Origin of the sequence: Pararhizobium polonicum, from assembly GCF_001687365.1 — a bacterium.
GTDB classification, from domain to species: Bacteria; Pseudomonadota; Alphaproteobacteria; order Rhizobiales; family Rhizobiaceae; genus Pararhizobium; species Pararhizobium polonicum.
Genome location: NZ_LGLV01000005.1, coordinates 220211 through 332777, shown reverse-complemented (window position 1 = coordinate 332777; position 112567 = coordinate 220211). Strand labels below are relative to the sequence as shown.

The following is a 112567-nucleotide window of genomic DNA, read 5'->3' as shown; positions in this document are numbered from 1 at the left end:
GGCCAGCGAGGCCTGTTGCTCCATCTGCAGATTGTCGATTTCCTTGAGGATATCTTCCAGCTGCTCGGCCGGCGTCTTGCCGTCCGGGCTGCGCACGACGACCCCCTGGCGGACCTGGCCTTCGAGACCGGCGACGCGGACCATGAAAAATTCGTCGAGATTGGCCGCCGAAATCGACAGGAAGCGCACGCGCTCCAGAAGTGGATGGGCGGTATTGAGGGTTTCCTCGAGAACGCGGCGGTTGAACTGCAGCCAGGAAAATTCGCGGTTGATGAAGCGTTCCGGGCTGGTCAGGAGATCGATTTCATCGGCCACCGGCGTGTTTGCAGTCGTTGCAGATGTCACAGTGTCCATTGTCCCCAGTCCGCCTTTTTGCTTTTCTCGAAGCAGCTAGCGCAGTTTGACGACGGAACTGTGACAGTCAATCGATTTCGCGTGGCTTTCCAAGGGCATTGAGAACTTCCAGCGCCAGTGCCCGGTTGATGCGCGTGCCGCGCGCCAGCGCCAGATGATCCAGCCGCTCGACGATGGTCTGGGCGGATTCGAGCGAACGTTCCATACGGGCGACGATATAGCCGATCAGCCGATCATCGACGGCAAGCTGGCGGTCGGCCAGGAGCTTGACCAGAACCTGGGCCAGCAGCTCATCGTCCGGCTCGCCGATCTCGACCACGGTCGCCGCCTTCAGGCGCGAGCGCAGGTCGGGCAGTTCGACCGGCCAGGACATCGGCCAGAGCCGGCTGGTGATCAAGAGGCTGGTGCCGTTTTCCCGCACGCTGTTGATGACGTGAAACAGCGCCCGGTCATCGAACCCCTCACGATCGGCATCCTCGAACAGCACAGGGCTTGATGCCGCCACTTCGGCCGCATTGCTGCCGGCCGCCGGATGAATGGCAACCGCCGCGCTGTTTTCCCGCCAGATCGCCGCAAGGTGCGATTTGCCCGAGCCCACGGGGCCGGCCAGAATGACGACGGGCGACGGCCAGCGCGGCCAGCTGTCGATGATGGAAACGGCCGCCTTCAGCCGTTCGGACACCAGCAGGTCATCACGACCCGTCTGCGGTTCGTGCTCGAAAACGAGCGGCAATTGTTCGAACTTACGGACCATACGCTGTTTACTCTGGAAGCTTGTCGTCTGGAGCTCTGTGTTCCTGCTCGATCGTCAGGATGTGGCGGTGACCGTGGTAGAGCGCACTGTCAAGGTAACGCCCGATACCGAAGCGGACAAGCACGCCGATGGCGGCCGCGCACGGCACGGCGACCAGCAGCCCGACGAAACCGAACAGCGCGCCGAAGGCCAGAAGCGCGAACATCAGCCAGACCGGATGCAGGCCGACGCTCTTGCCGACCAGCCGGGGCTGAAGGATGTTGCCTTCGAGAAACTGCCCGGCAAAGAAGATCGCGGCGACGATACCGATATGAATATAGTCGGGCCAGAACTGGACCAGCGCCACACCGAGGGCGAGCACCAGCCCGACCATCGAGCCGACATAGGGAATGAAGCTGATCATGCCGGCAAACAGGCCGATCAGCAGGCCGAAGTTCAGGCCGGCGAAGGACAGGGAGACGCCGTAGAACAGGCCGAGGATGATGCAGAGCGAGCCCTGGCCGCGCACGAAGCCGGCAATCGTCGTGTTCATGTCGCGGGCGATCTGGCGCACCGTGGCGACGTGATCGCGCGGGATCCAGCTGTCGACCTTGTCGACCATCCGGTCCCAGTCGAGCAGCAGATAGAAGGCGACGACGGGCGTGACGACGAACAGCGAGATGATGTCGAGCAGCGCCATGCCCGAATTCCACAATTGCTGGAACAGCGTGCCGAGGAAGCCGGCGCCCTGTTCGAGCAGCTTGGCGGAGTTCTGCTTGATCGTGTCCATCTGCCCGGAAATCCAGTCGGGCAGCCAAGCGGCATCCGGGCTGGTGAGAAACTCCTGCAGCTTGGACACGTAACCCGGCATCTTCTGGATGAATTCGGACGCCTGGGTGAAAACGATGGGAATGATGACGACCAGCGACAGGGCAAAGACGACGATGAAGCCGATCAGGATGACGACCGTCGCCATCAGGCGGCTCAAGCCCAGCCTTTCCAGCCGGTCGGCGACGGGATCGAGAAAATAGGCGAGCGCCATGCCGGCGATGAACGGCAGCAGAATGGTGGAAAACACCATCAGGAAGGCGATGAAGCCGGCCAGGAAAAGTGCCCAGAAGATGATCTGGCGCTGCAGCCCGCTGCCGCTCAATGTGTTGACCATGCCGCTGTTCCGATGCGTTGTCGCTGGCGCTCCGCCGCGCTGCTTCCAGTGCTGGAGATAGGATGTGGTACCGACCATGGTCAAGCCTGTGGCGCGAAACGGCCGACAATGGCGGGCAAAACGTCAAAAAAGCGGGAGTATCCGGGGCAATATGCTTGCACTTGCAGCGGCACCATGCCAATCGCAATCCAAATATGACGAGCCGGCGGAGATCAAGCCATGAGCGAGCCAGGAAAGAACGGTCTCACCTACAGCGATGCGGGTGTGGATATCGATGCCGGAAACCTTTTGGTGGACAAGATCAAGCCGCATGTGCGCTCGACGCGGCGCCCGGGCGCTGACGGCGAGATCGGCGGCTTCGGCGGCCTGTTCGACCTGAAGGCGGCGGGCTTCACCGATCCGGTATTGGTGGCCGCCAATGACGGCGTCGGCACTAAGCTCAAGATCGCCATCGACGCCGACAAGCACGACACGGTCGGCATCGACCTCGTTGCCATGTGCGTCAACGATCTGGTCGTCCAGGGCGCCGAGCCGCTGTTCTTCCTCGACTACTTCGCCACCGGTAAGCTCGATCCGGATCAGGGCGCCTCGATCGTTGGCGGCATTGCCGCCGGTTGCCGCGAGGCAGGCTGCGCACTGATCGGCGGCGAAACCGCCGAAATGCCCGGCATGTATGCCGGCGGGGATTATGATCTCGCCGGTTTTGCGGTCGGTGCCGCCGAACGCGGGCAACTGCTGCCGGCCGGCGATATCGCCGAGGGCGACGTGATCCTCGGCCTCGCCTCCTCCGGCGTGCATTCCAACGGATACTCGCTGGTGCGCAAGATCGTCTCGCTCTCCGGCCTTGCCTGGGACGCGCCGGCACCGTTCGGCGAAGGGACCCTGGCCGACGTGCTGATGACGCCGACGCGCATTTACGTGAAGCCGCTGCTCAAGGCGATCCGCGAGACCGGAAAGATCAAGGCGCTCGCCCATATCACCGGCGGCGGCTTTCCCGAAAACATTCCGCGGGTGCTGCCCAAGCATCTGGCCGCCGAGATCGATCTCGATGCGATCAAGGCGCCGGCGGTGTTCTCCTGGCTTGCCAAAACCGGCGGCGTTGCCGCCAACGAGATGCTGCGCACCTTCAACTGCGGCGTCGGCATGATCGCCGTCGTCAAGGCGGAAGACGCCGAAACGGTAACGTCGGTCCTGACAGCCGAAGGCGAGACCGTGTTTGCGCTCGGCCGCATGGTCGCCCGCGCAGAGGGCGCGGCCGGTACGATCTACAAGGGCACGCTGGCTCTATGAACGATACGGTGAAACCGGCCCGCAAGCGGGTCGTGGTGTTCATTTCCGGCGGCGGCTCCAACATGCTGGCGCTGGTCAAGGCCGCTGGCGAACCGGATTTTCCGGCCGATATCGTCGCCGTGATCTCGGACAAGGCCGATGCCGGCGGGCTGGCGAAAGCGGCAGCGCTCGGCATCGCGACGTTTTCGTTCGTGCGCAAGGATTACGCCAGCAAGGACGCCCACGAAGCCGCGATCCTCTCGACGCTCGAAAGCCTTTCCCCCGACATCATCTGCCTTGCCGGTTATATGCGGCTTTTGAGCGCCACCTTCATCAACGCCTACGAAGGCCGGATCATCAATATTCACCCTTCCCTGCTGCCGCTGTTTCCGGGCCTGCACACCCATCAGCGGGCGATCGATGCCGGCATGACGCAAGCCGGCTGCACGGTGCATTTCGTCACCGAGGGCATGGATGAGGGCCCTGTGATCCTGCAGACAGCCGTGCCGGTGCTGCCGGGCGATACAGTGGACGACCTTGCGGCAAGAGTGCTGGTCGAGGAACACAAGGCCTATCCGAAGGCGCTGAGACTGGTGGCCGAGGGCAAGGTGCGGATGAACGGCGGGCGGACTTTGCGTGACGAAGGCGGCCTCACGCGAGACCTATCGTAAATCCGGTCATCACCTTGACCCTTTTCACGATCATTCTTATCCTGTTGAAACCCTTGCTCCCGATCTACTCTTGCATGAAATTCGCAATATCCTTGTCGTTTCAGAAAGGCGCAATCGCGTCACGGCTGACGGAGCTGCGAGCCTTCTGATGGGACTCCGGAAAGTTCCGCTCATCATTATCAGCATGAAGGACGATCTCGGAATTTTGCAACTGGCCAGAGAGCATCGGCTTTCGGACTATGATGCAACCTATCTTGCCCTTGCCGTGGCGCAAAATACCGCCCTGGTTACTCTGGACCGCAAGCTTAATACAGCAGCGTGTGGCGCGGGGTTGAAAGCATTTGGTTAGCCGAGCAGCTCCCGATTACAGGCCCTCTTTGGAGTTAAAAACATGTTCACTCACGTCATGATCGGAAGCAACGACCTGGAGCGGGCTAGAGATTTCTACGACGCCACATTCGCCGCGTTAGGAGGCGAGCCTGGCGAGATCGATGCCAGAGGTAGGCTGATCTATGCCCACGAGCGTAGTCGGCTGATGATCACGAAGCCGATCGACGGCAATCCGGCGACCGCGGCCAACGGTGGGACGATCGGTATCGCCGCTGCGAGCCGTGACCATGTTCTCGCGTGGCATAAGGCCGGTACGACGCATGGTGGGACGTCGATCGAGAGCCCACCCAGCGAGCGGCCGAACAGAGCCTTCGTCGCCTACCTTCGCGATCCGGACGGAAACAAGCTCACCGCGCGCACCCAGGCGACGAAGTAACACAATCGGCAATCAGTCAGTCTCGGCATCAAGGGAAAATTCTGACCATCAGGCCTTGCCCAACCGCTCCCGGTTGAGCATCGCCCATTGCAGCAGCATGATGGTCTTGCCGTCGCAGATTGCGCCGCTGTCGATCATCGCCATGGCGTCCGTGAGCGGCACTTCCAGCACCTCGATATCCTCGTCCTCGTGGGCTGCCCCGCCGCCGTCTTCGGCCCGGACCGTCACATCGATGATCGCGGCAAAGAAGTGGATGGTCTCGGTCACTGCGCCCGGCGACATGAAGGCCTGAAAGACCGGCTGCACATCCGTGACCAGATAGCCGGTTTCCTCCATCACCTCGCGCTTGATCGCCTCGGCCGGGTGATCGCCGTCGAGCAGGCCCGCCGGCGTTTCCAGAAGCCAGCCGGAATGGCCGTTCAGATGCGCCGGCATGCGGAACTGCCGCACGAGGATGACGCTGTCACGCCCGGGATCGTAAAGCAAAATGGTCGCGCCGTTGCCGCGATCGTAGACCTCGCGCTTCAGTTTCTTCGTGACGCCGTTCGAACCGGTATAATTGAAGGTGACGTTGCGCAGATGGTACCAGTTTTTCGAAAGCGTCTCGTCCTTGAGGATTTCGACCTTCGCATTCTCGAATTTCGTCATTTCCAGTTCAGTCCCTGTCCAGATCAGTCCTTGCGCAGCCATACGTGATTGTCGTGGAACGCCGCCCCGCCATAGGGGGCCGCCGCGTCGGCGCCGGTCAGCACGTTGATGCCCTCGCCGTCGAGATGCGCGTCGTTCGGCCAGAGGCCTTCGGCGATCACCACACCGCGCCGCGTACCGCCGCCAAGCTTGGCGTGCAGGCGGATTTCGCCGCGCTCGTTGCCGATCCGGACGATATCGCCTTCGGCAACGCCGAGCACCGCCGCATCGTCGGCGTGGATCATCACTTCCGGGCGGGCTTCCTTCTGGATGGAAGACGGCGTTTCGGCAAAGGTCGAGTTCAGGAACGAGCGCGCTGGCGATGTCGCCAGACGGAACGGATGTGCGTCGTCGGCCACCTCGATCAGATCGACATGATCGGGAAACTCCGGCAGTTGCGCATGCGGGCCGAAGACACCCAGGGCCTTGGGCGGGCGGTTCGGTGCTGGCGTGCCGGTCCAGTCGGCCTTGAAGCGGAATTTGCCGTCGGGATGGCCGAACCCCTTGATGAAATGCGCCGTCTCGAAATCCGGCTGGACATCCAGCCATTTCTCCCGCTTCAGCCCCTCGTAACCGATGCCGTAGTTGACCAGGATATGGTCGATATGCTCGCGCTCGCTCAAGCCGAAACCGGGTTTGTCCGAGACACCGAGCCGCTTGGCCAGTTCCTCGATGACGAAGAGATTGGTGCGCACGGTCGATGGCGGCTCGACGACCTTGGGGCCGAGCAGGATGTGCTGGTGGCCGCCGCCGCGATAGAGATCGTCATGCTCGAGGAACATGGTGGCGGGCAGGATGATATCGGCGACCTTGGCCGTATCGGTCATGAACTGCTCGTGCACCGCGACGAACAGGTCGTCGCGCAGGAAACCGCGCTTCACCAGCCGCTGCTCCGGCGCGACGTTGACCGGATTGGTGTTCTGGACCAGCATCGCCGTCACCGGGCCGCGATGGCGCAAAGCCTCGGCGTCGCCGGTCAGTACCCGGCCGATCTGCGACTGGTCGAGCATGCGGATATCCGGGTCCAGCATGGCGGAGCCGACCAGTTCGCGCTTGTCGAACTTGAAGATATCGTTGTTGGTGTGGAAAGCGCCGCCGCCCTCGTGCTTCCACGAGCCGAGCACGGTCGGCACCGAGGCTGCGGCGTGGATGGCGACTGCCCCATTGCGCTGGCGGGTAAAACCGTAGCCAAGACGGAAATAGGTTTTCGGGGTCGTGCCGACGAGCTTGCCGAAGGCCTCGATCTCGTCCACCGGCACCCCGGTGATGGCAGACGCCCATTCCGGCGTGCGCGTCTTCAGGTGGTTTTCCAGACCTGCCGGATCGTCGGCATACTCAGCCAGATAGGCCCGGTCGGCGTAACCGTCGCGGAAAGCGATGTGCATGATGGCGCAGGCCAGTGCCGCGTCGGTGCCGGGCTTCAGCACCAGCCCCATATCGGCCTGCTTGATGGTCGGATTGTCGTAGATGTCGATGACGACGATCCTGGCGCCGCGCTCCTTGCGGGCCTTGATGGCGTGGGTCATGACGTTGACCTGGGTCGAGACCGCATTGGTGCCCCAGATGACGACGCAATCGGATTTCGCCATCTCGCGCGGATCGGGCCCGCGCAGCGACCCGGTCGCCATCGCCAGACCGGTCCAGGCCAGATTGGTGCAGATCGAGCCGAAGAAGCCGGAATACTTCTTGGCATGGCGCAGGCGGTCGATCGAATCGCGCTGCACCTGCCCCATCGTGCCGGCATAATAATAGGGCCAGACGGCTTCCGATCCGTATTGCTGCTCGGCCCTGACGAAGGCGCCGGCGATTTCGTCCAGCGCGTCTTCCCAGGAAAGCGCCTGCCAGTTGCCCTCGCCCTTGGCGCCCTTGCGGCGCTGCGGCGCCATCAGGCGGCCGGGGTGGTAGATACGCTCCGAATAGCGGGCGACCTTGGCGCAGATGACGCCGGCGGTATAGGTGTTGGCGGAGGCGCCGCGCACCCGGCCGATCCGGCCTTCAGGCGTGACATCGACCTCCAGCGCGCAGGCCGAGGGACAGTCGTGCGGACAGACAGTGTGGCCGACGGACTTTTCTGGTTTGATGGGGGTCGCAACGTTCATGGCTTTTCTATATTGCATCGCGCAAGGGTCTCAAAGTCCCGATCGCCATGCATTCCAACATTTCATCCGAACGATCAGGGACGCGAATGAATTACCGTCACATCTATCACGCCGGAAATTTCGCCGACGTGCTGAAGCACGCGGTGCTCGCCCGTCTGGTCGTCTACATGACGCAGAAGGACAAGGCGTTTCGCGTGCTCGACACGCATGCCGGCATCGGCCTCTATGATCTCTCCAGCGAGGAAGCGCAGAAAACCGGCGAATGGGTTGACGGTATCGGCCGCATTCTCGATGCGGATATTCCGGCCAAGGCCAAGGCAATCCTCGAACCGTACCTCACGGCCGTCCGCGACCTCAATCCCGGCCGGAGCCCCGATGGCGGCCTGACGCTCTATCCCGGCTCGCCGAAACTGACCCGCATGCTGATGCGGCCACAGGACCGGCTGTCGGCCATGGAGTTGCATCCCGACGACTACGAGACGCTGCACCGCCTGTTCGACGGCGATTTCCAGAGCCGCATCACCGAACTCGACGGCTGGCTGGCGCTCGGCGCCCATCTGCCGCCGAAGGAAAAGCGCGGGCTCGTGCTGGTCGATCCGCCGTTCGAGATCGCCGGTGAATACGAACGGCTGGTCGATGGCCTGCACAAGGCGTACCGGCGTTTTTCCGGCGGCACCTTCTGCCTCTGGTATCCGCTGAAACAGGGTGCGCCGATCGCCGATTTCCACGAGGCGCTGAAGGCTCTGGAGATCCCCAAGATGCTCGGCGCCGAGCTGTCGGTGCGCAGCGACCGCGACACGACCGGCCTTTCGGGCTCCGGCCTGATCATCGTCAACCCGCCTTTCACGCTGAAGGGTGAACTCGACATCCTCTTGCCCTTCCTCAAGGACCGGCTGAAGCAGGATCGCCATGCATCGGCCCGCGCCTTCTGGCTGCGTGGCGAGGAGATGCCCGAGCGGGATTGATCGGGGCTTGACGGTCCGGCTGCAAGAGACGCAATCTGACGAAACTTCGGCTTGAGGGGAATTCGGGAGACGATCATGACAGGAATGCTGGCCCCGCCCCTTCTCTTCCCCCTCGCCGCGATCGGCGGCATATGGTCTGACACGCAATGGGCCTCGTTGCGGTGACGGGCGCGATCTCCGGTTTCCGCCGCATCGCCCTGCCGCTGCTCGCAGCCCTGTTGCTTGCCGCCTGCAATGGCGAAAGCGATGCACAGAAGGCGCCACAGAACGCCAATACCCCGATCGCCGGCAATTCCACCCAAACGCCATCCCGGTTGCCACCCGTTCCGCTTGGCAGCGGTTTCGATTTCTATGTGCTGTCGCTTTCATGGTCGCCGAGCTGGTGCATCGAGAACGATCCGTCCGGCCGCACCGAACAATGCGACCCCGGCAACAGCCATGGTTTCATCGTCCACGGGCTGTGGCCGCAGAACGAACAGGGCTATCCAGAATTCTGCCGGACGCGCGAACCTGACCGGGTACCGGAGACGCTGGGGCGGACCCTGTTCGACATCATGCCGTCGATGGGCCTGATCGGCCACGAATGGCGCAAGCACGGCTCCTGCTCGGGCCTCAGCCAGAAGGACTATTTTGCCGTCATCCGCGCCGCCTGGCAAAGGGTGGCGATACCGCCGGCGCTGCAATCGGTGGCCTCGCATCAGCGGACCAGTGCCGCCGACATCGAAACCGCGCTGACCACAGCCAATCCCGGCCTGCGGACAGACGCCATGGCCGTCACCTGCGCGGCCGGACGCGTCGATGAAGTCCGTATCTGCCTCAACAAGGATCTCAGCTTCCGCGCCTGCGGCGAGATCGATCGCGCCGGCTGCAAGGTCAAAAGCCTCAGCCTGCCGCCCACGCCCTGATCACCAAGAGAAAGAAACCTCGCATGAAGATCCTCTATTCCCCCAGCTCCCCCTATTCCAACAAGGTGCGCATGGCCGCGCGTTACGCCGGCATATCCGCCGAAAGCGTTCTGACAGACACCAGCGGCAGCCCGCAGGAGCTGATTGCCAGCAACCCTCTCGGCAAGATCCCGACGCTGATCACCACGGACGGAAAGGCGATCTACGACAGCCGCGCGATCATGCATTTCGTCGACCGCGAGACCAAGGGCAAGCTCTACCCGCGCAACGCGGAAAAGCGCACCGATGTGGAAATGCTGGAGGCGCTGTGCGACGGCATCTGCGACAGCCTGCTGGCCATCGTCTACGAAAAGCGCTTCCACCCGCCGGAAAAGGTCCACCAGCCCTGGATCGACAGGCAGTGGGAAAAGGTGGCACGTGGCCTCGATCATCTCAACGCCAACATGCCGAAGACCGGCGCCAAGCTGCATGCCGGCCATTTCGCGCTGGCCGCGATGCTGCGCTATATCGAGCTCCGCTTCGCCGGCGAATGGCAGAAGGGCCGCTCGAAGCTGAAGAACTGGCCGCAGAAATTTGAAAAGTTCTTCCCGGACTATGCGCAGTTCAAGCTCTGACGCCTCACAGTCCGGCGCTGCCAACGAAAGTAGGCTGTAAAAACGCAAGAAGGCCGGATCGCTCCGGCCTTCTTGTTATTCACGATGTTCCGATCGATCAGAACTTGACGCCCATACCGACGCGAACGCTGTGTTCGTCGTAGCCCGACGAAACGCGGCCACCCGGCAGGCTGAAGTCCTTCGAACCGTAGTCGGTGTAGCGATATTCGACGCGCGCCGTGATGTTGTCGGTCACGAAGGCTTCGGCACCGGCACCAGCCGTCCAGCCGAGCAGCGTGTTCTTGTCCGAACCACCGCCGTTGGCAGTTGCCTTGACGCTGGATGCAGCCACACCGGCCGTACCATAGACGAGAACCGGGTTCAGGTCGTAACCGACGCGGCCGCGGACCGAGCCGTTGACGCCCTGCTCCATCTTGCGAGCCGAGTTCCTGGTGTCGTTGTCGCCGTAGTTGATATCGGCTTCAGCACCATACACGATGTTGCCGCTCTGCATGTTGTAGCCGCCATAGAGGCCGCCGCCGAAACCGGCAGCGCCACGGCCGCCCGTTGCGTCATACTGGCCATGGCCCCAGTTGGCGGTACCACCGACATAGGCGCCCGACCAGTTCTTGATCGCCGGCTGGCTGTAATCGGCAGACGGCGCAGCCGGAACTTCGTCGATCGCATCAGCAGCCTGAACGGAAGTGAAGGCGATGAGGGATACGGCAGATGCCATAAGGGTGGTGATGAGAGTACGCATTAAAGTCTCCTTTCGAACCGATGTTCCGGACCCTCGCGGTCCTAAACTGATACATCGGACAAATTGCAATTAACCCCGCCCGGTTGATATGAAATTGGCGGTCAATTGCGGATTCACAAGAGCCAAATTGTGAAATTTTAGTGGCAGCACCATGACCGAAATGCGATGTTGCTTTGCCGCCACAGGGTAATTATTAACCACAAATCAACAATAACGGAATATATACTATAAGTATCGAAAACAATTCAATTTACCCGCTCGGCGTTAATTTTTCCGAAACGAATACCCGCAGGCCGTTTCGCAATCCGCCCCCTCCTCCTATATCCTTGCCGGCAACAGGAATTCGAATCGCACGGCGGGAAATAGATTTGAGGACGCCTCTGAAAACAGCACTGGTGACTGGCGGCGCCCGGCGCATCGGCAAGGCCATCGTCGAGGATCTGGCGGCCCATGGCTTTGCCGTCGCCATTCACGCCAATGCGTCGCTGGCGGAAGCCGAGGCGCTGGCGGCCGGCATCCGCGCCAAAGGCGGGAGAGCAGCGACCGTGGTGGCCGACCTTGCCGACACGGCGTCGACCTCGGCCCTGGTGGACAAGGCAAGAGCAGCGCTCGGCCCGATCGGGCTGCTGGTCAACAATGCATCCCTGTTCAAGAAGGACAGCCTCGACGCTTTCGACGAAACGGTCTGGGACAAACATTTCGCCCTGCATGTCAAAGCCCCGTCGCTGCTGGCCCGCGATTTCGCGGCGCAATTGCCGACGGAACATTCCGGGCTGGTCGTCAACATCATCGATCAGCGCGTCTGGGCTCCAAATCCGCGATTTTATTCCTATATGTTGTCGAAGTCGGCGCTGCTGACAGCGACCGGAACGATGGCGCAGGCCCTGGCACCGGCCATCCGCGTCAACGGCATCGGCCCCGGCCCGACCCTGCCCAACGAACGGCAGAACCGCGACGATTTCGATCGGCAGGTCGAGGCGCTGATCCTGAAGACGGGGCCGGCGCTCGATGAATTCGGCGCGACGATCCGGTTTCTGTTCGATACGCCCTCGGTGACCGGGCAGATGATCGCGCTTGACGGCGGCCAGCACCTTGCCTGGGAAACGCCGGATATTTTGGAGATTGTGGAATGAACGGGCGCGTGCCCAATGATGGCGGCATTCTCTACGATGAGAACGCCAAGGACGACGATGACCTGATCGAGGTGCCGGACGCGGCTGCGCCGGCGCCGATCCTCGACTGGGCGGAGACCAGCGCCATTCCCGACGGTCTGCGCGGCGCGGAGCTGATCCAGGCTTTCGTCAAGCTTCTGCCCAACAGTCCCGGCGTCTACCGCATGTTCAACGAGGCGGGCGACGTTCTCTACGTCGGCAAGGCCAGGAACCTGAAGAAGCGCGTCAGCAACTATGCGCAGGGCCGGCTTCATTCCAATCGCCTCGCCAAGATGGTGCGCGAAACCGCCCATATGGAATTCGTGACGACGCGCACCGAAATCGAGGCGCTGCTGCTCGAAGCCAATCTGATCAAGCGCCTGCGGCCGCGCTTCAACGTGCTTCTGCGCGACGACAAGTCGTTTCCCTATATTCTGGTGACCGGCGACTCGAGGGCGCCGGCGCTTTACAAGCATCGCGGCGCGCGCAGCCGAAAGGGCAACTATTTCGGCCCCTTCGCCTCGGCCGGCGCCGTCGGCCGCACGATCAATTCGCTGCAGCGCGCCTTTCTGTTGCGCACCTGCACCGACAGCGTCTTTGAAAGCCGCACCCGCCCCTGCCTGCTGCACCAGATCAAGCGCTGTGCCGCCCCCTGCACCCATGAGGTCAGCGACGCCGACTATGCCGAACTGGTGACCGAAGCCAGGGACTTCCTGTCCGGCAAGAGCCAGGCAGTGAAGGCGACGATTGCCGCGGCGATGAGCGAGGCGTCGGACAATCTCGATTTCGAACGGGCCGCCCTCTACCGCGACCGGCTGGCGGCGCTGTCGCATGTGCAGAGCCATCAGGGCATCAATCCGGCCGGGGTCGAGGAAGCCGATGTCTTCGCCATCCATCACGAAGGCGGCGTCTCCTGCATCCAGGTGTTCTTCTTCCGCACCGGGCAGAACTGGGGCAACCGCGCCTATTTCCCCAAGGCCGATCCGACCCTGACCTCCGCCGAGGTCCTCAGCGCGTTTCTCGCCCAGTTCTACGACGACAAGCCCTGTCCCCGGCAGATCCTGCTGTGCGAGACGGTCGAGGAGCAGGAACTGCTCGGCGAGGCGCTCAGCGAAAAATCCGGCTACAAGGTCACGATCCTGGTGCCCCAGCGCGGCGAGAAGAAGGATCTGGTCGATCACGCCGTTGCCAATGCCCGCGAGGCGCATGGCCGCAAGCTGGCCGAGACCGCCTCGCAATCGCGCCTGCTCGACGGTTTTGCCACGACGTTCAAGCTGGAGCGCACGCCGCGCCGGATCGAGATCTACGACAACTCGCACATCATGGGCACCAATGCCGTCGGCGGCATGGTGGTGGCGGGCGCCGACGGCTTCGTCAAAGGCCAGTACCGCAAGTTCAACATCAAATCGACCGACATCACCCCCGGCGACGACTTCGGCATGATGAAGGAAGTGATGACACGGCGGTTTTCGCGCCTGCTGAAGGAAGAGGGAAAACCCGACCGCAGCATCGAGACCAACGAGGATAGCGCTTTCCCGGCCTGGCCCGACGTCATCCTGATCGATGGCGGACAGGGCCAGATGACGGCGGTGCGGGCGATCCTCAAGGAGCTGGATATCGAAGACTGTGTTGTCGCCATCGGCGTTGCCAAGGGCGTCGACCGCGAGGCGGGCCGCGAGCGCTTCTTCCCGCCGGCTGGCAGCCGCGACGGCTTCACCCTGCCGCCGCGAGACCCCGTGCTCTATTTCATCCAGCGCATGCGCGACGAGGCGCACCGGTTTGCCATCGGCTCGCATCGGGCGCGGCGCAAGAAGGAGATGGTCAAGAACCCGCTCGACGAGATCGGCGGCATCGGCCCGACGCGCAAGCGCGCGCTGCTCCACCATTTCGGCACCGCCAAGGCGGTTTCCCGCGCCGGGATCAACGACCTGATCGCGGTCGAGGGCATTTCGGAAGCCGTCGCGCGGATCGTCTACGATCATTTCCACGAGGACGGCGCGAAGTAGCGCCCAAAACCAAGGTGGAAGAGGAGCATCTCCCTCGGGGGAAGACGCATCTCATCCGGTTCACCATGCGTTCAGACGAATTCCGCCATAATTCAGGCCGATCTCTCAATGACCGGTTGACGCCGCTGTCACAAAGTCTTTCATCTGTCGCCAAGAACCCGCAGAGAACCCGAATCGATGTCCACCACGCCTGCCGCTTACAATATTCCAAATCTTCTGACCTACGGCCGCATTCTGGCCGTGCCTCTGATCGTCCTGTGTTTCTTCATCGAGGGCAAGCTGCACAGCTCCGATTTCGCCCGATGGACCGCGCTCGGCATCTTCGTCGTGGCGTCGATCACGGATTTTCTTGATGGCTATCTGGCGCGGATCTGGAACCAGACTTCGAATATCGGCCGCATGCTGGACCCGATCGCCGACAAGCTGCTGATCGCCACCGCCCTGCTGCTGATGGCGGCGGATACGGAAAAGACTATCGCCGGCTGGTCGCTCTGGGCTGCGATCATCATCCTGTGCCGCGAAATCCTCGTCTCCGGCCTGCGCGAATATCTGGCGGGGCTGAAGGTCAGCGTGCCGGTGACGCGCATTGCCAAGTGGAAGACGGCGGCGCAGATGTTTGCCATTGCCTTCCTGCTCGCAGGCCCGGCCGGCGACAAGGTCCTGCCCTACACGACGCAGATGGGCATCGGCCTGCTCTGGATCGCCGCGATTTTGACGATCTACACCGGCTACGACTATTTCCGCGCCGGCCTCAAGCACATGATCGACTGATGGCCAGCGTCAACCTCGTCTATTTCGCCTGGGTGCGCGAACGGATCGGCAAGGGCGAAGAAACACTCGAGCTTCCCGGTACCGTCGTGACCGCCGGCGATCTGCTCGCCCACCTGAAGACGCTCGGCGAGGAATACGAGGCAGCGCTGGAGCACCAGAACGTCATCCGTGTCGCCATCAACCAGGAACATGTCGATCACGACGAACCGATTGCCGGGGCGCGGGAGATCGCGCTGTTTCCGCCGATGACCGGAGGCTGAGACCGTGACCGGCGTGCCTGTCACCGTCCGCGTCCAGCGGCAGGATTTCGACCTTGCCGCCGAAGTCCAGGCCCTCTCGACCGGCCGCCACGATATCGGCGCGGTCGTTACCTTTTCCGGTCTTTGCCGCGATGAGGCGGGCTCGCTGAGCGCGCTCGAACTCGAACACTATCCGGGCATGGCGGAAGCGGAGATCACCCGCATCTGCAAGGAGGCCGTGACCCGTTTCGGATTGCAGGCCGTCTGCGCCATCCACCGGCATGGAAAAATCCTTCCCGGCGAAAACATCGTCCTCGTCGTCACCGCCTCGCCGCACCGGCAGGCGGCCTTCGACGGCGCCAATTTCATCATGGATTTCCTCAAAACCTCGGCCCCCTTCTGGAAGAAGGAACATGCGGTGGATGGCAAGGAGCGCGGCTGGGTCAGCGCCAAGGATGAAGACGACAGCGCCAGGGATCGCTGGTCCAATACTAAGGACTGATTACGGCTGGAATTGCTCCTTGCGTGTCAGCACCAGCAGCAGCACCAGAAACGAGAAGATCGCGAAATCCCGCCAGAGCATCGGGCCGTAGGCGCTCCACAGCGTTTCGCTCAGGCCGATCGCCGCCGCCCCGAGCGCCGCCAGCACCGGCGCCGTCTGGCCGCCGATCGCGGCGATGAACAGCACCTTGACGCCGAATACCAGGCCCGCGCCAAAATCCATGTTGCCATAGTAGGATGTGGCGAGGATGCCGGCGACAGCGGCCAGCAGCGCCGAAAGCCCGTAGGCCGCAACGAACACCCGGCTGCCATCGACGCCGCAGAGCGCCGCCGCCCCCGCATCGTCGGACACCGCCCGCCACGCGCGGCCCCAGGCGGACCGCGCCAAAAATACATGCCCTGCCCCGACCAGAGCCAGCATCAGCAGCGTATTGAGAAGCTGGATCACCGTCAGCGTCACCGGGAATTGCGGGTCCGGCCAGAGCGTGAGCGGCATATTCAGGAACGGCGGCAGCCAGAGGCTGCGGGTCTCAGCCGCGATCCGCGACAGTTCCATCAGCACCAGCGCCACACCCAGCGAGGCGACAACCACCGTATTGGCCGAGGTCACCACCAGCCTGCGCATGATCGAACGGCCGATGAACAGCCCGGCACCGAGCGCATAGACCAGCGCCGAAATGGCCCCGACAGCGAGTGCCGCGGGCAAAACCAGCCACAGCCGGTTCCAGGCAAAATCGGAAAACAGCAGGAAGATCTGGCCGGAGAAGCCGAACAGCGCGCCATAGGTGAGATCGGCCCGCCGGGTGACGGAAAAAGCGATCGAATAACCGAAGGCCAGCAGCGCATAGAGGGCGGCGATGGGCAGAGCGCTGGCAAGCTGCTGGAGAAAATAGGCCATGGAACATCCACTGATGACAACGTCATTATAACTGGTAAAATGTGTTTTACCAGTTAGGGTATCGCATGACATTTTCCTGGACCCCACATCGTTTTTCCGGTGGCGCGCTGGCGCTCGATGTCGCCAATTCGGTGATCCTGCGTTTCGACCCGCAGCGCCGGATCGACCGCTATGCCGATCCGGTTGCACTGCGCGATTTTGCCGCCGCGGCGACACGGTTTTCGGCGGAGAAGGCATTGTTCGGGCCGCTGGAGCCCGTTGCGCCTGAAAATCACGATGCCTTTCTGGCGCTGCGCGAGGCGACCGACCGGCATTTTCGGGCCGAGGTGCTGGGGGCCTCCTCCAGCGAAGGGCTGGCCGACCTGCTCGATGCGGCCTCCGTCATCATCCGCCGGCATCCGGCCGGAGCCACGCGCACGGCGCTCGACGCCGCCACGGCCCGCTCGGCGCTGATGCTGGCCACCGCCAGCGAGCCGCAACGCCTGAAGATCTGCCCCAATTGCCAATGGCTGTTTCTCGACCGCAGCCGCAACCGCAGCCGCACCTGGTGCGACATGACCGTCTGCGGCAACCGCGCCAAGGCCAGCCGCCACTACCAGCGCCAGAAGAAGGAGTTGACCGCATGAACAGACGGCTTGCCCTCGCCGCCGGTGTTCTCGCAGCCCTGTCGGTCCTCTCCGCCTGTCAGCGCGAGACCGGCCCCGATCCGCTGCAACTCACCGGCAAGATGTTCATCTTCAACTACCGGCTCGCCTATGCCACCTACATGATCACCTTGACCAAGACAGAACCGGTTCCGGACGGCAGTACCGTTGTGGCCACATTCGAAAACCCTGCCGGCGGGCCGCCGCTGACGCTCGACCGCAAGCTGTTTGCCAAGCTCGACAAGATCGTGCTCGAAAGCCCCGACGTCACCTGCGTGAAGAAGCAGAAGCCCTATGCGGTGACGATCGAGGTCAAGGGACCGGATGGCGCTGTCCTGCAGACGCTGAAGACCGCAGTCACCTCCAACCTCGACCAGGACATCATGCCGGCAGAGGCGCTGGTCGTCGGCCCCGCCTATGACAAGAACCCGGACGTCTTCAAGGGCGGCAAGACGCCCGAGCATTTCGCAACGGCGGCCTGCCCGGCCTAGGCGGGCGGTCTTCGATACCTCCACAACGCAAAAGCCGGAGCGTTTCCGCCCCGGCTTTTCCTGAGTCTTTTCAAATCCTTCGGGCCGAAACCCTCAAGAATTGATTCAGCCGACGATTTCAGTGTCGGAGAACCAGTACTTGATTTCCTGGGCAGCGGTTTCCGGAGCGTCCGAACCGTGGACCGAATTTTCGCCGATCGACAGGGCATGGGTCTTGCGGATCGTGCCTTCGTCGGCGTTGGCCGGGTTGGTCGCGCCCATGATTTCGCGGTTCTTCAGGATGGCGCCTTCGCCTTCGAGGACCTGAACGATGGTCGGGCCGGAGGTCATGCCTTCAACCAGTTCGCCGAAGAAGGGGCGTTCCTTGTGAACGGCGTAGAAGCCTTCGGCTTCGCGCTTGCTCATCCAGACGCGCTTGGAAGCGATGACGCGCAGGCCGGCGTCTTCGAGCATCTTGGTGATGGCGCCCGTCAGGTTGCGCTTGGTGGCGTCCGGCTTGATCATCGAAAAGGTGCGTTCAATCGCCATTGTCTCAATTCCCTTGGTTTTTCGTGGGTTTTTCCGTGAATTTGGCGGTTCAATAGCCGCCAATGCCGCGCAAAACAAGGGGGAACCCCAGCGTTTTCGCCCAGCGGGCCGGAAGTTTCACACAGCCGTCACGCAACGCCCGCGCCATCCCGGCGATCCCGGCAGCGCCCAAACCCGTCCGCGAGCGCATCCACGCGCTTCAGAATAGCCTTCAGCGTGGCACCCAAAAGCAGGCGGCAATCCGATCAGGGAATTTCATCGATCGCATCACCCACCGCGATATGATTTTGAGATAGGCTAAAACCCTATCGAAGGAGAATGCAATGCTCGATCACTACCGGATGTTCGCCGATTACAACCGCTGGGCCAACCGGCTGCTCTATGCGGCGGCCGGAAACCTCACCGATGCACAGTACCGCGAGGACAAGGGCGCCTTCTTCGGCTCGCTGCATGCGACGTTCAATCATGTGCTGGCCGCCGACCGCATCTGGATGAAACGCTTCAGCGGCACCGGCGATGCGCCCGCCGCGCTCGACACCATCCTGTTTGCCGACCTGCCCAGCCTGTCGGCAGCGCGGGCAGCCGAAGACGAGCGCATCATCGCCTGGATCGGCAGCCTGACCGAAGCCGACCTGACCGGCCGCTTCACCTACACCCCGGTCAGCCATCCCGTCCCCGTCACCCAGCGCCTCGCCCCGCCGCTCAGCCACGTCTTCAACCATCAGACCCATCATCGCGGCCAGTGCCACATGACGCTGACGGCGCTGGGAGGCCCGAGCCTTGCGCTGGATATGAGCTATTTTTTGCGGGCGCCGGAGGGCAGGCACTACGCGGAGTGACTCAACCAACGGAAATCATTTGCATCTTCCCGGCTGCGAAAATACCGGCGCAAGGCTGAAGCAAGTCAGGCGCTGCAATATCCGGTTCGATTTTCCGGAGGAGGACGCACAATGGATTGGTATCCGATCGAAGCCCTGGAGGCTGGCAAGCTTGCCGTTCTGCATTTTGAAAACGAGAACGAACAGCGCTGGGTCGGCTATATCCATGGCGACGGCATCTGCCATTGGCCGGAAAACGTCTCAGGCCGCAGGCCGGACGGCTGGCAGGACCTGTCCTCACTGTTTTCGGCCCTGCCCGACAGCGCAAAACAGATCGTCGCGCAGGCGCTATAGGGTTTTCCCTGCCTCTTTGACGGTCTTTTAATTCCAATGCGCTATCCGTTTTCCTGACAATCGATCGCCTCTCCGGCGGTTGTGTGAGGGGTGCGGATATGACGGACAAGTTCCAGAACGACGGCGCGCAGAACGCCGCGATCCTGCTGAAGGTGGCGCAGACCATGGCGAAGCTGGGTATCGCCCCCTTCCCGCGCAATTACGAGCTGTTCTATGAGGCCCTCTGCGGCCACAATCCCGCCCTGACGCGCGACGCAGCCGCTCTCGGCAACCAGCCCACGCAAAGCCAGATCGAGCAGATTGGTGTCAAACATCACCTCACCGGCTTTACCGCAATTGCGGCCGACGCGATCCGCGCCGATACGGCACGCTCGATTGCCGCGATGAGCCAGACACTGAACGGGGGCATTGCCAAGACGGAAGCCTTCGCGGCGCTGCTGCGCGATTTCATCGGCCGGCTGGAGAGCGATCCCGTCGCCGGCATGTCGGATTTCGCCGACGATGCCGGGCGGCTGCGCGATGCCGTCTCCGTCTTTGAGCGGGAGGAACGGGCGTTTGCCGCCACCATGAACGAAACTGCGGCGCAACTCGGCAACCTGCGCAACGATATCGAGACCATGCGCAAGGCATCGATGCGCGACCCCGTCACCGGCCTTGCCAACCGCATCGCCTTTGCAGCGAAGCTCGCAGCCCTTTATGACGACGGCAATGCCTGCGGCCCGGCGGCTCTGGCGCTGGTCACGGTCGATGGCCTGCGCGCGCTTGCCGAAAGCCACGGCGCGGCCGTCGCCGAAAGGACATTGAAGAAGCTGGCGCCGGTCTTCCGCAAATCCGTCAAGAAGAACGATTTCGTCGCCCGCCTCGGCACCGACGAGTTCGCCTTCGTCTTCCATGACGTCTCGGCCGAGAATGCCGAGGCAATCGCGCAGCGCATCCGCGCTTCCGTCGAAGACGTGCAGATCGCGCTGCCGAACCGGACGTTCACGACCCAAACCCTCTCGCTCTCCACCGGCATCGCCATGGCATTGACCGCCTCCGGCAGCGCCGATCTCTTCACCCAGGCGGAACTGGCGCTGCGGGCGGTGCATGTGCGGGAAAAACCCGGCGTGCTGGTCTTTTCGGCGGCGATCGGCGGCCGGACGGCGAAAACATACGCGCCGCACGCCGCCTGATCAGGGTGCGCCGCAGCAAACCCTTGCCTTATCGCCAGACTTCCGCCAAAACGCGGCCATGATCACGCTCAACAACCTTTCGGCCCGCATTGTCGGACGCCTTCTCATCGACCAGGCCAGCGTCGCGCTGCCGGCGGGTATCAAAGCTGGCCTTGTCGGCAAGAACGGCGCCGGCAAGTCGACCCTGTTCAAGATTATCACCGGCGACATGGAGGCGGAGACTGGTTCGGTCTCGATCCCGAAGAACGCCCGCATCGGCCAGGTGGCGCAGGAAGCGCCGGGCACCGAGGAGCCGCTGATCGAGATCGTGCTGAAAGCCGACAAGGAGCGCGAGGCACTCTTGGCAGAGGCCGAGACCGCCACCGACCCGCACCGGATCGCCGACATCCATATGCGGCTTGCCGATATTCAGGCGCATTCGGCCGAATCCCGTGCCGCCAGCATTCTGGCCGGCCTCGGCTTCGATGCCGAAGCGCAGCTGCGCCCAGCCTCGTCGTTTTCCGGCGGCTGGCGCATGCGCGTGGCGCTGGCCGCCGTGCTGTTTTCCGAGCCGGACCTGCTGCTGCTCGACGAGCCGACCAACTATCTCGACCTTGAAGGCACGCTGTGGCTTGAGGACTACATCAGCAAGTATCCGCATACGGTCATCATCATCTCCCATGACCGCGACCTGTTGAACACCGCGGTCAACGCCATCATCCATCTGGACCAGCAGAAGCTGACCTTCTATCGCGGCTCCTACGACCAGTTCGAGCGCCAGCGCGCCGAAGCGATGGAATTGCAGACCAAGGCCAAGGTCAAGAACGATGCGGCCCGCAAGCATCTGCAGGCGTTCATCGACCGCTTCAAGGCCAAGGCCTCGAAGGCAAGACAAGCGCAGAGCCGCGTGAAAGCGCTGGAACGCATGGGCACGGTGTCTTCGGTCATCGAGGATCACGTCCAGGGCTTCAAGTTTCCCGATCCGGAAAAGGAAGCGGCCTCGCCGATCATCGCGCTGGAAAGCGGCACCGTCGGCTATACGCCCGGCAAGCCGATCCTGCAGCACCTGTCGCTGCGCATCGACACCGATGACCGCATCGCCTTGCTCGGCTCGAACGGCAACGGCAAGTCCACCTTCGCCAAGCTGATCTCTGGCCGCCTGCCCGCTACCGGCGGTTCGGTGCAGGTCGCTCCGGGCCTGAAGATCGGCTTCTTTGCCCAGCACCAGTTGGACGACCTGATCCCCGAACACGATGCCGTCGAGCATGTGCGCCAGCGCATGCCCGGTGCCACCGAAGGCAAGGTGCGCGCCCGCGTCGCCCAGATGGGCCTTGCGACCGCCAAGATGAGCACGCCTGCCAAGGACCTCTCCGGTGGTGAAAAGGCCCGCCTGCTGATGGGCCTTGCCGCCTTCGACGCACCGAACCTGCTCATCCTCGACGAACCGACCAACCATCTGGATATCGACAGCCGCAACGCGCTGATCCAGGCGCTGAATGAATATACCGGCGCCGTCATCCTGATCTCGCATGACCGCCACCTGATCGAGGCGACGGCCGACCGGCTGTGGTTGGTCAAGGACGGCACCGTCTCCAACTATGACGGCGACCTCGAGGACTACCGCGCGACCATCGTCCAGAGCTCCAGGGGCAAGGGCGGCAAGAACAAGGGCAATGGCGGCGAGGAGCAGCTCAGCAAGGCCGAGCAGCGCAAGGCCAATGCCGACAAGCGCGCCACCTTCGCGCCGCTGAAGAAAAAGATCAACGATGTCGAATCCTTGACGGCAAAACTGCACAAACAGATTCAGGCCCTCGACAAGGAGCTTGAAGACCAGGACCTTTACGACAAATTCCCGGAAAAGGCCGCCGCCAAGGTCAAGGAACGCGCCGAGGTGGTGGCCAAGCTGAGCAAGGCCGAAGAGCAGTGGATGACACTGTCCGACGAATACGAACAGGCGATGGCGGGCTGATCGATGCTTGTGCCGAGCCGGCCGGAGGTGTTTTACGACCGGCCAGCTCAAGCGCCCACGCTTGCGCAAAGTTGAATTGACGCGCTGAACTCACGGAAATGTTCCGAAAACCAACGCGCTCGCAAGCTTGTGGATGGTCCGCGTTTGCTATCTTTTCGTTGTCGGTGCGACTGGCGACGAGAATGGAACACCATCGGGGAGCATCGATTTTTTTAGCCGCGCGCCCGGATACCCGATTGAATATCAGAGGGATGTACCATGCAGACTGAAGCCAGCGTCGTCCGTATCGGCCTTGTTTTGTTTCCACAGCTGACGCAGCTTGACCTTATGGGCCCTGTAGAAGTTTTCGGCCGGATGCCAGGAGCCGAAGTCGCGCTTCTCTGGAAATCACTCGATCCAGTACCATCAGATAAGGGAATCCAAATCGTTCCTACGGAGCGGTTCGATGATTGCGACCATCTTGACGTGATCTGTGTTCCCGGTGGGCCAGGCCAAATCGCCTTGATGGATGACGAAGAGGTCCTCGCTTTTCTTCGGCGCATTGCCCCTGGCTGCAGGCTGATAACATCCGTATGCACGGGATCTCTTGTTCTTGGGGCTGCGGGCTTGCTGACGGGTTATCGAGCCACCTCCCATTGGTCGTCGATCGATCAGCTGGCGATGTTGGGCGTGACACCTGTCCCTGAACGGGTGGTTCGGGATCGCAACCGTATCACCGGTGCAGGAGTGACGTCCGGTATCGATTTCGCGTTGACCGTCGTAGCGGACTTGGCCGGTCCGGACGTGGCCAGAGAACTTCAGCTCCAAATGGAATACGATCCTGAACCTCCCTATCCCTGTGGTTCGCCGCGCACCGCATCACCGGAGCTGGTGGCCAAGGTTCGCGGAAAGATCGCGGCTTTTTTGGCGAGGCGACGGGCGGCGACGGAACGGGCAGCCGAACGTCTCAACCTATCATAATCACTTGGAATTCAATCCGGCGAGCCTATCACCGTCGCCGGCATGCAAGGCCTGCCCCCGGATGTAGGGGCTTGATCGGCCCTCATCCGCCCGGAGCGCCGGCGGGCAGTCCCGGCTCGCCGGCCATCGTTTCCTCCGTGCCGAAAATCCGGCGCGGGAAAAGCGGGATGGTCAGCACCGACAGCAGAGCCACGCCGTAGAAGAAGGACAACAGATCGATCCGGGCGGACAGCAGCCCGACGAGGATCGGACCGGTGATGATGGCCAGCGACAGCACGACGAACACGGCACCCGTCGCTGCCGATGGCCGGTCGCGGAAAAGCGAAATCCCCCACACCAGAAAGCCGTTTCCCGGCGCGATCGACGAGACGCCGAACAGGACGGCGGAGATCAGAACGACGGCCTGATTGCCGGGCGCCATGGCCAGCAGGGCATATGAAAGGCCGCATAGCGGCATGCTCACGGCCAGAAGCCCCCGGACGCCGAACCGGCTGACGGCCCTGCCCGTGAACATCGCCGGCAGGCCGGCAAGGCCCAGAAGCACCCAGAACAGCCGGTCCGCCGGAAACGCCATGCCGCCGGTCGAGAGGATCAGATCGACGGCGAAGGTCAGATAGGTGCTGAACAGCAATCCGTAGACGAACAGCGACAGATAGAGCGGCATGCACTCTGCCCGCAGGAACAGCGCGGGGCGAAGCGGCAGTTTCGGTTTCGCGTGCGCCTGGACAAGCCGCCGATCCGGAAGCAGCCACGCGTTCCAGAGCGTGACGGCGAGACCGATGCCGGCCATGGCGATCCACGCCTGCTGCCAGGACGCCTGCAGCCAATAGGCGGCCAGACCGGTGAAAATGAGACCGGGAGCAGCGCCGGCGTTCACCACGGCGATCGCACGGCCCTTCCAGCCCGCCGACAACCACGCCTCGATCGCCTCGAACATCGCCGGCGACAGGATGCCGCCGCCGGCACCGGCCAGAATGATACCGCCCGCGGCTACGGGAAAACTCGGCGCCAGTCCGGCGATCAGAAGGCCCGACGTCGTGACGAGCCCTGAAACCACGATCAATGTGCGCGGGCGGAAATAGATGGCTATTCCCGAGGCGATCACCGTCGCCAGCAGATAGACCGCCGTGTTGAGGCTGGCGATCAAGGCGAGATCGAAGGTGCTCAGATTGAATTCCTGCCGGATGGACGGCAGGAACAGGCCATAGGCATAGCGCCCCATGCCATAGGTAACGCTGGTCATCGCCACGCAGGCGGCTGTGAACGCGAATGAGAAACGGTCGAACGGGCGGGACTGCATTCTGCCTCTGTCAAAGAAAATTTGAAGCGCTGTTTGGCCCACAGCTATTGGCCATTGCCGCAGCCTGCGGAAGCAAATAATCTTGGCTGTATCTGTTAGTTTTATTTGAAGCTCTCGCCATGGCCCGACATATTCCCGGTACACGTTCCCTGCGGGTGCTCGAGGCGGCCGGACGGCTTCTCAATTTCACCCATGCGGCAACGGAATTGAACCTGACTCCGGCTGCGATCAGCCACCAGATCAAGGAATTCGAGACGCAGCTCGGCGTCGTGCTGTTTGCCCGCAAGGGCCGCGCGCTGCAGCTGACGCAGGCCGGAGAAATCCTGCATGCGGCGGCGTCGGAAGCATTGGGCGCCCTTGGCCATGCCGCTGTCCGCGCAAGACGGAGTCAGGGGCAGCAAACAAGGGTCCGGTTGAATGTCAACGCATCGACCTCGATCGCCGCCAAATGGCTGGTGCCCCGGCTCGACCGGTTCGCGAAGAAGGAGCCGAATGCCGATGTCCGCCTCACCGTCTCCTGCGCCATGCAGGACTTCGATCGCGACGAGGTCGATGTGGCCATTCATTTCGGCCCGGGAACCTATCCCGGCCTTTATGTCGAACGGCTGTTCGAGCATGTGATCTATCCGGTTTGCAGCCCCCGGCTGCTGGAGGGCGGGCAGCCCCTTGCCGCGCCGGAAGACCTTCTCCGCCACACGCTGATCCAGCAATCATGGAGCGGGCAAGGCGTCGTGTGGCCGGACTGGCGCGCATGGATGCAGGCGGCCGGCGTCGACGGTTTCGAACCGAAGCCGGGGCTTCATTATGACGATACCCATCATGCCATTCAGGCTGCCATAGACGGGCAAGGCATCGCCCTTGGGGACGAGGCTCTGGTGGCCGACGACCTCTCCGCAGGACGGCTGGTGCGGCCGTTTGCCCTGTCGATCGGCGGCCCGCCGAATTTCGCCTATTTTGTCGTCTCTCCGCTGGAGACGATGCAAAATCCGCTGGCGTCGAGTTTCGTCAGCTGGCTGCACAGCGAGGCCGGGACAGGCTGATATCGCACCTGCCCTCAACCGGTCACGGCACGTCGGCGGACCGGAATGGTCATCGCCGCGACCCCGGTGATGACGCAGGCAAGCCCCACCAATGCCGTGCTGCTGACGCTCTCTCCCAGAAAGACGACGCCGATCGCCACACCGATGGGAACGCGCAGATAGGCCTGCGCCGTCGTCCCGACGGAGCCGAGCGTATGCACGAGCCGGAAATAGATGACGAAGGCAAGTGCGGTCGAAAAGACCGAGAGGCCGATAAGGGCGAGAAGCGATGGCATGGACGGCGCCAGCGTCCAGGGCCGGTCAACCGCAAGGCTGAGCGGCACGAGGATCACCGCGCCGCAGATGAGCGAGCCCGCCGCCGGCATCATCGGATCGAGGGCCTTGAAACCACGGCCGAAAATGGCCGCGCCCGCATAGCATAGCGTCGCGGCGACGATGGCAAGCTGCGCCGGCAATGCGTCACCGGCACCATTCAGCGCCTCCAGGCCGACGACAAGGGTAATCCCTGTAATCCCGGCGATGACACCGAACAGCTTGCGGCCCGTCACCGGCTCGTGGCGGCTCAGAACGGCGGTCAGCAGAAAGGCAAAGATCGGCGTCGTCGAATTCAGGATGGCGGCCAGACCGGCATCGACCGTCTTTTCCGCCCAGGCGATCAGCGTGAAGGGGATCGCGCTGTTCAGGCAGGCCTGAAACAGGAACCGGCCCCAGGTGGCGATATCCCTCGGCAGGGTCAGCCCCCGAAACCGGATCACCGCCAGCAACAGCAGGCCGGCGATCAGGGTGCGCGCCGCAATCAGCGTGATCGGCGGGATGGTTTCCACGCCGATCTTGATGAAGGTGTAGGATGCGCCCCAGAGCGTTGCGAGCGCCAGCAGCAGCGCCAGTTCCTTTTTCAGATTGATAGTGTCCGGTGTCATGATCGTCTCATATCAGGAGGATTGCCAAATTCCATCCTGCTCTATCGCCCATGGCACGCGGAATGCTTCGATGAAGGGCGAAGTGTCGAAATCTGCCCGCCGGGTATTCGCCCCATCCAAAAGGAAAAGCTAAACTTCTAACAAAACCTTTAAGCTATCGTTCAAATGGCGGCCTTACCATTCGCTGCCATGAAACACGAACCGCACAATGCCTTCCGGTTCCGGCGCGTCAAATGGGGCAATCCCCGGCACGCGATGAACGCGCTGCGCAACACGGATCCGGTTTTCGCCGATGACGCTGCGCCGTCCGGCCGGCTGTTCTGGGTTCTCGTCGTGCTTCTGGTGATCAGCGTCTTTGCCAGCATCGTCATCATCGGCGGCCATCACACCCTTCTCGCCTGGACCTGATGCCGCCGACCGCCCCCTATCCCAGCTCGAATGTGGTGATCCCGTAGATCTGCCCGAGCGGCAGCTCCGGCACCGGGCCGCGATACATCCGCGCCGTCTCGAACACCGGCTTCAGATTGTAGCGGTCGCACAGCGCCCGCGCCGCCGCATTCGGCTCGGGGATATCGAGATAGACCTGACCGCCGCCGGCGCTGGTCACCAGCTTGCGGAAAATCAGGTCGGCGCCGGTTTCCGTATCGGCAAACAGCGGGCCGATCTTGTGACCCTCGCGGCAGGCGCGGATGGTGCCGTAACCAAGCACCTCGGCATTGCGCAGCAGCGCAAAGCTCTCGCGCGTTTCCAGCGGCTTCAGCCATTCGTGCAGGAAGGCATCGCGCCGGGCGGGATTGAACCTCGCGTCATAATCGACCAGCATCGGCACATGCACTGGAGAGACGGACACAAGTTCCGTGCCGGGCGGCTCGGTGCACTGGACTTCGCCGCCATAGCGGAAATTGGCATGGGCATAGACGAAGCCGGACTTGCGGTAATTGTCCTGCTGCGCCACCACGCCGTCGAGCCCGATCGTGCGACCACCCGCCTCGGCCACCGCCCTCTGCCAGAGCATGAGCCCGATCCCCTGCCCGCGAAAATCCGGATGGGCCATGTAGAAACCGAGGAAGGCATAATCTTCGCCGGTGCGCACCAGCGACAGCGCCGCCGCCACCCTGCCATCCTCCTCGGCGATCCAGTAGCCGTCCGGATCCGCCGCCCAGAAGGCCGGCGCGTCGTCGAGACCGGGATTCCAGCCCTCCCTGGCCGCCCAGTCGATCAGCGTATCGAGATCGGCGCGGCTGGCTTTTCGAATGATCGGGGACATGGGCACTCCTGTTCTGCGTGGCAGCCTATCCAAATAGCGCGGCATGGCCATTGTCCACCACCCCCGCCCACGATTGTCCGCGCGTCATCGTTTATGCTTCGTGGCAGCCGCTTGCCCGCTCCTCTCTTTCTGCTACAAAGCCCGTCATAAAGTCATACAAATCGAGCGAAACACCATGAGCCCCATCCATATCTCGATCGTCGGCGTCGGCAAGATCGTCCGCGACCAGCATCTTCCTGCCATTGCGAAGAACAGCGACTACACGCTGATCGCCGCCGCCAGCCGCCACGGCGTCGTCGATGGCATCGACAATTTCAAGTCGATCGAGGCGATGCTCGAAGCGGTACCGGCCATCGACGCCGTCTCGCTCTGCATGCCGCCGCAGTTCCGCTATGCGGCCGCGCGCACCGCGCTCGAAGCCGGCAAGCATGTGTTCCTCGAAAAGCCGCCGGGCGCGACGCTGAGCGAAGTGGCCGACCTGCAGGCGCTCGCCGATAAAAAAGGCCTGTCGCTGTTTGCCAGCTGGCATTCGCGCTATGCGCCGGCCGTCGAAGCCGCAAAGGCTTTCCTCGCCTCCACCAAGATCAACGACGTCAAGGTGATATGGAAGGAAGACGTGCGCCACTGGCATCCGAACCAGGACTGGATCTGGGCCGCCGGCGGCCTCGGCGTCTTCGATCCCGGCATCAACGCCCTGTCGATCGTCACCCATATCCTGCCCAACCCGCTGTTCATCACCTCTGCGACGCTGGAATTCCCGGAAAACCGCGACGCCCCGATCGCCGCCTCGATCGTCTTCAGCGACGCCAACAACCTGCCGGTCTCGGCCGAATTCGACTGGCGCCAGACCGGCCACCAGAGCTGGGATATCGTCGCCGAAACCGACGCCGGCATGATGGTTCTCTCCGAAGGCGGCGCCAAGCTGTCGATCGACGGCAAGCTGGTGCATGACGAGCCCGAACAGGAATACCCGGCCCTCTACGCCCGCTTCGCCGAAATCGTCAAAGCCAAAAAATCCGACGTCGATCTGGCACCGCTGCGCCACGTGGCCGATGCGTTCATGCTCGGACGGCGCAAGTTCGTGGATGCGTTTTTCGATTGAGTTTTCGGCCTGATCTAAGCGTCCCGGGGTTTTCCCGGGACGAACGTCAGAGAGACCGAGCCTGCGCGAAGAACACCGGCCAACCCGTAAATCGGTACAAATACGATCTCGACATCACTCTCTGTTTGACTTCTGGGATAATAATCCCTGCGGTCGTCGCGTTCAGGCAACGGGCGAATGATCAAATCGCCGATGACATTCTGCGGGCTGAAGTTTTCGAGCTCGAGATCGATGATATCATCGATCAACAACGTCACCACTGCGTGCTTGACGGGATCCATTCCCCAAATATGAATTGAGATCGTGCTGGTAGAGCGTCGATTGAGAACCACCTGCGTAATCTCGCCATCATGGAAAAATGGAACATGCCCGAAATAGGCGATCAGCGCTTCGCCGCCGGGAATCGCTCGCCAAGATTTCTCGTCCATACGTTCCGTCGACACCTTTGCCCCTCAAGCTAAGCCTTCTTCACCCAGCGCCCATCCTGATTCTGCTGCCAGTAGGTCAGCGTGTGCCCCTGACCTTTCAGCCTCTTCCAGTACATCCGCGCACAGAAACTGACTCTTCTCGTCTCAATATCGATACCTACCGCTCATTTTTGTCGCCGTGCTTATCTCCACCTCCGGCAGCATCAAAAATGTCCCGTAAGCATCAGCGTTAGCAGCGTCTTTTCGCCCGCGTTCCAGCGACGATAGTTTACAAAAGCGGCACATTCGATGAGAGCGCTGTATTGTTCCGGGCAACGGCGCTTAAAATCAACTGCATCGTCGATGCGAAGCGCAAGTACATTTCCCGGTGCGATGCAGACATTTGTCATGCCGCTCTGCGGATCATCGACATAGCCCATGCAATCAATCCAAGCATCTTGGTTCCGGCCGTAGAACTCCGGGAACCCAAACACCTCTTTGAACACCGAGTGGAAGCTGTCCCAATCGACAATTCTGTCGGTTGGTATCGTCACGACGAGGGTTTGTGTGGCATGATGCTGATGCGGCCCCACAGACATCACGCCTTCTTCACCCAGCGTCCATCCTGATTCTGCTGCCAGTAAGTCAGCGTATGCCCCTCGCCCTTCAGCACCTTCCAGTGCGCCCGCGCGCCTTCCAGCTGCGCAGGATCATAGCCGTCGAACATGAACACCACCCGCTCGTAGCCGGCGACCGGAGGCGGTTCGGCGCCGTCGATCAGGAAGCGGACGGTGGCGGCGTTGCCGTTGTCGGCGCCGGCCGTCAACAGGATCGGCTGGTCGCCGGCAAATTCGGCGGCATCGGTGCCGTGCGGCAGAAAGCTGTCGTCACGGTAGGTCCAGAGATGATTGTCGAGCATGTCGCGGCGTTCTTCGGCCACCGTCTGCACGACGACGCGCCAGCCGCGCTCGACGCAGCGGTCAAGCAGCGGCGGCAGCGCGTCTTCGAGCTTGGATTCGGTCAGATGGTAGAACAGGATTTCCGTCACGTCTCAGATCAGCTCTCGTAGTTCGCGCGGATCAGCTCATCCAGCAGCCGCACGCCGAAGCCGGAGGCCCAGGACTGGTTGATCTCGTCGGTCGGCGAGCCCATCGCGGTTCCGGCGATGTCGAGATGCGCCCAGGGCGTGTCCTTGACGAAGCGCTTGAGGAACTGGGCCGCGGTGATCGAGCCGGCATAGCGGCCGCCGGTGTTCTTCATGTCGGCAAACTTGCTGTCGATCATCTTGTCGTATTCCTTGCCGAGCGGTAGGCGCCACAGCCGCTCCTGCGTTATCAGTCCCGCCGCCGTCAGCTGACCGGCAAGCTTGTCGTCATTGGTGAACAGGCCGGCATGATGGCTGCCGAGCGCCACCATGACGGCCCCCGTCAGCGTCGCCAGGTTGACCATGAATTGCGGCTTGAAGCGGTCGTTGCAGTACCACAGCGCATCGCAGAGCACGAGCCGGCCTTCGGCATCGGTGTTGATGATCTCGATGGTCTGGCCGGACATCGAGGTGACGATATCGCCCGGACGCTGGGCGTTGCCATCCGGCATGTTTTCCACAAGGCCGATAATGCCGACGACATTGGCCTTCGCCTTGCGGGCGGCCAGCACATGCATCAGGCCGGTGACGGCGGCAGCACCGCCCATGTCGCCCTTCATCTCCTCCATGCCGGCGCCCGGCTTGATCGAGATGCCGCCGCTGTCGAAGACGACGCCCTTGCCGACAAAGGCCACCGGCTTGTCCTTCGGTTTTCCGCCCTTCCACTGCATGATCGCCAGGCGCGGCGGCCGCACCGAGCCCTGCGCGACACCGAGCAGCGCGCCCATGCCGAGTTTCTTCATCTCGCGCTCGGTCAGGATCTCGACTTCGACGCCGAGCTTTTCCAGCTCCTTGGCCTTGGCCGCGAATTCGACCGGACCGAGCACGTTGGCGGGTTCGTTGACCAGGGTCCGCGCCAGGAAGACGCCTTCCCCCACCGCCTGCGAAATCACCGCCGCCTTCTTTGCCGCGACCACCGCGCCCGTGACGATGGTGACCTTCACCGGCTTCGGAGGGCCTTTCTGGTCGTCGTCGTCCTTCTTCGTCGTCTTGTAGGTATCGAAGCTGTAGGCATTCATCTCCATGCCAAGCGCGAAATCGGCAGCCGCCTTGCCCGAAACCTCAAGGCCCGGCGCATCGAGGAAAATCGCCACCTTGTCGGCGCCGCGGATCTTCGAGGCCGCCGCGCCGCCGGCCTTCAGCCAGTCATGCGCGGCAAGGCCTGTGCCATCGCCGATGCCGAGAACCAGGATACGGTCGACCGGCGCGCCATGCGGCGCGACGATATCGAGCGTGCTCAGCGACCTGGCCTTGAATTTCGCAATCCGGGCTGCTTTGGCGACAATCGCCTCGGGATCGGCCTCCGCGGCTCCCGCCGCCTCTTTTCCGTCAAGAGTCTTGAGCAGGATCGCCAGGCCACCGGACAGGCGTGCCGATTTGCTGAAACCGATTTCGAATTTCAATGACATGAAGAGACTCCAGAATGACCCCAGGCGGACGCCGGTATGTTACATCGCGGCTACAGTGGCAAACATTCGCCATCAACTGCAAGCCCGGAAACAGGTTCACCCACCCTTCTTGGTTTTGATGCCCTTGGCAAGACGCACCCTTGTGTTTACATGCCGTTAACTATCATTCTTTGCTGAGCCTTAGCCCTGCCCCTTTACAATTTGGTTGTCGTGAAAAACTTGCAAACCGGTTCGATCAGCGCAATAGGAACTCGCGGACCGGGCCGATACCTATCGGCGGCGCCAGACTGGGCGAACGGCGGGAAGATGAGCCAGGACCACGCATGAAGTTGATCGAGCGTTATATCCTGAAGCGGGCGACGGGCATGTTCCTTGTCACGCTTCTGCCGTTGATGGCGATCGTCTGGACGACTCAGGCGTTGACGAGCGTCAATCTGGTGACGGACAGCGGCCAGTCGGTCTTCGCCTTCATGCGCCTGGCAACGCTCATCCTGCCGACGATCATTCCGCTCATTCTGCCCTTCGCGCTGGTTATCGGCGTGGCGCAGACGCTGACGGCGATGAATTCCGATTCGGAGCTGACGGTTCTCAACGCCGCCGGCGCCTCGCGCATGACGATCATCCGCCCGATCCTCTATCTCGGCATCGCGCTCAGCGTCGTCTCGTTTGCCGTCGACAATTTCGTCGAACCCTATTCGCGCATCGCCGTGCGCAAGATGATCGCCACAGCCCATGCCGACCTGTTGTCGTCGATCGTTCAGGAAAACACCTTCCGCAAGATCGGCGACGGCCTTTATGTCCAGGTCGCATCGCGGCGCAGCGGCGGCGTTCTGCACGGCATCTTCGTCGCCGATTCGCGCGATCCCGCCTATGAGCTCGTCTATTACGCCCGCGAAGGCGCCGTCGACGAAAGCGGATCTGCTTTGGTGATGAAGGACGGCGAAGTGCATCGCAAGCTGCCTGACGGCAACGTCTCGATCATCAAGTTCGACAGCTACGCCTTCGACCTGACCGACATGACGAAATCGGCGGGCGAAGCGACGATTCGCGCCAAGGACCGGGACCTGCCCTTCCTCATCAATCCGGATCCGAAGGACCCGGTTTACGCGAAGAACCCGATGCCCTTCACGGCGGAGCTGCATCGCCGGTTCACCGAATGGACTTATCCCCTGCTTTTCGCCCTGGTCACGCTGGTTGTCAGCAGTGACGCCCGTTCGCACCGGGAAGCACGCGTGCATCCGATGATCGCGGCGATGCTGACCTGCCTGTTCATCCGCTGGCTGACATTCTACGCCGCCAACAGCGCGGAGGAATCGCGCGCCTTCATTCTGATCATGTATCTGATCCCGCTTCTCACCGGTTATCTGGCGATACGGCAGCTGATGGGCAACAGGCGGCTTGAAATTCCGCTCACCCTGGAGCAGAAGGTCAACGAGATCCTGGTTCGCCTGCGCCTGACAAAGGCCGCGCCTGCATCTGACGGGAACACGGCTCCATGATCTTCACCACGCTCGGGCGTTATTTTTTCAGGCGATACGCGATCACCACCTTCTGGTTCCTCGCCGGCATCTTCGCGCTGATCTTCATCATCGATTTCAGCGAGCTTGCCAACCGGATGTCGCAGCTGCCGCGATACTCGGTGGCCGGCGCCCTGCTGATGACGACGTTCCGCATTCCGATGATCCTGCAGCAGACAGTGCCGTTCGTCGCCCTGTTTGCCGGCATGGCGGCCTTGATCTCGCTCAACCGCCGCTACGAACTGGTGGTGACGCGCGCCGCCGGCATTTCCGTCTGGCAGTTCCTGCAGCCCTTCGTCATCGGCGCCTTCCTGTTCGGCGTGCTGACGGTGATTGCGCTCAATCCGATCGCCTCCTGGGGCACCAAGAAGGCCGAAGCGTTGGAAGCGGAATGGGGAAGCTCGTCCTCGGCCAAATCGGCGATTTCGATCCCCTGGCTGCGGCAGATCTACGGCAAGGACGACACGATCATCGGCGCCCGGTCCGTTCAGGACGAAGGCAGGACGCTGGTCAACGTCACGGTGATCCATTTCGATCCGCTTGGCACGATCGTTTCGAGACAGGACGCGGCAACAGCAAAACTGGAAGATGGTTACTGGCTTCTGAACGGTGTGACGGAAACGCGCAACGGAGAGCTGCCGCGCCGTCTCGCAACGGTACAGCTGCCGACGCATCTCAAGCCGGAATTCGTCCAGGAAACACTGGCGAAGGCTGATTCCATTCAGTTTTTCGACCTGAAGCACAAGATCGAAGTGGCAAAATCGTTCGGCTTCCCGACCAACGCCATGGAAACCCAATTCCACTCGATGCTTTCGCTTCCGCTGCTTCTGGTGGCAATGACGTTGATCGCTGCAAGCGTCTCGCTCAAATTTAGCCGGTTTAACCAATCGAGACCGGTAATTCTCGGTGGAATCCTGTCGGGCTTCGTGCTTTATGTCGTCACCGTGCTTGTAAAAGCATTCGGGAGCAGCGGCATTGTGCCTCCGTTCGTTGCAGCCTGGTTGCCAGTTGTTGTAGCGATGGCGCTGGGTTCGACGATTCTATTGCATGAGGAGGACGGCTAGTGGCGGCAGGCAACCGCAAACATATCAGGCTGCTGACGGCCATTCTGCTTTCCGGCGTTGCGTTCCAGACGTTTACTCCCGCCGCCCCCGCATGGGCGCAGGAAACCAATATCGATTCGTTCAAGCCGAACATCCCCGACGACGCCAAGATGCTTCTGTCGGCCAACGAGCTTGTCTATAACAAGGACGCGGAGCGCGTGATCGTGCGCGGCGCCGTGCAGATCAATTATGGCGGCTACCAGATGGTCGCCCAGCAGGTCGAATACAGCCAGAAGACCGGGCGCATCATCGCCACCGGTGAAATCGAGCTGATCGAGCCCGGCGGCAACAAGGTCTATGCCGACCAGATGGACGTGACCGACGATTTCGGCAACGGCTTCATCGAGCGGCTGCGCGTCGAAACGACCGACCTGACGAAGCTTGCCGCCGTCACCGGCGAGCGGCGCAACGGCGAGGAAATGATCCTCAACAATGCCGTCTATACCGCATGCACGCCCTGCGCCACCGATCCCGACCACAAGTCGCTCTGGCACGTCAAGGCGCAGCGGATCGTCCAGAACGGCAAGACCCATACGATCCGCATGGAGAAGGCCCGGTTCGAGCTGTTCGGCAAGCCGATCCTCTATCTGCCTGTGCTCGAGGTTCCCGACCAGACGGTCAAGCGCAAGAGCGGCTTCCTGTTTCCGAGTTTCCGCTACACCCAGAAGCTCGGCGCCGGTGTCAGCGTCCCCTATTACTGGGCGATCTCGCCCTATATGGATGCGACCGTCACGGGAACCGGCCTGACCCGCCAGGGTTTCCTGCTCGCCGGCGAATTCCGCCAGCGCTTCGAAAACGGCCAGCATATCCTCACCATGGCCGGCATCGACCAGATGAACCGGAGCAGCTTTACCGCCGGCACCGTCGATGCCCAGGAAAAAGCCCGCGGCATGATTGCCTCTGAGGGCAAGTTCGAGATCAATCCGCGCTGGACGTTCGGCTGGAACGTGCTGGTGCAGAGCGACAACAACTTCGCCAAGACCTACGAACTGTCGACCTTCGACGGCACGACCTATACCAACCAGGCCTACCTGACCGGTCTCGGCAAGCGCAATTATTTCGACATGCGCGCCTTCTACTTCGACATCCAGGATGCCGATCCCAACAGCATTGCCGAAAACAAGCAGGCCGAAGCGCAGGTTCTCGACTATTCCTATACCGCGCCCAAGCCGGTGTTCGGCGGCGAGCTGACCGCCGACATCAACATGACCAATATCAACCGCAACCGTCAGGACGAATTGTCGGTACCGGGTATCGTCAACCGCTTTCCCGGTCTCGACGGCACGTATCACCGCCTGAGCGCCGAATTGGAATGGAAGCGCAACTTCATCATTCCGGGCGGCCTGTCGCTGACGCCGATCCTTGCCGCCCGCGGCGATGCGATCGGATCCTCCATGTCCGATCCGGGCGACGACTATACCGGCAACTTCGACAATGGCGACGCCGCCACCCGGCGCATGCTGACGGCCGGGATCGACGCGCGTTATCCCATCCTGCTGACGACCGACTACAGCAGCCACATCATCGAGCCGATCGCCCAGATCTTTGCCCGTCCCAACGAGGAATATGCCGGCGGCCTGCCGAACGAGGACGCACAGAGCTTCGTCTTCGATGCGACCACGCTGTTCGACCGCGACAAGTTTTCAGGCTATGACCGCATCGAAGGCGGCACGCGGGCCAATCTCGGCGTCCGCTATACCGGCGCGCTCGGCAACGGCTATGCCCTTCGGGCGATTGCCGGCCAGTCCTTCCATCTCGGCGGGCTGAATTCGTTTGCGACCGACGACCTGGTCCAGGCCGGCGCCAATTCCGGTCTTGAAACCAACCGCTCCGACTATGTCGGCATGGTCGGCATCGATGCGCCATCGGGCATCACGGCCAGCCTCAGCGGCCGCCTGGACGAAAAGAATTTCGATCTGCGCCGTGCCGATGCGACGCTCGGCTACCAGGGCATCCTGTGGCAGACGGCAGTGACCTATACCAGCATCAAGGCACAGCCGCTCTACGGCTCGGTCCGCGACCAGGACGAAATCCAGACGGCGGCGGCCTACAAGTTCGCCGATTACTGGTCGGTGTTCGGGTCGGTCACCTACGATCTGAACAGCAACCTCGTGACGCGCAACGGGTTCGGCGTCACCTATGACGACCGGGATACGATCTTCTCGATCGTCTACAAGGAAGAACGCGATACCGATCAGTCCGTCGCCAACGACTGGTCGATCGGCGCACGCATCAGCTTCCGCACGCTGGGTGATATCGACGTCGGCGATACGAAGTTCGACGGCCTGAACTGAGACGCGCCGTTTCGGCAGCGCGCTCCTTAATCCTGCGGCAATCCTGCCCTAAAAGCATTGCCGCAGGTAAACGGCAGCCGAATCCGTGTTTTGGAGCGGTCGGCAGGTCTTGTCATTGTTCGGCCGCATGTATTATGCATCCTTGCAAAGAAATGCGCAGGACGATTGCGCTTGGCACAAAGACCTTGATCCGCGGACACGTCAGTTCAGCGGAAAATGAAAAGGATAAGAAATGGGCGGGAAACTTTCGATCACGCGCACGGTTTCGGCAATGATCCTGGCCTGCGGCCTGGCATTGGCCGCAGCGCCTGCAGCCTACGCCGAAAGCAAGGTCGTCGCCGTCGTCAACGGTGCGCCCATCACCTCCGGTGACATCGCCAAGCGCGCCGCCTTCATGCGCCTGCAGAAGCAGGGTGGCGGCACGGCAGCCGCCCGCGAGCAGCTGATCGACGAAGCGCTCAAGCGCGAGGAAGTTCTCCGGGTCGGTGCCTCCGTCAGCACCACCGATGTCGATGGTGCCGTCGGGCGCTTTGCCGCCGGCAACAAGCTGACCGTCGAACAGCTGTCGCACGTTCTCGATCAGGCGGGTGTCGGTCTCGATCACTTCCGCAATTATGTCGCCGTTGCCATGAGCTGGCCGCGTGTCGTCAACGCCCGCTTCGGCGGTGGTGGCGGCGGGCGCCTTTCCAACGAGGATCTCGTCCGGCGCATGCAGGAAAAGGGCACCAAGCCGGTGACCACGGAATATTTCCTGCAGCAAGTCATTTTCGTCGTGCCGGCCTCCAAGCGTAACGCCATCATCGGCAAGCGCCAGGCGGAAGCCAATGCCTCGCGCGCGAAATATCCGGGCTGCGATCAGGCCAAGGTCTTTGCCGCCACCATGCGGGATGTCTCGGTGCGCAATCTCGGCCGGATGATGGCCCAGGAAATTCCCGCCGACTGGAAGCCGCTGGTCGAACAGGCCGGCGACGGTATTACGACCGGAACCCGCGTCACCGACCGGGGCGTGGAATATCTCGCCATCTGCAAGAAGCGTGAGGTTTCCGACGACCTCGCCGCCGAAATCGTCTTCCGTGCCGAAGACCTCGGCAAGAAGCAGGAAGGCGAAGACGCCAACAGCAAGCGTTATATCGAGGAACTGCGCAAGAAGGCGCAGATCGTCGAAAAGTAGCCGCATCATGCCTCCAATGCGCGACAGGCCGCTCGCCCTGACCATGGGCGACCCGGCCGGGATCGGCCTCGACATCAGCCTGGCCGTCTGGATGAACAGACAAACCTGGCGGACCCCGCCCTTCCTCCTGATCGGCGATCCGGCAGCACTGACCGATCGCGCCCGTCTTCTCGGCCATGATGTCGCGATCCGCGAAACGGATTGCGAGGGAGCCATCGACACCTTCGAACAGGCGCTGCCGGTCCTGCCGCTCACTTGCACCGCAGCCGTCACCCCGTGCCAGCCGGATTCTGCCAATGCCGGCGCGATCACCGGCGCCATCGAAACGGCCGTCCGGCTGACGATGGAGGGGACGGCTTCTGCCATCGTCACCAATCCGATCGCCAAATCCGTGCTCTACGACGCGGGCTTCCGGTTTCCCGGCCACACCGAATTTCTCGCCGATATCGGCGAACGGCTGACCGGCGAGAAACTGTTGCCCATCATGATGCTGGCCGGACCGAAGCTGATGGCCGTTCCGGTGACGATCCACATCCCGCTGAAGGACGTGCCGGCGCAACTGACCCCGGACCTCATCTACCGGACCTGCGCGATCACCGTGCGCGACCTTCGCGACCGGTTCGGGCTGGCCTCTCCCCGTGTCGCCGTCGCCGGCCTCAATCCGCATGCCGGTGAAAACGGTGCGCTGGGGCTGGAAGACGACGCGGTCATCCGCCCCGTCATCGAGCGGCTGCGGGCCGAGGGTGTCGATATCACCGGCCCCCTGCCCGCCGACACCATGTTCCACGACCGCGCCCGCGCGACCTATGACGTGGCGATCTGCATGTATCACGATCAGGCGCTGATCCCCGCCAAGGCGCTCGGCTTCGACGACAGCGTCAATGTCACGCTCGGCCTGCCGTTCATCCGCACCTCGCCGGATCACGGCACCGCCTTCACTCTGGCTGGCAAGGGTATCGCCCGTGCCGACAGCCTGCTGGCAGCTCTGACGATGGCGCAGCAGCTTGGCCGCAATGCTTCGAAAGGAAAGAGCTGATGGCGGCGATCGACGGCCTGCCGCCACTGCGCGACGTCATTACCCGCCATGGTCTTGACGCCAAAAAAGCACTCGGCCAGAATTTCCTGCTCGATCTCAACCTCACCCAGAAGATCGCCCGCACCGCCGGTTCGCTCGACGGCGTGACGGTGATCGAGGTCGGTCCCGGCCCCGGCGGGCTGACCCGCGCCGTCCTGTCGCTTGGCGCCAAGAAGGTCATTGCCATCGAGCGCGATGCGCGCTGCCTGCCGGCCCTTGCCGAAATCGCCGATTTTTATCCCGGCCGCCTCGACGTCATCGAGGGCGACGCGCTGAAGACGCCGTTCGAGACGCTGGCCACCGAAGGCCCCGTCAAGATCATCGCCAACCTGCCCTACAATGTCGGCACGCAGCTTTTGGTCAACTGGCTGCTGCCGAATGCGTGGCCGCCGTTCTACCAGTCGATGACGCTGATGTTCCAGCGCGAGGTGGGCCTGCGGATCGTGGCGGATGCCGACGACAACCATTACGGCCGGCTTGGCGTGCTCTGCGGCTGGCGGACGGAGGCGCGCATGGCCTTCGACGTGCCGCCACAGGCCTTCTCCCCACCGCCGAAGGTCACCTCCTCCGTCGTCCATCTGGAACCGCGCGAAAACCCGATCCCCTGCTCAGCCGCCAATCTGGAGAAGGTAACGATGGCCGCCTTCGGCCAGCGCCGCAAGATGCTGCGCCAGAGCGTCAAGTCGATCGGCGGCGAAGCCCTGCTGGCCAAGGCCGATATCGATCCCCAGCGGCGAGCCGAAACGCTGTCCGTGGAAGAATTCTGCCGGATTGCCAACTGCCTCTGACCGGCCGTCGCACGCCTGTTAAACAAGTCAGCCAGAAACATCTCCACGCACTTTCGATCTGCGTGCAAAAGGGGATTTCGAGCATGACGACGGTATCTCAGCCAGCAGCCTTCAACCAGAAATTACGCATCCATGCGCTTTGGCTCCTCGCCGTGGCTTTTCTGTCGATCTTCATCGTCAGCATGCCGCTTCTGGGCGGAGAGAGCGGGCTGCATGAACCGATCGAGATGTCGGGCGTCACCCTGCTTTTCGCCGCGATCCTCGGGCGGCTCTGGAGCATCCTCTATATCGGATCGCACAAGAACAGCCGGCTGGTGACCGACGGTCCCTATTCCGTCAGCCGCAACCCGCTCTATCTTTTCTCGCTGATCGGAGTGGCCGGTATCGGCCTGATGTTCGGCTCGCTGCTGATCACCGCGGCACTTGCCAGTGTGGCATTCCTGATCTTTCGCGCCACCTCGCTGCGGGAAGCCGCCTATCTGCGCGCCAAGTTCGGCGCCGACTACGACGCCTATGCAACCGAAACGCCGCTTCTCTGGCCGGATCTGCGGCTTTACCGGAGCGAAACGGAAGTCACCTTCTCGACACCCGCGCTGGCGACGACCTTTCGCGATGCGATCTGCCTGCTGGCGCTGTTTCCGGCCATTGAGCTTCTGGAGAAGCTGCACACCACGGGTTATCTGACAACGCTGCTCTATATTCCCTGAAGTCTGACACCAAGCTTCGATGACAGGGACCTATAGGACAGGCTCCTGTCATCGAGAGACGGGATCAGAGCTGCGGCGTTTCCGTCAGAAGCCCGTTGACGAACTCGAACAGGCCGGGGCGCCGGTCGCGGCGCAGGCGTTCCGCCTCGACGATGGCCTGGACCGACGCAAAGGCGCTGTCCAGATCCTCGTTGACGACGATATAGTCGTATTCCAGCCAGTGCTCGATCTCCGAGCGCGAATTGGCCAGCCGCGTGGCGATGACCTCTTCGGTATCCTCGGCGCGGCGGTGCAGGCGCGATTGCAGTTCGGCCATCGTCGGCGGCAGGATGAAGATCGACACGACATCGCCGCCCATCTTTTCCTGAAGCTGCTGGGCGCCCTGCCAGTCAATGTCGAACAGCATGTCCTGCCCTTCCGACATGGCAGTCTCCACCGCATCGCGCGGCGTGCCGTAGAAATTGCCGTGAACCTCGGCCCATTCCAGGAGAGCGTCGGTCTGGCGCAGCCCCTCGAACTCCCGGATCGACTTGAAGAAATAGTGGCGCCCCTCGATCTCGCTCGGGCGGCGCTTGCGCGTCGTGACGCTGACGGAGATGCTCATATGCGGATCGGCTTCGAGCAGATTGCGCGCAATCGTCGACTTTCCCGCGCCCGATGGCGAGGAAATCACCAGCATGAGGCCGCGGCGCTGAATGGCTTTGGAAGATGGCGGGCTCGCGGGGCTCATGGTCACTCCAGATTTTGGACCTGTTCACGGAACTGGTCGATAACGACCTTCAGCTCGATCCCGGCGGCGGTCACCGACGCGGCATTCGACTTGGAACAGATGGTATTTGATTCGCGGTTAAATTCCTGAGAAAGGAAATCGAGCTTGCGGCCAACGGGGCCGCCTTTGTGCAAAAGATCGCGGGCCGCCACCACATGGGTGCGCAGGCGGTCGATTTCCTCGCGGATATCGGCCTTGGCCGCCAGCAGCGCTACCTCGCCATAGAGGCGATCCTGATCGACCGTCGAGCCGCCGTCCATCACCAGCGCCACCTGGCTGGCAAGGCGGGCGGTGATCACAGCGACGCTGCGCGACGGGTCGGCCTCGATCGCGCCGGTCAGGGCTTCGATCTTGTCGATCTGGTCGAGCAGAACCTGGCGCAGGGCCACACCTTCGGTTTCGCGCATCGACGCCATGTCGGCAAGCGCCAGCCGCAGGCCCGACAGGAGATCCGCGTCGCGCGCTGCGCGCTCACCCTCCTGCTCTTCCGGCTCGCGGAAGTCGACAATGCCGCGAATGGAGAGCAGCGTGTCGAGGCGCAGCGGCGCCGGGTCGATCACATCGCGCAGTTGCTCGCGCAGCGACAGCACGGCGGCCAGCGCCGCCTGGTTGACGATCGTTTCGACGCCGGCCTCGCTGGTGCTGACGGTCAGATTGACCTGCATGTTGCCGCGCGAAAAGCTCTCTGCCGCCAGCTTGCGCAGCTCGGTCTCCAGATGCTCTGTGCCGGCCGGCAGCCGCAGCCTGAGATCGAGGCCCTTGCCGTTGACCGATCGCAATTCCCATGCCCAGCGGTAGCGCCCGGAGGTCCCCTCGCGGCGGGCAAATCCTGTCATGGATTGCAGCGGCATCGTTTTCTCCTTGCCCCCACACCGTCTGCGCGCCAGCCGGCGGGCAAAAGACGCTGTGGAACATTGACTTGATATCTGAACGTGTACGGCCCCGGCACGGTCGACCGCAAGGGTCAAGCGTAGCGGAGCCGTATCATCCACAACCGGAATAGCAGATTCGGGCCGATTACTCCTGCGCGGGCGCGGGCTCGGCCGCTTTTGCCGCCGCAGCCGCCTTTTCAGCCTCGATCTTGCGCCAGCGCCTGACATTGCTGTTGTGCTCGTCGAGGGTGCCTGCGAACACATGCCCGCCGGTCCCGTCGGCGACGAAATAGAGATCCGACGTCCGCGACGGATTGGCGACCGCCTCCAGCGCCGCCCGGCCCGGATTGGCAATCGGCGTCGGCGGCAGGCCCTTGATCAGATAGGTGTTGTAGGGCGTGCTCTTGTCGAGGTCCGACTTGAGGATCGGCCGGTCGGCCGGCTTGCCGTCGCCGCCGAAGATGCCGTAGATGATCGTCGGATCGGATTGCAGCCGCATGCCCTTTTCAAGACGATTGATGAAGACGGAGGCGACCCGCGAGCGCTCGTCGGCAATGCCGGTTTCCTTCTCGACGATCGACGCCAGCGTGACGAACTCCTCCTTGCTCGAAATCGGCAGGTTCGGATCGCGCTTGTCCCAGATCTGGTCGACAAGCACCTTCTGCGCCGCCGCCATCTGGGCGATGATTTCCGCCCGCTTGGTGCCCCGCGAGAACTTGTAGGTATCCGGCCGCAAGCTGCCCTCCGCCGGCACCTGGGCCGGAAGATCGCCTTCCAGCACCGGATCGGTGCTCAGCCTGGAAAACATCTGCTTGACCGTCAGGCCTTCGGGCAGCGAGACCGAATAGAGAATGGACTTGCCGGATTTCAGCAGCTGCATGACTTCCTGCATCGAGGAGCCGGCCTTGATCTCGTATTCGCCGGCCTTCAGCGTATCGTTGTCCTCGAGATAGGCTTCGGACATGAAGCGGAAAACGCGACCGTCGGTGACGATATTGCTGCGCTCGAGGCTGCTGGCGATTTCCTGGATGCCGGCGCCGTTGCGCACGATGAAATTGGTGTTTGCCGTCAGCGGGCCTTTCTCCTCGTAGGCCGACATCGCATAATAGACCGTACCGGCGGCGGCGATCGTCAGGCAGACGACGACGGTCATCACGAAATTCAGAAAGATGACGACCTGGCTTTTGGCCTTGCGCGACCGCTTGGGCGGCTGCGGCACTTTTTCCGGACGAAGGGCTTCGCTCGCCGATTTCGGAATGATCGGGCCGGTATTGCCCGCCTCGTTACGGCCGAAAGGCACTGGGCTGTTTTCGTTTGCGTCGTTCACAGGTGTCCTGGTTCTGGAGTTCGCATCATGCACGTCTCAATCCCTGATGCGAACTCCAGAAGAGAAACAGGAAAGAGAATCATCTCAACACGATTGCAGCGACCTTACACTTTTCGCCTTGTGCCGGCATGGTCCCGGACCAGCCTTGGCTCGACAGGCTGCAGTCACAATCGCCCGTATGCCACGTTTGAACTGAGCAATGCGGCAAAACCACGATAACGGGAGGAATTATCGTGTTTAGAGACAGCGCCGGCACCCGTGGGCGCCGGCTGCGGCATCAGGCGTAGCGGCGCAGAACGAGCGATGCGTTCGTGCCACCGAAGCCGAAGGAATTCGACAGGGCGACGTTGATCTCGCGCTTGCGCGCCACATGCGGCACCAGGTCGATCTTGGTTTCGACCGACGGATTGTCGAGATTGAGCGTCGGCGGGGCGACATTGTCGCGGATCGCCAGCGCGCAGAAGATCGCCTCCACCGCACCGGCAGCGCCGAGCAGGTGGCCGATCGCCGATTTCGTCGAGGACATCGAGACCTTGCCGGCATGGTCGCCCATGACGCGCTCGACCGCGCCAAGCTCGATCGTGTCGGCCATGGTCGAGGTGCCATGCGCATTGACGTAATCGACGTCGGCGGCCGTCAGGCCGGCGCGCTTCAGCGCCATCTGCATGCAGCGATAGGCGCCGTCGCCGTCCTCGGCAGGGGCGGTGATGTGGAAGGCATCGCCGGACAGGCCATAGCCGACGACTTCGGCATAGATCTTGGCGCCGCGCGCCTTGGCGTGTTCCAGCTCTTCGAGAACGACGATACCGGCACCCTCGCCCATCACGAAGCCGTCGCGATCCTTGTCGTAGGGGCGCGATGCCTTGGTCGGGTCGTCATTGTGCTGCGTCGACAGCGCCTTGCAGGCGGCAAAGCCGGCCAGCGCGATGCGCGAGATCGGCGATTCCGTGCCGCCGGCCACCATGACGTCGGCATCGCCCATCATGATGAAGCGCGCGGCATCGCCGATCGCGTGGGCGCCGGTCGAACAGGCGGTGACGACGGAATGATTGGGGCCGCGCAGCTTGTGGCGGATCGACACCTGGCCGGAGGCAAGGTTGATCAGGCGGCCCGGAATGAAGAAGGGAGAGACCCGGCGCGGGCCGCGGTCGCGCAGCGCAATACCGCCGTCGACGATGCCTTCGAGACCGCCGATGCCCGAGCCGATCATCACGCCGGTGGCGATCTGGTCCTCATCGGTCTTCGGATGCCAATCGGCATCGGCCAGCGCCATGTCGGCTGCGGCCATCGCATAGATGATGAAGCTGTCGACCTTGCGCTGTTCCTTCAGTTCCATCCAGTTGTCGGGATTGAAGGTACCATTGGTGCCATCGCCGAACGGCAGGCGGCAGGCGATCTTCGCGGGCAGGTCGTCGACTTCGAATTCGGTAACCCTGCGGGCGGCATTGTCTCCGGCGATGAGCCGCGACCAAGTGAGCTCGGTTCCGCAACCCAAGGGAGATACCATGCCGGTACCGGTGATAACGACACGTCTCATAACCCGTGATCCACCCTGCCTGTTAGTTCAGAACCGGACCGGACCTCGCGCTAAAAAACCGGATCCGTACATCCTTTTCCGTGATGCGATATCGCGTGATCTCAGGTACGGAAGCAAAGACGCTTTCCTCGATCACCCGTTGCTCCCGAAATGGGGAGACAGTCCCTTGAAGGGACGAAAGGCGGGCCGCAGGGCGCCCCGCCTCAACACGGCCTGGATTAGGCCTGTGCCTTTTCGATGAACTTGACGGCGTCGCCGACAGTCAGGATCGAATCCGCTGCATCGTCGGGGATTTCGACGCCGAACTCTTCTTCGAATGCCATGACCAGTTCGACGGTGTCGAGCGAGTCTGCGCCCAGGTCGTCGATGAAGCTTGCGCCTTCCGTAACCTTTTCGGCGTCGACGCCAAGATGATCAATAACAATTTTCTTTACGCGTTCTGCTACGTCGCTCATGTCGGTATCCTCGACCTTTGTTTTTCTCAACGATGCCGTTCTGACATCGGTACCTTATTGACGCCTGGTAGATCAAGACGATCCGCCCGGCAATTCCTTCAACCGCAAGAGGGCAATTCACGCCCGCCAGAGCCTGGCGTTTGCCGCGTATCTTCCGATCGACTGCGCACAGTCATGGCCCGCTTAACACGGTTTAAGTCTGTCGCAAAGTCCGAAAATGGCAGAGGTTGGCTTGGTCAACATGCAATTCCCGGTATTTGCGTCCCGCGTCTGGCATAGACCCGAAATCGCGGCGGCGCAGGCATTTGCCCAGCGCCCACCCAATCCTAGATCATCGCCATGCCGCCGTTGACATGGATGGTCTGGCCGGTGACGTAGCCGGCCTCGTTGGAAGCCAGATAAGCAACGGCCGAGGCGACTTCGCCACCCGTTCCCATCCGCTTCATCGGGATGGCGCCCATGATGGCGTCCTTCTGCTTGTCGTTCAGCTTGCCGGTCATGGCGCTTTCGATGAAGCCGGGCGCGACACAGTTGACCGTCACGTTGCGGGTGGCGATCTCCTGGGCGAGCGACTTGGAAAAGCCGATCATGCCGGCCTTGGAGGCGCAATAGTTGGCCTGGCCCGGATTGCCGGTGACGCCGACGATCGAGGTGATGTTGATGATGCGGCCATGGCGGCGGCGCATCATCGGATGCGTCAGCTCGCGGGTCAGCCGGAAGACCGAGGTGAGGTTGACCTCCAGAACGGCGTCCCAATCCTCGTCGCTCATGCGCACGAACAGGCCGTCCTTGGTGATCCCCGCATTGTTGACGAGAATATCGACGCCGCCGAGTTCGGCCTCCGCCTTTTCGCCGAGCGCCTTGACGGCAGTGCGGTCGGCCAGGTTTGCCGGAAACAGATGGACGCGCTCACCCAGCGAATTGGCCAGCTCTTCGAGCTTTTCGACGCGGGTGCCGTGCAGGCCGACGGTTGCGCCCTGTGCGTGCAGGATGCGGGCGATCTCTTCGCCGATGCCGCCGGATGCGCCGGTAACAAGAGCCTTGCGGCCAGACAGATCGAACATGGTTGGTTTCCTCTTTTGGAGCGAATTAGGCAGTAGCGAATAGTGAGTGGCGATTAGCAAGTAGGGCGGAGCGATCGTCGCGTCAGCTTTTCTGTTCGCTAATCACTCTCCCCAATTCAGCCGAGCAAAGTTTGAAGCGCCGTTTCGATATCGGCGGGGGAATTGACGGCAATGCCGGTCACCGTCTTGTCGATGCGGCGGGCCAGACCGGTCAGCACCTTGCCGGAGCCGATTTCGTACAGCGTCGTCACATCGTTTGCGGCAAACCATTCGACGGTCTCGCGCCAACGGACCTGGCCGGTGACCTGCTCGACCAGAAGGTTGGCGATCTCGCCGGCATCGGTGACGGGGGCTGCGCGCACATTGGCGATCAGCGGCACCACCGGATTGCTCTTGGCAACCGTCGAAAGCGCTTGGCGCATCGCATCGGCCGCAGGCGCCATCAGCGTCGAGTGGAAGGGCGCAGAGACCGGCAAAAGGATGGCGCGCTTGGCGCCCTTTTCCGTTGCCAGAGCCGCCGCCTTTTCGACCGCCGCCTTCTCGCCCGAGATCACCAGCTGGCCGCCGCCATTGTCATTGGCGATCTGGCAGGCGCCGACATCACCGACGCCGTCGCAGATGGCCTGCACATCGCCATGTTCCAGCCCGATGATCGCCGCCATCGCGCCCTTGCCGACGGGCACCGCCGCCTGCATGGCGTTGCCGCGGATGCGCAACAGCCGCGCCGTATCGGCCAGCGAAAACGTGCCGGCGGCACAGAGCGCGGAATATTCACCGAGCGAATGGCCGGCGACATAGGAAACCTTCGATTTCAGGTCGAGGCCCTTGGCTTCCAGCACGCGCAGTGCGGCGATCGACACCGCCATCAGCGCCGGCTGGGCGTTGGCCGTCAGCGTCAGCGTTTCCTCCGGGCCATTCCACATGATGTCGGAAAGCTTTTCGCCGAGCGCGTCATCGACTTCGGCGAAAACGGCGGCTGCTTCCGGAAAAGCGTCGGCCAGATCCTTGCCCATGCCGAGCGCCTGGCTGCCCTGTCCTGGAAAGGTGAATGCGATTGCCATGAGGTTTTTCCCTCGTCATGCGCAGCCATGCCACGCCGTTTCATTACAAAGCCTTCGCCCGCAGACAACAGCGGGTCCAGTGCTTTTTTCCTCTCCATTCACATTCCTTGCGGCGGAGTCAAGCTTTGAGCCGCCAAAGCGCTGCCTGTGCACGGCATTCGCTTTTCTCTTGCGCCGCAGCAAACAGCCACTACATTCGCCGCCGAACGAAGATCGAGGCACCTCCCCCATGCGCTACAACACACTCGGCCGCACCGGCATCACAGTTTCGGAAATCTGCCTGGGCACCATGACCTGGGGCACGCAGAACAGCGAAGCCGAAGCCCATCAGCAGATGGATTATGCCGTCGGTCAGGGCGTCAACTTCTTCGATACCGCCGAGCTTTACCCCGTCACGCCCGCCGGGCCGGAGACGATGGGCCTGACCGAAGACTATATCGGCACCTGGCTGAAGAAAAGCGGCAAGCGCAATGACATCGTCGTCGCCACCAAGATCGCCGGTCCCGGCCGCCCCTATATCCGCAATGGCGCGCCGGCCAGCCCCAAAACCATGCGCGAGGCGCTGGAGACCAGCCTGAAGCGGCTGCAGACCGACCATGTCGATCTCTACCAGATGCACTGGCCGAACCGCGGCCACTATCATTTCCGCCAGTCCTGGAACTACGATCCCTCGCGTCAGGACACCGCCGCCGTTCACGACGACCTGCTTGCCATCCTCGAAACGCTCGGCGCCTTCGTCAAGGAAGGCAAGGTGCGCGCCATCGGCCTGTCGAACGACACCGCCTGGGGCACGATGAAGATGCTTGATCTCGCCGAGAAACACGGCCTGCCGCGCATCGCCTCGCTGCAGAACGAATACAATTTCCTCTACCGCACCTTCGACCTCGACCTTGCCGAAGTCAGCCACCATGAAAATGTCGGCCTGCTCGCCTATTCGCCGCTTGCCGCCGGCCTACTGTCCGGCAAATACCTGAACGGCGCCCGCCCGGACGGCTCCCGCCTGTCCATCAACGGCGACCTCGGCGGCCGCTATACAGAGTACCAGAACGCCGCCGTCAGCGCCTATGCTGATCTTGCCAAGACCCACAACCTCAACCTCGCCCAGATGCAGCTCGCCTTCAGCCTCACCCGCCCCTTCATGACCGCGGTGATCATCGGCGCGACCAGCATGGAGCAGCTGAAGACGGATATCGGGGCGAAGGACGTGGTGCTGTCGGCCGAGGTGATGCAGGGGATTGCACGGCTGCATAGGGCGTTTCCGGCACCGATTTGAGGGATGAGAGTTGGGGTGGCGCTTCGGTCGAGCAGCGTCCCTCGACTGGATTGACGGTTCGGCGCAACCAGCTTGGCCAGCCCGCCGAGATGTCCTAAATCTTGTAGTGTTTGAACAGCTGAAGCAAACTTGCGCCAACGATCGCGGCAAGATTGACAACATTCGCCGCCCACCAGAACGAAAATTCGGAACCTATCCCGTTTAGGCTATGAGGAATCGCCAGCCAAAGAAGTGGCACTGCAAAGATAAAAGACGAAATATACAGCTGCTTTTTATCTTCCCTGGTGAAGTTTGATTGACCCGGGGTCAGCGACATCGTCCAGTCTGCATAATTCCAATCCCAATAAACATATACGGCGATTCCGACAATCGATATCAGCGGCGTAATTTCCCAGCCGCAAAACGCTGATATAGCCAATGCAATTTGATTTCCGACAGCCGCAGCAAACGCAAGGCGACCAAACCCGGCAAGGGCAATCTCGTTCATGATTTCGATGTTGCCTTTGCGAAACTGGACTACAATCACTGCTTCAACGTCTATGCGCCGACGACGGCCTCGCTTATGGGGCGGCGATTCCTGAGTAAAAACAATACGAGGATGGCGCTGCAAGAGCAAACCAGACATGCGATCAACACGGCACTGCTCCCCAGATTGGTCATCAGCGAAATTAATACCGGAGGAGAGATCGCCGATATCCAGTTCAATGGCAGCGCGATCCGCGACAGCGCTTTTGCAAACTCACCCTTGTCATAGAAGACAAGCGGAATGGTCGCCCTTGCAACGGCGAGCGCCCCGCCGCTTATGCCATACAGCACCAGGAAAACGGCGATGGCCACCGTTGAGCCCTGAGCTGCCAGAAGGACGGCGAGCGATACGCACAGAATTGCCGACGAGACCACTCCCATCGTCACGCCATCCCATCGTCTTCCGACGATGATATTCAGCCCTCGGGCACCAATTTGCACGATTCCCAGCGCAGAACCGAAAGCCAAAGCCTGCGAAGCGCTTAAACCTTCCGCTTTCAGCAACTCGATCAAAATGGCGCTAAAACCAAACGTGATAAACGCATTGAGCGCGATGGCAGTGACGATGAGATAGAATGTCGGATCATACGGCTTTGCCGAGCTCCGGGATGTTGCCGCGTTGATATCGAGTGGGGCTTTGCTCCTGCGCGGCAAACCGAAGCTGTAAAGCGGCAGGCAAACCACGATCATGACCACGGCATAGGCTTCACACGTGCCGCGCCAACCAATTTCCTCCGACAGGAACGAGGTGAGAGGCCAAAACACCGTGCCGTACAGGCCGGAGACCAGCATCAAGGTGGCAATCGCGCGCGCAGCATTGCGGCCGGCGATCTCGTTGAGAAGGATGTGGGCTGGCGTGGTGAGCGTAGCGCTTCCCGCAGCACCGAGAACCAGCCACCCCAGAAAATAGGTGATGGGCGAATGCGAGAATGACAGAACGGCCAAGCCGCACGCCGAAAACACCGTTCCGCCGATCATGACCCGGCGCGCACCAGCACTGGTCAAAAGGCGCGAGAGCAAAGGAGCGCAAGCGCCCATCGTGACGTAGAAAACGGTGGTTCCGGCAAATATCGTCGATATATCGACGTTCAGATCCGCCGCCATTTCCCGGCTGACAACAGCCGAAAAACTGACCGTGCCCCAACCAATCAACTGGGCGACCGAGAGGACGATCAAGGGCAACACGACCCTCGCCTCTGATCCAGACTTGTCCATACATTCGTTCCGATCGCGACCGGAAACCAATATCACTCCCATTCTTGCAGTTTTAAGACAGCAATTCGCACCTCGAATGACCGCATTGGGCTGGGCACGGCCTTTCACAGAAAAATTTCATCCCCGCAAATCCCCGCCCTTTCGTTCCATGCCATCATGACTTCGTTCCGCCGAGGATACACCGGATTGCGTTGCCGGCGAGGCGGGGCCGGTGCCCGGACGGTTTGGCGAAACGCGCGTCAAATCCCCGGGGCTGCGTGAAAGGCGGTTCTCCTCCGGTTCGTGAAAGCGGATCGGGCGTGCCGGGTAGCCACACCACGGGCGGTTCACCCCGCCGGACGGCTTTGCCGTCCATGGGTCCAGGGCTAAACCCCGCCTCATTGAAAGGCCTGGCGGATAAGCGGCCGGGCCGGGGCATTGGAGGCTTTTTCCTTCACAAGAGGCAAAAGCGTAGAAGAACCTGAGAAGCGCGGCAAAAGACACCGAAACGGGGCACGGCGTGTGTCACCTACTATTCTACTCTGAGGCATACGTTGTGCCCCGGCCACCTGCTCTTTGAAAACCCACGGCGAATGTTTCGCGCGTGGCTACGGGACGTTGTGGATCACCCACCTCCCCCTTGAGGGGGGAGGTGGCCGCGAAGCGGCGGGTGGGGGTGACCGCCGCGCACGCCACAGTCCATTGCATATGCCGCAGATCACCCCACCCCGGAGCTTCGCTCCGACCCTCCCCCTCAAGGGGAGGGTGAAGAACCCCTCCCGGCCCGTTGGGCCACCCTCCCCACAAGGGGGAGGGAAAGACCGGGCACGCCGTACCTCGCTCCAAATTTCCCCTCGCCCCTTGCTTCCGGCGCGAAAATGCGTATAAGCGCGCTGTTCGCAACACCCGGTCTTCTGGCTGGTGGCTGAACGGAGGGCCGGTCTCCCGTAAGAGACCTGTCAGGACCTAAAGGGGTCCAGCCTCCCGTGTCTCCGCTCTCGACCGTCTCGAAACAACACTTTCTTGCCGGCTGCCTGCAGCCACTGGAACAGTCGTTGAGGCTTAGCCGCTAGGGCCCGGGTGACGATTAACGCAAGAAAGGCAAAGCCTCATGGCTCTTTATGAACATGTATTCCTTGCCCGGCAGGATATTTCCGCACAGCAGGTCGACGCTCTCGTCGAACAGTACAAGGGTGTACTGGAAGCTAACGGCGGAAAAGTCGGGCGCGTCGAAAACTGGGGCCTCAAGTCCCTGACGTACCGCATCAACAAGAACCGCAAGGCTCACTACGTTCTGATGGACATCGATGCTCCGGCACCGGCCGTTCACGAGATCGAGCGCCAGATGCGCATCAACGAAGACATTCTTCGTTACATGACCATCGCTGTTGAAAAGCATGAAGACGGCCCGTCCGCCATGATGCAGAAGCGCGACCGTGACGACCGTCCGCGCCGCGATGGCGACCGTCCTGACCGTGGCGGATTCGGCGACCGTGGTCCGCGCCCGGACCGTGGTGATCGTGAAGACCGTCCGCGCCGTCCGCGCGAAGACCGGGCATAAGGAGAGAAATTATGGCTGATACACTATCCGCTCCGGCTCGCCGCCCGTTCCATCGCCGCCGCAAGACCTGCCCCTTCTCCGGCGCCAACGCTCCGAAGATCGACTACAAGGACATCCGTCTGCTGCAGCGCTACATTTCCGAGCGCGGCAAGATCGTTCCTTCGCGTATCACGGCAGTGTCCCAGAAGAAGCAGCGCGAACTGGCCCAGGCCATCAAGCGCGCCCGCTTCCTCGGCCTCCTGCCTTACGTCATGTCCTAATGCATGGTTCTGCGCAGGTCTCCTGACTCTGCGTAGGTCGACTCAAGGTGAGGCGAAACGCCATCGGCATCGCCTCACCTTCTCCCTTCCGCGTTGGGCGCGGATCGGAAACACCGGCGCACATGCGCTCAAACCCATGTTGGGGCTCCGTTCTTGATTCAAGAATTGCCTCTAACTGCTTGAAAAGCAGGACAGCGACCGTGAAGAACCTGAACAAGACATCGCTGTTGACCGGCGCCCTCGCCGGCGTGACCGCCGCCCTGCTTACGCTGGGCGCGAACACGCAGTCGTCGTTTGCGATCGTGCTTTATGCCGCGTCCGCCCTGCCCATCCTCATTGCCGGCCTCGGCTGGGGCAATGCAGCGGCAATCGCCGCCGTCGTCGTTGCGGCCCTGACGAGCGCCGCGATCGTCTCGCCCTGGTTTGCGCTGCTGATTGCCGTCATCACCCTCATTCCCGCCGCCTGGCTCAGCCACCTTGCCAATCTGGCGCGGCCGGCATCCGAACTGGGCGGCCCCGATGGGGCGCTGGCCTGGTATCCGCTGTCGGATATCCTCACCCATCTGGCCGTGCTGGTCACCATCGCCATGATCGTCGTCGGCGCCATCATCGGCTATGACGGCACGATGTCCGACCAGATGATCGACCTGGTGATGTCGGCGCTCAAGGAACAGCAGCCGCTCTACAATCCGGATGCGGCCTCGATCGCCCAGATCAAGTCGATCTTCGGCGTCGTCCTGCCGATGGCGCAGGGCGCGATCTGGGTGTTGATGCTGTTTGCCGCCTATTACGTCGCCACCCGCATCGTCCAGACGTCGGGCAAGAGCCTGCGTCCGCGCGAGGACATGCCCTCGACGCTGCGCATGCACCGCTTCGCGATCTTCGCCTTCCTCGGCGGCCTGGTTCTGGCCTTCATGGGCGGCGCCCCGGCTATCGTCGGCGCGCTCGTCTGCGGCACCTTCGGCGCAGGCTTCCTGCTGTCCGGCTTCGCCGTCTTCCATTTCCGCACACGCGGCAAGTCCTGGCGGCTGCCCGTGCTGTGGCTTGGCTATCTGTCGGTCCTCGTCTTCACGATCCCGGCATTCTTCTTTCTCCTGTCGGGTCTGATGGACACGCGGCGCGCCATTGCGCTGTCGCCGGCGGGGAAAACCACTGACACTGAAACAAAAGACCTCTGAACAGACACACGAAAGGATCTATCCCATGCAAGTCATTCTTCTCGAACGCGTTGCCAAGCTCGGCCAGATGGGCGAAACCGTCAAGGTTCGCGACGGCTTTGCCCGTAACTACCTGCTGCCGCTCGGCAAGGCGCTGCGCGCCAACGAAGCCAACAAGAAGCGTTTCGAAGCCGAACGTTCGACGCTCGAAGCCCGCAACCTCGAGCGCAAGTCCGAAGCACAGGCCGTTGCCGAAACGCTGGGCGGCAAGTCCTTCATCGTCGTCCGCTCGGCCGGCGAAACCGGTCAGCTCTACGGTTCGGTCGCTGCCCGCGATATCGTCGACGTTCTGGCCGCTGAAGGCTTCAACATCGGCCGCAACCAGGTCGACCTCAACAACCCGATCAAGACCATCGGCCTGCACGACGTTGTCCTGCACCTCCATGCCGAAGTCGAAATCAAGGTTCAGATGAACGTTGCCCGTTCGGCTGAAGAAGCAGAACGCCAGCTCAAGGGCGAAAGCCTGACATCGGCCGACGCCATCTACGGCGTTGACGAAGATGCCCTGAAGCCGGAAGACTTCTTCAACCCGGAAGCCGAATTCGAAGGCGAAGACGAGTAATCGTCACAGCGACGGGCGCCAATACGGCGCCCGGCTTGCCGAACAGACATAAACGAAAGGCCCGCGATTTCCGTCGCGGGCCTTTCGCGTTTCAGGAATGGCGTGTGAGCCCTACTCCGCCAGCTGCGGCTCGGCGGCCTTGTCGATGCGCACCTCGACGGACATGCCCGGCGCCAGCTGGCCGGCCAGCGGCTGGCCGGGATCGATCGAGACCCGCACGCCGACGCGCTGGGCGACCTTGGTGAAGTTGCCGGTGGCATTGTCGGCGCGGATAACGCTGAATTCGGAACCGGCAGCCGGCGAGAAGCGCTCGACATGGCCGTTCAGCCGCGCCTTGTTCAGGGCATCGACGTTGAAGACCACCGGCTGGCCGATCTTCATGCCGTCGAGCTGGGTTTCCTTGAAATTGGCGATGATCCAGACATCCTTCGGCACGATGGCCATCAGCTGCGTGCCGGCCGTCACATATTGCCCGAGCCGCACACCGACTTCGCCGAGCGTTCCGTCCTGCGGTGCCGTCACCGTCGTGTTGTCGAGATCGATCTGCGCCAGCTGCACCGCCGCCTCGGCGCTGCGCACGCCAGCCTCGAGCCCGGCGCGCGAGCCGATCGTGGTGTTGAGATTCTGCTGCGCAACCTCGATCGCGGCCGTCGCCTGCGCGACACCGGCCTTTGCCTGCTCAAGGGTGGCCCGGGCGGTATCGACATCGCTGGATGTGGTGATGCCCTTTTCGGCCAGCGGCCGGATGCGGTCCCAGGACTGCTGGGCGCGGGTCAGTGTGGCAACGGCGCTGTCGCGCGCGGCTTGGCTGGCGGTGATGCTGGCCTTTGCCGACAGCTCCTGCTGATAGGAATTGGACAGCGATGCTTTCTGGGTATCCAGCGTTCCCTGCGCCTGCGCCAGCTTCTGGGCGTAGATCCGGTCGTCGATCTTCAATAGGACCTGCCCTGCCCTGACGATTTCATAATCCTTGACGGGAACCGCAGCGGCATAACCGGAAAGCTGCGGACTGACGATCGTCACATAGCCGCGGACATAGGCGTTGTCGGTCATCTCGACGCTCGTGGCGAATGGCGGCAACCGCCAGGCGTAGAGAACCAGCAGCACGCCGGCAAAGCCGGCCAGAAGCGTCAGGATGGTCGCGGGGGAACGAAGTGTCTTCAGCATGGCATGAACTCTGAACTCATCAGGATTGAGCGGCAACCGCCGGCGCGGCTGTCTTGTGCGGAATGAGACGCAACCAGGCCAGATGTCCCAGCAAGAGGACGAGACCGATGGCGGCGGCGATGGAAATAACCAGGAACGTATCGTTATAGGCGAGAATATTGGCCTCACGCGTCACCTGCTGGCCGAGCAGGACCAGACCTTCCGCATTCAGCAGTGACTTGTCGGTGATGACCTTGCCATAGGTCGCCGACAGCTGGGACACGCGCTGGGCGACGAAGGGGTTGGTCAGCAGGATATGTTCAACCAGCACGTTCGAATGAAACTTCTCGCGGATGGTGACGAAGGTGCCGAGCGCCGCCTGTGCGAGAAGCGAGCCGAGGCTCTGGGTAAACAGGAAGATCACCAGAAAATTGACAAGGAAGGTGGTGCCCCTGGCCAGCGCCGCGGCAAAGCCCTTGGCCATGACGGGGGGCAGAAACATCGCAGCCCCCGCCGCCACCATCGCCTGGCTGAGATACATCTGCTCGGGCCGGGTCAGGCTGGTCGACTGGCTGTCGAGAAAGGCGCCGCCGGCAATCAGCATCAGCGCCAGCACATGCGCGGTCTCGACATAGCGCGTCAGCATCAGCACCGTGCAGACAAGCCCGCCGGCGATCGAGGCCAAGAGAATGATCACATACATCGTCTGGGTCTGATCGTTGAGCAGGCCCAGTTGCATGTAGAAATTCGCCGCCGTCGTCGTCTGTTCCGAACTGACGACACGGAACAGGAGAAGAATGCCGGCCACGTGCATATTCTCTTTCGAGAAGACCCAGCGCAGGTCGATCAGCGGCATTTTGCGGGGAAGTTCGAGAACGACCATCAGTGTCAGGGCAACGATCGCCACGGCCAGCAGAACGCCGAGCCACGGCACCTCGAACCACCAGTAAAGACGGCCGAGCGTCAGGAAGACCGCCAGACAGCCGAAACCGACGGCGAGCAGCAGATAGTTGAGAATATCCATCCGCTGGATGACCTTCGCGCGCGGCGGCGCGGTCAGCGGCAGGAGATAGACGACCGGCAGCGCCATCAGCGCAAAGCCCATCTCGAAGGTGTAGAGCGCCTGCCAGCCGCCGAGGTCCATCAAGGACGGCGAGATGATGCGGGCGAGTGGCGCCGACAGCGTCGTGTTCATCAGGGCAAGGCTCAACCCCACCGACAGCTTGCGGGCGGGCGGAAAGGCTTCCAGCATGTAGAGGAAGCCGAGCGTCGACAAGGGTGCTGCCGCCATGCCGCTGATGAAGCGCACGACGATTGCCGAATGCAGGTCGGAGACGAAGATATTGAGGATCGAGGCAAAGACGAAGCAGACAATGCTGAGCTCGGCGAAACGGCGCAGGCCGTATTGCGAGCGGATCTTGAACAGGGCGATCGACATCGACGCATAGGGCGCCATGTAGGCCGCCGAGAGCCAGGCGATCTCCACCGTCGTTGCCGACAGCGATCCCTGCAGCTGGTAGATATTGGCGTTGAGCAGGTTCATGCCCAGGCCTTGGGTCAGAAACAGGAGCAGCGACGACGCCATGTAGACGGCGGCCCTTGCAGGGCTCATCGGCGCCGGCGGCGGTGGGACCGGTTGCGGCACGGCCGCCGCCGCCGGCATTTCGTTTTCGCTGCGATTGTCATTTGCGATGCGCGGGGCCGCCGTGTTCATTGGCCGCTCAATCCTTGCCGATCGCAATGAGGTTGCCGGCCATCAGGCTGACCACCTGCAGCGCCGTCGCCTTGTCCCTGGCATCGACGCCACCCAGCACCTGCTCGCGGATTTCGCAGGCAAGCTTGTCGATTTCGCCGGCGATGTCGCGGCCATGCGCGGTCATGTGGATCTGCTTGGCACGCCTGTCGCTCGCCTCGACGCGACGCTCGATGAAGCCCTGTTTCTCCATGCCATCGAGCAGGCGCACGATGGTCGGCGTCTCGATGCCCAGTTCGTCGGCCAGTTCGCGCTGGTTGAGACCGTCGCGCTTCGACAGCGCGAACAGGGCCCGGGCGCGCGACAGCGTCAGCCCCCGCTCCTTCACCCGCGCGTCGAACAGTGCCCGCAGCTTGCGGTTCACCGAGGACAGCGCGTCGAACAGTTCACGGTTGACGGCGGAATTGAGCATCTCGTCTCTTTTCATATCGGTAGTACGCTAATTATTTCGATCCTATTTAGTTGACGGAGGCTCATTTTTCAAGCCGCAAGGTGCGCCGGGACAAAAATCCCTGCCAAGCCCGGCAAGCCGCGATAGAATAGTGGGAGGCCTTGACCGGCAGCCGATTCGGGTGAAACCCGGTCAAGGACAAATGCCGCTGTCGACAGTTTTTTCGCGTTCTGCGCTCAGGCCCTGTGAACAACGGTGACGGCTTGCCGCCGGATGAAATGCGGCCGCGACTGTTGCATGGAAAGCCTTGACCCAGCGCTGTGGTGACCGCAAACCGATATCCTATCAAAGAACGACGTAAGACAGAGACGGGACGCCATGAACGAGATCGCGCGCAGACTTGCCCCCATCGCCAAGGAACAGGCCGAAGCACAATATCGCGAGGCACCGAACAACCTTGAGGCCGAGCAGGCTCTGCTGGGCGCCATTCTCGTCAACAACGATGCCTTCTATCGCGTCTCGGACTTCCTGAAGCCCGTGCATCTCAACGAACCGCTGCACCGCAAGATCTTCGAGGTTGCCGGCGACATCATCCGCATGGGCAAGACTGCCAATCCGGTGACCATCAAAACCTTCCTGAAAGCCGACGAAAAGGTCGGCGACATGACGGTGGCCCAGTATCTCGCCCGCCTCGCCTCCGAAGCCGTGTCGATCATCAATGCGGAAGACTATGGCCGGGCGATCTACGATCTGGCTCTGCGCCGCTCGCTGATCACCATTGGCGAGGACATGGTCAACATCGCCTATGACGCGCCGCTCGACATGCCGCCGCAGAGCCAGATCGAAGACGCCGAACGCCGCCTGTTCGAACTGGCCGAAACCGGCCGCTATGACGGCGGCTTCCAGGCCTTCAACGACGCCGTGGCGCTGGCGATCGACATGGCCGGCCAGGCGTTCGAGCGCGACGGCCATCTGTCCGGCATTTCCAGCGGCATCCATTCGCTCGATGCCCGCATGGGCGGGTTGCAGCGCTCCGACTTGATCGTGCTTGCCGGACGTCCGGGCATGGGCAAGACCTCGCTTGCCACCAACATCGCCTGGAACGTTGCGCATGCCTATGAACCGGAGGTTCAGGCCGACGGATCGTTCAAGGCGAGGAACGGCGGCGTCGTCGGCTTCTATTCGCTGGAAATGTCCTCCGAACAGCTGGCCACGCGTATCATTTCCGAGCAGACCGACGTCTCGTCATCCAAGATCCGGCGCGGTGACATTTCCGAAGCCGAGTTCGAGAAGCTGGTCGGCTTTTCCCAGACGATGCAGAAGACACCGCTCTATATCGACCAGACCGGTGGTATCTCGATCGCCCAGCTGTCGGCCCGTGCCCGCCGCCTGAAGCGCCAGCGTGGCCTCGATTGCCTTGTGGTGGACTATATCCAGCTGATGACGGGCTCGGGAAAATCGAGCGACAACCGCGTGCAGGAAATCACCCAGATCACTACGGGCCTGAAGGCGCTCGGCAAGGAACTGAACGTGCCGATCATCGCGCTGTCGCAGCTGTCGCGTCAGGTGGAAAGCCGCGAAGACAAGCGCCCGCAGCTCTCCGACCTTCGTGAATCCGGCTCGATCGAGCAGGACGCCGACGTCGTGCTGTTCGTGTTCCGCGAGGAATACTATGTCAAGAACATGGAGCCACGCGACGAATTCGACCCGAAATACGAAGAGTGGAAGCAGAAATTCGAATCGGTCAAGGGCACGGCCGACGTGATCATCGCCAAGCAGCGTCACGGGCCGACCGGCACGGTCAAGCTGGCGTTCCAGTCGGAGTTCACCCGCTTTACCGACCTCGCCGATCCGTCGTTCACGCAATACGAGGAACACTGACCGGTAAAGATCGCCCTTCCACGCGCCACCACGGCCCGGCACGTTGCAAATTGCCGGGCTTGCGGATAAGCGAAGAGAAATTTAGCAAACCACGCGCGGCATCAACGGATGCCGCGTACGGGTATAGACCTTGGGGGGAAATCTGTTCATGGAAGCCTTTATCGCGCTGCTGCAGGTGCTTGCGATCGATCTCGTACTCGCAGGCGACAATGCCATCGTCATCGGTCTTGCGGCGGCCGGCCTTCCAAAGGAACAGCGCGGCAAGGCGATCCTGATCGGGATCGCGGCAGCGACCGTCCTGCGCATCATCTTCGCCCTTCTCGCCACCCAGCTGCTGCAAATCCTCGGCCTGCTGCTCGTCGGCGGTGTGCTGCTCCTGTGGGTCTGCTGGAAGATGTGGCGCGAGCTGCGCACCACGGCAAAAGAAGCGGCCGACGGGCTGGAAACGCTGACCGGTGAAGATCTCGACCAGAGCGGCGCGGTCGGCAACGCAGCACCGCGCAAGACGCTGCAACAGGCGGCCCTGCAGATCGTCATCGCCGATGTCTCCATGTCGCTCGACAACGTGCTGGCCGTTGCGGGGGCCGCACGCGAGCATCCGAACATCCTCATCCTGGGCCTCGCCGTATCGGTGGCGCTGATGGGCATTGCCGCCTCGTTCATCGCCAAGCTGCTGCACAGGTTCCCCTGGGTCTCCTATCTCGGCCTTGCCATCATTCTCTTCGTCGCCCTGAAGATGATCTACGAAGGCTTCATGGAAGTCGAACCGCTCATCACCGCCTCGCTGAGGTAACCGGCCGGACGGTGACAGGCGGCGCGATCACGCGCCTGCCACCGGACACCATGGCGTCAAAAAGCGGTTGCGGATCGAGCGGCCAAGAGGGGCAGACGATTGCCGCCGCTGCCGCTTGGCTGTATCTCTTTGTCCATGGCTATATCGCAACATCCCCCTTTCGCTTCCCCGGCCTTCGAGGCTGCATCCAACCGCCTGACCATCGACCTCGGCGCCCTTGCCGACAATTGGCGCAGGATGGACAAGCTGTCCGGCAAGGCGCGGGCAGCGGCGGTTCTGAAGGCCAATGCCTATGGCATCGGCGTCAAGCCCGCAGCCGAGACGCTCTATGCCGCCGGCGCACGGGATTTCTTCGTTGCCGATGCCGAGGAAGGTGCCGCCCTTCGTCCGCTGGTGCCGGATGGCCGGATCTATATTCTAGCGGGCATGTGGCCCGGCAACGAACCGCTGTTCTTCGACAATGGCCTGGTGCCGATCATCAACTCCGAAGAACAACTGGCCTTCTTCATGTCGGCGCTGTCGGAACGCGGCGACCATCCTTGCGTGCTGCATGTCGATACCGGCATGAACCGGCTGGGGCTGGGCGCCGATGAAGCGCTGGCGCTGGCGGGCGACCCGGCCCGCCCGGCCAGCTTTTCGCCCATCCTGGTGATGAGCCACCTTGCCTGCGCCGACGATCCCACACATCCGCTGAACCGGCGGCAGCTTGAATCATTCCGGACGGTTACGGCTGCTTTCGATGGCATCGAATCAAGCCTGGCCAATTCGGCCGGCGTCCACCTTGGCCCCGATTTTCATTTCGATCTCACCCGGCCGGGCATCGCCACCTATGGCGGAGAGGCCGTCAACGGCATGGTCAACCCGATGAAACCGGTGGTGACGGCGGAAGCGCGCATCCTGCAGATCCGCCGCGTCCGGACCGGCGAGACGGCAAGCTACGGCGCCTCGGCGCAATTTGCCCGCGACAGCCGCGTGGCGATCGTCGCCATCGGCTATGCCGACGGCTACCACCGCTCGGTCTCCGGCGGCGGCGTCACCCTGCGCCAGGCAACCCCTTCGGGCGCCTTCGGCTTCCTGCATGGCCAGAAGATTCCCCACCTCGGCCGCGTCACCATGGATCTCAGCCTGTTCGACGTTACCGACCTGCCGGAAAACGCCGCGCGGCCGGGCGACTATATCGAACTGTTCGGCAACACGATCGCCATCGACGACGTGGCGCGGGCGGGCGGAACGATCGGCTACGAGATGCTGACCAGCCTTGGAGCCCGGTACGAGCGGGCCTATATCGAGGCGTGACAGCTTGTCGAAATTGCGGACTTGGAATCGGGAAAACGATGTTATAGATTAGAACAAAAGGAGATCATTGTGGCGATTATCCAATTGAGTGATGAAGACCAGGCGTTTATTGAAGAACGCGTTCGAACTGGCCCCTACAAGGATGTTAAAGACGTTGTCCATGCGGGGCTACAGGCGCTTCAGCGCGACGAAGCGGCTCTCAAGCGGCTCATTCAGGAAGGTGAGGATGATATCGCGGCCGGGCGGTTCTACGAATTTGGCGAAGACGACGATTTGACTGAGTTTATCGTCGCACGCTCGAAGGCACGCCGCGCCTGATGCGACGACGGCGCTTTCGCCTGTCGGAGCAGGCCGCTGATGATTTGACCGCCATTCATGACTACATAGCGGACACTAATCCAGATGCCGCGCGACGCGTCGTCGATAGCATAAATGCCAAGATCAGGTCGATTGCCGCTTTGGGTCTTACCGGCACCTCACGGGACGATATGAGACCGGATTTGCGAGTGATCCTTTTCCGAAATCATCTGATCTATTTCCGTGTCACAGCTTCCCACCTCCTCATTGTCCGTATCTTCCACGGCCGCCAGGACTTATCCTCCAAAGACTTCCCCGAAAGCGAAATTTGATGGCGAAAGCCCGGACACAATTCATCTGCCAGAACTGCGGTACCGTTCACGCCCGTTGGGTGGGAAAATGCGAGGGCTGCAACCAGTGGAACACGATCGTCGAGGAAGACCCGATGGGCGGGATCGGCGGCGGTCCGGGCCGGACGCCGAAGAAGGGCCGCCCCGTGGCGCTGACGACGCTGTCGGGCGAGATCGAGGACGCGCCGCGCATCATGACTGGTATTTCCGAACTCGACCGGGCGACCGGCGGCGGCTTCGTGCGTGGCTCGGCGGTGCTGATCGGCGGCGATCCGGGCATCGGCAAGTCGACGGTGCTGATGCAGGCGGCCGCTGCCCTGTCGCGGCAGGGACACCGGATCATCTATGTCTCGGGCGAAGAGGCGGTCGCGCAGGTTCGCCTGCGGGCCCAGCGGCTGGGCGCCGCCGATACCGAGGTGCTTCTGGCGGCCGAGACCAATGTCGAGGATATCCTGGCAACGCTCGGCGAAGGCAAGCGGCCGGATCTCGCCATCATCGATTCGATCCAGACGCTGTGGAGCGACACAGCCGATTCGGCACCCGGCACGGTAACGCAGGTGCGCACCGGCGTGCAGGCGATGATCCGCTTTGCCAAGCAGACGGGTGCGGCCATCGTTTTGGTCGGCCATGTTACCAAGGAAGGCCAGATCGCCGGGCCCCGCGTCGTCGAACACATGGTCGATGCCGTGCTCTATTTCGAGGGTGACCGCGGCCACCATTACCGCATCCTGCGCACGGTGAAGAACCGCTTCGGCCCGACCGACGAGATCGGCGTGTTCGAGATGTCGGACAAGGGATTGCGCGAAGTCACCAATCCATCCGAGCTTTTTCTGGGCGAGCGCAACTCGAAATCGCCGGGTGCGGCGGTGTTTGCCGGCATGGAAGGAACCCGGCCCGTGCTGGTCGAGGTGCAGGCGCTGGTCGCCCCGACCTCGCTCGGAACACCGCGCCGCGCCGTCGTCGGATGGGACAGTGCCCGCCTCTCGATGATCCTTGCCGTGCTCGAGGCGCATTGCGGCGTGCGGCTTGGCCAGCATGACGTTTATCTCAATATTGCCGGCGGATACCGCATTACCGAGCCCGCGGCCGATCTTGCGGTCGCATCTGCGCTGGTTTCGTCGCTTGCCGGTCTTGCCCTTCCCTCCGATTGCGTCTATTTCGGCGAAGTCAGTCTGTCCGGGGCCATCCGGCCGGTCGCGCATACCGCCCAGCGCCTTAAAGAAGCCGAAAAGCTCGGCTTTTCACAGGCCGTCCTGCCTGCCGCCTCCGCCGACCTGCCCAAGGGCAACGGCATGAGCTGGGCGGAGATGGAAAGCCTGCCGGATCTGGTGGCGCGCATTGCCGGCTCGAAGGGGGCCTTGAAGCAGGCAGACAACGATGATTGAGGAAGCCGCCGGATAAAAAACGGCGAATTCCGGTGAAAACAGTGTTCAACCGCGGACCATCGAAAGACGCCTCCGGCGTGATGATATATGGTTCGCGGAAAATCAGCGTGGGGTCGCCTCAAGGCGGTTTCGGAGTAGGACAATATGCCCATTACAATTCTCGACGGTATCGTTCTCGGCGTCGCGCTCTTCTCGGCCATCCTGGCCATGGTTCGCGGCTTTTCCCGGGAAGTTCTGTCCGTCGCAAGCTGGCTCGGCGCTGCGGCCGCCGCCTATTTCCTCTACCCCTATCTCCTGCCCTACGCGAAGAACTATACCAGCAGCGACACGGTGGCGATGATCGGCTCGGCCGGCGTCGTCTTCCTCGTCGCCCTGATCGTCGTCTCGTTCATCACCATGCGGATCGCCGATTTCATCATCGACAGCCGTATCGGCGCGCTTGACCGCACGCTCGGCTTTCTGTTTGGCGCGGCGCGCGGCGTCCTGCTCGTCGTCGTCGCCATGCTGTTCTTCAACTGGCTGGTGGCGCCCGCGCAGCAGCCGGTCTGGGTCACGACCGCGAAGTCCAAGCCGCTGCTCGACAATCTCGGCGGCAAGCTGATCGCGCTCCTGCCGGAAAATGCCGATGCCACGATCCTTGACCGCCTGCGCGGCAAGGACGCGACCGGCGAAGGTGAGAGCGAAGGCACGGGCGGCACGACCACCCAGCCCCCGGCCGACGAAACGCCTGCGACCAATGGCGCGGCAACCAACGGCTAAGGCCGCATGATAGAATGAGGGCCCGCTTTGGCGGGCTCTGTCCATTTTGCAATGATGAGATATGAAACCTTCAGGTCTTCCCGGCTTGAAGGCCTGCGGTATAATTCTTAGATCGAGACCGATTTAAGAATTATACCGCCCATCGAAACACTACAGCGCCGCGCGTCATGAATGATGTGCAGCGCCGCAAAGACCCGATACGATATGCCAAACGCGTTCCAGCCGTTAACACAAAGGCCAGCAGCGATGACCCATTTGCGATCCGCAGAGATTCAAGACGAAATCGATGGCGATACGCTGCACGAAGAATGCGGCGTATTCGGCATTCTGGGACACCCGGACGCCGCGGCCCTGACGGCGCTCGGCCTGCATGCGCTCCAGCATCGCGGCCAGGAAGCGGCAGGCATCGTCACCTTCGACGGCAAGCAGTTCTACACCGAAAAGCGCATGGGCCTGGTCGGCGACCACTATACCGACCCGGCAACGCTGGCAAAGCTGCCCGGTACCATTTCCATCGGGCACACCCGCTACTCCACCACCGGCGAAGTGGCGCTGCGCAACGTCCAGCCGCTGTTTGCGGAGCTTGAAGTCGGCGGCATCGCCATAGCCCATAACGGCAACTTCACCAACGGCCTGACACTGCGCCGCCAGATCATCGCCACCGGCGCCATCTGTCAGTCGACATCGGATACCGAAGTCGTTCTCCACCTGATCGCCCGCTCGCGCCATACCTCGACGGCCGACCGCTTCATCGATGCCATCCGGCAGATGGAAGGCGGCTATTCGATGCTGGCCATGACCCGCACCAAGCTGATCGCCGCGCGCGATCCCACCGGCATCCGGCCGCTGGTGATGGGCGAACTCGACGGCAAGCCGATCTTCTGCTCGGAAACCTGCGCGCTCGACATCATCGGCGCCAAATACATCCGCGACGTGGAAAACGGCGAAGTGATCATCTGCGAAATCCAGCCGGACGGTTCGATCTCCATCGATGCCCGCAAGCCGGTCAATCCGCAGCCGGAACGCCTTTGCCTGTTCGAATATGTCTATTTCGCCCGGCCCGATTCGGTGGTCGGCGGCCGCAACGTCTATGTGGCGCGCAAGAACATGGGCATCAACCTTGCCAAGGAATCGCCGGTCGAGGCTGATGTCGTGGTTCCGGTGCCGGACGGCGGCACGCCGGCGGCCATCGGTTTTGCCCAGGCAAGCGGCATCCCCTTCGAACTCGGCATCATCCGCAACCATTATGTCGGCCGGACCTTCATCGAGCCCACCCAGTCGATCCGTGCCTTCGGCGTCAAGCTGAAACATTCGGCCAACCGCGCCATGATCGAGGGCAAGCGGGTCGTGCTGATCGATGATTCGATCGTGCGCGGCACCACATCACTGAAAATCGTCCAGATGATCCGCGAAGCCGGTGCCCGCGAGGTCCACATCCGCGTTGCCAGCCCGATGATCTATCATCCCGATTTCTACGGCATCGACACGCCGGACGCCGACAAGCTTCTGGCCAACCAGCATGCCGACCTTGCCTCCATGTGCCGCTTCATCGGCGCCGACTCGCTGGAGTTCCTGTCGATCGACGGCCTTTACCGCGCAGTCGGCGGCGAAAAACGCAATCCGGCCCGGCCGCAGTTCACCGACCACTACTTCACCGGCGACTATCCGACGCGCCTTCTCGACAAGAATGGCGACAACACCAGCCCCAAGCTGTCGATGCTCGCCAGCAAGGGTTGAGCCCCCTGAATCGGAAACGTTTCGGGGGAAAGCCCCTCGCCTGTTCAAAGTCCTGCTGTGCGGCTTGCGCATTCGCCTGAACCTGTGGCAGCAAGCCCGCATCCAATGAATTCCGGAGCCATCCAGACATGATCGATCTCACCGGCCGCATAGCACTGGTCACAGGCGCGTCGCGCGGCATCGGCTATTTTACCGCGCTCGCGCTGGCCAAGGCCGGTGCGCAGGTGATCGCCTGCGCCCGCACCGTTGGCGGCCTCGAAGATCTTGACGATGCCATCAAGGCCGCGGGCGGATTGCCGGCAACGCTGGTCCCGTTCGATCTTGCCGACATGACGGCGATCGACAAGCTCGGCGGCGCCATCCACGAGCGCTGGGGCAAGCTCGATATCCTCGTCGCCAATGCCGGCGTTCTCGGCGTCATCTCGCCGATCGGCCATGTCGAGGCCAAGGTGTTCGAAAAGGTGATGACGGTGAACGTCACCGCCACCTGGCGGCTGATCCGTTCGGTCGATCCGCTGCTGCAGCAGTCGGATGCCGGACGCGCGCTCATCCTGTCGTCCAGCGCCGCACACAAGTGCAAGCCCTTCTGGGGGCCCTACTCCGCCTCCAAGGCTGCGGTCGAAGCCTTGGCCCGCACCTGGGCCGGCGAAACGCAGCGCCTGCCGCTGCGCATCCTCTCGGTCGATCCGGGCGCGACCCGCACCGCGATGCGGGCGCAGGCCATTCCCGGCGAAGATCCCCAGACCCTGCCGCATCCTTCGGAGGTGGCTGAAAAACTGCTGCCGCTGGTCGGCCCCGATCAGACCGAAACCGGCAAGCTTTTCATCGTCCGCGAAAACCGGATCGTCGATTATCGCCTGCCGGACTGATCGCCGGAAACCGGAACCCAAAAGCGGCTAACCTCCCTTTTCCCGCACCGGATCAGGTCCGGCGGAGTTTCGGCGCATGCGCAACAGATATTCGCTCCCATTGAACGGATCGGCGCCCGAACGTTGGCGTGAACGCGGGGCGCCGGCCATTGGCGCATAGTGATCGAAAGACGCCTCCATCGTCCCCATGCCGCTCGTCAGCCCCGGCAATTGCTGCTGAATGCCTTGGACCGCCGCAGATGCCACGGTGCCTTCCAGCCGAGCTACGCCATTGGCGATCACCGAGTCCGTCATCGCGACGCCGGATTTCGCAAGCAAGGTCAGCAAGCCGTTCAAGGTCTCCGCAGGGGTTTCTATGTCAAGGCGGTCGATGGGCTCGCATATGACGGTTTGTGCGGCTGACAGGGCGGTTGCCAGCACCAGGGGTGTCAGCTGCCGGAAGTCAGCGGCGGTACTGGACGGGGAACTGTGGCGGGCAGCGATCATCGCCACATGGCAATCGATCACCTGCCAGCCGAAGAAACCCTGCTTCAGCGTTTCAAAGACGGTTTCCTCGACCGCCCGGTAGAAGCTCGCCGGCATCTGGCCTATGTCCACGTCCAGCGCGAAGCTGTTGCCCGCCCCGTGCGGCCGCGGTTCGACGCGCAGTCCGACGGTGGCGAGGAACGGATTGGGCTCCTTGAAGATGGTTTGAAGGCCGCTACCGGCACCAATAACCCTCTCCACACAGATGACGGTGCTCTCCTCAAACGCCGCTTCCAGGCCGAAATCCGTCAGCAAGGTCGATTGGATGACCTCCTTCTGCACCTCGCCATACAAGGACAGGAAGACTTCGCCCGCCTCCTCGTTGCGGCGCAGATTGATCAAAGGGTCCTGCTCGGCCAACTGGTTCAGCGCCAGCCAGAGCGCTGCGCTGTCGGACGGTCGGCGGGCCAGGACCCGGGTTTCAAGGGTGGGCGGGGCAAAGTGAGACCGGCCGCCCAGGAGCAGATCGGTGCCCACCGCATCCCCGATCCGGGCGCCGCCGAGACCGCTGATACGGGCAATCTGCCCGGCGCGGACGCTGGCAACGTTGCGGACCCGGCCTTCTTCGAAAACATGGATCGCAGTCACCCGTGCCGGGCCTTTGGGCAGGTCCAGAGTTTGCCGGAGCTGGACCGTGCCGGATGTCAGGTGCATGTAGGCCAGCTTTTCGCCGCCCCATCCGCGCTCGATCTTGAAGATTTTCCCGGCAACCGGCCCGTCCGGATCGCGGCGGCGGCAGGGCAGCATCGTTGCAATGGCCGCAGTCAGGGCCGGCACGCCGGCGCCGGTCATCGCCGCTCCGCCAAAGGCCGGATGCACCAGCCCAGCAGCCACCTGATCTGCCAGTGAGCGCTGAAGTCTTTCAGCGGTCAGGCGATCGGGGGCAAGGACATAGTCGCTGAGCAATACCTCGTCGTTTTCCGCCAGTGTCTCGCATAGGGCTGTGAAAAGCGGTTCGCGTCCCGGATCGTGTGCTTCCACCTGAGCAAGCTTGCTGCCGGCCTCGTTGATCGCCGACATGGCGATGGGCCGAACCGGCAGCTGGCTGGCAAGGACCTCCAGCACGTCGTCGTATCGCGCCCCGAGACGATCGACCTTGTTGATGAAGAACACGAACGGAACGGCAAGACGCTGCAATGCCCGCACCAGTACCCGCGTCTGTGCCTGCACGCCTTCGACCGCCGAAACAACGACCACCGCTGCGTCCAGCAATCCAAGCACCCGCTCGACTTCCGCGATGAAGTCCGGGTGACCGGGCGTATCGATGAGATTGACGACCGTATCGTCGATCGTGAAAGACACCACGGCGGCGCGGATGGTAATGCCGCGTTGCCGCTCAAGCTCGAGACTGTCCGTCTGCGTGTTGCCGGTATCGACGCTGCCGAGCGTGTCGATGACGCCGGCATCAAAAAGCAGTCGTTCCGTAAGGCTAGTCTTGCCCGCGTCCACATGGGCGAGGATGCCCAGATTCAAAATACGCATGTGCCCTCGATTTCTCAGAATTTCGAATGTGATTTTCGTGAGAAATGAGTCGGCGCATGGGAACCTCTCCGTGCTCGTTACAGTCGTTCGGCGTGGCCACCGGTTGTTTGTGGCGACGCGCGCCGAACTCTAAAGGCCTGTCCGAAGATATGTCAAGAACGGCCATGGCGCGGTTTTGAGGCGGATGGCGAAGGAAACAGCTGTTGCAACTTACCGGATCAAACCGCCGAAAGCCGCCGGCCGGCCCCGGTCAGGCCGAGACGGACAAGCAGTTCATCGTGCGGGAAAGCCGGATACTGGGTTATCGTCTACCGGGATTGAAGCCTTCAATATCCCCAAAAAAGCCGCCGCGAAATTGATCGCGGCGGCTTTTTCTGGTAACCCGAAGCTACTTATTATCGCCCGGCAATCCATCCTCGACCGGCGTCGGGTGATCGGGATGCAGCGGCCAGCCGCCGTATTTCTTCTGCCATTTGCGCGCGCCGAAGGGCAGGCTCAGCAGGTAGCCGACCGCCGTGACCACCATGGTTTCCCAGGTGAAGCTCATCAGCGTCGCAACATAGAGGACGACGAAGAGGATGATCGGCAGGACCAGATCGCGGCGCACGCGATTTTCCGACTTGCCCGACCAGACCGGCAGGCGGCTGACCAGCAGGAAGGCGATCAGCACCGTATAGCCCGACGAGATGATCGCCACCGTACGGTCCGGCACCAGCCCGAGAAGACCCAGATACATCGGCAGCAGCATCAGCATGGCGCCGGCCGGCGCCGGTACGCCGACGAAATATTCCGACTGCCAGGTGGCCTTGACCTCGCGCTCCGACATGACATTGAAGCGGGCAAGGCGCAGGCCGGCCGCAATCACATAGATCAGCGCTGCGATCCAGCCCAGCGAACGGGCCTGGTCGAGAACGAAAGCATAGAGCACCAGCGCCGGTGCAACGCCGAAATTGACGATATCGGCGAGCGAATCCATCTGGGCGCCGAACTTCGACGTCGCCTTCATCAGGCGGGCGACGCGGCCGTCGATGCCGTCGAGGAAGGCGGCAACCAGAACCATGGCGACGGCAAGCTCGAACCGGTTCTCAAAGGCGAGCCGGACGCCGGAAAGGCCGGCGCAGATGGCCAGCACGGTGATCACATTGGGCACGATCAGCCGCAGCGGGATTTCCCGCAGGCGCGGCCCGCGCGCCTCGTCATTCGGGCCGTTCGGTTCAAAGGACGGAAAGGGCGTTTCCATGGGCTGCTCCTGTTCCTGTTTCGCTGGTGTCATCAACCGCGGCGGCTGATGACCGGGCCCTTGGCCGAACCGAATTCGGCCAGCACGGTTTCACCGGCGATCGCCGTCTGGCCGAGGCTGACGCGCGGCTCGGCACCTTCCGGCAGGAAGACGTCAAGGCGGGAACCGAAGCGGATGAGGCCGAAGCGTTCGCCAGCCTGCAGCGCATCGTTCGGCACCGACCAGCAGACGATGCGGCGGGCGACAAGACCGGCGATCTGGACGACGCCGATCTCGCCATGGGTGGTTTCGATGACCAGACCGTTGCGCTCGTTCTCGTGGCTTGCCTTGTCCAGTTCGGCGTTGACGAACTTGCCGGCGCGGTAGGCGATGCGGCGAATGGTTCCCCGCACGGGCGCGCGGTTCACATGGCAATTGAACACGTTCATGAACACGGTAATACGCAGCATCGGCACGGTTCCGAGCCCAAGCTCCTCCGGTGGCGTCATCATCGCGATCGACGAGACACGGCCGTCGGCCGGGCTGATCACCAGATCGTCATCGAGCGGCGTCATGCGTTCGGGATCGCGGAAGAAATAGGCGCACCAGGCGGTGAGGATGAAGCCGATCCACATCAGCGGCTCCCAGAGAAAGCCGAGAACCAGCGAAACGACGAAGAAACCGGCGATGAAGGGGTAACCTTCCTTATGCACCGGCACCAGCGTGTTGCGCACTGTATTGATCAAGCTCATGAACTCACGTCTCCAGATTTTCGTTCGGCTAGGACGTACAGGGAAAAAGCCCCTGTTGGTAGTCGTTAGTGCGTCGTGATCGGCGAGAAGTTCCAAGAAAGCTCACTATCCACTGCTCACTCATCGCTCAGCGCTCCCGTTCAGACTGCCGCAGCGCCGCGCACCACGACACCCAGATCGTCGTTCTCGCGCACCTTCTTCAGCGTTTCCTCGGCCTGCGTCGCCTCGCGCTGGCGGTTCCACATGGAGGCGTAGAGGCCGTCGCGGTCGATCAGTTCTCCGTGCGTGCCGCGCTCGGCGATACCGCCGTCCTTCAAGACGATGATCTCGTCGGCATGAATGACCGTCGACAGGCGGTGGGCGATGACCAGTGTCGTGCGGTTCTGCGAGACGATATCGAGTGCGGTCTGGATTTCCTGTTCGGTGCGGGTATCGAGTGCCGAGGTCGCCTCGTCGAGGATGAGGATCGGCGGACTTTTCAGCACGGTGCGGGCAATCGCCACGCGCTGCTTTTCGCCGCCCGACAGTTTCAGGCCGCGCTCGCCGACCATGGCACCGTAGCCTTCCGGCAGACTTTTGATAAAGCCGCCGATCTGGGCGATGTCGGCTGCCGCCTCGATCTCGGCCTGGGTGGCCGATGTGCGGCCATAGCGGATATTGTAGGCGATGGTGTCGTTGAACAGCACCGTATCCTGCGGCACCATGCCGATGACGGCGCGCAAGGATTTCTGCCTGACGCCGCGCACGTCCTGACCGTCGATGGTGATGGCGCCTTCCTGCACATCGTAGAAACGATAGAGAAGCCGCGACAGCGTCGACTTGCCGGCGCCGGATGGGCCGACGACGGCGACGGTCTTGCCGGCCGGCACCTCGAAGCTGATCCCCTTGAGGATCGGCCGGGCGGGATCATAGGCGAAGTGCACGTCCTTGAAGGCGATGGCGCCCTTGTCGATCACCAGCTCCACCGCGTCCGGTCTGTCCACGACCTCGGCCTCGACTTCGAGCAGGTCGAACATCTGTTCGATATCGGTCAGGCCCTGGCGAATTTCGCGATAGACGAAGCCGATGAAATTGAGCGGGATCGACAGCTGCATCAGCATGGCGTTGATGAAGACGAAATCACCAAGCGTCTGCTCGCCTCGCTGCACGGCCAGGGCCGACATCACCATCATGATCGCCGTGCCGGCGCCGAAGATCACCGCCTGGCCGAAGTTCAGCCAGCCGAGCGAGGTCCAGACCTGCGTCGCCGAGCGCTCGTAGCGTTCCATCGACTGGTCGAAGCGTTTCGCCTCCATCTCCTCGTTACCGAAATATTTGACGGTCTCGAAGTTCAGGAGCGAATCGATCGCCTTGGTGTTGGCATCGGTATCGCTGTCGTTCATGGCGCGGCGGATGCCGATGCGCCAGTCGCTCGCCTTGATGGTGAACCAGATATAGAGGACGACGGTGACGGCCGTCACCAGCAGATAGTTGAAGCCGTATCCCCACCAGAAGATGATCGCCGTCATCAGGAACTCGATCAGCGTCGGCACGGTGTTGAGGATGGTGAAGCGGACGATCGTCTCGATGCCCTTGGTACCACGCTCGATGATGCGCGACAGGCCGCCGGTGCGGCGTTCCAGATGGAAGCGCAGCGACAGCTGATGCATGTGGACGAAGGTGCGGTAGGCGAGCTGGCGCACCGCATGCTGGCCGACACTGGCAAACAGCGCGTCGCGCAGCTGGTTGAGCCCCGCCTGCAGCAGCCGGGCCAGATTGTAGGCCAGCACCAGCATGACGGCGCCGGTGAAGACCACAGGCATTGCGCCAACGAGATCGGTTTTGCCGTTCAGCGCGTCGGTCGACCATTTGAAGAAATAGGGCACGAGCAGCAGCACGACCTTGGCGATCAGCAGAATGACCGTCGCCCAGACGACGCGCATCTTCAGGTCGGCACGGTCGCTCGGCCACATATAGGGCCAGAGGTTGATGATCGTCTGCAGCGGATTGCCCGCATCCGCCGATACCGTCTTCTTCTGTGCTGTCACGTTGTTTCCCGCCGTCGTTCGTGGCCGCCCGTCTTACGGACAGGGGTCAGCCGTCATGCACGCTCGCAATGTCATGCGACTGAAGACATCGAAACGAAAGACGTGCATGCAATTTTCCAATCAAAAGCGGCGCCTTTCTCAAGGCGCCGCTTTTGATGGTTCAGATAGGTCTCATCGTCGCCCGCCGCAATGGAGCGCGCCGCAAAAAGCCGTCAGGGCTGATGCTTCACGTGCTTGCGGTGTATCGCTTCCGATTCGGTCTCCGACATCGCCGTGTCCGGCACGCCGAAAACCTGGCCCGGCAGGATACGGTCCGGGTTGGTGATCTGGTCCTCGTTGGCGAGATAGATCGTCGTGTAGCGCACGCCCGCGCCATAAACGCGGCGCGAGATCTGCCAGAGCGTATCGCCGCGGCGGATGATGACCGAGGTCTTGCTCTGCTTGAGCGGCGCCTGCTGGACGGTTTCCGGCTCGGCAGCGGCCTGCCCCGTTGCCGGCGTGGTCGCGGCAGCAGCGTTGCCGGTTGCCGTAGCGGCAGCGCCTGACTCCGCGGAAGGTGTGGCCGGTTCAGCAGCCGGCTTTTCCGCCGTCTCCGTCGCAGGCTTTGCAACATCGCCGACAGCCGGTGTCGTGGCAGCGGCGGTGTTGTCCCCTGCCGGTGCCGGCGTCGTCGTTTCGGCGGCAACCGCGTTGTTGCCGGTCCCGTCGGTGCGCGGCATCAGCGCCGAGCCAACGGCGGCCTCGATCTTGCCGAGCGACGCCGAAACGCTAGCCGCGTCATGCGGCAGCCCCTTCAGCATGGCCAGCGCCTCGGTGGCGGCTTTGGCCGTCTTTGCCGCCGTTTCCTTGACATTGGCATCCAGGTTGTCGGCAACCTTGAAATCGGCAAGCGACTTCAGGGCGATTTCGGTGGCGGAGCGCGCCGCGGCCAGTTCCTCGTCCGAGGGGACCTTACCATCGGCAAACAGGCCCTTGAGCAGGCCGAGTGCCTTGGTCGCTTCAAGCCTCAAACCGTCAAAACTGCCGCCCTCGAACGGAACGACGGAACCTTGTGCGTTGCCCTGCGCAACCGCTGCCACCTGATCGCCCACAGGACGATCGAACGGCACGGCAGCGCGCAGCTCGACCTTGCTGCCATCGGCACCCATCATGTCGGCCCGGATCGTGTGATTGCCGACGGGAAGATCGATCGTACCGTCGACGACAAAGCGTCCCTCCGCATCGGCTTTGGTTTCACCGACCAGCGCGTCGTCGGCATAGATGCGCACCAGCGCGCCGGCCTTGGCATTGCCGGCCACGAAGATCTTCTTGCCTTCGATTTCGACCGCCGACACGGCAACGGCCGATTTGTCGCCTGCGGCAGGGACCGGAGCTGCGTCAGCCGTTGCCGGGGTCTGTGTCGCGGCTGCCGTATCGGCCGGTTTTGCGGTGTCGGTTGCAGATGCGGCGGGTGCAGGTTGTTCAACCTCCGCCACCTCATTGGCAGCAGCTGCCGTATCGGCGGCCTGACCGGCGGCTTCCGCCACCGGCTTGGTGATAATGCGGCTCGCTTCGCCCGGCTTCGAGACCATGGCGAGAAGCTCGCCGGCCTTGTCCTTGGGGATCGAGACGGTGGCCACTTCTTCCGAGGATTTGGTCACGCCGTTGTCGCCGACGCTGCGCAGCGTCAGCTGATAGTCGCCGGCCGGAAGCGGCTTGTCGAAGATCGCGGCGAAATCGCCGGTCGCGCCGACATCCGTGCTGCCGACGACCGTTTCGCCGTTGACGATCTCAAGCTTGGTATTGGGCTGCGCGCGTCCGGCAATCACGGTCGAGCCGTCCGGTTCGACGCGCAGGACATCGAAGCCCGGCACCGTCCACGCGGCTGCCGGATCGGCAGACTTGGCATCGGCAGGCTTGGCATCCGTTTCGGCGGGTGCGGCAGCAGCCGTTTCGCTTTCAGCCGTCGGCCGCGCACCCTTCGTATCCGCAGGCTTCACGGCATTGTCCGCCGGAGCGTCGGCCGTCACCGTATCCTTGCCGCTGTTGATATTGGGCAGGACAAAGAAAACCATCAGCAAGGATGCTGCTGCCAGGACAATAAGGGCCACCCAGCCGGCCTTGTTCTTCATCATGCACATCTCCAATTGGCCCGGAACCGTCTGCGTTCGACATGAACGCGAAAGGACAGCCCTTCCCAAGCCCGCTATGCGTGCCGTTTCCCGTTTGCGTCACCCCACGGAATCGGCCTTGCACATATCGTCACGTCATTCCTAAAAATTGCTAACGATTTCCTACGCTTTCCACAAGCATCGCCGCATGTTCAGGACTATCCACAGCTCTCTTTTCCGTCATTTTTCTTGACGCTTACCGCCCTGCGATGTCTCTTTGGGGCATGACCGAGAAAAATACCCCGATTCGATCCATCTGCGTGTACTGCGGCTCCCAGTCCGGACGCGACCAATCCTATATCGATGCCGGCCGCGCGCTGGGCAAATCCATCGCCGAAAATCACCTGCGCCTCGTCTACGGCGGCGGCACCAAGGGCATCATGGGTGCTGTCGCAAGCGGCGTTCTCTCGCATGGCGGACGCGTTACCGGCATCATACCAGAATTCCTCATGGATATGGAGGCCACCCGTCATTCACTGGGGCAGCTCAGCGAACTGATCGTCACGCCTGACATGCACGACCGCAAGCACAAGATGTTCGAGCGCTCCGATGCCTTCGTGACGCTGCCCGGCGGCATCGGCACGCTGGAGGAAATCGTCGAGATCATGACCTGGGCGCAGCTCGGCCGTCACCGCAAGCCGATCGTGCTGGTCAACATCAACGGCTTCTGGGATCCGCTGATGACGCTGATCCATCACATGGCGGATGCCGGCTTCATCCACACCGCCCACCTGGTCCAGCCGCTTGTCATCGACGCTGCCGAAGACGTGGTTCCGGCACTGCTTGCCCATTGGGCAAGCCAGGTCGATCGCGACGGCAATGACGGGATCATCTCCAAGCTGTAAAAGCGTCCGGCCCGAATTGCACGATATTGATCGCTGTGCCGTCACGTTATAATATCGTGGCGGTACATGACCGGGCAGGATGCCGACTTCCATGGATGACAAGAACGGAATCTCCGAAGATCTCAGCCGGCGTATCGACAGACTGGCCGCCCGTTCGACCCTAACGCGTGCGCAGATCATCGAGGATGCGCTGTCTCACGGCCGTTCCCTTGCCTGGCAAGAAAGATGGATTAGCGGCGTACAGGAAGGCCTCCAGGAGGCTGATCGCGGCGACTTCGCGACCGACGATGAAATCGCCGCCGTCCTCAACAAGTACAGCCAGACCTGACACCGGTGCGGATCGTCTGGACGAGACGCTATCTGCGAGAGCTTGCCGGCATCGCCGACTATATCGGCCAACACAATCCGCGCGCGGCGGCACGCCTCGTCAACGATATTCACGCCAAAACGTACAGACTGCCGTCCGCCAACCCTTTCATCGGGCGCAACGGCGATATTCGCGGAACGCGGGAGCTGGTCATTCCAGGGACACCATATATCGTTGCCTATCGTGTCCGCGACACACAGGTCGAAATCCTCTTCGTGCAGCATGGTGCGCGTGAATGGCCAGAGGATGTTTAAAGCCCGCGTCTTTGATCGGGCAGCGTCTATTCCGCCGGGTCCGGCACCACCACCCGGCGGGCGCGGCTTTCCATGATCATCGATGTCGAATAGACCGCCAGCGCCGCCCAGATCAGGATGAAGGCGATCAGTTTCGACGTGCCGAAGGGCTCGTGAAACACGAAGACGGCGATGATGAAGATCATCGTCGGGGCGATATACTGCATGATGCCGATGGTGGAGAGCCTCAGCAGCTTGGCGCCGTTGGCGTAGATCATCAGCGGCACCGCGGTGACCACGCCGCAGGCCAAAAGCCAGCCGACATCGGCCCAGCCCGTATCGGTGAAATGCCCCTGCCCCGAGATTTCGAGATAGGCGATATAGCCGAGCGCCGGAACGCTGAGCAGCAGCACTTCCAGGAAAAAGCCCTGATTGGGGCCGATCGGCAGCGTCTTGCGGAAGAAGGCATACAGCCCCCAGGACAGCGCCAGACCGATGGAAACCCAGGGCAGACCGCCCGCATCGAAAGCCAGCACGACGACGGCGACGGCAGCCAGCACGATCGCGACGATCTGCGCCGGATTGAGCTTTTCCTTCAGAAGCACGGCCCCGAGGAAAATCGAAAACAGCGGATTGATATAGTAGCCGAGCGCGGTTTCGAGCGCCCGCCCGGCGCCGATCGCCCAGACATAGATGCCCCAGTTGAACGTGACCAGCACAGCCGTCAGCATCGCCATCTTCAGCATGCGTGGCGACCGCAGAGCCACCTTCACGTCATCCATACGGCCAAGCAGGATCAGCACGGCGCCCGCAAGCGGCACCGACCAGACGATCCGGTGGGCCACCACTTCAGAAGCCGGGATATGAGCGACGGCCTTCATGAAGAACGGCAGGACACCCCAGAGCAGATAGGCCGCAAGCGCGAAGGCGAAGCCGCGCGGCGAATCGCCGTTTTGCACCACCGGTGTTTGTTTCGCATCAGCCATGGCGTTTCATCCCGTTCAGATTTTTATATTGTTCGCGCCGTCCTACTCCAAAGCCCCTTGATCAACCAATTCATTTCCGTGAACCTTGCTTCAATCAAAGCTGATGCAAGCCATCACGGCAGAGGCGGCAATACCTGATATTTTACGGGGTGCATTCCGTGGTCTGCCGTCCTAGGTTCTTTCCAGACCATGACCGGTCAGACGATAAGGATTTCATGATGTCATCGATCCTCGCGCTTCATCCGATAACCCGCCGTTCGCTCTTGAGCGGTGCCGCAGCTGCCTCCGCGCTCATTCTGCTGCATCCCTTTGCCGCCCGCGCATCTGCCAATCAGGCGCATCTGCGCATCATGGAAACCACCGACATCCATGTTCATGTCTTCCCGTATGATTATTATGGCGACAAGCCGAACGACACGCTGGGCCTTGCCCGCACCGCCTCGATCATCGATGCCGTCCGTGCCGAGGCCGGCAACTCCTTCCTGGTCGACAATGGCGACTTCCTGCAGGGCAACCCGATGGGCGACTACATGGCCTATCAGCACGGTATGAAGGACGGCGACGTGCATCCGGTGATCAAGGCGATGAACGTGCTTGGTTACGAGGCGGGAACACTCGGCAACCACGAATTCAACTATGGCCTCGACTATATGTTCAAGGTGCTGGCCGGTGCGAACTTCCCCTATGTCTGCGCCAACCTGACCAAGGGACAGCTGGCCTCCGATCCCAAGAACGACGAGCTGTTCTTCAAACCCTACACCATCGTCGAGAAAACCATAACCGACGGCTCGGGCGCCGCAAGCGAGCTGAAGATCGGCATCATCGGCTTTGTGCCGCCGCAGATCATGCTGTGGGACATCAAGAACCTCGAAGGCAAGGCGCAGACGCGCGATATCGTCGAGGCGGCCAAGGCCTGGATACCGGCAATGAAGGAGGACGGGGCCGATATCATCATCGCGCTTTCGCACTCCGGCATCGACGGCTCAGGCCAGAGCGAGCGCATGGAGAATGCCTCACTCTATCTCGCCGGTGTGGAGGGCATCGACGCGGTGTTTACCGGCCACCAGCATCTCGTCTTCCCCGGCCCGAAGAGTTTTGACGGCATCGAGGGTGTCGATCCCGTCAAGGGCACGCTGCTCGGCAAGCCGGCAGTGATGGGCGGCTTCTGGGGCTCGCATCTCGGCCTGATCGATCTTTTGATCGAGAAGGACGGCAAAAGCTGGAAGATCGTCGACTTCACCACCGAAGCGCGGCCGATCTATCACCGCGAGGACAAGAAGGTGGTGGCCGACGTACCGGATCGCGCCGACATCCTGAGCGCGGCCAATGCCGAGCATGAGGCGACGCTCGCCTATATCCGCACACCGGTCGGCAAGACCACGGCGCCGCTCTATTCCTATTTCGCGCTGGTGGCCGACGATCCGTCCGTGCAGATCGTCTCCAATGCGCAGACCTGGTACATCAGGGACATGCTGAAGGACACGGAATACAAGGACCTGCCCGTGCTATCGGCGGCAGCTCCCTTCAAGGCGGGCGGACGCGGCGGCGCGGACTACTATACCGATGTTCCGGCAGGCGACATCGCCATCAAGAACGTCGCCGACCTCTATCTGTACCCGAACACGGTGCAGGCGGTGGTCATTACCGGTGCGCAGGTGAAGAACTGGCTGGAAATGTCGGCTGGCATGTTCAATACCGTCGCCCCCGGCGCCAAGGATGTGGCGCTTCTCAACACCGCCTTCCCCTCCTACAATTTCGACGTCATCGATGGCGTCACCTACCAGATCGATCTCTCTCAACCCGCCAAATACGATGGCGACGGCAATGCGGTGAATCCCGGTTCGAACCGCATTCAGAACCTGTCATTCGAAGGCAAGCCGATCGATCCGGCACAGAAATTCGTCGTCGCCTCCAACAATTATCGCGCCGGCGGTGGCGGCAAGTTCCCGGAGATCACCAGCGACAAGGTGGTCTTCGCCGCCCCCGACACCAACCGCGACGTGATCGTGCGCTACATCATCGCCGAAGGCACCATCAACCCTTCGGCCGACGGCAACTGGAGTTTTGCGCCGGTGAAAGACGCGACGGCGGTATTCGACAGTGGACCGAAGGCGCGCGGGCTGATTGCCGACGTCAAGGGTGTGAAGATCGAGGACGCCGGCGATGGCGCGGATGGGTTTGCGAAGTTTCGACTGGTGTTGTGAGCTGAGGCTTCCGAGGCTGTGCAATGCTCCCCACCCAAGATCAGGTGATGGGGAGCAAAGGGCTTAAAAACCCGGCAATCGAACGCAAATCCGCCTGACGGCGTCAAAGACTGAACACGGTGCTCATTTGGGTTTATCACTGCCCCATGCAGGATCAGCCATCTCAAGAACATTTACTTCGATCACGTAGTTATGGTTCTTGAGCGGCTTCTTGACCTGCCTTCGGAAATTCAGCGAAGCAGCCCGCACGGCAACTTTGTCGGCCTCTTCGTTTCCCGAAGAATTTTTGATGAAGGTACTGACGTGCCTGCCATTCGCATCAGTGCGCATTCCGACTGTTGCAGTCTTAGGCGTGCTGCAACCACACACGACAAGCGGTACGATGCACAGTGCTGCGGCAATAATTCTTCTCACAATATGTCCTCATTTCCCCGAATACGTGTATCTTCCTACGAGAAACACGTAGCCTGGGCAAGACCCAACTTTTGCCATCGCATCGGCCGCTACAAGTGTTTTCCATCTCCATCGGTTGCCCCAAAAAATCCGGCCTACTCTGCCGCAGCCAGCCCCGCCTGATCCCTGTTCTTCAACAGCTTGAACACGATCGAGTCCATCAAAGCCAGGAACGACGCATCGATGATATTGTCGGATACGCCGACCGTCCACCGGATAGCGACTTATGGGTTTGGCAAGACAAAGAGGCCAAACTGATTAACTTGGGAGAGCAACAGTTCAAGTTTCTGCAGCGTCTCCGCGATCAGCAGGTCGGTACGATCGTACCCGCCCAATACGCGCACTCCGAAATCGCTGAAGTAAATGTCCATCAAGCGCTTCTCGCGGAGACTATCCACCATGACCTTCTCAAGACGTACATCAACGGTCTCAAATTTTCGAACCGGGCGGGGACGATTGCAGATCGTTCCATGACGCCCGAGCATACGATATAGTTCGAGAAATTTACGCTCGCCGGCGAGGTAATCGTCCAGTCTGCCCTTCTGCAAGGCAAGCGAGTAGGTCATCAGGGGACTTGCTCCAGCCTCCTCTTCTGAGAGCCAGTGGTCGAAGACAGAAATGTACGCATAGGCAATTCCCATCTCAGAAACGTCTTTTTTCCCGAAATCCAACTCGAGAAAATGCGCTTTTAGCGAAGTATTCGTCGCCATCTAACCTACTGATTAAAATAATCTTTCGACTCTAAAACCGGCCGTACCAAAGAATGGGAAGACGGGTCAGCAGGTCGTATCAGTCCTCAATGCGTAAAATTCACACGGATACCCCTATTCCGCAGCAGCCAGCCCCACCTGATCCCTGTTCTTCAACAGCTTGAACACGATCGAATCCATCAGCGCCTGAAACGACGCATCGATGATGTTGTCGGAGACGCCGACCGTCCACCAGCGGGCGCCTGAGCCGTCGACGGATTCGATCAGGACGCGGGTGATGGCCTCGGAGCCGCCGTTGAGGATACGGACCTTGTAGTCGACCAGTTCGAGATCTTCGATCTCCGACTGGTATTTGCCGAGATCCTTGCGCAGCGCCAGATCGAGCGCGTTGACGGGCCCATGGCCTTCGACGACCGACATGGTGGCTTGTCCATCGATCCAGACCTTGACCACCGCTTCGGAGACGGTCTTCAGATTGCCGTTGGCATCGAAGCGGCGCTCGACCATGACGCGGAAACTTTCGACATGGAAGAAGTCCGGCACCGAACTCAGGGTTCGCTGGGCGAGAATGAAGAAGCTGGCGTCGGCGCCCTCATAGGCATAGCCGGTCGCCTCGCGTTCCTTGACGATGGAAATCAGCTTGTCGAGCTTGGGATCGTCCCTGGAGACGGCGATGCCGCGGCGCTTCAGCGCATTGATGAAATTGGCCTTGCCGCCCTGATCCGACACCATGACCTTGCGCAGGTTGCCGACGCTTTCGGGCGTGACGTGTTCGTAGGTGCGCGGGTCCTTCAGCAATGCCGAGGCATGGATGCCGGCCTTGGTGGCAAAGGCGGAAGCGCCGACATAGGGCATCTGGTGGTCCGGCGAGCGGTTGAGAAGCTCGTCGAAAGAATGCGAGAGCTGGGTCAGTTCCTGCAGCCGGTCCGGGTCGATCGCGGTTTCGAAACGGCTGGTATAGGCTTCCTTCAGCGCCAGCGTGGGGATCAGCGTGATCAGATTGGCATTGCCGCAGCGCTCGCCGATGCCGTTCAGCGTGCCCTGGATCTGGCGCACGCCGGCCTCGACGGCGGCCAGCGAATTGGCGACCGCCTGGCCCGTATCGTTGTGCGCATGGATACCGAGATTGGCACCGGGAACACCATGGGCGATGACGGCCGCGACGATATCGCGGATTTCCGGCGGCTGCGTGCCGCCATTGGTGTCGCACAACACCACCCAGCGGGCACCGGCATCATAGGCCGTCTTGGCGCAGGCCAGCGCATAGGCCGGATTGGCCTTGTAGCCGTCGAAGAAATGTTCGCAGTCGATCAGCGCTTCCTTGCCGCCGGCGACGACGGCCTCGACCGAGGCCTTGATCGATTCGAGATTTTCGTCGTTGGAACAGCCAAGAGCGACGCGGACATGAAAGTCCCAGCTCTTGGCAACAAGACAGATCGCGTCGCTTTCGGCCTGCAAAAGGCTTGTCAGCCCCGGATCGTTGGATGCGGAAACACCGGCGCGCTTGGTCATGCCGAAGGCGACAAAGCGGGCTGTCTTCGTGCGCTTCTCGCTGAAGAATTCCGTATCGGTGGGATTGGCGCCGGGATAACCGCCCTCGACATAATCCATGCCGAAATCGTCCAGCATCGTGGCGATGGCGATCTTGTCCTCGACGGAAAAATCGATGCCGGGCGTCTGCTGGCCGTCGCGCAGCGTGGTGTCGAAGAGGTGAATGCGTTCGCGGGTCATCGATGTTCCCTCCAGAGGAACGAAATACTCTTTTGAAAAAGGCCCCTCACCCTAGCCCTCTCCCCGCAGGCGGGGAGAGGGGACAACAGAGTTTGCCGCAGATCCCTTCTCCCCGTTCACGGGGAGAAGGTGCCCGACAGGGCGGATGAGGGGCAGCTCCTTACTGTTTCCCCGCAAACCGGTCCGTCGCCCGGATCAGCCTGTCGAGAATGCCGGGCTCGGAATAGGCATGCCCTGCCCCTTCGATCAGATGGAATTCGGCTTCGGGCCAGGCCTTGTGCAGCGCCCAGGCGTATTTTGCCGGACACGGCATGTCGTAGCGGCCGTGGACGATGACGCCGGGGATGCCGTGCAGTTTGTGGGCGTCGCGCAACAACTGCCCCTCCTCCAGCCAGCCGGCATTGACGAAGAAATGGTTCTCGATGCGGGCGAAGGCGTGGGCGTATTCCTCGTCCTCGAAGGGCGTCGAGGTCGCAGGTTCGGGCAGCAGCGTGATGGTCTCGCCTTCCCATACGCTCCAGGCCTTGGCCGCGGCAACGCGGGTCGCCTTGTCGGCGCTGGTCAGCCGCCGGTGATAGGCAAGCATCATCTCGTGGCGCTCGTTTTCCGGGATCGGTGCGATGAAGCGTTCCCATTTATCCGGGAACATTTCCGAGACGCCGAACTGATAGTACCAGTCAAGCTCCGCCTTGGTCAGCGTGTAGATGCCGCGCACGACCAGTTCGGACACGCGCTCGGGATGTTTTTGCGCATAGGCGAGCGCCAGCGTCGAGCCCCATGAGCCGCCGAAGACCAGCCATTGCTCGGCACCGGCCATGTCGCGCAGCCGCTCGATATCGGCGACCAGATGCCAGGTGGTGTTGGCTTCCAGTTCCGCATGCGGCGTCGACTTGCCGCAGCCGCGCTGGTCGAACAGGGTGACGTCATAGAGCTTCGGATCGAACAGGCGGCGGTGCTTGGGCGAGATCGTGCCGCCCGGGCCGCCATGCAGGAACACGGCCGGCTTGGCGCCGGGCGTTCCCGACTTTTCCCAATAGATAGTGTGGCCATCGCCGACATCGAGATGGCCGGAGGCATAGGGTTCGATTTCGGGATAGAGCGTGCGGAAAATTTCGGTCATGCCTGTCTGCTTTCTGGTCGAATAGAGATCAATGCCCGCCTGTGGCTTCAGGCATCCGGAAACTGCGGCCAGACCTCGGTGTCGTGGTCCGGATGCTGGAAGGAAATGATCTGCTCCTGCTGCATGTAATAGTTGGGATCCTGATGCACCGGCTGATCGAAGATGGTCGTGACCCACGGGTTGCGGGCTTCGAAATTCACCTGAATCTGCGGGGCGAGATCGGAGCGGTCGTCGAAGGCGCCGATGGCGATTTCGAGGCCACCCGGATGCCTGTAGGTCAAGGGCGTGCCGCAGGCGGCGCAGAAGCCGCGGGCAATGTTGACGGAGGACTGGAAATAGCTCGGCTCGCCGCGCGTCCACTCCGTCTCGCCCTTGACGGTGACGAGCGGGCCGAAGAAGCCGCCGAAGGCTTTCTGGCACATGCGGCAATGGCAGATCGACGGGCGGCCAAGCGCACCGTGAATCTTGAAACGCACGGCGCCGCACTGGCAGCCTCCGGTTCGAATGGTCTCGGTCATGTCGGGTTCTCCACTGGCCAATGATCTGTATCGTAATCGGGATGCTGATAGGAAACGAGATGCGCGAGAAAGGACACGGCATCCTGATCGGCCATCGTGTCTTCGCCCGGCAGGTCCGGCACGTGATCGACGTAAGGCAGCTTGGCCTCGATGCCCCACTGGATTTTCGGAACGATGCCTGCGGGTTTATCGAAAGCCGCGATCGCCAGGGCAACGCCATCCGGCGCCTCATAACAGAGCGGCGTGCCGCAATCCCCACAGAAGCCGCGCTTGGCGGCATTGGAAGACTGGAAATATTTCGGGCCTCCCCGCGTCCAGACGAGCTTTGCCTGGCGGACGGAAACCAGCGGTGCATAGAAATTGCCAAACGCCTTCTGGCACATGCGGCAATGGCAGACGGAGGCATCGCCAAGCGCGCCATCGACACGGAAGCGCACCGCGCCGCACTGGCAGCCGCCGGTCTGGATGGAGGCGGTCATGGCACCATCTCCTGATCTACGAGCCAGTTTTCAAGCTTGAGGCCAGTCACGCGCGAAAATTCGCCGGTGTTGTCCGTTACAAAAGTCAGGTCCAAAGCGCGGGCATGTGCCGCGATCAAAAGATCCATGGGGCCAATGAGATTACCATCGCGGGTGAGTTGGTCTCGAATGTCTGCGTAGTGCACGGTAGCCGCAACTTCATAGGCCAGGACGTCCAAACGTTCGAGGACGTTTTCGATCAGCGACGACAGGCGCTCCGATCGTTTTTTCACCGCGCCATAGCGGAGTTCAGACGCGACAAGCGCACTGATACAAAGCTGGTCACTTCCAACGGCTTCAACGCGGCGCGCAACCACACCACCCGGAGCGCGGATCAGATGCGACACAATATTCGTGTCGAGCATATAGAGCCACGTGCTCACAGATCGACATCCTCGAGCGGTAACTGCCCGTCATCAACATCCGGAAACTCTTCGTCCCAAGGCTCGATCGTGGCCAGCCATTCCAGCAGACCGCTTTTCTTTTTCGGCTCGATGATCAGCCGGTCGCCCTCCTTGCGCATGATCGCCTCGTTTCCCGGAAGCTCGAATTCCACGGGAATGCGAACGGCCTGATTGCGGCCGTTGCGAAAGAGCTTCACCTCACGCTCCTGGTCAACATGGATCACAGTCATGGCGGCCTCCTTTGGCATATGCCTAAACATATGCCACCACACTCAAATAGACAAGTTAACGCTTGACCTCCCACGTGGTCACACGCTCGCCGGTCGCCGCATCCTTGCCGTCTTTCAGCTGGATGCCCTTGGCCAGCAAGTCGTCGCGGATTTTGTCGGCTTCCGCGAAGTTCTTGGCTTTCAGCATTTCGAGGCGCATCGCCACCAGCGCCTCGACCGCGGAGGCAACGGCTTCATCAACCTCCGTTTCCTTCGGCAGCACACCGAGCAGAGCAGCGCTTGCGGCGAAAACCGGCAAGGCTGCTGCGTCGGCGTTGGCGGCCGAAGCCAGAGCATGCAGGGCCTGCACAGCCGCAACGGTGTTCAGGTCGTCGGCCAACGCACTGATGACGGAAAGGTCCGGCGCGGTATCGCCAGGTTTGCCCGCCGGCCACCTGGAGAGCAATCGCTCCGCCTCTTCCAGCCGCTTGATCGAAAAATCGATCGGCTCGCGGTAATGCGTCATCAGCATGGCCAGCCGCAAAACCTCGCCCGGCCATGTGCGGCCGCCAAAGGTTTCCGTGTGCAGCAGTTCATGGATGGTGACGAAATTGCCGTCGGACTTCGACATCTTGCGGCCTTCAACCTGCACAAACCCGTTGTGCATCCAGACATTGGCCATCACCTCCGTGCCGTGGGCGCAGCGCGACTGGGCGATCTCGTTTTCGTGGTGCGGGAAGATCAGGTCAAGCCCGCCGCCATGGATATCGAAGGTCTCGCCGAGATAACGCTGGCTCATCGCCGAGCATTCGATGTGCCAGCCGGGGCGGCCCCTGCCCCACGGGCTTTCCCAGCCGGGCTCTTCGTTGGAGGAGAGCTTCCAGAGGACGAAATCGCCCGGGTTTTTCTTGTGCACATCGACGGCGATGCGGGCGCCGGCCTGCTGCTCGTCGAGATTGCGCTTCGACAATTGCCCGTAGTCCGCCATCGACCTTGTATCGAACAGCACCTCGCCTTCAGCCGCATAGGCGTGGCCCTTGGCGATCAGCGCCTCGATGATCTCGATCATCTGGGGGATATTGTCGGTGGCGCGCGGCTGCACGTCCGGCTCGACGCAGCCGAGTGCCTTCGCATCCTCGAAGAACTGCGTCTCGGTCTTTTCCGTCACCGCGCGGATAGCGTCGTTCAGCGGCAGGTCGGGGAAATCGCGCAGAGCACGCGCGTTGATCTTGTCATCGACGTCGGTGATGTTGCGGACATAGGTGACATGGCTGTCGCCGTAGACATGGCGCAGCAGCCGGTTGAGCACATCGAAGACGATGACCGGGCGGGCATTGCCGATATGGGCGAAATCATAGACCGTCGGGCCGCAGACATACATGCGGACATTCTGCGGGTCGATCGGCGCGAAATCGGCTTTCTCCCGTGTCAGCGTGTTGTACAATTTCAATGCCGGCTGTCCGCCCATGTTCCATCTCCCATTCCGCACGCCACCGAATACACACAGCCGCCCGGCTGGACCTTCGCGTTGTCATCTTGATTTTTGGGAGACGAAAACGGCCAGGCCAGCTTTGGGGCTAGCGAATAATAATCCGGCAGGTGATGCAGATAACCGTTTTCATGGGCAGCTTTATCGCGCTTCGTTTACGCCCGGTCAAGAGGTCAGCCGCGCTCCAGCGTGATATGTTGGAATACTGGATCATACGTCATTGTTTTGTCATGATTGGGCTTATCTGGAGACGCCGGAACCCGGGGGAATCAAGGCTTTCAGGCACTTGCACATTAAAGCCTGTTTCCCGGGGTACAACGAGGAACGCCATTCCGATGGACAACACACCGGTCGAAGCGTTTCCAGCTAGGGACAGCACCTGAGGAGAATTTGAAATGCCTGGTCCAAAAACCGACAAGAACAGTCCGCGAGCGGCGGCCAATCTCGTCGAGCAATACCGTCCGCTCGGCCTGAAGGCCGTGCTTGCCGCCGCTTTGCAGATCAAGCCGAAGCCGGTGAAAAAACCCGCCTTGCCGAAGCAGCCGGCCTGATCGCTCAAAAGAGCGACAGCTGGGGGTTGGCGGGCGGCTCCTTGGGCTTTGCGGCGGGTCTTGCGGCAACGTGTACCGGGGTCTGGAGGTCGGCGCCGGTATTGGCCACCTTGTTCACCCGGTCGGATACGGCGATGACCTCGAAATAATCGTCGTCCGCTGGCGCCAGCAGGTCCGCGACATCGCGCGGCTCCTGCGTCCGGCAATCAAGCCAGCGGGCAAAGTCCTCCGGCTTGATCACCACCGGCATGCGATCGTGCACATCGCCTATCCTGGAATTGGCATGGGTGGTGAGGATCGCGCCGGTATCGACCTCAGATCCGTCGGCGGAAGACCAGGTCTCCATCAGGCCCGCGAATGCAACGATGCCGCCGTCTCTCGGACGGATCCAATAGGCCTGTGACGCTTCTCCGCTTTCCTTCGACGGCCGATGCCATTCATAGAAACCGGAGGCCGGGATGAGAATGCGCCGGTGGCGCATCGCCGCCTTGAACGATGCCTTGCCGGCCGCCGTTTCGGCGCGGGCATTGATCAGCAGCGGAAAATCACGCGGATCCTTGACCCAGGACGGCGTCAGCCCCCAGCGCACCAGAAGCGCCCTGCGGTCCGGCAGATTGCTGCCCGGCCGCTGGCGCTCGCCAGACATGACGATGATGATCGGCTGCGTCGGCGCAATGTTGAAACGCGCCGGAAAATCCTCCGTTTCCAGAAGACCGAAGACGTCAGCCAATTCCTTCGGTGTCGCCGTCAGCGAAAATCGTCCGCACATGGCATTCAAATCGCACTTCACCTAATGTGGGTCAAGATTTTCGATGCTTGCCTGGTTCATGAACATGACATCCTCTCCCCAACTTGCCTCATCCGCCATTCTCGAACGCGAGGGGCGCTATCTGCTCGTGCGGCGCGCCAATCCACCGTCCGCGGATATGTATGCCTTCCCGGGCGGACGGGCGGAGGCCGGGGAGACGCCGGCGGAAACGGCGTTGCGTGAGTTTCACGAGGAGACGGGCATTGCGGCGCGCAATCCCGTGCTGTTTGAAACCTACGACCTGCCGCCACGCGAATCGGACGGGGCCGGAGCCCGGCATTTTTTCCTCTCGGTCTTCACGGTCGAGGCCGATCCGGATCGTGTCGCGATCGCCGGCGACGATGCGGCCGGGATCGGCTGGTATACGGCGGCCGAGATCTTTGATCTCCCCATCCCCGAGAGTGTGCGCGAATGCGTGGAAAAACTCGAGGCGCTTGCCCGCCGGTAACCATGCCGGTGAAAATCCACTTGCCCGCGCACGTGATTCGGGGCTTGAAAGAAACATGATCCGCTTTCCAGCCATCCGACCGTCTCTTTTGCTGGTTTTTCTCGCCCTGCCGCCGAGCGTCCAGGCGCAGCCGGCCACGCCGTCCGGCATTCCCACCGATACGGCAGAGAAGGCTGCGCCCTATGATGCGCGGCTGCTCCGGCTTTCGGAAATCCTTGGATCCGTTCACTATTTGCGCATGCTCTGCAAGGATGCCGCAGCGGACAGCTGGCGGCAATCGATGCAGGATCTGCTCGACAAGGAGGCGCCGGGCGAGGTCCAGAGGCGTGCCCGCATGACCGCCGCCTTCAACCGCGGTTACCGCACATTTGCCTCCGTTTATACGGCCTGCACGCCGCCCGCCGTTCTCGCCGACGAGCGATACCGTGCTGAAGGAGCAACACTTGCTTCAGAAATAACCGCCCGCTTCGGAAATTAATGGGAAATTAACCTCTTTCTTCAGGAGCCCGTGTCGTTTTGGGAAAAGGCTGCTAAGGTTGTTAAGAGAGTGGTAAGAAGTGGCATCGGCTCGAGTTGGATGCCAAGTAAAGAGTGTGAAACGGCATGGAACGAATGATGGAACCACGTCTGAATGACATCGACGACATGATTGTTCATGAGAAGATGCAGGCAGCCTTGGAACACCAGAATGAAGCCTGGGCGGATGGCATGGCCGATGGCATCGAGCCGGAGATCATCGCTGACGCTGCCATTGCTCTTGCCATGCGCGAGACGATCCGTATCCACGGCGAAGATGGGGCCGAAGCCATGTTGAATTCGCTTCGCGAGCGTATGCTGGCCGGCGAGTTCTCACCGGAACGCACCCTGCAGTAGCCTCGAGGCCGCCATGAAACGCCAGCTATCAGCAAACCGGACACGTGCGGTTCGCCTTTCCGCGTTGCTGCTTGCCAGCGTGTTTGCCACATCCCTGCTTTTGCCCCACTCCGCCCTCGCGCTCAGCGAGCTGAAACAGTTACCCGCGGAGACGAGCCAGGACAAAGCGGGCCCGGACAAGAAGACCGGGGACGTTCCGGAAGACGACGAGCCTGCCGACGAAGGCCCGATGCAGATTCCGATGCCGGACCCCCTGGTCCACAAACCTGCCCGCGATACCAAGAGTGATTCGGTCGAGGACCAGACACCGGCCGAGCCGGTGGAAGTGCTGTCGGATGTTTCGAAGATCCCCGAACCCGTCGCCCGTATGCGCGAACTGATCGTCGAGGCGGCGGCCTCCGGAGATATCGAACGGCTGCGGCCGTTGCTCGGCAAAGGCCAGACCCAGACGCAGGTGAGCGGCAATGACGCCGATCCCGTCGAGACGCTGAAGGGCCTTTCCGGCGATCCGCAGGGCATTGAAATCCTGGCGATCCTGCTCGACGTCCTGTCGACCGGTTTCGTACTCACCGAAAAAGGTACGCCGGACGAAGTCTATGTCTGGCCCTACTTCACCGAAAAGCCCCTGTCCTCGCTCACCCCACCGGAAAAGGTCGATCTCTTCCGGCTGGTGACCGCCGGCGATTTCGCCGAGATGGAGGAAGCCGGCAACTATAATTTCTACCGCGTCGGGATCACGCCGGACGGCCAGTGGAAATTTTTCGTGGCCGGAGACTGACGGGCGTCGCAAAGCGCTTGCCGCGACGCTTGCGAAATCCTACCTGTTTCACTTGATGAACAGGACAAACGCCATGCAGCCCATCGCTCTTCCAGATCGCGCCATCGTCACCGTGTCGGGACAGGAGGCGCAGGAGTTTCTGCAAGCGCTGATCACCACCGATCTCGATCTGCTGGACGACGGCGAAGCCAAACCCGGCGCGCTTTTGACGCCACAGGGCAAGATCCTGTTCGATTTCATGGTGACGCGCGACGGCACCTCGATCCGGCTTGAAACCGGTGCGGATCAGGCCGAGGCGCTGCTAAAGCGGCTGACCATGTACAAGCTGCGGGCACCGATTACCCTGTCCCTGACGGCACCGGCCGCTGTGACCATCCATTTCGAAGACACATCCGGTGCTTACCGCGATGCCCGTTTTGCCAAGGCCGACAGGGTCGTTTACCGCGCCTATGGCGCCACTGGCGAGACGGCCGGCACGGATGAATACGAGCGCCTGCGCATCGCCAGCGGCATTGCCGTCTCCGGCCCCGATTACGCTCTGCAGGACGCCTTTCCGCATGACGTGCTGATGGACAAGAACGGTGCGCTCTCTTTCAAGAAAGGCTGCTATGTCGGCCAGGAGGTCGTCTCGCGCATGCAGCATCGCGGCACCGCACGCCGCCGCGTCGTCATCGTCGCGGCCGATACCGCCCTGCCCGACACGGGAACCGCGCTGACCGCCAAGGGCCGCACGATCGGTGCGCTTGGCAGCGTCATCGGCTCCTCGGGTCTCGCAATCGTGCGCATCGACAAGGCCGGCGAGGCCATGGCATCGGGCGAGCCGATCCTGGCCGGCGAGATACCTGTCACCCTCGTCCTGCCCGGCTGGACGGGTCTGGATTTCCCGGCGAATGCCGACGAGGCAAGCGCCTGATGTCTGCCCGCGCCTGGCAGCGCATGTTGTCCGGACGGCGGCTGGATCTGCTCGATCCCTCGCCGCTCGATGTCGAACTCTCCGATATCGCCCATGGGCTTGCCCGCGTTGCCCGCTGGAACGGCCAGACGGAAGGCGACCATGCCTTTTCCGTCGCCCAGCACAGCCTGGTGGTCGAGGAGATCTTTCGCCGACAATATGACGGCAGCGCCGAGGAGTGCCAGATGGCACTGCTGCACGATGCGCCGGAATATGTGATCGGCGACATGATCTCGCCGTTCAAGGCGGTGGTTGGCGGCGGCTACAAGGTGGTGGAGAAACGGCTGGAGGGCGCCATTCACCTGCGCTTCGGGCTTCCATCCACGATGCCGGCCGAACTGAAACGCAGGATCAAGAAGGCCGACCAGATCGCCGCCTATTTCGAGGCGACGGTGCTGGCCGGATTTTCGCTGGAGGAAGCCAAAAAGTTCTTCGGCCAGCCGCGCGGCATTACCCGCGAGATGATCCTGATCGATCCGCTGCCGGCGATCGAAGCGCAAAAACTGTTTGCCGAACGGTTCGAGGCGATCGAAGCCGAACGCCTGAGCGCACGGGCGGTCTCCTGAGATGCCGGTGATCGTCGTTTCGCCCCTGTCACGCATCGCCGAAATGGCCGTGCGCCACCGCGCCAGCGAAATGATCAGCCTGATGGCAAAGGAGCAGACCTTCCATCGTCCGGCGGTAATCGCGGCCGACCGGCATCTGCTGCTTTCGATGAACGATATCACGTTTTCCGGGAATGCCGGACTGGTGGCACCGGGCGAAGAACACGTGCTGCAGATCATCGAATTTGCGCGGCAATGGGACCGTTCGGCCCCGCTTTTGATCCATTGCTGGATGGGCATTTCGCGCTCGCCCGCCGCTGCCGCCATCGCAGCCCTGGCCGTAGAACCCGATCAGGACGAAACCGAGCTGGCGCGACGGCTGCGGGCCGCCTCCGCCTATGTCACCCCCAATTCCCGGCTGATCGAGATCGGCGACCGCCTGCTGTCGCGCAACGGGCGGCTGGTGGCGGCGATCAAGGCGATCGGCCGTGGTGCCGATGCCGATGGCAACGTGCCCTTCGTCTTCTCCCCGCTGCCGGAGCCTGCCGTCCATGCCGGTTGACGAGGCAACCGTCACCGTCGAGATCGGCCTCAACGCCGCGATCGTCGCGGTGACGAACCGCTCTCCGCGCATCCTTGCCGTCAGCGAGGGGACGGATGACGGCCGCGACGGCCTGCCTTTCGGTCCTTTCGATCCTGCCCTTCACCGCACCTTCGAAACCAGCCTCAGAGCCAGTGTCGAGCAGCAGACGGCACTCGATCTCGGCTATATCGAGCAGCTTTACACCTTCGGCGATCAGGGCCGCCACCGCTCGGCCGGCGAAACGAGCAAGCATATGGTTTCGGTCGGTTATCTTGCCCTGACGCGCACCGACGCCGAAAACAATGCGCGGCTGGCAGACGCCGGCGCCCATTGGCGCGACTGGTACAGCTACCTGCCATGGGAAGACTGGCGGCAAGGCAGGCCCGCCCTGATCGACCAGCTCATCCTGCCGGCGCTGCGGCTCTGGGAAAAGAGCGGTCAGCAGGACGAGCGCATGGGCCTGCCGCAGCGGCGCACCCGCATGCGGCTTGCCTTCGGGCTCGATGATTTTCCCTGGGACGAGGAGCGCGTGCTGGAGCGCTACGAACTTCTCTATGAGGCCGGTCTTGTCGGCGAAGCCGTGATCGATGGCCGCGCGGTTGCAGCGGATACACCGCCGATCGGGCTGACCATGCGCCACGATCACCGGCGCATCGTCGCCACCGCCGTCGCCCGGCTGCGCGGCAAGATCAAATACCGGCCGGTGATCTTCGAACTGATGCCGCCGGAATTCACGCTGACCGACCTGCAGGCGACGGTCGAGGCGATTTCCGGCCGGCATCTGCACAAGCAGAACTTCCGCCGTCTCGTCGAAGGCGCCGAGCTTGTCGAGCCGACCGGCATGCTGACGGCGGCCACCGGCGGACGGCCCGCCGCCCTCTTCCGCTTCCGCCGGCAGATACTCGACGAGCGCCCGGCCCCGGGCCTGAAGGTCGGCGGCCGGTAGGCGCGACCGGGCCGCCGCCGTTGCTGGATTATTCGATCACCGCGCAGGCAAGCCGCTCGCCGGCATCGCCGGAAGGCTGGCTGCGGTTGTCGTCGGATTTCGCATGGATCATCAACGCCCGGCCGCGAATGCCGTTTTCAGCGTTGTCGAGCACGACCATGCTGTTGAAGACCTGACCGCGCAGAACGCCGTCGGCACCGACATACTGGTTGGGCATATCGCCCGCATGCGGACCGTTGGCGGCGAGGAAACCATGCTCGGTATTGCCGGGATTGAAATGTTTGCCGGCCGATTCGTGATTGTGCGCGGCATCGCATTTGCCGGTTTCATGAATATGGAACGCCACCCATTGGCCCGGCGGCAGGTTCGTCACCTCCACCTCGATCAGGACGCCGGTCTTGCCCTGCGTGAGTGCCGCCCGGCCGGTCTCCTTGCCGTCCTTGCCGATGAAATTGGCGATGGCCGTCTGCGACGATGGCTGCGCATAGACGGCCGTCGCCGTCGCGAGAACCAGGACGAGCGTGGTGATCAGGCGCTTCATGGGATATGTCTCCAGTGAATAGGATGTCCGTTAAGGACAACGTGTCACGGGGCATGCGGTTCCGAAATCAATGTGCGGATGGCAAAACCGGGCGGTTCGAGATCTACCACTACGATTGCGGCAGGACACTGACGATCGATGCACGTCTGGTCCACCCGCTTGTGCTGCAACGACAGGAAAACAGAGATGACAGGTTTCGACTGGCACGCCGATCCGATCGACCGCGATACCGCGGTCACGCCAACCTACCGGAATACCCAGAATGTCCGCCGCTTTCTCACCGCGCAATGCGGCGACAGCTTTTCCTTCGACCGCGCCTTCATGGCGTGGATCAAGGATGGCACGGCAAAGACGATGGGCGACGTGGCCGACGAATGGAAACGGCGCAGGGCAATCACCGGCGCGTGACGACCGTCACTGTTGGGCCTCAGCCGATCACCACATCCAGCCCGATATCCAGCGTCGGCGCAGCCATGGTGATCTTCGAGGTCGAGATGTAATCGACGCCGGTTTCGGCGATGGCGCGGATGGTCTGGAAGTTGACGTTGCCGGAGGCTTCCAGCTTGGTGCGGCGCGGATCGGCGGCATAGGCTTCCGCTGAAAGTTGCCAGTGGGTGGTGTTGATTGCGACGGCCTCGCGCAGGACGTCCGGCCCCATATTGTCGAGCAGGATGACATCCGGGCTGGCGGTCAGCGCCTCGCGCATCTGGTCGAGCCCATCGACCTCGACTTCGATCTTGACCAGATGGCCGCAATAGGCGCGCGCGGCATGGACGGCAGAGGCGACACCGCCGGAAACGGCGATATGGTTGTCCTTGATCAGAATCGCGTCATCTAGGCCATAGCGATGGTTGGAGCCACCGCCGAGGCGCACCGCATATTTCTCCAGTGCCCGCAGGCCGGGAAGGGTCTTGCGGGTGCAGCAGACCTTTGCGCCCGTGTGGGCGATTTCGGCTGCGAATTTCGAGGTATAGGTGGCGACACCGCAGAGATGCATGAGGAAATTGAGCGCGACGCGTTCGGCCGACAACAGGCCGCGTGCCGGGCCTGAGATGCGCGCCAGAACCGTGCCGGGCGCAATCCGGTCGCCATCCGCCGCCAGGGCCTCGAAGCGGATCGCCGGATCGATCAGGCGGAAGGCGGTGCGCGCCAGTTCCATGCCGGCGATGACGCCGTTTTCGCGGGCGTTCATTTCAGCGGTGGCGGTCCTGTCCGGCGCGATGGTCGCATAGGTGGTGATGTCGCCGGCGCGGCCGAGATCTTCCAGCAGGGCCAAACGGACCTGCTCTTCGACCATCAGGGCGGGCAGTTCGGGGCGAAGGGCTGTCAAGGTCATAGGCGGGTCCTCAAGGATGTAGTGCGAAGGCTCCAGCTTTCTCAAACCGGCCCTTTTAATCGTCATCCTCGGCCTTGAGCCGAGGATCCATGCCGCCCGTCTCTGGACCCTCGGGTCAAGCCCGAGGGTGACGGAGCAAGCGGGTTGGTAGACAGCCCTAAACGCTTTCCGTCTCCGCGACCTCAGCCACGACCCGGTCGGCCTCGGCGAGCGTCAGGAACGTCCGGTGCTTCCATTCCGGCCGTGGTTCGGGGCAATCGGACCGGAAATGGCCGCCCCGGCTTTCGGTGCGCAGATAGGCGCCGGTGGCGATCAGCTTGGCCGTGGTGACGATGTTGCTGAAGCGCATGCGCGTGTTCTGGCGCTCCAGGTTGGCGATGCCGCGGATGGCCCGGGTCAGCGTATCGCGCGAACGGATGACGCCGACATGCTCGCTCATGATGTGGCGAAGGGCGGTCAGCGGCGGGCTGTCCTCGATCGTTACCGGATCATCATTCTCGCCGGCATTGTCACCCCAATCGGTGATCTTCGGTTCCGGCAGCATGCCCTTGATGTTTTCGGCGATGCGGGCGGCAAAGACCACGGCTTCGAGCAGCGAATTGGAGGCGAGCCGGTTGGCGCCGTGAACACCGGTGGAGGTCACTTCACCGGCGGCCCAGAGCCCGTCGATCGAGGTACGGCCTTCCGCATCGGTCAGCACGCCGCCCATGTGATAGTGCACAGCCGGAACGACCGGGATCGGCTGCGTGACCGGATCGATGCCCGCCGACAGGCAGGAGGCATAAACGGTGGGGAATGCTTCGGGGAAATGCGCCCCGACGGCCTTGGTGCAGTCGAGGAAAGCGCCGCGTCCGGCCTGCACTTCGGCAAAGACGCCGCGGGACACGATATCGCGGGGGGCAAGCTCGCCGTCCGGGTGGATATCGAGCATGAAGCGATGACCGGCCGAGTTGATCAGGTGTGCGCCGTCACCCCGCAGGGCCTCGGTTGCCAGCGGTGCCGGATCGCGGCCGATGTTGATCGCCGTCGGGTGAAACTGGATGAATTCCGGATCGGCGATGATCGCGCCGGCGCGGGCCGCCATGCCGACGCCCTGCCCGCAGGCCTCGGTCGGATTGGTGGTGACGGAGAACAGATGGCCGACACCGCCCGAGCAAAGCACCACGGCGCGCGCCGGAAACGACACGCGCTTCTTCGACTGGCCTGCATCCGGACGGGCGATGACGCCGGAGATGAACCGGCCCTGACGCACCAATTCCTCGACCACATAACCTTCCAGCACCCGGATCGAGGGTGTGTTGCGGACGGCGGCGATCAGGGCTTCCATGATGGCCTTGCCGGCCATGTCGCCCTTGACGCGGACGATGCGGCGCTCGGAATGGGCGGCCTCGCGCGACAAGAGCAGCTTGCCTTCCAGATCGCGGTCGAAGGGCACGCCGTAGCCCAGCAGATCGTGGATGCGGGCCGGGCCTTCCGCCACCATCATCCGCGTCATCTTCTCATCGACGATGCCGGCACCGGCAATCAGCGTATCGGCCACGTGCTTGTCGACCGTATCGCCCAGGCCCATGGCAGCGGCGATGCCGCCCTGCGCCCAGGCGGACGAAGCGCCATACCCGATCGGGGCGGCGGCCAGCACCGTGACCGGCCGGGGGCTGAGCTTCAGCGCGCAGAAAAGGCCGGCAAGCCCGCCGCCGACAATGACGATATCGTCGATGCCGTTGAAGGACTGCGGGCGGAAATGGTCGGTCAGCATTGTATTCCTCCTCCGGCGCGGCACTTTCCCTCCCCCTTGTGGGGAGGGTGGCCCGTAGGGCCGGGAGGGGTTTTTCCTTGTTTGAAAGAAAGTCCCCTCCCCCAACCCCTCCCCACAAGGGGGAGGGGCTTGCCCTCTACTGCTTCAAATTCACCATCCGCTCGACGGCAAGCCTTGCCCGTCCGGCAATCGCCGGATCGACAAGAACCTCCTCCGTCATGAACAGCAGGCTGTCGAGGATCTTCGGCAGCGTGATGCGCTTCATATGCGGACAGAGATTGCACGGCTTGATGAAATCGACACCCTTGACCTCGGCCTGGATGTTCGACGCCATCGAGCATTCGGTGACCAGCAGCACGCGGGGCGGACGCTTGTCCTTGACATAGTTGATCATGGCAGCGGTCGAACCGGCGAAATCGCAGACGGCGATGACGTCGGGATGGCATTCCGGGTGGCCGATGATCTCGATCGTCGGGTCGGCTTCCTTGTAGGCCAGGAGTTCGGCTGCCGTGAAGCGCTCATGCACCTCGCAGTGCCCCTTCCAGGTGAGGATCTTCTTTTTCGTCTGCTTGGCGACGTTCATCGCCAGATATTCATCCGGGATGCACAGAACGGTGTCGCTCTCCAGGCTTTCGACGACGGCGAGCACATTCGATGAGGTGCAGCAGATATCGGTCTCGGCCTTCACATCGGCCGACGTGTTGACATAAGTGACGACAGGCACACCGGGATAGCGCTCCTTCAGCAGCCGCACATCGGCGCCGGTGATCGATTCCGACAGCGAGCAGCCGGCCTTGCCGTCCGGGATCAGCACGGTCTTTTCCGGATTGAGCAGCTTGGAGGTCTCGGCCATGAAGTGCACGCCGCACTGGATGATGATCTCGGAATCGACCCTGGTGGCGTCCCGCGCCAGCTGCAGACTGTCGCCGACAATATCGGCGACGCAGTGGAAGATATCCGGCGTCTGGTAGTTGTGCGCGAGGATGACGGCGCCGCGTTCCTTCTTCAGCCGGTTGATGGCATGCACATAGGGCGCATAGACCGGCCATTCGAAGGCGGGAACGAACTGTTTGACGCGCTCGTAGAGATGCGCCGTCTCGCGGGCGATTTCCGGCGTAAACGTCAGATCCGGCCTTTCGAGGATGCCGAAACGCTCGGCGGCGGTTTTCAGCGCGCCGGAAGTCTGAATGGCCGCCGGGTTCTGTGCGATCGTCATCGAACTGCTCCTCTCACCGCCCCTCCGGCGGCAAACCTGTTTTGCTCAACATGAGCATAACAGGATCAAAACAAAACCGGCAGGGCCGGTGGATGAGACTTAGAAAGTTTTGTGACAGTTTTCAAGAATGCCCTCCCGCTATTTTCAGCGGGAGGGCAAGAATTTGCGGGTCGCTCAGGCCATCGCCGGACGGGCCACGGCCTGTTCCTTGATCGGCCAATGGACGATGGCCGCGAAGATGCCGAGCGCCACGCCGAGCCACCAGACCGGATCATAGGAACCGAAGTGATCGTAGAGATAACCGCCCATCCAGACGCCGAGGAACGAGCCGACCTGATGCGACAGGAAGACGACGCCGCCAAGCAGGCCGAGATGGCGCGTGCCGAACATGATGGCGACGAGCGCATTGGTCGGCGGCACGGTGGACAGCCAGAGCAGCCCCATGACAGCCGCGAAGATGATGACCGATGTCGGCGACTGCGGCAAAAGCAGGAAGGCTGAAACGACGACCGAGCGGGCGATATAGATATAGGCGAGAAAATAAGGCTTCGAATAGCGCTGGCCGATGACACCGGCGGCGAGCGAGCCGATGATGTTGAAGAAGCCGATCAGGGCCAGCGCGATCACCGCATAGCGCGCGTCGATGCCGATATCGCTGATATAGGCGGGGAAATGCGCGGTGATGAAGGCCACCTGATAGCCGCAGACGAAAAAGCCGGAGATCAGCAGCAGGTAGCTCTTGTGGCCGAGCGCCTCCTTCAGCGCCTCGCCGATCGACTGCTTGTAGAGCGCTTCCTTCTGGGTGCCGGACGACGAATTGCCGCGCAGCGGGATGGCGAACAGCGGCACCAGCAGCATCAGCAGGGCCATATAGACAAGGCTGTCGGACCAGCCGTAGGTCGAGATCAGCCGCTGGCTCAGCGGCGCAAACAGGAACATGCCGGCGGAACCGGCCGCCGTGCAGATGCCGAACGCCATGGAGCGCTGCGCCGGCGTAACGTTGCGGGCAAAGGCCGACAGGAGGATGCCGAAGGAGCCGGCGCCGACGCCGAGACCGACCATCACGCCGCCGCCGATATGCAGCCAGATCGGCGCGTTTGCAAAGGCCATGATGATCAGGCCGCCGGCATAGACGAGGCCGGAAAAGGCCAGTACCCGCCACGAGCCGTATTTGTCGGCGATCGCGCCGAAGAACGGCTGGCTGATGCCCCAGGCGAGGTTCTGGAAGGCCATGGCCAGACCGAAGGTGGTGCGGTCCCAGCCGGTATCGGCGAGCATCGGCAGCTGGAAGAACCCCATGGCCGAGCGCGGCCCGAAGGTCAGCACGGCAATGAGAGAGCCGGCAACGATGATCAGCCAGGGCAAACCCGGACTGGTGGCGGGCGCTCGCGGGGTGGCGGCGGATGAAACGGCGGACATTCAGCGACTCCAGATGATTGGTGCGCCAATCTACGCCGGGAGCTGCCGCCAAAAAAGCGAATTAAAATCACGGTGCGATCAGCCATATTGATGGATGAATGCCATGGTTCGGCGCGGAATTCGGGAACCATGCCGATAAAAGCGCGGCATCCTCGCTGTCGAAATCGTGAATGGACGGCCGAACCGGCTTTGCCGCAATCGGAGACCGCTGGCGCGGTCTATTTTTCAAAAATGAAAAATGCACTGCGGGACTGCCTCTATGTCACCCGCGAAACGGCTGATAGCTTCCGGCCTGAAACCACAGGGAGGCCACCATGCTCGACAAAACCAGATCCACCGGCATCACGCTTTGGGACGGGCGCACCATCCCGCGTCTGGGCATGGGATGCTGGGCGATCGGCGGGCCGTTCTATGCCGGCGACGTGCCGCTCGGCTGGGGTGATGTCGATGATGCGGAATCGATCCGTGCCATCCACCGGGCCATCGATCTCGGCATCCGGTTCTTCGACACGGCGTCGAACTATGGCGCCGGGCATTCCGAAGAGGTTCTGGGCGAAGCGCTTGCCTCCCATCCCGATGTCGTCGTGGCAACCAAATTCGGCTTTGCTACCGACCATGCGACCAAGCAGGCAACCGGCGCCTTTGCCTCGCCGGACTTTATCCGTGCCTCGCTGGAAACATCGCTCAAGCGATTGAATCGGGACAGGATCGACCTCCTCCAGTTCCATCTCAACGAGTTCGATCTCATCGAAGCCAACGCGGTGTTCGATACGCTTGACGCCCTGCGCGCGGAAGGCAAGATCACCGCCTATGGCTGGAGCACGGACTGGCCGGAACGGGCGGCGCGCTTTGCCGGACGCGACGGTTTCGTCTCGGTCCAGCATACGATGAATGTTTTCGAGCCGGCGCGGGAGATGATCGCGCTCATCGAAAAGACCGGCCTCATCTCGATCAATCGCGGCCCGCTGGCCATGGGCCTGCTCTCCGGCAAGTTCAAGTCCGGCGACCGGCTGGCGGCAAACGACGTGCGCAGCGCCGATTTCGACTGGATGAAGTATTTCCGCGACGGCGCGGTCGATCCGGCGTTTTCCAGACGGCTCGATTCGATCCGCGACCTGCTGCGCTCGGACGGCCGGACGCTGACGCAGGGCGCGCTTGCCTGGCTCTGGGCACGCTCGCCGAACACGCTGCCGATCCCCGGTTTTCGCACGGTCAAACAGGTCGAGGAAAATGCCGGGGCGCTGGACAAGGGGCCATTGTCGCCTTCGATCATGGAAGCGGTGGAACAGGCTCTGCAACGACAGTAAACCTGTTGCTTGCGCGGGATCAGGCCCTGATCTTCATCGGCCAGCGCTCTTCCCGCGCCTTGACCACGCGCAGTTCATCGCCGAGACCAATCGTCCCCTCGCCGCGCGGCACGGCATTCCAGCCGAACAGGACGCCGGGGACGCGGCGGTCGGCGGACATGCGTTTTTCGGCAAGGCCCTGGATCGGATTGCCGCCGATGCGCTCGCCGGTCACCTGATCCTGCGTCGTCATGATGCAGCGGGCGCAGGGCTTGACGAGGTCGAAGACGATGCCGCCGATCTCGACGCTTTCCCAGAAATCCTCTTCCCAAGGGTTGTCGTTGTCGATCAGGATATTGGTGCGGAAGCGGTCCATGCCGACCGGTTCCTGCCCCTTGGAAACCAGCGTGACATTGAGATCGGCAAGCGACGCCGTGGTGGTGATCAGCACCGGAAATCCATCGGCGAAACCGACAGGCGCTGCCTCGTCGGCCCATTCTTCGCCGACCACCCGCCCGGCGGCGGCGTCCATATGCACCAGCTTGACCGGGCGGCCGAACCAGTCCGAGAGCGTCGTGCTGGCGCCGTCGTCAGAAACGGCGGCATTGACCTCGCTGTCCCAGACGCGAACATCCAGCCGCCTTTCCGGATCAAAGGACACTGTAGCCGTGCGGGCGCCCATTCTCAGATGGACGCCGCCGGCCACATGCGTGGCTTCGACCTGCGCCAGCGCCTGCAGTTCCCGCTGGGTGATGAATTTTCCATCGGGATCGACAAGCATGAAACGCCGGTCGCCGGCGAGGCCATCCAACCGGACCGAGACGGAGGTCTGCGCGATGGCACGGCCGCTTTTCAGCGGGTGAATGTTGAGGCCGGTCACCTTCATGTCGTCACTCCCAGGCGTTCAGATTGTGATTCAAGATCATTGCAGACTGATTCCAGCAATTCTCGCAAACATCTGTCTTCGCTATATTTCTTCGATCAGCATGCCAAGCACCGCACGCAGCCGCTCCTGCCGCTGCCGGGCAAGCGCCCTGCCCGCCGCCGTCTGGAAACCGTCCGTCAGCTTGAACAGCTTGGTCTCGAAATGATCGATGGCATAGGCCTTGTCGTCGAGCGGGCGGTCCACCGCCAGAGGGTCGAGCGGATCGTAGAGCCCGCTGCCCATGCGCCCGGCAATGTAGAAGCAGCGGGCCGCACCGATCATGCCGATGGCGTCGAGGCGGTCGGCATCCTGCAGGATTTTGGCCTCGAGGCTTTCCGGCGGGACATTGGCCGAAAAACTGTGCGTCAGGATCGCGTGGGCGACGGCCGTGATCTCGGCGGTGCGCCAGCCGTGCTCGTCGAGCAGTTCGAACGCCCGTTCCGCCGCAAGCCGCGAGGCCTGGGCGCGATGCGGCGAATTCTTCTCGACCGAGACGCAGTCGTGCAGCAGCACGGCGGCGGCGATGATGCGCAGATCGCCACCCTCCGAGCCATGGATCCGCAGCGCATTCTTCCACACGCGGATCAGATGGGCGGCATCATGCGAGCCGTCATTGCCGGAGACGGCATGGGGCAGCAACTGTTCCGCCAGGGCCTCGTAAGGCGCAAAGGCGGCGGCAAGCGAAGCGGTATGGCTCATGTCAAATCCATAAAAAAAGAGAGCACGGACATCAAAACAGTCAGGCTGTCTGCCCCGGTTCCGCTTCGGCATCCACCTGGGGGGCAGGCTCAGCACCCGCCTTGCCGGAAAGAACCTTCTGGTAGAACAGCCCGATGCCGATCAGCACGCCGCCAAGCCCGATGAAGGACAACGCCCGCAGGAAACCTTCGAGATTGGCCATGTCGATCAGGAACACCTTCAGCACCGCGACGAAGACCAGAACCGCCGAGGTGATGCGAATGCTCTTGGCATTGAAGCGGGAGCCGAGCACCAGCAGCAACACGCCGAGCAGCAGCCAGACCACCGAATAGGTGTAGGTTTCGCCCTGCAGGAAGCCTTTCCAGTCGGCGATATTCTGCCCCTGCCAGAAGCGGCGCACCGACAGCGTCGCCCAGACGAAGACGAGCACGGCGCCGGCGATTGCGAGCGCGGTGACATAGGGCACCGGCCGCTTGCCGCGCGCATACCAGGCCAACCCCGCATAGCCCAATCCCGGCAGCAGATAGCCGATCAGCAGCAAATCGAAGAACGGCACGGAGCCGAGCAGTTCGCCGCTGAAATAGGGATTGAGGCCGAACAGATGGGCACTGAGGATGGAGAGCATCGACAGCACGCCGATCACCATGCTGCCATAGCGGAAGACCGGGCTTGGCGACTTGCGGTCGAGCGTCATCATGATGCTGGAGGCGCCGATGGCGAGCAGCGTGTAGATCGCCTGTTCGCCCAGCGTCGGCACCGCACTGTCGAGCACGCCGCCGTTCATGGCATGGCGCACCAGGATGGCAACCGTCAGCAGCGCAAACAGGCTGGCCAGTGCCTGAAGCAGATTGCGCACGCGCAGGTCCGGCCAGCGCCGAAGCTCGAAAGCCGAGAGCACCAGCAGCAGCGCCGGGATGCCATAACCGGCGAGAAGCGCGTTGAAGACCGGGGTCGTTGCCAGATTCTGCGGCCCGACGATGGTCGGTTCCCAGGCGATGCGGGCCAGCACGACGATGGCCGCACCGACCATCATCCAGGGCAGCGCCACCCAAGGGCGCAGACGCGTCGCCGCGACATAGGCCGCCCCCAGCAGCGCGATCAGGATCGTCGTCGCAACGCCATCGGTCAGCGCATGCAGGGCGATGACGAAGAGGCCAAGGGAGCCGGCGACCAGAAACGCCTGGGGCAGATCGCGTTTTTCGATAGAGACGTTGCTGCGCGAAAACCATTCGGCGAGACCGAGAAGGACGAGGCCTGCCGCGATTGCAAACAGCCCGTGCGGCAGATCGAACGTCAGATTACCAGTCATCAGGAAAGACATGCCGGTGAGCGCAAACGGCACGATCGCCATGATCGCAGCCCAGATCGTCGCCAGAGGCGGCTGGCCTGTGCGATGCAGGTGATTGGCCACGGCTCCGAGCGCAATAAACACGACCGAGAGCGCCATGCTGGTCAGCATCGCCGTTTGGCCGGAGACAGCCAGGGTTGCGATATGGCCGGGGATCGCCGGATCGATGAAGGTGAGCAGACCGCTCAGCGCCGTCATGCTCCAGACGCCGACAACAGCGGCAAAGGCTGCGAGCAAGGCCGGATAGACCGCATAGGCGCGCAAGGCGCCAAGAGCCGCGAGCGCCGCAACGATCAGGCCGAACTCGGTGACCGGATAGCCGGATGCCGTGGCCAGAGGGCTGATCATGGCAAGCGCCGTCAGCAGCGCCGACACGCTCGCCGTCACCGTGATCGCGGCAAAGGGCGGCGCCATGACGCGCTGCCAGGGCGTTCGCGGTGCGGCAACCGGCTGGCCGTCCGCCGTTTCCTGCGGGACAGCCGCGATATCGTCAACAGACCGGCCCGGCCAGACAAGCGCTACGCCAGCAATCATCACCAGCATGACAAGGGTTACGGGCAGCGTTTCAAACGGCGTCGACGAGGCGATATAGGCAAGTGCCCAGAGGCAAAGCCCGATATTGGCAATCGACGGCACGACGGTCCAGCGGCGGATGCGCGCCGCAAGCAGCGTGGCGATCCAGGCAATGCCGAGAAAGCCGAACAGGCTCCAGGGGCTGGGGCTTTGCGACGATACCAAGGCCGGGGTAAGCAGCGATGCCAGAAGACCGAGCCCGGCCAGGGCCTGCCCGTGCAGCAGCGACAGACCGACTGTGCCCAGAGAAACCAGCGCCAGCAGCGCAAAGGCCGTTACCGGCCCGATGAAACCGTAGACGCCATGGGCGGCATAGCAGACGCCGAATAGCGTCACGGCACCCGCCGCCGTCAGGATACCGGGGATCATTGCATTCTGGAACGCATCGGCGACCAGCGGCATGGCGCGGCGGCGAACGAATTCGCCAATGCCGATCAGAACGAGACCGAAGACAGCCGCCATGAACAGCCGCACCGCCGGACTGAGCAATCCGGCATCGATCGAATACTTGACCATGAAGATGCCGCCGAATGCCAGAGCGACACCGCCGACCCAGACGGCCCAGCGCGCGCCGAGGCGGCTTTCGAGGCTTTCCTTCGGCCGTGGGGCAACGGCATCGATCGCCGTGACTGAGGCAGCCCGCGCCGCCACCGGTTCGCCGCGTGAGGCCTTTTCGACCGCATCCTGGCTGGGCGGCGGCGGTCCGCCGAAGATCGCATCGCCCTTTTTGATATCGGCGCGATGCCTTGGCTCGGCTTCGACCGTCTTCACCGTTTGAGGCGTGTTTTCCACGGCCGCGATCGGATCGGCGGCTTCCTCTGCGATAACCGCCGCAGGAGAACCAGAACGCAGAGCTTCGATCCGCTTCAGCTCCTCCTTCAATGCCGCCACTTCGATTTCAAGCCGCTCGGCAGTCTTGCGTCCGTTGAGAAATGCTGCCAGCGCAATGGCAAAAGCAACGAAAGCAATGACTTCAATCATATTCTCTCCCCGGCGCCGGCAGCGGCGCAATCGCGCAGACCATACAGCTTTTCGTCCGCAGGCAAAATCGAAGACCTTGCTGCACCGCAATCTCCTCACCGGATTGTCGCGAACCTGTCATGGCGCAGCGGTTATGGATGGGCCGACGCGCCTGCCGCGCTACACCCGGACAAAGAGGAAAACGGACCATGGATCATCTTGCCGACACCCAAGCCGAAACCGAATTCAAGACGCTGACCGACCGCCGTGAGGAGCTTGAAGACATCGGCCAGAACTGTTCCACCAACCCGACCATGGGCGATATCATCAATCGCCGCTTTTCCCGCCGGTCGTTCATCGCAGGTTCGCTTGCCGTCGCGGCCATTTCCACCACCGTCAGCCCGCTGGCGATCCTGACGGCGGACGATGCCCGCGCCGAAGACATGTCGAGCTTCGACTTCAAGGAAATCGAAGTTGGTATCGATGAGACCCACCATGTCGCCGAAGGCTATGATGCCGATGTCCTGCTGCGCTGGGGCGACAAGCTGTTTGCCGACAGCCCGGATTTCGATCCGCTGAACCAGACGGCAGCGGCCCAGGAAAAGCTGTTCGGCTACAACAACGACTATGTTGGTTTCATCCCGCTCGAAGGCAATCCGGATCACGGCCTGCTGGTCGTCAACCACGAATATACCAATGCCGAAATCATGTTTCCAAAGTTCGCCACCGTCGTGACGGAAAAGGTGATGAAGGACGGCCAGCCGGTCATCAAGGATGGCAAGCAGGTCGAGGAGGAAAAGGTCAAGCTCGGCGAATACACCAAGGACCTCGTCGATATCGAGATGGCGGCCCATGGCGGCACGATCATCGAAATCCGCAAGGTCGACGGCAAGTGGCAACCGGTGCTCGACGGCAAGTACAATCGCCGCCTGACCGCCAAGACCGAGATGCAGCTTTCCGGCCCGGTTGCCGGCCATGAGCGGGTGAAGACACCGTCCGATCCGACCGGCAGACAGGTTTTCGGCACCATCAACAACTGCGCCGGCGGCGTCACCGCCTGGGGCACCTATGTGATGGCCGAGGAGAACATCAACGGCTATTTCGGCGGCGAGATGGCCAAGGACCATCCGGAATTCGCGCAGATGAAACGTCTCGGCATTCCGGGCGGACAATATGAATGGTCGAAATTCTACGACCGCTTCGACGTCTCCAAGGAGCCGACCGAATCCAACCGCTTCGGCTGGATCGTCGAAGTCGACGTCATGGACCCCACCTCCGTGCCGAAGAAGCGCACCGCGCTTGGCCGCTTCAAGCATGAGGGCGCCGAATCGGTGGTCAACAAGGACGGCCGCGTCGTGTTCTACTGCGGCGACGACGAGCGCTTCGACTATGTCTACAAGTTCGTGACCAAAGGCACGTTCAACCCGAACGATCGCGCTGCCAACATGGATCTGCTCGACGAGGGCACGCTCTATGTGGCGAAATTCGATGCCGACGGCACGGTCGAATGGATGCCGCTTATCCACGGCGAAGGCCCGCTGACGGTTGCCAACGGTTTTGCAAGCCAGGCCGACCTTTTGATCAACACCCGCTTTGCCTCGGATGCGCTGGGCGCCACCAAGATGGACCGCCCGGAAGACATCCAGCCAAATGCCAAGACCGGCAAGGTCTATGTGATGCTGACCAACAACACCAAGCGCAAGGCGGATCAGATCGATGCCGCCAATCCGCGCGCCGAGAATGCCTTTGGCCATATCGTCGAAATCACCGAAACGGACGGCGATTTCGCATCGACCCAATCGACATGGGACGTCCTGCTGAAATGCGGCGATCCGTCGGTGGCCGATGTCGGGGCGTCCTTCTCGACCGCCACCACGAAGAACGGCTGGTTCGGCATGCCGGACAATTGCGCCATCGATACCGACGGCCGCCTCTGGGTGGCGACCGACGGCAACAACGAGAAGGATACCGGACGCACCGACGGGATCTGGGCCATCGACACCGAAGGCGAGGCACGCGGCACGTCGAAGCTGTTCTTCCGGGTGCCGGTCGGCGCCGAAATGTGCGGCCCAAGCTTCAACCCGACCTCCGACACGTTCTTCGTCGCCGTCCAGCATCCGGGCGACGCAGGTCTTGCAACTTTCGAGAACCCGGCGACGCGCTGGCCGGACTTCAAGGCCGACATGCCGGTCCGTCCGGCCGTTCTCGCCATCACCAAACAGAGCGGCGGCAAGATCGGCTGACGCCATATCACGAAACTGAGACATGGCGCTGCATTTGCGGCGCCATTTTTCGTTTCAAGAACCTCAAAAAGGTGCTATTTTTGTTGCCAAATAAAATACGAAAAGGAAGACGCATGGCGAGCAGAATTTTGGCGGAGACCAGCGCCAGCATCTCCGAACTGAAGCGCAATCCGATGGGGACCGTGGCTGCGGGGGAAGGATTCCCGGTTGCCATTCTCAACCACAACGAGCCGGCATTTTATTGCGTCCCTGCTGTGGCGTTCGAAGCCATGCTCGATCGTCTTGAAGATCTGGAACTGAACGCATTGGCCGACGCGCGCGCCGGTGAAGCCGTCGTACCCGTTGATATCGATGAGCTATAAACTGGCGTTTCTGGCACCGGCGCTGAAAGAATGGCATCAGCTGGACAGCCGCACGCGCGAACAGTTCAAGAAGAAACTTGCGGAGCGCCTTGAGACGCCGCGCGTTCCCGCGGCAAAATTGTCGGGCTCCAGGGACCGCTACAAGATCAAATTGCGTGCCGTGGGCTACCGTCTGGTCTACGAGGTCAGAGACCTTGAGGTCGTCGTTCTGGTCATTGCGGTTGGCCGGCGTGATCGAAACCACGTCTATGTGAAAACTGACAAGTGATAGGCTTCACCGCATCAAATTCTCGATCGGAAAGATCGCGCAGGTTTCCGTGCCGTGCGCCAGCAGCTTGCCATTCCCATCCTTCAGAAAGGCTTCCGAGGTTGCCAGCGTCCGACCGCGATGGACGATCCTGCCTTCGCAGGACACCTCGCCCATGCCGGGCAAAAGCGGGCGCACCAGATTGACCTTGAACTCGACGGTCGTATAGGCCTCGCCCGGCTTCAGCGTGGTCATGACGGCGCAGCCGAGTGCGGAATCCATGATCGTTGCCGCCCAGCCGCCATGCACCGTGCCGAGCGGATTGAGATGTTCGGCCGATGGCAGGCCCTTGAACATCACCCTGCCCTCCTCGACTTCGCTCAATCCGAACTTGAGTGTCGCCGCCATCGGCGGTGCGGGATGAATGCCGGCCAGAAGATCCAGCATCGCCTTCAGACCGCCATCGCGCGCAACGGCTTCCAGCGGCACCGTACCGATGCCGGAGACGGTCATTCCAGGGTAGAGCTCGACGGTCATTCTTTCAGGGTTCCTTATGGATGGGCGACCGTGTCCTGCCGCTTCAGCGCCTTGAGCGCCGCCTGGACGAAACCGTCGCGGGCAGCAGACAGGCCGATACCGCGCGGCTCGTAGACATGGCGGTGGAGGAAAAAGGCCGTCATGCGGAAGGCCGCGGCCAGGCTGTCATAGTCGGCGGCACCGCGACCGGCGAGAAACCCCGGCAGCGCCAGCATCTTGCCGGCATAGGGCGCACCCGCCGCGCGGCTGACGGCACGGCCGGATTTCGGCGAAACGTAGACCAGATCGTCGCGTGTGCCGGTCGCGGCGCATTCCGCCAGATCGAGGCCAAAACCGAGATCATTGAGAACCGCGATCTCGAAACGCACGAACAGTTCGCCAGCATCGCTCGGATCGTGCATGTTTTCGAGGATGACGTCGAGCGCTTCATAGAGATGCGGATGCGGATCGCGTTCGGGCAGAAGCCGCAGCAGCGCCCCCATGGCCTGAACGCCATAGACCGAGGTTGCCGCCTCCATCAGCCGCGCCGCCCGTAGCCGGACCGGCTCGATGCGGAATTCCCCCAGATGTTCGTCCAGCCGTGCCCGCCAGGTGACCTCCACCTCGTTTCCCGGCTGCAACACCGGCTGCATCGTCCGCGAGCGGCCACCCCGCACCATCCCGAGATGGCGTCCATGCGCAAGCGTCATGACCTCGGCGACGACAGAGGTTTCGCCGTGCCGCTTGACGCCGATGATGATGGCCTGATCGCTCCATTGCATGACAGCAGTTTTACCTGCGACGAAGGGTGAAAACAATCATCGCTTCGAGACAGGCGCTGATTTGCGCCGTTGCACCGCCTTGCGTGTACGGGATTGCCACGTTCTACGCGCATTCTCGCGCTAGAATCGGCCTTCAACATCACTCACCGGTCCGAAACGCTTTCTTATCCCATGCGGTTGGAAACTGAGGGCGGGCCGGCAGGCGATCGATGAGCAGTTTTCCAGCGATGTATTTTGCCGGTTTTACGGCGCAGCAACTTTAAAGGAGCGATCACAATGATGCGGTTTTTCCATCACCAGACCCGTTTTCTTTCCTGTGCGGCTCTTGTCATCGCCGCCGCCGTCAGCCTCCCGCCGGATGTCACGCACGCCACCGGACGGACGGCTTTGGACGCAGACACGTCCGCCTCGTCGTCGGCCGTCACCCCGCTTCCCGGCGATTTTCTGTACAGGGACGGCGAATACGGCAACCAGTCCGCCCGCAAGGATTATTCCATCGGCGCCCGGCGCAGTGCCAACAACGATCTGGTCCTGCGCTTCGAGGTGCGTCCCGGCGAGCGTGCCAGTTTCGACGGCGACAACAGGGACCGCTCGGAAATCACCAGCAGCATCAACTTCCCGAAGGACGAGATCGTCTGGAATGCCTACCGCGTGAAGATCGCCGACGGGTTTTCGATACCCGACGGCGAACATTCCTGGTTCATCGTTGGCCAGTGGCACGGCAGCAAGGACGACAAGCGCTCGCCCTATATCGCCGCTCAGGTCGAAGGCAAGGATCTGGTTTTCCTCCGGCGCTATATCAAGGACGGCAAGCCGGCGAGCAGCGAAATGTACCGGATGCACGATGTCCCGCGCGGCGAATGGCTGAACATCGTCATGGAACACAAGGTTTCGGCGACGGACGGGCTGTTGAACATCTGGCTCAACGGCCGCCAGGTGGTCCAATTCGACGGCCCGCTCGGCTATTGGGATCATGCCGAGGCTGGATACTGGAAATTCGGCATCTACCGCAGCCGTGATGACGCTGACGCGGTGGTCGAATACCGCGATGTCGTCACCACGACGGACAACCTCTCCAAGCGCGCAAGCCTGATCAACTGAGCGGTGCGATCGAGGCAGGGCTGGCGGCCCGGCCTCGATCGCCAGCCCTTTTCTCCCTCGCGCAGTCTCAGGAATTGGTTTCGCGCATGAAATCGAGGAACACGTCGCGCGACGGCCGGCTGAGTGGCCCTGTCCGGCAAAGTGCGGCCTTGTTGCGCTGGCCGCACAACTGGTTGAACGCCCGGATCGTGGCTCCGGTCAACGCACCATTCACCTTGCCCCGGTAGATGCCGGCACCGCTGAGTTCGCTCTGCAGGATGTAGACATAGGCATTGCCGTTGGCGCCGACGAGACGGCCGACCAGATCGGCCTTTGCGCCTGGCTGCAGGTCCGCGATCTTCTCTGCGAAGGCTGCATATTCCCGGATCGAATCGGCAGCGGCCCCCTCGATGAACAGTTCCTCGTTTTTTCGCTGCTCTTCCGGCATCTGGCTGGCCGCTCGCGCAAGCGTTGACCGGGCCAGAGAGATATTCCTGACGATATCCTTGCCCCGGCCCTGGGCGTAGAGTTGAACGAGCGTCGATGCCGCAGTGGCATCGCCCTTGGCGCTTGCCGTCTTGAGGATTTCGATCGCCCGGGCCGGGTTTTTCGGCACACCCTTTCCGTCGAGCACCGCATAGGCGAGAACAGAGGAAATACCGGGAGCGCCCTCCCGCTGCCCTTCCGCAATCAGCGCGTGCCCCTGTTTTTGCTGGGCTGCCGTTCCGGCCAGCAGCACGCTCGCGGCACTCGCCAAGCCATTCTTCCGGCCGGCCCGATAGGCTTCCTGATACAGATCGGCCGCTTTGGAGACGTTTTTGGCACCGGCGGTGCCGTCACGATAGACCTTCGCAAGGCCGACCATCGCACCGGTATCGCCCGCCTGCACCGCCTGTTCATAGTAACCGATCGCCTTGGCGGGATCGAGACCGACATCGGCGCCCTTCAGATAGAGCGTGGCCAGCGACGAGGCGGCCCATGTCCCTCCTCCGGCAAGGACCTCCTCGTAGAGAGCGGTCGCCTTGGGAATGTCGCGCGCAACGAGGACACCGCCCGCATAGAGATCCGCCATGCCCAGCTTGGCGCCGGGATCGCCGGCCTGAATGCCCTGCTGGTAAAACCCGACCGCCCTGCCCGGATCGAGGCCGACGGTCCGGCCCCGGCTGTAAAGCTCGCCCAGCTTGGCGGCCGCCGCCATCCGGCCGTTCTCAAGCGCCCTGGTGTAGAGGTCGACCGCCTTTTGAATATCCGCGGGAACCAGCTTCCCATCCCGATAGACATTGCCAAGGGCGATCATCGCACCGGTATCGCCGGCCTGCACGGCCTGCTGGTAATAGCCAACGGCCCTGGCGGGATCGAGGCCAAGCTCATCGCCCTTGAGATAGAGTGCTGCCAGTGACGAGGCCGCCCATGTGCCGCCATGGGCAATGACGTCTTCATAGAGGGCGACGGCCTTGGGAACATCGCGCGGGACCGCGACGCCCTCGGCATAAAGATTGGCCAGACCTGCCTTTGCCCCGGCATCGCCCGCCTGAATGCCCTGCTCGTAAAAGCCGGCTGCCTTGTTCGGATCGAGGCCCGCCGCCTCGCCCTGACTGTAGAGAGCGCCAAGCTTGGCGGCCGCCGCTATCTTTCCGTTCTCCAGCGCTTTCGCATAGAGATCGGCGGCCTTGGGCATATCCTGCGCAACGATCTTTCCGTCGCGATAGAGATCGGCAAGGGCGATCATTGCCCCGGCATCGCCGGACTGGACGGCCTGTTCGTAATAGCCAATCGCCTTGGAGGGATCGAGACCAAGCTCATCGCCCTTCAGATAAAGCGCCGCC

The 112567-nt window shown here is 62.2% G+C and carries 116 protein-coding genes, 1 pseudogene and 1 riboswitch (2 of these 118 cut by a window edge); of the genes and pseudogenes, 62 read left to right on the top strand and 55 right to left on the bottom strand.

Annotated features, from left to right (window positions below; genetic code table 11):
- The 3 genes from ADU59_RS07450 to ADU59_RS07440 all read right to left on the bottom strand — a co-directional run.
- On the bottom strand, nt 1-354 hold the beginning of the coding sequence (locus ADU59_RS07450; RefSeq protein ID WP_068953234.1) for an RNA degradosome polyphosphate kinase. The gene continues 1833 nt to the left of window position 1, outside the view; the window shows 354 of its 2187 coding nt (coding positions 1-354); its start codon is at nt 352-354; its stop codon lies off the left edge, out of view.
- A 67-nt stretch (nt 355-421) separates the two neighbouring features.
- Nucleotides 422-1108 carry a DnaA regulatory inactivator HdaA gene (hdaA, locus tag ADU59_RS07445; RefSeq protein ID WP_068953232.1) on the bottom strand — a complete coding sequence of 229 codons (687 nt, stop codon included), beginning with the start codon at nt 1106-1108 and terminating at the stop codon, nt 422-424.
- Nucleotides 1109-1115: 7 nt separating this feature from the next.
- Nucleotides 1116-2252, bottom strand: coding sequence for an AI-2E family transporter (locus tag ADU59_RS07440; RefSeq protein ID WP_068953230.1), 1137 nt, complete (start codon nt 2250-2252; stop codon nt 1116-1118).
- A gap of 219 nt (nt 2253-2471) precedes the next feature.
- Between ADU59_RS07440 and purM the strand changes: the two genes are divergently transcribed.
- The 4 genes from purM to ADU59_RS07420 are packed head-to-tail and all read left to right on the top strand — an operon-like array spanning nt 2472 to nt 4958.
- The gene (gene purM, locus ADU59_RS07435; protein ID WP_068953228.1) at nt 2472-3542 is read left to right on the top strand and encodes a phosphoribosylformylglycinamidine cyclo-ligase; all 1071 of its coding nucleotides are present in this window, start codon (nt 2472-2474) and stop codon (nt 3540-3542) included.
- Entirely contained in the window at nt 3539-4192 is a 654-nt protein-coding gene (purN, locus tag ADU59_RS07430) for a phosphoribosylglycinamide formyltransferase (RefSeq protein WP_068953226.1), read from the top strand. The genes purM and purN overlap by 4 nt, the downstream gene beginning before the upstream one ends.
- Nucleotides 4158-4541, top strand: a complete 384-nt coding sequence (locus ADU59_RS07425; RefSeq protein WP_139093154.1) for a type II toxin-antitoxin system VapC family toxin — start codon at nt 4158-4160, stop codon at nt 4539-4541. The genes purN and ADU59_RS07425 overlap by 35 nt, the downstream gene beginning before the upstream one ends.
- 42 nt (nt 4542-4583) lie before the next feature.
- Entirely contained in the window at nt 4584-4958 is a 375-nt protein-coding gene (locus ADU59_RS07420; RefSeq protein WP_068953222.1) for a VOC family protein, read from the top strand.
- 48 nt (nt 4959-5006) lie between these two features.
- Here ADU59_RS07420 and ADU59_RS07415 read toward each other — a convergent pair whose 3' ends face one another.
- Both ADU59_RS07415 and ADU59_RS07410 read right to left on the bottom strand, forming a co-directional pair.
- Nucleotides 5007-5606 carry an NUDIX domain-containing protein gene (locus ADU59_RS07415; RefSeq protein WP_068953220.1) on the bottom strand — a complete coding sequence of 200 codons (600 nt, stop codon included), beginning with the start codon at nt 5604-5606 and terminating at the stop codon, nt 5007-5009.
- Between the two features lie 23 nt (nt 5607-5629).
- Nucleotides 5630-7762 (bottom strand): molybdopterin-containing oxidoreductase family protein, encoded by a 2133-nt coding sequence (locus tag ADU59_RS07410; protein WP_068953218.1) that lies wholly within the window; start codon nt 7760-7762, stop codon nt 5630-5632.
- A 68-nt stretch (nt 7763-7830) separates the two neighbouring features.
- Here ADU59_RS07410 and ADU59_RS07405 point away from each other — a divergent pair, with 68 nt between their 5' ends.
- The 3 genes from ADU59_RS07405 (at nt 7831) to ADU59_RS07395 (ending at nt 10228) form a co-directional block, all read left to right on the top strand.
- Entirely contained in the window at nt 7831-8709 is an 879-nt protein-coding gene (locus ADU59_RS07405) for a 23S rRNA (adenine(2030)-N(6))-methyltransferase RlmJ (protein ID WP_068953216.1), read from the top strand.
- 146 nt (nt 8710-8855) lie between these two features.
- Complete coding sequence (locus tag ADU59_RS07400; RefSeq protein ID WP_083198161.1) at nt 8856-9614, top strand: ribonuclease T2 family protein; 759 nt, start codon at nt 8856-8858, stop codon at nt 9612-9614.
- Nucleotides 9615-9637: 23 nt separating this feature from the next.
- On the top strand, nt 9638-10228 hold the full coding sequence (locus tag ADU59_RS07395; RefSeq protein ID WP_068953214.1) for a glutathione S-transferase: 591 nt from the start codon (nt 9638-9640) through the stop codon (nt 10226-10228).
- Between the two features lie 97 nt (nt 10229-10325).
- Here ADU59_RS07395 and ADU59_RS07390 read toward each other — a convergent pair whose 3' ends face one another.
- Nucleotides 10326-10967, bottom strand: a complete 642-nt coding sequence (locus ADU59_RS07390; protein WP_068953212.1) for an outer membrane protein — start codon at nt 10965-10967, stop codon at nt 10326-10328.
- A gap of 368 nt (nt 10968-11335) precedes the next feature.
- Here ADU59_RS07390 and ADU59_RS07385 point away from each other — a divergent pair, with 368 nt between their 5' ends.
- The 5 genes from ADU59_RS07385 to ADU59_RS07365 all read left to right on the top strand — a co-directional run bounded on the left by ADU59_RS07385 (nt 11336) and on the right by ADU59_RS07365 (nt 15636).
- Nucleotides 11336-12100 carry an SDR family oxidoreductase gene (locus ADU59_RS07385; RefSeq protein ID WP_068953210.1) on the top strand — a complete coding sequence of 255 codons (765 nt, stop codon included), beginning with the start codon at nt 11336-11338 and terminating at the stop codon, nt 12098-12100.
- Nucleotides 12097-14124 carry an excinuclease ABC subunit UvrC gene (gene uvrC, locus ADU59_RS07380; protein WP_068953208.1) on the top strand — a complete coding sequence of 676 codons (2028 nt, stop codon included), beginning with the start codon at nt 12097-12099 and terminating at the stop codon, nt 14122-14124. The genes ADU59_RS07385 and uvrC overlap by 4 nt, the downstream gene beginning before the upstream one ends.
- A gap of 177 nt (nt 14125-14301) precedes the next feature.
- The gene (pgsA, locus tag ADU59_RS07375) at nt 14302-14895 is read left to right on the top strand and encodes a CDP-diacylglycerol--glycerol-3-phosphate 3-phosphatidyltransferase (RefSeq protein WP_068953206.1); all 594 of its coding nucleotides are present in this window, start codon (nt 14302-14304) and stop codon (nt 14893-14895) included.
- Nucleotides 14895-15155 carry a molybdopterin converting factor subunit 1 gene (moaD, locus tag ADU59_RS07370; RefSeq protein ID WP_068953204.1) on the top strand — a complete coding sequence of 87 codons (261 nt, stop codon included), beginning with the start codon at nt 14895-14897 and terminating at the stop codon, nt 15153-15155. The genes pgsA and moaD overlap by 1 nt, the downstream gene beginning before the upstream one ends.
- 4 nt (nt 15156-15159) lie before the next feature.
- Nucleotides 15160-15636, top strand: a complete 477-nt coding sequence (locus ADU59_RS07365) for a molybdenum cofactor biosynthesis protein MoaE (RefSeq protein WP_083198160.1) — start codon at nt 15160-15162, stop codon at nt 15634-15636.
- Here ADU59_RS07365 and ADU59_RS07360 read toward each other — a convergent pair whose 3' ends face one another.
- On the bottom strand, nt 15637-16533 hold the full coding sequence (locus ADU59_RS07360) for a branched-chain amino acid ABC transporter permease (protein WP_068953202.1): 897 nt from the start codon (nt 16531-16533) through the stop codon (nt 15637-15639).
- Between the two features lie 65 nt (nt 16534-16598).
- Between ADU59_RS07360 and ADU59_RS07355 the strand changes: the two genes are divergently transcribed.
- A complete protein-coding gene (locus tag ADU59_RS07355; protein WP_068953200.1) occupies nt 16599-17159 on the top strand; it encodes a CGNR zinc finger domain-containing protein in 561 nt (186 codons plus the stop codon).
- A complete protein-coding gene (locus ADU59_RS07350; RefSeq protein WP_068953198.1) occupies nt 17156-17668 on the top strand; it encodes a hypothetical protein in 513 nt (170 codons plus the stop codon). Before ADU59_RS07355 ends, ADU59_RS07350 begins: the two co-directional genes overlap by 4 nt.
- A gap of 105 nt (nt 17669-17773) precedes the next feature.
- Here ADU59_RS07350 and ndk read toward each other — a convergent pair whose 3' ends face one another.
- Nucleotides 17774-18196, bottom strand: a complete 423-nt coding sequence (ndk, locus tag ADU59_RS07345) for a nucleoside-diphosphate kinase (protein ID WP_068953196.1) — start codon at nt 18194-18196, stop codon at nt 17774-17776.
- Between the two features lie 323 nt (nt 18197-18519).
- Between ndk and ADU59_RS07340 the strand changes: the two genes are divergently transcribed.
- From ADU59_RS07340 to ADU59_RS07320, 5 genes are all read left to right on the top strand, one after another.
- Nucleotides 18520-19035, top strand: a complete 516-nt coding sequence (locus ADU59_RS07340; protein WP_068953194.1) for a DinB family protein — start codon at nt 18520-18522, stop codon at nt 19033-19035.
- 111 nt (nt 19036-19146) lie between these two features.
- Complete coding sequence (locus ADU59_RS07335) at nt 19147-19368, top strand: hypothetical protein (protein WP_068953192.1); 222 nt, start codon at nt 19147-19149, stop codon at nt 19366-19368.
- Nucleotides 19369-19466: 98 nt separating this feature from the next.
- Nucleotides 19467-20540, top strand: a complete 1074-nt coding sequence (locus ADU59_RS07330) for a GGDEF domain-containing protein (protein WP_068953190.1) — start codon at nt 19467-19469, stop codon at nt 20538-20540.
- A gap of 58 nt (nt 20541-20598) precedes the next feature.
- A complete protein-coding gene (locus ADU59_RS07325) occupies nt 20599-22488 on the top strand; it encodes an ABC-F family ATP-binding cassette domain-containing protein (protein ID WP_068953188.1) in 1890 nt (629 codons plus the stop codon).
- Nucleotides 22489-22644: 156 nt separating this feature from the next.
- Nucleotides 22645-22725: riboswitch (ZMP/ZTP riboswitch) on the top strand.
- A gap of 21 nt (nt 22726-22746) precedes the next feature.
- Nucleotides 22747-23448 (top strand): DJ-1/PfpI family protein, encoded by a 702-nt coding sequence (locus ADU59_RS07320; protein WP_068953186.1) that lies wholly within the window; start codon nt 22747-22749, stop codon nt 23446-23448.
- Between the two features lie 82 nt (nt 23449-23530).
- On the opposite strand, the gene ADU59_RS07315 is transcribed toward ADU59_RS07320, so the two are convergent.
- The gene (locus tag ADU59_RS07315; protein ID WP_068953184.1) at nt 23531-24748 is read right to left on the bottom strand and encodes an MFS transporter; all 1218 of its coding nucleotides are present in this window, start codon (nt 24746-24748) and stop codon (nt 23531-23533) included.
- Between the two features lie 119 nt (nt 24749-24867).
- Between ADU59_RS07315 and gcvA the strand changes: the two genes are divergently transcribed.
- Entirely contained in the window at nt 24868-25788 is a 921-nt protein-coding gene (gene gcvA, locus ADU59_RS07310; RefSeq protein ID WP_068953182.1) for a transcriptional regulator GcvA, read from the top strand.
- A 14-nt stretch (nt 25789-25802) separates the two neighbouring features.
- Here the strand turns inward: gcvA and ADU59_RS07305 are convergent, their stop codons facing one another.
- Entirely contained in the window at nt 25803-26708 is a 906-nt protein-coding gene (locus ADU59_RS07305; protein ID WP_068953181.1) for a DMT family transporter, read from the bottom strand.
- 189 nt (nt 26709-26897) lie between these two features.
- Between ADU59_RS07305 and ADU59_RS07300 the strand changes: the two genes are divergently transcribed.
- Nucleotides 26898-27116, top strand: a complete 219-nt coding sequence (locus tag ADU59_RS07300; RefSeq protein WP_068953179.1) for a hypothetical protein — start codon at nt 26898-26900, stop codon at nt 27114-27116.
- Between the two features lie 16 nt (nt 27117-27132).
- Here ADU59_RS07300 and ADU59_RS07295 read toward each other — a convergent pair whose 3' ends face one another.
- Nucleotides 27133-27975 carry a GNAT family N-acetyltransferase gene (locus tag ADU59_RS07295; RefSeq protein ID WP_083198159.1) on the bottom strand — a complete coding sequence of 281 codons (843 nt, stop codon included), beginning with the start codon at nt 27973-27975 and terminating at the stop codon, nt 27133-27135.
- Between the two features lie 175 nt (nt 27976-28150).
- On the opposite strand from ADU59_RS07295, the gene ADU59_RS07290 reads away from it, so the two are divergent.
- A complete protein-coding gene (locus tag ADU59_RS07290) occupies nt 28151-29077 on the top strand; it encodes a Gfo/Idh/MocA family protein (protein ID WP_068953176.1) in 927 nt (308 codons plus the stop codon).
- Between the two features lie 14 nt (nt 29078-29091).
- Here the strand turns inward: ADU59_RS07290 and ADU59_RS07285 are convergent, their stop codons facing one another.
- From ADU59_RS07285 to ADU59_RS07270, 5 genes and pseudogenes are all read right to left on the bottom strand, one after another.
- Entirely contained in the window at nt 29092-29505 is a 414-nt protein-coding gene (locus tag ADU59_RS07285) for a hypothetical protein (protein ID WP_068953174.1), read from the bottom strand.
- A 29-nt stretch (nt 29506-29534) separates the two neighbouring features.
- A pseudogene (locus tag ADU59_RS29540) lies at nt 29535-29627 on the bottom strand (DNA polymerase III subunit chi); the annotation flags it as partial.
- 81 nt (nt 29628-29708) lie between these two features.
- Nucleotides 29709-30083 carry a barstar family protein gene (locus tag ADU59_RS07280; RefSeq protein WP_068953172.1) on the bottom strand — a complete coding sequence of 125 codons (375 nt, stop codon included), beginning with the start codon at nt 30081-30083 and terminating at the stop codon, nt 29709-29711.
- Nucleotides 30083-30532 carry a DNA polymerase III subunit chi gene (locus tag ADU59_RS07275; RefSeq protein ID WP_068953170.1) on the bottom strand — a complete coding sequence of 150 codons (450 nt, stop codon included), beginning with the start codon at nt 30530-30532 and terminating at the stop codon, nt 30083-30085. Before ADU59_RS07275 ends, ADU59_RS07280 begins: the two co-directional genes overlap by 1 nt.
- An 8-nt stretch (nt 30533-30540) precedes the next feature.
- On the bottom strand, nt 30541-32037 hold the full coding sequence (locus ADU59_RS07270; RefSeq protein ID WP_068953168.1) for a leucyl aminopeptidase: 1497 nt from the start codon (nt 32035-32037) through the stop codon (nt 30541-30543).
- Nucleotides 32038-32360: 323 nt separating this feature from the next.
- Between ADU59_RS07270 and lptF the strand changes: the two genes are divergently transcribed.
- The 7 genes from lptF (at nt 32361) to ADU59_RS07235 (ending at nt 40692) form a co-directional block, all read left to right on the top strand.
- Nucleotides 32361-33536 carry an LPS export ABC transporter permease LptF gene (gene lptF, locus ADU59_RS07265; RefSeq protein ID WP_068953166.1) on the top strand — a complete coding sequence of 392 codons (1176 nt, stop codon included), beginning with the start codon at nt 32361-32363 and terminating at the stop codon, nt 33534-33536.
- A complete protein-coding gene (lptG, locus tag ADU59_RS07260) occupies nt 33533-34618 on the top strand; it encodes an LPS export ABC transporter permease LptG (protein WP_068953164.1) in 1086 nt (361 codons plus the stop codon). The genes lptF and lptG overlap by 4 nt, the downstream gene beginning before the upstream one ends.
- A complete protein-coding gene (locus ADU59_RS07255; RefSeq protein ID WP_068953162.1) occupies nt 34618-36951 on the top strand; it encodes an LPS-assembly protein LptD in 2334 nt (777 codons plus the stop codon). Before lptG ends, ADU59_RS07255 begins: the two co-directional genes overlap by 1 nt.
- 232 nt (nt 36952-37183) lie before the next feature.
- On the top strand, nt 37184-38122 hold the full coding sequence (locus ADU59_RS07250; protein WP_068953160.1) for a SurA N-terminal domain-containing protein: 939 nt from the start codon (nt 37184-37186) through the stop codon (nt 38120-38122).
- Between the two features lie 7 nt (nt 38123-38129).
- A complete protein-coding gene (pdxA, locus tag ADU59_RS07245) occupies nt 38130-39158 on the top strand; it encodes a 4-hydroxythreonine-4-phosphate dehydrogenase PdxA (RefSeq protein ID WP_068953157.1) in 1029 nt (342 codons plus the stop codon).
- On the top strand, nt 39158-39985 hold the full coding sequence (rsmA, locus tag ADU59_RS07240) for a 16S rRNA (adenine(1518)-N(6)/adenine(1519)-N(6))-dimethyltransferase RsmA (RefSeq protein WP_068953156.1): 828 nt from the start codon (nt 39158-39160) through the stop codon (nt 39983-39985). Before pdxA ends, rsmA begins: the two co-directional genes overlap by 1 nt.
- Nucleotides 39986-40068: 83 nt before the next feature.
- Entirely contained in the window at nt 40069-40692 is a 624-nt protein-coding gene (locus ADU59_RS07235; RefSeq protein WP_068953154.1) for a methyltransferase family protein, read from the top strand.
- A gap of 64 nt (nt 40693-40756) precedes the next feature.
- Here ADU59_RS07235 and gmk read toward each other — a convergent pair whose 3' ends face one another.
- The 7 genes from gmk to fabD form a co-directional block, all read right to left on the bottom strand.
- Complete coding sequence (gene gmk, locus ADU59_RS07230; protein WP_068953152.1) at nt 40757-41422, bottom strand: guanylate kinase; 666 nt, start codon at nt 41420-41422, stop codon at nt 40757-40759.
- A gap of 2 nt (nt 41423-41424) precedes the next feature.
- Nucleotides 41425-42312, bottom strand: coding sequence for a YicC/YloC family endoribonuclease (locus ADU59_RS07225; RefSeq protein WP_068953150.1), 888 nt, complete (start codon nt 42310-42312; stop codon nt 41425-41427).
- Nucleotides 42313-42478: 166 nt separating this feature from the next.
- Nucleotides 42479-43660 (bottom strand): endolytic transglycosylase MltG, encoded by a 1182-nt coding sequence (mltG, locus tag ADU59_RS07220; protein WP_068953148.1) that lies wholly within the window; start codon nt 43658-43660, stop codon nt 42479-42481.
- A 277-nt stretch (nt 43661-43937) separates the two neighbouring features.
- Nucleotides 43938-45197, bottom strand: a complete 1260-nt coding sequence (gene fabF, locus ADU59_RS07215; protein ID WP_068953146.1) for a beta-ketoacyl-ACP synthase II — start codon at nt 45195-45197, stop codon at nt 43938-43940.
- 218 nt (nt 45198-45415) lie between these two features.
- Nucleotides 45416-45652: an acyl carrier protein gene (locus ADU59_RS07210; RefSeq protein ID WP_056332049.1), complete on the bottom strand. Its 237-nt coding sequence runs from the start codon at nt 45650-45652 to the stop codon at nt 45416-45418.
- Nucleotides 45653-45978: 326 nt separating this feature from the next.
- Nucleotides 45979-46716 (bottom strand): 3-oxoacyl-[acyl-carrier-protein] reductase, encoded by a 738-nt coding sequence (gene fabG, locus ADU59_RS07205; RefSeq protein WP_068953143.1) that lies wholly within the window; start codon nt 46714-46716, stop codon nt 45979-45981.
- A gap of 116 nt (nt 46717-46832) precedes the next feature.
- Nucleotides 46833-47777, bottom strand: a complete 945-nt coding sequence (gene fabD / locus ADU59_RS07200) for an ACP S-malonyltransferase (protein ID WP_068953141.1) — start codon at nt 47775-47777, stop codon at nt 46833-46835.
- A 229-nt stretch (nt 47778-48006) separates the two neighbouring features.
- Between fabD and ADU59_RS07195 the strand changes: the two genes are divergently transcribed.
- Nucleotides 48007-49050, top strand: a complete 1044-nt coding sequence (locus ADU59_RS07195; RefSeq protein ID WP_068953139.1) for an aldo/keto reductase — start codon at nt 48007-48009, stop codon at nt 49048-49050.
- A 94-nt stretch (nt 49051-49144) separates the two neighbouring features.
- Here the strand turns inward: ADU59_RS07195 and ADU59_RS07190 are convergent, their stop codons facing one another.
- Both ADU59_RS07190 and ADU59_RS07185 read right to left on the bottom strand, forming a co-directional pair.
- Nucleotides 49145-49537: a hypothetical protein gene (locus ADU59_RS07190; protein WP_139093153.1), complete on the bottom strand. Its 393-nt coding sequence runs from the start codon at nt 49535-49537 to the stop codon at nt 49145-49147.
- 50 nt (nt 49538-49587) lie between these two features.
- On the bottom strand, nt 49588-50790 hold the full coding sequence (locus tag ADU59_RS07185) for an MFS transporter (protein ID WP_068953136.1): 1203 nt from the start codon (nt 50788-50790) through the stop codon (nt 49588-49590).
- 1090 nt (nt 50791-51880) lie between these two features.
- On the opposite strand from ADU59_RS07185, the gene rpsF reads away from it, so the two are divergent.
- The 4 genes from rpsF to rplI all read left to right on the top strand — a co-directional run bounded on the left by rpsF (nt 51881) and on the right by rplI (nt 54369).
- A complete protein-coding gene (rpsF, locus tag ADU59_RS07180; RefSeq protein WP_068953134.1) occupies nt 51881-52330 on the top strand; it encodes a 30S ribosomal protein S6 in 450 nt (149 codons plus the stop codon).
- 11 nt (nt 52331-52341) lie between these two features.
- Nucleotides 52342-52590 (top strand): 30S ribosomal protein S18, encoded by a 249-nt coding sequence (gene rpsR / locus ADU59_RS07175; RefSeq protein WP_037107250.1) that lies wholly within the window; start codon nt 52342-52344, stop codon nt 52588-52590.
- A gap of 200 nt (nt 52591-52790) precedes the next feature.
- Entirely contained in the window at nt 52791-53768 is a 978-nt protein-coding gene (locus ADU59_RS07170; protein ID WP_068953131.1) for a DUF2232 domain-containing protein, read from the top strand.
- Between the two features lie 25 nt (nt 53769-53793).
- A complete protein-coding gene (gene rplI / locus ADU59_RS07165; protein ID WP_068953130.1) occupies nt 53794-54369 on the top strand; it encodes a 50S ribosomal protein L9 in 576 nt (191 codons plus the stop codon).
- Nucleotides 54370-54480: 111 nt separating this feature from the next.
- Here the strand turns inward: rplI and ADU59_RS07160 are convergent, their stop codons facing one another.
- The 3 genes from ADU59_RS07160 to ADU59_RS07150 are packed head-to-tail and all read right to left on the bottom strand — an operon-like array spanning nt 54481 to nt 57680.
- Nucleotides 54481-55536, bottom strand: coding sequence for an HlyD family secretion protein (locus tag ADU59_RS07160; protein WP_068953128.1), 1056 nt, complete (start codon nt 55534-55536; stop codon nt 54481-54483).
- Between the two features lie 19 nt (nt 55537-55555).
- A complete protein-coding gene (locus ADU59_RS07155) occupies nt 55556-57229 on the bottom strand; it encodes an MFS transporter (protein ID WP_068953126.1) in 1674 nt (557 codons plus the stop codon).
- A 7-nt stretch (nt 57230-57236) separates the two neighbouring features.
- Nucleotides 57237-57680 carry a MarR family winged helix-turn-helix transcriptional regulator gene (locus ADU59_RS07150; RefSeq protein ID WP_068953124.1) on the bottom strand — a complete coding sequence of 148 codons (444 nt, stop codon included), beginning with the start codon at nt 57678-57680 and terminating at the stop codon, nt 57237-57239.
- Nucleotides 57681-58037: 357 nt separating this feature from the next.
- Here ADU59_RS07150 and ADU59_RS07145 point away from each other — a divergent pair, with 357 nt between their 5' ends.
- The 9 genes from ADU59_RS07145 to ADU59_RS07105 all read left to right on the top strand — a co-directional run bounded on the left by ADU59_RS07145 (nt 58038) and on the right by ADU59_RS07105 (nt 67026).
- Nucleotides 58038-59540 carry a replicative DNA helicase gene (locus ADU59_RS07145; protein WP_068953121.1) on the top strand — a complete coding sequence of 501 codons (1503 nt, stop codon included), beginning with the start codon at nt 58038-58040 and terminating at the stop codon, nt 59538-59540.
- A 148-nt stretch (nt 59541-59688) separates the two neighbouring features.
- Entirely contained in the window at nt 59689-60333 is a 645-nt protein-coding gene (locus ADU59_RS07140; protein WP_068953119.1) for a TerC family protein, read from the top strand.
- A gap of 135 nt (nt 60334-60468) precedes the next feature.
- Nucleotides 60469-61629, top strand: coding sequence for an alanine racemase (alr, locus tag ADU59_RS07135; protein ID WP_068953741.1), 1161 nt, complete (start codon nt 60469-60471; stop codon nt 61627-61629).
- A gap of 69 nt (nt 61630-61698) precedes the next feature.
- Complete coding sequence (locus ADU59_RS07130) at nt 61699-61947, top strand: type II toxin-antitoxin system ParD family antitoxin (RefSeq protein ID WP_068953117.1); 249 nt, start codon at nt 61699-61701, stop codon at nt 61945-61947.
- Complete coding sequence (locus ADU59_RS31445) at nt 61947-62258, top strand: type II toxin-antitoxin system RelE/ParE family toxin (protein WP_068953115.1); 312 nt, start codon at nt 61947-61949, stop codon at nt 62256-62258. Before ADU59_RS07130 ends, ADU59_RS31445 begins: the two co-directional genes overlap by 1 nt.
- Nucleotides 62258-63661: a DNA repair protein RadA gene (gene radA / locus ADU59_RS07120; RefSeq protein ID WP_068953113.1), complete on the top strand. Its 1404-nt coding sequence runs from the start codon at nt 62258-62260 to the stop codon at nt 63659-63661. The genes ADU59_RS31445 and radA overlap by 1 nt, the downstream gene beginning before the upstream one ends.
- A 144-nt stretch (nt 63662-63805) precedes the next feature.
- Nucleotides 63806-64420, top strand: coding sequence for a CvpA family protein (locus ADU59_RS07115; RefSeq protein ID WP_068953111.1), 615 nt, complete (start codon nt 63806-63808; stop codon nt 64418-64420).
- Between the two features lie 246 nt (nt 64421-64666).
- A complete protein-coding gene (gene purF / locus ADU59_RS07110) occupies nt 64667-66157 on the top strand; it encodes an amidophosphoribosyltransferase (protein WP_068953108.1) in 1491 nt (496 codons plus the stop codon).
- A 128-nt stretch (nt 66158-66285) separates the two neighbouring features.
- The gene (locus tag ADU59_RS07105; RefSeq protein ID WP_068953107.1) at nt 66286-67026 is read left to right on the top strand and encodes an SDR family NAD(P)-dependent oxidoreductase; all 741 of its coding nucleotides are present in this window, start codon (nt 66286-66288) and stop codon (nt 67024-67026) included.
- A gap of 27 nt (nt 67027-67053) precedes the next feature.
- Here ADU59_RS07105 and ADU59_RS07100 read toward each other — a convergent pair whose 3' ends face one another.
- The 5 genes from ADU59_RS07100 to ADU59_RS07080 form a co-directional block, all read right to left on the bottom strand.
- Nucleotides 67054-69033: an elongation factor G gene (locus ADU59_RS07100; RefSeq protein ID WP_068953105.1), complete on the bottom strand. Its 1980-nt coding sequence runs from the start codon at nt 69031-69033 to the stop codon at nt 67054-67056.
- 388 nt (nt 69034-69421) lie between these two features.
- Nucleotides 69422-70273, bottom strand: coding sequence for a CDP-diacylglycerol--serine O-phosphatidyltransferase (gene pssA / locus ADU59_RS07095; protein WP_068953103.1), 852 nt, complete (start codon nt 70271-70273; stop codon nt 69422-69424).
- 32 nt (nt 70274-70305) lie between these two features.
- Entirely contained in the window at nt 70306-71004 is a 699-nt protein-coding gene (locus ADU59_RS07090; protein ID WP_068953101.1) for a phosphatidylserine decarboxylase, read from the bottom strand.
- A 140-nt stretch (nt 71005-71144) separates the two neighbouring features.
- Entirely contained in the window at nt 71145-73031 is a 1887-nt protein-coding gene (locus ADU59_RS07085; protein ID WP_068953099.1) for an ABCB family ABC transporter ATP-binding protein/permease, read from the bottom strand.
- Between the two features lie 212 nt (nt 73032-73243).
- The gene (locus ADU59_RS07080; protein ID WP_068953097.1) at nt 73244-75145 is read right to left on the bottom strand and encodes a LysM peptidoglycan-binding domain-containing protein; all 1902 of its coding nucleotides are present in this window, start codon (nt 75143-75145) and stop codon (nt 73244-73246) included.
- A 260-nt stretch (nt 75146-75405) separates the two neighbouring features.
- Between ADU59_RS07080 and ADU59_RS07075 the strand changes: the two genes are divergently transcribed.
- The 3 genes from ADU59_RS07075 (at nt 75406) to ADU59_RS07065 (ending at nt 76647) form a co-directional block, all read left to right on the top strand.
- Nucleotides 75406-76026 carry an LOG family protein gene (locus tag ADU59_RS07075; RefSeq protein ID WP_068953095.1) on the top strand — a complete coding sequence of 207 codons (621 nt, stop codon included), beginning with the start codon at nt 75406-75408 and terminating at the stop codon, nt 76024-76026.
- A 91-nt stretch (nt 76027-76117) separates the two neighbouring features.
- Nucleotides 76118-76354, top strand: a complete 237-nt coding sequence (locus ADU59_RS07070; protein ID WP_068953093.1) for a CopG family ribbon-helix-helix protein — start codon at nt 76118-76120, stop codon at nt 76352-76354.
- 5 nt (nt 76355-76359) lie between these two features.
- The gene (locus ADU59_RS07065) at nt 76360-76647 is read left to right on the top strand and encodes a type II toxin-antitoxin system RelE/ParE family toxin (protein ID WP_068953091.1); all 288 of its coding nucleotides are present in this window, start codon (nt 76360-76362) and stop codon (nt 76645-76647) included.
- Nucleotides 76648-76673: 26 nt separating this feature from the next.
- Here the strand turns inward: ADU59_RS07065 and rarD are convergent, their stop codons facing one another.
- A complete protein-coding gene (gene rarD / locus ADU59_RS07060; protein ID WP_068953089.1) occupies nt 76674-77612 on the bottom strand; it encodes an EamA family transporter RarD in 939 nt (312 codons plus the stop codon).
- A gap of 218 nt (nt 77613-77830) precedes the next feature.
- On the opposite strand from rarD, the gene ADU59_RS07055 reads away from it, so the two are divergent.
- Nucleotides 77831-79816: a bifunctional 2',3'-cyclic-nucleotide 2'-phosphodiesterase/3'-nucleotidase gene (locus tag ADU59_RS07055; RefSeq protein WP_068953740.1), complete on the top strand. Its 1986-nt coding sequence runs from the start codon at nt 77831-77833 to the stop codon at nt 79814-79816.
- A gap of 123 nt (nt 79817-79939) precedes the next feature.
- Here ADU59_RS07055 and ADU59_RS07050 read toward each other — a convergent pair whose 3' ends face one another.
- From ADU59_RS07050 to cysS, 9 genes are all read right to left on the bottom strand, one after another.
- The gene (locus ADU59_RS07050; protein WP_139093152.1) at nt 79940-80230 is read right to left on the bottom strand and encodes a hypothetical protein; all 291 of its coding nucleotides are present in this window, start codon (nt 80228-80230) and stop codon (nt 79940-79942) included.
- Nucleotides 80231-80493: 263 nt separating this feature from the next.
- Complete coding sequence (locus ADU59_RS07045; protein ID WP_083198158.1) at nt 80494-80979, bottom strand: hypothetical protein; 486 nt, start codon at nt 80977-80979, stop codon at nt 80494-80496.
- Nucleotides 80980-81093: 114 nt separating this feature from the next.
- A complete protein-coding gene (gene cimA, locus ADU59_RS07040) occupies nt 81094-82710 on the bottom strand; it encodes a citramalate synthase (RefSeq protein WP_068953084.1) in 1617 nt (538 codons plus the stop codon).
- A gap of 160 nt (nt 82711-82870) precedes the next feature.
- Entirely contained in the window at nt 82871-83830 is a 960-nt protein-coding gene (pip, locus tag ADU59_RS07035; RefSeq protein WP_068953082.1) for a prolyl aminopeptidase, read from the bottom strand.
- Nucleotides 83831-83877: 47 nt separating this feature from the next.
- Nucleotides 83878-84348 (bottom strand): GFA family protein, encoded by a 471-nt coding sequence (locus ADU59_RS07030; RefSeq protein WP_068953080.1) that lies wholly within the window; start codon nt 84346-84348, stop codon nt 83878-83880.
- Entirely contained in the window at nt 84345-84827 is a 483-nt protein-coding gene (locus tag ADU59_RS07025; protein ID WP_068953078.1) for a GFA family protein, read from the bottom strand. The genes ADU59_RS07030 and ADU59_RS07025 overlap by 4 nt, the downstream gene beginning before the upstream one ends.
- Nucleotides 84824-85249 (bottom strand): type II toxin-antitoxin system VapC family toxin, encoded by a 426-nt coding sequence (locus ADU59_RS07020; protein ID WP_244506365.1) that lies wholly within the window; start codon nt 85247-85249, stop codon nt 84824-84826. Before ADU59_RS07020 ends, ADU59_RS07025 begins: the two co-directional genes overlap by 4 nt.
- Complete coding sequence (locus tag ADU59_RS07015; protein ID WP_068953074.1) at nt 85246-85500, bottom strand: antitoxin; 255 nt, start codon at nt 85498-85500, stop codon at nt 85246-85248. The genes ADU59_RS07020 and ADU59_RS07015 overlap by 4 nt, the downstream gene beginning before the upstream one ends.
- A 55-nt stretch (nt 85501-85555) precedes the next feature.
- The gene (cysS, locus tag ADU59_RS07010) at nt 85556-86947 is read right to left on the bottom strand and encodes a cysteine--tRNA ligase (protein ID WP_068953072.1); all 1392 of its coding nucleotides are present in this window, start codon (nt 86945-86947) and stop codon (nt 85556-85558) included.
- A 416-nt stretch (nt 86948-87363) separates the two neighbouring features.
- Here cysS and ADU59_RS30870 point away from each other — a divergent pair, with 416 nt between their 5' ends.
- A complete protein-coding gene (locus ADU59_RS30870) occupies nt 87364-87519 on the top strand; it encodes a hypothetical protein (RefSeq protein WP_162843347.1) in 156 nt (51 codons plus the stop codon).
- 4 nt (nt 87520-87523) lie between these two features.
- On the opposite strand, the gene ADU59_RS07005 is transcribed toward ADU59_RS30870, so the two are convergent.
- On the bottom strand, nt 87524-88288 hold the full coding sequence (locus tag ADU59_RS07005) for an SOS response-associated peptidase (RefSeq protein ID WP_068953070.1): 765 nt from the start codon (nt 88286-88288) through the stop codon (nt 87524-87526).
- Between the two features lie 64 nt (nt 88289-88352).
- On the opposite strand from ADU59_RS07005, the gene ADU59_RS07000 reads away from it, so the two are divergent.
- From ADU59_RS07000 to ADU59_RS06965, 8 genes are all read left to right on the top strand, one after another.
- The gene (locus tag ADU59_RS07000) at nt 88353-88775 is read left to right on the top strand and encodes an NUDIX hydrolase (RefSeq protein ID WP_068953738.1); all 423 of its coding nucleotides are present in this window, start codon (nt 88353-88355) and stop codon (nt 88773-88775) included.
- A gap of 55 nt (nt 88776-88830) precedes the next feature.
- Nucleotides 88831-89253, top strand: coding sequence for a TIGR02301 family protein (locus tag ADU59_RS06995; protein ID WP_068953737.1), 423 nt, complete (start codon nt 88831-88833; stop codon nt 89251-89253).
- Nucleotides 89254-89378: 125 nt separating this feature from the next.
- Nucleotides 89379-89648, top strand: a complete 270-nt coding sequence (locus ADU59_RS06990) for a hypothetical protein (RefSeq protein ID WP_099050770.1) — start codon at nt 89379-89381, stop codon at nt 89646-89648.
- Between the two features lie 13 nt (nt 89649-89661).
- Entirely contained in the window at nt 89662-90426 is a 765-nt protein-coding gene (locus ADU59_RS06985; RefSeq protein WP_068953068.1) for a hypothetical protein, read from the top strand.
- Nucleotides 90427-90499: 73 nt separating this feature from the next.
- Entirely contained in the window at nt 90500-91339 is an 840-nt protein-coding gene (gene ygfZ, locus ADU59_RS06980) for a CAF17-like 4Fe-4S cluster assembly/insertion protein YgfZ (protein WP_068953066.1), read from the top strand.
- Entirely contained in the window at nt 91336-91944 is a 609-nt protein-coding gene (locus ADU59_RS06975; RefSeq protein ID WP_083198156.1) for a YfbR-like 5'-deoxynucleotidase, read from the top strand. The genes ygfZ and ADU59_RS06975 overlap by 4 nt, the downstream gene beginning before the upstream one ends.
- Nucleotide 91945: 1 nt before the next feature.
- Nucleotides 91946-92485: a tyrosine phosphatase family protein gene (locus tag ADU59_RS06970; protein WP_068953064.1), complete on the top strand. Its 540-nt coding sequence runs from the start codon at nt 91946-91948 to the stop codon at nt 92483-92485.
- Nucleotides 92421-93452, top strand: coding sequence for an NUDIX hydrolase (locus tag ADU59_RS06965; RefSeq protein ID WP_068953063.1), 1032 nt, complete (start codon nt 92421-92423; stop codon nt 93450-93452). The genes ADU59_RS06970 and ADU59_RS06965 overlap by 65 nt, the downstream gene beginning before the upstream one ends.
- 28 nt (nt 93453-93480) lie before the next feature.
- On the opposite strand, the gene ADU59_RS06960 is transcribed toward ADU59_RS06965, so the two are convergent.
- Entirely contained in the window at nt 93481-93993 is a 513-nt protein-coding gene (locus ADU59_RS06960) for a superoxide dismutase family protein (RefSeq protein WP_068953062.1), read from the bottom strand.
- 186 nt (nt 93994-94179) lie between these two features.
- Here ADU59_RS06960 and ADU59_RS06955 point away from each other — a divergent pair, with 186 nt between their 5' ends.
- Nucleotides 94180-94401, top strand: a complete 222-nt coding sequence (locus ADU59_RS06955) for a DUF6434 domain-containing protein (protein WP_068953061.1) — start codon at nt 94180-94182, stop codon at nt 94399-94401.
- Nucleotides 94402-94420: 19 nt separating this feature from the next.
- Here ADU59_RS06955 and nadC read toward each other — a convergent pair whose 3' ends face one another.
- The 4 genes from nadC to ADU59_RS06935 all read right to left on the bottom strand — a co-directional run bounded on the left by nadC (nt 94421) and on the right by ADU59_RS06935 (nt 99720).
- Nucleotides 94421-95323 (bottom strand): carboxylating nicotinate-nucleotide diphosphorylase, encoded by a 903-nt coding sequence (gene nadC / locus ADU59_RS06950; protein ID WP_068953735.1) that lies wholly within the window; start codon nt 95321-95323, stop codon nt 94421-94423.
- Nucleotides 95324-95486: 163 nt separating this feature from the next.
- A complete protein-coding gene (locus ADU59_RS06945) occupies nt 95487-97085 on the bottom strand; it encodes an L-aspartate oxidase (RefSeq protein ID WP_068953060.1) in 1599 nt (532 codons plus the stop codon).
- 136 nt (nt 97086-97221) lie between these two features.
- The gene (gene nadA / locus ADU59_RS06940; RefSeq protein ID WP_068953058.1) at nt 97222-98301 is read right to left on the bottom strand and encodes a quinolinate synthase NadA; all 1080 of its coding nucleotides are present in this window, start codon (nt 98299-98301) and stop codon (nt 97222-97224) included.
- A gap of 174 nt (nt 98302-98475) precedes the next feature.
- Nucleotides 98476-99720, bottom strand: coding sequence for an MFS transporter (locus ADU59_RS06935; protein ID WP_068953056.1), 1245 nt, complete (start codon nt 99718-99720; stop codon nt 98476-98478).
- Between the two features lie 314 nt (nt 99721-100034).
- Between ADU59_RS06935 and ADU59_RS06930 the strand changes: the two genes are divergently transcribed.
- Nucleotides 100035-101027, top strand: a complete 993-nt coding sequence (locus ADU59_RS06930; protein WP_068953054.1) for an aldo/keto reductase — start codon at nt 100035-100037, stop codon at nt 101025-101027.
- Nucleotides 101028-101046: 19 nt separating this feature from the next.
- Here ADU59_RS06930 and ADU59_RS06925 read toward each other — a convergent pair whose 3' ends face one another.
- The 3 genes from ADU59_RS06925 to ADU59_RS06915 all read right to left on the bottom strand — a co-directional run bounded on the left by ADU59_RS06925 (nt 101047) and on the right by ADU59_RS06915 (nt 105532).
- Nucleotides 101047-101892, bottom strand: coding sequence for an MOSC domain-containing protein (locus ADU59_RS06925; protein WP_068953052.1), 846 nt, complete (start codon nt 101890-101892; stop codon nt 101047-101049).
- A gap of 81 nt (nt 101893-101973) precedes the next feature.
- Nucleotides 101974-102630 (bottom strand): HD domain-containing protein, encoded by a 657-nt coding sequence (locus ADU59_RS06920; RefSeq protein WP_068953050.1) that lies wholly within the window; start codon nt 102628-102630, stop codon nt 101974-101976.
- A 40-nt stretch (nt 102631-102670) separates the two neighbouring features.
- Nucleotides 102671-105532 carry a DUF2339 domain-containing protein gene (locus ADU59_RS06915; protein WP_068953048.1) on the bottom strand — a complete coding sequence of 954 codons (2862 nt, stop codon included), beginning with the start codon at nt 105530-105532 and terminating at the stop codon, nt 102671-102673.
- 188 nt (nt 105533-105720) lie between these two features.
- Here ADU59_RS06915 and ADU59_RS06910 point away from each other — a divergent pair, with 188 nt between their 5' ends.
- The 3 genes from ADU59_RS06910 to ADU59_RS06900 all read left to right on the top strand — a co-directional run bounded on the left by ADU59_RS06910 (nt 105721) and on the right by ADU59_RS06900 (nt 108384).
- Nucleotides 105721-107754: a PhoX family protein gene (locus ADU59_RS06910; RefSeq protein ID WP_068953046.1), complete on the top strand. Its 2034-nt coding sequence runs from the start codon at nt 105721-105723 to the stop codon at nt 107752-107754.
- 113 nt (nt 107755-107867) lie between these two features.
- Nucleotides 107868-108116, top strand: a complete 249-nt coding sequence (locus ADU59_RS06905) for a type II toxin-antitoxin system Phd/YefM family antitoxin (protein ID WP_068953045.1) — start codon at nt 107868-107870, stop codon at nt 108114-108116.
- Nucleotides 108106-108384, top strand: coding sequence for a type II toxin-antitoxin system RelE family toxin (locus tag ADU59_RS06900; RefSeq protein WP_068953043.1), 279 nt, complete (start codon nt 108106-108108; stop codon nt 108382-108384). The genes ADU59_RS06905 and ADU59_RS06900 overlap by 11 nt, the downstream gene beginning before the upstream one ends.
- A 6-nt stretch (nt 108385-108390) precedes the next feature.
- Here ADU59_RS06900 and ADU59_RS06895 read toward each other — a convergent pair whose 3' ends face one another.
- Both ADU59_RS06895 and recO read right to left on the bottom strand, forming a co-directional pair.
- Nucleotides 108391-108900: a PaaI family thioesterase gene (locus tag ADU59_RS06895; RefSeq protein WP_068953041.1), complete on the bottom strand. Its 510-nt coding sequence runs from the start codon at nt 108898-108900 to the stop codon at nt 108391-108393.
- A 14-nt stretch (nt 108901-108914) separates the two neighbouring features.
- Nucleotides 108915-109661: a DNA repair protein RecO gene (gene recO / locus ADU59_RS06890; RefSeq protein WP_068953039.1), complete on the bottom strand. Its 747-nt coding sequence runs from the start codon at nt 109659-109661 to the stop codon at nt 108915-108917.
- Nucleotides 109662-109937: 276 nt separating this feature from the next.
- Between recO and ADU59_RS06885 the strand changes: the two genes are divergently transcribed.
- Nucleotides 109938-110762, top strand: a complete 825-nt coding sequence (locus ADU59_RS06885; protein WP_068953037.1) for a heparin lyase I family protein — start codon at nt 109938-109940, stop codon at nt 110760-110762.
- A gap of 67 nt (nt 110763-110829) precedes the next feature.
- On the opposite strand, the gene ADU59_RS06880 is transcribed toward ADU59_RS06885, so the two are convergent.
- On the bottom strand, nt 110830-112567 hold the 3' portion of the coding sequence (locus tag ADU59_RS06880) for a tetratricopeptide repeat protein (RefSeq protein ID WP_068953035.1). The gene runs 953 nt beyond the window's last position; 1738 of the gene's 2691 nt are visible here — the last part of the coding sequence; its start codon lies beyond the right edge, outside the window — the gene reads right to left on this strand; it ends in the stop codon at nt 110830-110832.

Bases quoted from the DNA above. Each gene is read 5' to 3' on its own strand.
- gmk (WP_068953152.1), bottom strand. From the start codon at position 41,422: ATGAGCCCCGCGAGCCCGCCATCTTCCAAAGCCATTCAGCGCCGCGGC.
- ADU59_RS07360 (WP_068953202.1), bottom strand. From the start codon at position 16,533: ATGGCCTATTTTCTCCAGCAGCTTGCCAGCGCTCTGCCCATCGCCGCC.
- ADU59_RS07305 (WP_068953181.1), bottom strand. From the start codon at position 26,708: ATGACACCGGACACTATCAATCTGAAAAAGGAACTGGCGCTGCTGCTG.
- lptF (WP_068953166.1), top strand. From the start codon at position 32,361: ATGAAGTTGATCGAGCGTTATATCCTGAAGCGGGCGACGGGCATGTTC.
- radA (WP_068953113.1), top strand. From the start codon at position 62,258: ATGGCGAAAGCCCGGACACAATTCATCTGCCAGAACTGCGGTACCGTT.
- cimA (WP_068953084.1), bottom strand. From the start codon at position 82,710: ATGACCCGCGAACGCATTCACCTCTTCGACACCACGCTGCGCGACGGC.
- ADU59_RS06910 (WP_068953046.1), top strand. From the start codon at position 105,721: ATGGATCATCTTGCCGACACCCAAGCCGAAACCGAATTCAAGACGCTG.
- ADU59_RS07410 (WP_068953218.1), bottom strand. From the start codon at position 7,762: ATGCAATATAGAAAAGCCATGAACGTTGCGACCCCCATCAAACCAGAA.
- ADU59_RS07395 (WP_068953214.1), top strand. From the start codon at position 9,638: ATGAAGATCCTCTATTCCCCCAGCTCCCCCTATTCCAACAAGGTGCGC.
- ADU59_RS07400 (WP_083198161.1), top strand. From the start codon at position 8,856: ATGGGCCTCGTTGCGGTGACGGGCGCGATCTCCGGTTTCCGCCGCATC.
- rplI (WP_068953130.1), top strand. From the start codon at position 53,794: ATGCAAGTCATTCTTCTCGAACGCGTTGCCAAGCTCGGCCAGATGGGC.
- ADU59_RS07140 (WP_068953119.1), top strand. From the start codon at position 59,689: ATGGAAGCCTTTATCGCGCTGCTGCAGGTGCTTGCGATCGATCTCGTA.
- nadA (WP_068953058.1), bottom strand. From the start codon at position 98,301: ATGACGATCGCACAGAACCCGGCGGCCATTCAGACTTCCGGCGCGCTG.
- purM (WP_068953228.1), top strand. From the start codon at position 2,472: ATGAGCGAGCCAGGAAAGAACGGTCTCACCTACAGCGATGCGGGTGTG.
- ADU59_RS07190 (WP_139093153.1), bottom strand. From the start codon at position 49,537: ATGAACGAGATTGCCCTTGCCGGGTTTGGTCGCCTTGCGTTTGCTGCG.
- ADU59_RS07075 (WP_068953095.1), top strand. From the start codon at position 75,406: ATGACCGAGAAAAATACCCCGATTCGATCCATCTGCGTGTACTGCGGC.
- ADU59_RS06915 (WP_068953048.1), bottom strand. From the start codon at position 105,532: ATGATTGAAGTCATTGCTTTCGTTGCTTTTGCCATTGCGCTGGCAGCA.
- pssA (WP_068953103.1), bottom strand. From the start codon at position 70,273: ATGGAAACGCCCTTTCCGTCCTTTGAACCGAACGGCCCGAATGACGAG.
- ADU59_RS07325 (WP_068953188.1), top strand. From the start codon at position 20,599: ATGATCACGCTCAACAACCTTTCGGCCCGCATTGTCGGACGCCTTCTC.
- gcvA (WP_068953182.1), top strand. From the start codon at position 24,868: ATGGCCCGACATATTCCCGGTACACGTTCCCTGCGGGTGCTCGAGGCG.
- uvrC (WP_068953208.1), top strand. From the start codon at position 12,097: ATGAACGGGCGCGTGCCCAATGATGGCGGCATTCTCTACGATGAGAAC.
- ADU59_RS07335 (WP_068953192.1), top strand. From the start codon at position 19,147: ATGGATTGGTATCCGATCGAAGCCCTGGAGGCTGGCAAGCTTGCCGTT.
- ADU59_RS07150 (WP_068953124.1), bottom strand. From the start codon at position 57,680: ATGCTCAATTCCGCCGTCAACCGTGAACTGTTCGACGCGCTGTCCTCG.
- ADU59_RS07025 (WP_068953078.1), bottom strand. From the start codon at position 84,827: ATGACCGCCTCCATCCAGACCGGCGGCTGCCAGTGCGGCGCGGTGCGC.
- ADU59_RS07235 (WP_068953154.1), top strand. From the start codon at position 40,069: ATGACGACGGTATCTCAGCCAGCAGCCTTCAACCAGAAATTACGCATC.
- ADU59_RS07080 (WP_068953097.1), bottom strand. From the start codon at position 75,145: ATGATGAAGAACAAGGCCGGCTGGGTGGCCCTTATTGTCCTGGCAGCA.
- ADU59_RS06900 (WP_068953043.1), top strand. From the start codon at position 108,106: ATGAGCTATAAACTGGCGTTTCTGGCACCGGCGCTGAAAGAATGGCAT.
- ADU59_RS07405 (WP_068953216.1), top strand. From the start codon at position 7,831: ATGAATTACCGTCACATCTATCACGCCGGAAATTTCGCCGACGTGCTG.
- rpsF (WP_068953134.1), top strand. From the start codon at position 51,881: ATGGCTCTTTATGAACATGTATTCCTTGCCCGGCAGGATATTTCCGCA.
- ADU59_RS06905 (WP_068953045.1), top strand. From the start codon at position 107,868: ATGGCGAGCAGAATTTTGGCGGAGACCAGCGCCAGCATCTCCGAACTG.
- pgsA (WP_068953206.1), top strand. From the start codon at position 14,302: ATGTCCACCACGCCTGCCGCTTACAATATTCCAAATCTTCTGACCTAC.
- pip (WP_068953082.1), bottom strand. From the start codon at position 83,830: ATGACCGAAATTTTCCGCACGCTCTATCCCGAAATCGAACCCTATGCC.
- ADU59_RS07250 (WP_068953160.1), top strand. From the start codon at position 37,184: ATGGGCGGGAAACTTTCGATCACGCGCACGGTTTCGGCAATGATCCTG.
- ADU59_RS06995 (WP_068953737.1), top strand. From the start codon at position 88,831: ATGATCCGCTTTCCAGCCATCCGACCGTCTCTTTTGCTGGTTTTTCTC.
- recO (WP_068953039.1), bottom strand. From the start codon at position 109,661: ATGCAATGGAGCGATCAGGCCATCATCATCGGCGTCAAGCGGCACGGC.
- ADU59_RS06945 (WP_068953060.1), bottom strand. From the start codon at position 97,085: ATGCTGACCGACCATTTCCGCCCGCAGTCCTTCAACGGCATCGACGAT.
- rarD (WP_068953089.1), bottom strand. From the start codon at position 77,612: ATGGCTGATGCGAAACAAACACCGGTGGTGCAAAACGGCGATTCGCCG.
- ADU59_RS07030 (WP_068953080.1), bottom strand. From the start codon at position 84,348: ATGACCGAGACCATTCGAACCGGAGGCTGCCAGTGCGGCGCCGTGCGT.
- ADU59_RS07350 (WP_068953198.1), top strand. From the start codon at position 17,156: ATGAACAGACGGCTTGCCCTCGCCGCCGGTGTTCTCGCAGCCCTGTCG.
- ADU59_RS07000 (WP_068953738.1), top strand. From the start codon at position 88,353: ATGACATCCTCTCCCCAACTTGCCTCATCCGCCATTCTCGAACGCGAG.
- alr (WP_068953741.1), top strand. From the start codon at position 60,469: ATGGCTATATCGCAACATCCCCCTTTCGCTTCCCCGGCCTTCGAGGCT.
- ADU59_RS06895 (WP_068953041.1), bottom strand. From the start codon at position 108,900: ATGACCGTCGAGCTCTACCCTGGAATGACCGTCTCCGGCATCGGTACG.
- purF (WP_068953108.1), top strand. From the start codon at position 64,667: ATGACCCATTTGCGATCCGCAGAGATTCAAGACGAAATCGATGGCGAT.
- ygfZ (WP_068953066.1), top strand. From the start codon at position 90,500: ATGCAGCCCATCGCTCTTCCAGATCGCGCCATCGTCACCGTGTCGGGA.
- ADU59_RS07005 (WP_068953070.1), bottom strand. From the start codon at position 88,288: ATGTGCGGACGATTTTCGCTGACGGCGACACCGAAGGAATTGGCTGAC.
- ADU59_RS07315 (WP_068953184.1), bottom strand. From the start codon at position 24,748: ATGCAGTCCCGCCCGTTCGACCGTTTCTCATTCGCGTTCACAGCCGCC.
- ADU59_RS07295 (WP_083198159.1), bottom strand. From the start codon at position 27,975: ATGTCCCCGATCATTCGAAAAGCCAGCCGCGCCGATCTCGATACGCTG.
- cysS (WP_068953072.1), bottom strand. From the start codon at position 86,947: ATGGGCGGACAGCCGGCATTGAAATTGTACAACACGCTGACACGGGAG.
- ADU59_RS07290 (WP_068953176.1), top strand. From the start codon at position 28,151: ATGAGCCCCATCCATATCTCGATCGTCGGCGTCGGCAAGATCGTCCGC.
- ADU59_RS06955 (WP_068953061.1), top strand. From the start codon at position 94,180: ATGACAGGTTTCGACTGGCACGCCGATCCGATCGACCGCGATACCGCG.
- ADU59_RS06935 (WP_068953056.1), bottom strand. From the start codon at position 99,720: ATGTCCGCCGTTTCATCCGCCGCCACCCCGCGAGCGCCCGCCACCAGT.
- ADU59_RS07185 (WP_068953136.1), bottom strand. From the start codon at position 50,790: ATGGACAAGTCTGGATCAGAGGCGAGGGTCGTGTTGCCCTTGATCGTC.
- ADU59_RS07440 (WP_068953230.1), bottom strand. From the start codon at position 2,252: ATGGTCAACACATTGAGCGGCAGCGGGCTGCAGCGCCAGATCATCTTC.
- ADU59_RS07055 (WP_068953740.1), top strand. From the start codon at position 77,831: ATGTCATCGATCCTCGCGCTTCATCCGATAACCCGCCGTTCGCTCTTG.
- rpsR (WP_037107250.1), top strand. From the start codon at position 52,342: ATGGCTGATACACTATCCGCTCCGGCTCGCCGCCCGTTCCATCGCCGC.
- ADU59_RS07045 (WP_083198158.1), bottom strand. From the start codon at position 80,979: ATGGCGACGAATACTTCGCTAAAAGCGCATTTTCTCGAGTTGGATTTC.
- ADU59_RS07420 (WP_068953222.1), top strand. From the start codon at position 4,584: ATGTTCACTCACGTCATGATCGGAAGCAACGACCTGGAGCGGGCTAGA.
- ADU59_RS07100 (WP_068953105.1), bottom strand. From the start codon at position 69,033: ATGCGTATTTTGAATCTGGGCATCCTCGCCCATGTGGACGCGGGCAAG.
- ADU59_RS07090 (WP_068953101.1), bottom strand. From the start codon at position 71,004: ATGAGCTTGATCAATACAGTGCGCAACACGCTGGTGCCGGTGCATAAG.
- ADU59_RS06970 (WP_068953064.1), top strand. From the start codon at position 91,946: ATGCCGGTGATCGTCGTTTCGCCCCTGTCACGCATCGCCGAAATGGCC.
- ADU59_RS06960 (WP_068953062.1), bottom strand. From the start codon at position 93,993: ATGAAGCGCCTGATCACCACGCTCGTCCTGGTTCTCGCGACGGCGACG.
- purN (WP_068953226.1), top strand. From the start codon at position 3,539: ATGAACGATACGGTGAAACCGGCCCGCAAGCGGGTCGTGGTGTTCATT.
- ADU59_RS07145 (WP_068953121.1), top strand. From the start codon at position 58,038: ATGAACGAGATCGCGCGCAGACTTGCCCCCATCGCCAAGGAACAGGCC.
- ADU59_RS07160 (WP_068953128.1), bottom strand. From the start codon at position 55,536: ATGCTGAAGACACTTCGTTCCCCCGCGACCATCCTGACGCTTCTGGCC.
- ADU59_RS06965 (WP_068953063.1), top strand. From the start codon at position 92,421: ATGCCGATGGCAACGTGCCCTTCGTCTTCTCCCCGCTGCCGGAGCCTG.
- ADU59_RS07285 (WP_068953174.1), bottom strand. From the start codon at position 29,505: ATGGACGAGAAATCTTGGCGAGCGATTCCCGGCGGCGAAGCGCTGATC.
- ADU59_RS07355 (WP_068953200.1), top strand. From the start codon at position 16,599: ATGACATTTTCCTGGACCCCACATCGTTTTTCCGGTGGCGCGCTGGCG.
- moaD (WP_068953204.1), top strand. From the start codon at position 14,895: ATGGCCAGCGTCAACCTCGTCTATTTCGCCTGGGTGCGCGAACGGATC.
- ADU59_RS07115 (WP_068953111.1), top strand. From the start codon at position 63,806: ATGCCCATTACAATTCTCGACGGTATCGTTCTCGGCGTCGCGCTCTTC.
- ADU59_RS07415 (WP_068953220.1), bottom strand. From the start codon at position 5,606: ATGACGAAATTCGAGAATGCGAAGGTCGAAATCCTCAAGGACGAGACG.
- pdxA (WP_068953157.1), top strand. From the start codon at position 38,130: ATGCCTCCAATGCGCGACAGGCCGCTCGCCCTGACCATGGGCGACCCG.
- ADU59_RS07225 (WP_068953150.1), bottom strand. From the start codon at position 42,312: ATGCCGCTGCAATCCATGACAGGATTTGCCCGCCGCGAGGGGACCTCC.
- ADU59_RS06930 (WP_068953054.1), top strand. From the start codon at position 100,035: ATGCTCGACAAAACCAGATCCACCGGCATCACGCTTTGGGACGGGCGC.
- ndk (WP_068953196.1), bottom strand. From the start codon at position 18,196: ATGGCGATTGAACGCACCTTTTCGATGATCAAGCCGGACGCCACCAAG.
- ADU59_RS07280 (WP_068953172.1), bottom strand. From the start codon at position 30,083: ATGTCTGTGGGGCCGCATCAGCATCATGCCACACAAACCCTCGTCGTG.
- ADU59_RS06985 (WP_068953068.1), top strand. From the start codon at position 89,662: ATGAAACGCCAGCTATCAGCAAACCGGACACGTGCGGTTCGCCTTTCC.
- hdaA (WP_068953232.1), bottom strand. From the start codon at position 1,108: ATGGTCCGTAAGTTCGAACAATTGCCGCTCGTTTTCGAGCACGAACCG.
- rsmA (WP_068953156.1), top strand. From the start codon at position 39,158: ATGGCGGCGATCGACGGCCTGCCGCCACTGCGCGACGTCATTACCCGC.
- ADU59_RS06885 (WP_068953037.1), top strand. From the start codon at position 109,938: ATGATGCGGTTTTTCCATCACCAGACCCGTTTTCTTTCCTGTGCGGCT.
- ADU59_RS06920 (WP_068953050.1), bottom strand. From the start codon at position 102,630: ATGAGCCATACCGCTTCGCTTGCCGCCGCCTTTGCGCCTTACGAGGCC.
- ADU59_RS07155 (WP_068953126.1), bottom strand. From the start codon at position 57,229: ATGAACACGGCGGCCCCGCGCATCGCAAATGACAATCGCAGCGAAAAC.
- fabD (WP_068953141.1), bottom strand. From the start codon at position 47,777: ATGGCAATCGCATTCACCTTTCCAGGACAGGGCAGCCAGGCGCTCGGC.
- ADU59_RS30870 (WP_162843347.1), top strand. From the start codon at position 87,364: ATGCCTGGTCCAAAAACCGACAAGAACAGTCCGCGAGCGGCGGCCAAT.
- lptG (WP_068953164.1), top strand. From the start codon at position 33,533: ATGATCTTCACCACGCTCGGGCGTTATTTTTTCAGGCGATACGCGATC.
- fabG (WP_068953143.1), bottom strand. From the start codon at position 46,716: ATGTTCGATCTGTCTGGCCGCAAGGCTCTTGTTACCGGCGCATCCGGC.
- ADU59_RS07070 (WP_068953093.1), top strand. From the start codon at position 76,118: ATGGATGACAAGAACGGAATCTCCGAAGATCTCAGCCGGCGTATCGAC.
- ADU59_RS07270 (WP_068953168.1), bottom strand. From the start codon at position 32,037: ATGTCATTGAAATTCGAAATCGGTTTCAGCAAATCGGCACGCCTGTCC.
- ADU59_RS07195 (WP_068953139.1), top strand. From the start codon at position 48,007: ATGCGCTACAACACACTCGGCCGCACCGGCATCACAGTTTCGGAAATC.
- fabF (WP_068953146.1), bottom strand. From the start codon at position 45,197: ATGAGACGTGTCGTTATCACCGGTACCGGCATGGTATCTCCCTTGGGT.
- ADU59_RS07320 (WP_068953186.1), top strand. From the start codon at position 22,747: ATGCAGACTGAAGCCAGCGTCGTCCGTATCGGCCTTGTTTTGTTTCCA.
- ADU59_RS07330 (WP_068953190.1), top strand. From the start codon at position 19,467: ATGACGGACAAGTTCCAGAACGACGGCGCGCAGAACGCCGCGATCCTG.
- ADU59_RS07210 (WP_056332049.1), bottom strand. From the start codon at position 45,652: ATGAGCGACGTAGCAGAACGCGTAAAGAAAATTGTTATTGATCATCTT.
- ADU59_RS07105 (WP_068953107.1), top strand. From the start codon at position 66,286: ATGATCGATCTCACCGGCCGCATAGCACTGGTCACAGGCGCGTCGCGC.
- ADU59_RS07340 (WP_068953194.1), top strand. From the start codon at position 18,520: ATGCTCGATCACTACCGGATGTTCGCCGATTACAACCGCTGGGCCAAC.
- ADU59_RS07300 (WP_068953179.1), top strand. From the start codon at position 26,898: ATGAAACACGAACCGCACAATGCCTTCCGGTTCCGGCGCGTCAAATGG.
- ADU59_RS31445 (WP_068953115.1), top strand. From the start codon at position 61,947: ATGCGACGACGGCGCTTTCGCCTGTCGGAGCAGGCCGCTGATGATTTG.
- ADU59_RS07015 (WP_068953074.1), bottom strand. From the start codon at position 85,500: ATGACTGTGATCCATGTTGACCAGGAGCGTGAGGTGAAGCTCTTTCGC.
- ADU59_RS06990 (WP_099050770.1), top strand. From the start codon at position 89,379: ATGGAACGAATGATGGAACCACGTCTGAATGACATCGACGACATGATT.
- ADU59_RS07390 (WP_068953212.1), bottom strand. From the start codon at position 10,967: ATGCGTACTCTCATCACCACCCTTATGGCATCTGCCGTATCCCTCATC.
- ADU59_RS06925 (WP_068953052.1), bottom strand. From the start codon at position 101,892: ATGAAGGTGACCGGCCTCAACATTCACCCGCTGAAAAGCGGCCGTGCC.